The sequence below is a fragment of the Brevundimonas sp. SPF441 genome (assembly GCF_009661015.1).
GTDB classification, from domain to species: Bacteria; Pseudomonadota; Alphaproteobacteria; order Caulobacterales; family Caulobacteraceae; genus Brevundimonas; species Brevundimonas vesicularis.
In genome coordinates this window covers 1-108709 of sequence record NZ_WJWX01000003.1, presented here as the reverse complement: position 1 = coordinate 108709, position 108709 = coordinate 1, and the positions used below count along the sequence as shown (strand labels likewise).

Here is a 108709-nt window from a genome sequence, read left to right as displayed (position 1 = left end):
ACCGCCTGTCTGCGCGCGGCATCGAGGTCGGCCACATCTTCTACTTCGGGACCAAATATTCCGCCCCGATGAAGGCCAAGGTCGCGGGGCCTGACGGTCAGGACGCCGAGGTCCACATGGGCAGCTATGGCGTCGGCGTGTCGCGCCTGCTGGGGGCCATCATCGAAGCGAGCCACGACGCCGGCGGCATCATCTGGCCCGACGCGGTCGCGCCTTTCGACGTGGTCGTGATTAATCTGCGCGCCAATGACGAGGCCGTCTCGGCCGCCTGCGAAGACGCGGTGGCCCAGCTTGAAAAGCTCGGCAAGGACGTCCTCTACGACGACACCGACGAACGTCCCGGCGGCAAGTTCGCCACCGCTGACCTGATCGGCGTGCCGTGGCAGCTGACCATCGGTCCCAAGGGGCTGGCGGACGGCGTGGTCGAACTGAAACGTCGCGCTACTGGCGAGAAGGTCTCCGTGCCGCTCGCCGAAGCTATCGAAAGGCTGACCGCTTGAGCCTGCCGTCTCGTCCGTCCGGCGCCTTCTCCTCGTGGGAGATCGGCCTGGCCCTGCGCTACCTGCGCGCCAAGCGCAAGGAAGGCGGCGTCGCCACCATCGCTGTAATCAGCTTCATCGGCATCATGCTGGCCGTCGCCGTGCTGATCAGCGTGATGAGCATCATGTCCGGCTTCCGCAGCGAACTGCTGGGCCGCATGCTGGCGTTCAACGGCCATATGTATGTGCAGGGGCAGGTCCTGACCTCGCCGGATCGCGAAGCCGCCCTTAAGCGCATCCAGGCCGTGCCGGGCGTGGCCAGCGCCAGTCCGCTGAACGAGGCCCAAAGCCTGATCCGCGTCGGCAGCTATACGACCGGCGCCATCGCCAAGGGCATCCGCCCTGAGGATCTGGCCAAGACCCAGTATGTCTTCGACAGCTTAAGCCCGCAGGAGCGCGCCAGCTTCGGCAAGGGGCCCTATGGCGGCGACCGCATTCTGGTCGGCGCGGCCTTGGCCAACTCCATGGGCCTGCGCGTCGGCGATCCTGTGACCCTGTATTCGCCGACCGGGGCCGACAGCGCCTTCGGCAACCTCGGCGGGCTCGAAAAGACCTATTTCGTCGGCGGCCTGTTCCGCTCGGGCGCCGCCGATTACGACCGCGCCTTCATCTTCATGCCGCTGGAGCAGCAGCAGCTCTTCTTTGGCAAGGAAGGCGTCTGGGACGCGATCGAGATCAAGGTCGATGATCCCGATCAGGTCGGCGCCCTGACCGCCGCCATCCGCGACGCCGCCGGTCCCGGCTCGGTCGTCAGCGACTGGCGCGAGCGGCTCGCCGCCTTCTACGGCGCGCTGAAGGTCGAACGCGTGGCCATGAGCATCATCCTGGGCCTCGTCGTCGCCATCGCCGCCATGAACATCATCTCCGGCATCGTCATGCTGGTGAAGAACAAGGGCCGCGACATCGCCATCCTGCGCACTATCGGCGCTAGCCCCTCGGCGATCCTGCGCGTCTTCTTCATGGCCGGCGCCATGATCGGGGTTGCGGGCACCATCGCGGGGCTGATCCTGGGTCTGCTGTTCTGCTGGAACATTGGTTCGATCCAGCATTTCCTGGAGTTCGTGCTGCAGACCAAGCTGTTCGATTCCGACGTCTATATGCTGGACGCCATTCCGGCCCTGGTCGATCCGGTCGACGTGACCTGGGTGGCCTTCTGGTCCCTGTTGATGAGCTGTATCGCCAGCCTGCCGCCGTCCTGGAACGCGTCTCGCATCGATCCCGTGGAGGCGCTTCGCTATGAGTAAGGCTCCCATCCTTTCGGTGCGCGGCCTGACCCGCACCTATGACACCGCCCAAGGCGGCCTGACCGTGCTGAAGGGCGTGGATCTGGACGTTTATCCCGGCGAACTGGTCGGACTGATCGGACCGTCGGGCTCTGGCAAGTCGTCGCTGCTGCACGCCGCCGGCCTGTTGGAGAAGCCCACCAGCGGCACGGTCGCCATCGACGGCGAACAGGTCGGCGATCTGGACGAGCGCGCCCGCACACGCCTGCGCCTGGGCCGAATCGGCTTCGTCTATCAGTTCCACCACCTGCTGCCCGAGTTCGACGCGCGCGACAATGTCGCCCTGCCGATGCGGATCGCCGGGGTGGCCCAGGACGAGGCGCGCAAACGCGCCGAGGTCACGCTGACGGCCCTGGGGCTGGGCGAACGCCTGACGCACCAGCCGGCTCAGCTGTCGGGCGGCGAACAGCAGCGTGTCGCCATCGGTCGCGCGCTGGCCAACGGCCCACGCCTGCTGCTGGCCGACGAGCCGACCGGCAATCTGGATCCGACCACCAGCCAATCCGTGTTCGAATCCCTGCGCGACCTAGCCAAGACCACAGGCGTCGCCGCCCTGATCGCCACCCACAATATGGAGTTGGCCGGCCATATGGACCGTGTCTTCGCCCTGAAGGACGGTCATCTGGAACAGCGCGAGGCCCAGAGCCACGCCTACTGAGCCACGCCTATCGATCAGCTGACGGCGGCGTCGCCCCAGATCGCTCGCAGACGTTCGGGGCGGCGGCATCCGATCCGGTAGGCCTGATAGTTGGCGGCGTGGCGTTTGGCGTAGTTCTGGTGCTCCTCGCCTGCGGGCCAGAAACGCTGGGCGCCGACAACCGGCGTCGTGAAGCTCTTTCTCAACACCCGCATCGCCGCATCGCGCGAGGCGACGGCGTCCGCGCGTTGGGTCGCTGTCGCAAAGACGGCGGATCGATAGGACGGCCCCTGGTCGCAGAACTGACCGTTCGGATCGGTCGGGTCGATGGTGCGCCAATAGCGGTCGACCAAGGTGCGATAGCTGACGACGCGCGGATCGAAGGTCACCTGCACCGCCTCCATATGGCCCGTGCCGCCGCGCACCACCTGCTCATAGGTCGGGTTGGCGGTATGGCCGCCGACGAAGCCGGACACGGCCGAGCGCACCCCCTGCACGTCGTCGAAGGCCTTCTCCTCCGACCAGAAGCAGCCGCCGGCGAAGATCGCGGTCTGAAACGCCGTCTGCGCCTCGGCCTGACGGGCCAGGGGCGCTCCGATCGCCAGCGCAGCGACGGTCAAGGATGCAACGGCGGCGAGGGCAGTCGTGCGAAGGGACATGGTCTCATCTCCTGTTGCAATGACTACGACGGCGACGCGTAAACGGTTTCACCGAGAACGACTTGACCGGAACAAAACGCCAACATAGAACATTAGCAGAACATAACGGATGTCTCGGAGCCAAGGTCATGCCGCGTTTGATGAGGGATATGCTGTCGCTGGCGTCGTGCGGCGGTTTCGTCTGGATGGTCTGGACCGTGGCGATCAGCGTCACCGCCTGAGATCAGACGAATTAGACACTTTAGACGGTGTTTTTTCGAGGACCGTCCGAAGCCAGCGATCCACAGCCGATCCGTGGGGCGACCGGTTTGCGATGGCCGCGCGCCGCCCGATATGAGACTCAGGGTAGAGCAGGGCTCTTCAGCGGGCCAGGGTCGAAGAAGGCGTGAACGAGCCGGTGAACAGTCAGGGTTTTGTCCATCTGCGGGTCCGCTCGGCCTATTCGCTGCTGGAAGGCGCGATCAAGGCGGCCAAGGTCGGCAAGCTGGCGGCCGACTCCGTAATGCCGGCGGTCGGGGTGGCGGACCGGGCTAACCTGTTCGGCGCGCTGGAGTTCAGCCAGACGGCGAAGGATGCAGGTGTTCAACCGATCGTGGCCTGCGCCCTGCCGGTCTTCGGGATCGGCGGCCAGATCAACGCGCGCTGGGCCAAGGTGCCGACCGTGGTTCTGCTGGCCCAAGATACAGCCGGGTGGCTGAACCTGTGCGCCCTGTCGTCATCCGCGTATCTGGACGCCGGAGAAATGGCCGAGCCGGGCGTGGCCTGGGAGCAGGTCGTCGCCCGCTCCGAAGGCCTGATCCTGCTGTCCGGAGGCCCGGACGGCCCGGTCGATCCGCTGTTCGCCCAAGGCAAGAAGGCCGATGGCGCCGCTGCGCTGGCGGCGATGAAGGCGGCGTTCGGCGACCGCTTCTACGTCGAGCTGCAACGCCACGGGCTGGAGGACGAAAAGCGCGCCGAGCCGGGGCTGGTCGAATGGGCCTACGCCAACGACGTGCCGCTGGTCGCCACCAACGACGTCTATTACGCCAAGGCGGCGCAGGCCAAATCCCACGACGCCCTGCTGTGCATCGCCGATGGCGCCTTCACCGGCCAGGAGGATCGCCGCCGCATCACCGGCGAACACTGGTTCAAGCCCGCCGCCGTCATGCGCGAGCTGTTCGCCGACCTGCCCGAGGCTTGCGACAACACCATCGACATCGCGCGGCGCTGCGCCTTCCTGGTCAATACGCACGCGCCCATCCTGCCGCGCTTCGATACCGGCGCCGGGCGCTCCGAGGCCGATGAACTGGCCCACCAGGCGCGCGAGGGGCTGAAGGTCCGCCTGACCGAGGTCACGCCGGCCGTGCCCGAAGAGGAATACTGGACCCGCCTGGAATGGGAGGTCGGGATCATCCAGCAGATGGGCTTCCCCGGCTACTTCCTCATCGTGTCGGACTTCATCAAATGGGCCAAGACCCACGGCATTCCCGTGGGGCCGGGGCGGGGCTCCGGCGCCGGCTCGCTGGTCGCCTGGTCCCTGACCATTACCGATCTGGACCCGCTGCGGTTCGGCCTGCTGTTCGAGCGGTTCCTGAACCCCGAACGCGTCTCCATGCCCGATTTCGACATCGACTTCTGCCAGGAGCGGCGCGAAGAGGTGATCGACTATGTTCAGGACCGCTACGGCAAGGACCGGGTGGCCCAGATCATCACCTTCGGCACCTTGCAGGCGCGGGCCGTGTTGCGCGACGTGGGTCGGGTGCTGCAGATGCCGCTGGGTCAGGTCGACCGGCTCTGCAAGATGGTGCCGAACAATCCGGCCGCGCCCGTCACCCTGGCCCAAGCCATCGACATCGAGCCGCGCCTGAAGGAGGCGCGCGACGCCGAGCCGGCGGTGAAGACCCTGCTGGAAACCGCGCTGGAGCTGGAGGGGCTATACCGCAACGCCTCGACCCACGCCGCCGGCATCGTCATCGGCGACCGGCCGCTGACCGAACTGGTGCCGCTGTATCAGGATCCGCGCTCCACCATTCCGGCGTCCCAGTTCAACATGAAATGGGTCGAGCCGGCGGGCCTGGTGAAGTTCGACTTCCTGGGCCTGAAGACGCTGACGGTGCTGGATCGGGCGCGCGGCTATCTCGAACGGCGCGGCGCAGCGAAAGACTGGAACAGCCTGCCGCTGGATGATGCGCGCACCTATGAGCTGATGGCCTCTGGCCAGACGGTCGGGGTGTTCCAGCTGGAATCCCAGGGCATGCGCGACACCCTGCGCAAGATGCGTTGCGGCTCCATCGAAGAGATCACCGCCCTGATTTCGCTTTATCGGCCGGGGCCGATGGAGATGATCGACACCTATATCGACCGTAAGTTCGGGCGCGCCGAGGTCGATTACCTGCACCCCAGCCTGAAAGAGGTGCTGACCGAGACCTACGGCGTCATCATCTACCAGGAACAGGTGATGAAGATCGCCCAGATCCTGGCGGGCTACAGCCTAGGCGAGGCCGACCTGCTCCGTCGGGCCATGGGCAAGAAGAAGAAGGAGGAGATGGATTTCCAGCGCCTTCGCTTCGTCAAGGGCGCCGCCGAGAAGGCCGTGCCGGAGACCCAGTCCGGCTCCATCTTCGACCTAGTCGCCAAATTCGCCGGATACGGCTTCAACAAGTCTCACGCCGCCGCCTACGCCCTGATCTCGTTCCAGACGGGGTGGCTGAAGGCCAATCAGCCGGTTGAGTTCTTCGCGGCCTCCATGAGCCTGGACTTGTCGAACACCGACAAGCTGGCGGTCTTCTATCAGGACGCCAAACGGTTCGACGTGCCGGTCCTGGCGCCCGACATCAATCGCTCATCGGCCGACTTCGACGTGGCCTGGGACGACGACAAGGGCGCGGTGCTCTACGCCCTGGGCGCGATCCGAAACGTGGGTCTCGAGGCGATGAAACACGTCATCGAGGTGCGCGAGACGGGCGGCCGCTTCGCCGACATCTTCGACTTCCTTGAGCGCATCGATCCGCGCAGCGTCAACAAGCGCGCGCTGGAAGGTTTGGCCAAGGCCGGCGCCTTCGACAGCATCCACCCCAACCGGCGGCAGTTGCTGGAACAGGCCGACGTTCTGATGGCCTATTGCCAGAGCGTGGCGGCCGAACGCGCCTCGTCTCAGGTGTCATTGTTTGGCGGCGACCAGGCCCATGCCGCTCGGCCGCGTCTGAAGAGCGTCGAACCCTGGGTCGGGCCGGAGAGGCTGGATCACGAACTGTCGGCGGTCGGCTTCTATCTGTCGGGCCACCCGCTGGACGAGATGACCTCAGCCCTGAAGCGCAAGCGCGTCACCTTCGTCGCCGAAGCGATTCCGCTGGCGGAGTCCGGCCACGAGGCGTTCCAGATGGCGGGCGTCGTGCGTCGCAAGCAGGAGCGGGCGAGCGCGCGGACGGGCGAGAAGTTCGCCTTCGTGACCTTCTCGGATCCGACCGGCGAGTTCGAATGCCTGTTCCCGCCCGAACAACTGCGCAAATGCCGCGAGGTGCTGGAGCCCGGCGCCTCGGTCATGGTGCGCGTGCGCGCCAAGTCGTCTGAGGGGGAGGTGCGCTTCTTCGGCGACGACGCCTCGCAAATGGACAATCTGCTGGACGACGCCAACATCGGCCTTCGCATCCATGTCTCGGCCCGCAGTGCAGACGCCGAGGCGCTGAAGGCGCGGCTGGAACGCGCGCGATCAGGCGCGATCGGCAAGGGCGGGGAGGTGTCGCTGATGATCGCAGGCCTCGATCAAGGGCGCGAGGTGGAGGTCAAGATTCCCGGTCGTTATCGCCTGGACGGGGCCCTGCGCGGCGCGCTGAAGTCAGCGCCGGGCGTCGTCATGCTGGAGGACGCCTAAGCCCCCTCGGATATGGTCAAGCTTTTGATTTTTCGGAACCTCACGGACGCGTGATGGGTTTGGTCAGTCCATAGGGAGACTGTTCCAATGAAATATCTCGCCATCGCCAGCGTCGCCTCGCTGGCCCTTCTCGCCGCCTGCAACCAGGGTGGCGACAGCGCCGCCCAGAACACCGGCGAAGCGGTCAACGCCACCCAGGACGCCACGTCCGGCGTCGTGGGCCAGACCTCGGCCATGACCATGGGCGCCAACACCGTCGACGGTTTCGTCACCGGTCTGGGCACCGGCAACATGTACGAGCTGGAAGCCGCCAAGATCGCCGCCGCCAAGTCCAAGAATGCGGACGTGAAGGCCTTGGCCGCCATGATCACCAAGGATCACACCGCCGCCGGCGAGAAGCTGGCCGCCGCTCAGGCGACCGCTGCGCCGAACGTCGCCATCCCCACGACGTTGGACGAACGCCGCAAGGGCCTGATCGACAATCTGAACGCGGCGACGCCGGATGACTTCGACAAGGTCTATCTGGACCAGCAGGTTGCCGCCCACAACGAGACGCTGACGCTGCTGAACGGCTTTGCCGACAACACCGATGCGCCGGCTCTGGCCACCCTTGCGCGCGAACTGGTGACGCCCGTCACCGCACACCGCGACCGCGCCCGGACCCTGCTGGACGCGATGAAGTAAAAGCAGCCGTCGCGTTGCTGACCAAAGGCGGTCCCGAAAGGGCCGCCTTTTTCCGCATTTGCAGGGCTGCGCTTGCTATTGCGGCCCATCCGGCCTACATGGCCCCCGCATTTCGCAACGCGGGAGAGGCGCGCTTCGGGGAGACATCCCGATCCGCACCATTCCGAGGGTCTTTCAGACCTTTAATCCCCCGCGCCACGTTTGATCGGAAAAAGGACTGAACGATCATGGCTCTGCCTGAATTCTCGATGCGCACCCTGCTTGAAGCAGGCGCCCACTTCGGCCACCAGACGCACCGCTGGAACCCGAAGATGGACCGCTACATCTTCGGCTCGCGCTCGAACATCCACATCATCGACCTGTCGCAGACGATGCCGCTGTTCCACCAGGCTCTGGTGGCCGTGCGCGAAGTCGCCGCCAAGGGCGGTCGCGTTCTGTTCGTCGGCACCAAGCGCCAAGCCGCAGAGCCGGTCGCCGAAGCCGCCAAGCGCTGCGCCCAGTACTACATGAACAACCGTTGGCTCGGCGGCACGCTGACCAACTGGCGCACCGTGTCGGGCTCGATCGCTCGTCTGCGTGAGCTGGAAGGCATTCTGGAAAACGGCGGCGAAGGCCGCGTCAAGAAAGAGCTGCTGAACCTGCAGCGCGAGAAGGACAAGCTTGAGCTGTCGCTGGGCGGCATCAAGGACATGGGTTCGATCCCGGACATCATGTTCGTGATCGACACCAACAAGGAAGCGATCGCGATCCAGGAAGCTCGCAAGCTGAACATCCCGATCATCGCCATCCTGGACACCAACTCGGACCCGGACGGCATCACCTATCCGGTCCCCGGCAACGACGACGCCGCCCGCGCCATCCAGACCTACTGCGACCTGATCGCCGACGCCGTCCTGGACGGTCTGGCCGCCGGCGCTTCGGCCTCGGGCATTGACCTGGGCGCTTCGGAAGCTCCGGTCGAGCCGATGCTGCGTGAAGCCTCGGCCCCCAAGGCTGAAGCCGAAGCCGCGCCGGCCGGCACGGAAGGCGCCGCCGCCGAACTGGAAGCCGCTGCTGAGCCGGCTGCCGAAACCGAGAAGGCCGAGGGCTGATCGCCCGCCGGGCGGCGTTCGCGTTCTTGAGCGCCGCCTGACGAACTGACACACGGCCGGGCTAAATCAGTCCGGCCGTTCCCACATACGAAATCCCCCAAGGAGAAGAACATGGCCGAGATCACTGCCGCCCTCGTGAAGGAGCTTCGCGAGCGTTCGGGCGTCGGCATGATGGACTGCAAGAAGGCGCTGGTCGAAAACGACGGCAACATCGAAGCAGCGATCGACTGGCTGCGCGCCAAGGGCCTGTCCAAGGCCGCCAAGAAGGCCGACCGCGTCGCCGCCGAAGGTCTGGTCGCCGTCGCCTCGAAGGAAGACGGCAAGGGCGAAGTCGCCGCCGCCATCGAGTTCAACGCCGAAACCGACTTCGTCGCCCGCAACGAGCTGTTCCAGAACGCCGCCAAGTCGTTCGCCCAACTGGGTCTGGAGCACCACTCTGTCGAGGCCCTGCACGGCGCCGAACTGGAAGCCGGCAAGACGGTCCAGGACGAAGTGACCAACATGATCGCCACCATCGGCGAAAACATGCAACTGCGTCGCGCCGCCCGCCTGTCGGTGTCGGAAGGCGTCGTCTCGACCTACGTCCACAATGCGGTTTCGCCGGGCGTCGGCCGTATCGGCGTGCTGGTCGCGCTGGAAGGCGAGGGCGACAAGACCGCGCTTCGCGAACTGGGCCGCAAGATCGCCATGCACGTCGCCGCCACCGCGCCGCTGTCGCTGAACACCGACGACCTGGACCCCGCCGCCATCGAGAAGGAACGCACCGTTCTGACTGAAAAGGCCAAGGAAGAAGGTCGCCCGGAAGCCATGATCGCCAAGATCGTGGAAGGTCAGATCAACAAGTTCCAGAAGGACGTGGTGCTGTCCAAGCAGCCGTTCGTCATGGATCCGGACGTGACCATCGAACAACTGGTCGCCAACTCGGCCAAGGAACTGGGCTCCTCCAACCTGCACCTGGCCGGCTTCGTCCGTCTGGCGCTGGGTGAAGGCGTCGAGAAGGTCGAAGGCCCCGACTTCGCGTCGGAAGTCGCCTCCATGATGGGCGGCAACTAAAAAACATTCCCCTCATTCGTGAGGGTTTTGTATCAGAAGGGCGCGTTCGGCTTTGATGGCCGGCGCGCCTTTCGTCTATAAGAAGCCGCCTGATTCAATGGCGCCGCAGTCAAACGGACCTTCCCGCATGCCCGACGCCCCCTCGACCTTCCGCTACAAACGCGTCCTGCTGAAGGTGTCGGGCGAGGTGCTGATGGGCGACCAGTCGTTCGGCGTCGATATGAAGACGGTCGATGCTGTAGCCAAGGCCGTCGCGGACGTAGCGGCCGAGGGCGTGGAAATCTGCCTGGTCATCGGCGGCGGCAACATCTTCCGCGGTCTGTCGAAGGCGGCGGCCGGCATGGAGCGCGCCCAGGCCGACTATATGGGCATGCTGGCGACGATCATGAACGCCCTGGCCATGCAGTCGGCGCTGGAGAAGATCGGCGTCTCGACCCGCGTGCAGAGCGCCATTCCGATGGCGGCCATCGCCGAACCCTACATCCGCCGTCGCGCCCTGCGGCACCTGGAAAAGGGCCGGGTCGTGATCTTCGCCGCCGGCGTGGGCGCACCGTTCTTCACCACGGACTCGGGCGCAGCGCTGCGTGCGGCGGAAATGGGTTGCGACGCCCTGCTGAAGGGCACCAGCGTGGACGGGGTCTATACCGCCGACCCGAAGAAGGATCCTGACGCGACGCGGTATGAGACGTTGTCCTATCAGGATGTGCTGGCCAAGGATCTGCGCGTCATGGACGCCTCGGCCATCGCCATGATGCGCGACACGGGCATACCGATCGTGGTCTTCTCCATTCGGGAAGACAATTCGCTGCGCCGGACCCTGACCGGCGAAGGCACGTTCACGGTCATTCAGGACGTCGCCTGAACGTTCGCCTGACCAGGAAAGACAAGAGAGACCAAGACCATGGCAAAGCCTGAACTGAAGACCTATCGCGACCGCATGGATCGCTCCGTCGCCGCACTGAAGGAAGAGTTCAGCGGTCTGCGCACCGGTCGCGCCAACGCCGGCCTGCTGGAGCCCGTACGGGTCGAGGCCTACGGCTCGGCCTCGCCCCTGACCGCCGTCGCCGCCATCAGCGTGCCCGAGCCGCGCATGATCAGCGTCAGCGTCTGGGACAAGGGCATGGTGGTCGCCGTCGAAAAGGCGATCCGCAACGCCAACCTGGGCCTGAACCCGATCGTGGACGGCCAGACCCTACGCATTCCGGTCCCGCCCCTGACCGAGGAACGCCGCAAGGATCTGGTCAAGCTGGCCGGCAAATACGCCGAGCAGCAGAAAATCTCGGTTCGCAACGTCCGCCGCGACGCCAACGACGATCTGAAGAAGGCCGAGAAGGCCGGCGAGATCAGCCAGGACGAGCAAAAGAAGATGGAGACCGAGGTCCAGAAGGACACCGACGCGGCCATCAAGCGCATCGACGAGACCTTGAAGACCAAGGAACAAGAGATCATGCAGGTCTGAGGCGAAACGGCTGGGTACGGAAGGGATCGCACGACAGATGACGGCAGACCGCGCCGCGCCTTCAGGCCAAAGCCCAGACAAGCAGGGTCAGGACGGCCCGCGCCACGTCGCCATCATCATGGACGGCAATGGACGCTGGGCGAAGGCGCGTGGCCTGCCGCGGGCCCTGGGCCATCGTGAGGGCGTCCAGGCGCTGAAGCGCACGATCCAGGCGGCGCCGGATCTGGGCATAGATTGCCTGACGGTGTTCGGCTTCTCGACCGAGAACTGGAGCCGGCCCGAGGATGAGGTGTCGGACCTGATGGGGCTGGTGCGGTCCTACGTCGCCAGCGATCTGGCCCGGCTGACCAAGGCCGGCGTCCGGCTGAAGATTCTGGGGCGACGCGAAGGACTGCCGGCCGACATCGCCGCCATCATCGAAAGGGCCGAGGCCCAGACCGCCCATAATGACCGGTTCCTGTTGCAGGTCGCCTTCAACTACGGCGGTCGCGCGGATCTTGTGGACGCGGCGCGTCGCCATATGGAGCGGGTGCTGGCGGGCGAGACGGTCGAGCCTTTCAACGAAGCGATCCTGACAGCCGGGCTTGCCACGGCGGGCTCGCCGCCGCTTGATCTGATCGTGCGCACGTCGGGCGAGCAGCGACTGTCGAACTTCCTGTTGTGGGAGGCTGCCTACGCCGAGCTCGTCTTCCAGGATATTCTGTGGCCCGACTATGGCCCCAAGGCGCTGGCTGAGGCGATCTCGGCCTTTGGTCAGCGCGATCGCCGTTTCGGCGGACGCGTGATCGCGCCTGAGCGCGCGACAGCCTGATGGCGGTCAAGGGTCGGGATATCGCCCTCAGGGCTGCGTCCGCCGTCGTGCTGGCGCCCGCCGCGGTCGCTGCGACGTGGGGCGGCGGCGTGTGGTTTCTGGCGCTGATGATCGCGGCCAGCGTCGTCCTGGCGTTCGAATGGGCGGCGATGAGTGCGCCCCATGCGCGCCGCGTCATGGGCGGAGCGGTCAGCTTCGGCGTCGTGGCGGCGGTGATCAGCGCCCATTTCGGGGCCATGTCCGTCGCCTTCATCATGCTGGTGTTCGGCGCGGTCGCGGCCGGAGTCTATGCCCGTAGTCGAGGGCAGGAGGCGCTGGATGCCGCCTATGGCGTGCTCTATCTCGGCTGGCCTTCGGTCCTGCTGATCTGGCTGCGCGACGTCGACAGTTTGATCGGGCTGCACTGGACCGTGCTGGTCTTCGCCGTCGCCTGGTCGGCTGACATCGTGGCCTATCTGGCGGGATCCACCTTTGGCGGCCCCAAGCTGTGGCCGCGCTTCTCGCCAAACAAGACCTGGTCCGGGTTCATCGGCGGCGTTGCGGCCGGCGCGGTTGCGGGCGCCGTCATGACAGCCTGGGTCAATATGGGGGCCTTGAGCGTTGTCTGGGGGGCTGTGCTGGGCTTTGCCGCGGCCTTGGCGACCATGGCGGGCGACCTGTGGGAATCGGCGCTGAAGCGACGGTTCGGGGTCAAGGATGCGGGCAACACCATTCCCGGCCACGGCGGCCTGCTGGACCGTGTCGATGGTTTGATGTTCGCGGTCGTCGTCGTCGCGGCGGGCCGACTGATCGTCCTGATGCTGGAGCGTGGGGCGTGATCCGGCGTCGCATCACCGTGCTTGGCGCGACCGGATCGGTCGGCGCTTCCACGCTGGACCTGATGGCTCAAGCCGAGGCGACGGGCACGGGCGCGTTCGAGGTCGAGGTCCTGACGGGCGGCGCCAATATCGCCAAACTGGCCGAGCAGGCTAAACGCTGGCGGCCCAAGCTGGCCGTGACCGCCGATCCAGCGCGATTGGACGAACTGCGTGACGCCTTGTCCGGCACGGACGTCGCTGTCGCAGCCGGCGACGCCGCCATCGTTGAGGCGGCGACGCGGTCTGCCGACTGGATCATGGCGTCCATCGTCGGAGCGGCGGGTCTGAAGTCCGCCTGGGCGGCGGCGGGAACGGGCGCGACCCTGGCGCTGGCCAACAAGGAAAGCCTGGTCTGCTGCGGCCCCGCCCTGATCGAACGGGTCAAGCGGGCAGGGGGGCGCTTGATCCCTGTTGATTCCGAACACTCCGCCATCTTCCAGGTGTTTCCTGCCGAAGCGCCTGAGCGGGTGGCCAAGCTGATCCTGACCGCATCGGGCGGACCGTTTCGCCAGACGCCGCGCGAGCAGATGGTCGGCATCACGCCGGAACAGGCCGTCGCCCATCCCAATTGGAGCATGGGCGCCAAGATTTCGGTCGATAGCGCGACGATGGCCAACAAGGGCCTGGAAATGATCGAGGCGGCTTATCTGTTTGATATGCCGCAGGATCGGATCGACGTCGTGGTGCATCCCGAATCGATCATCCACAGCCTTGTGGAATATGTGGATGGTTCGACGCTGGCCCAGATGGGACCGCCGGATATGCGCACGCCGATCGCCTGCGCCTTGGCCTGGCCGGACCGGATCGCGTGGCCGGCGCCCAAGTTGGATCTGGCTGCGCTGGGTCGGCTGACGTTCGAAGCGCCCGATCTGACGCGCTTTCCCGCCCTCGATCTGGCGCGTCAGGCCCTGAAGGCGGGCGGCGCGACGCCGGCCGTGTTCAATGCCGCCAACGAGGTCGCCGCCTTCGCCTTCCTTGACCGCAAGCTGGCGTTTCTCAATATTGCCGCAGTCGTCGCCGAAACCCTTGAGCGTGCGACGAAAGCGGGGATGGCTTTCGGTTCTGGAGACGCCTGCGGCGCGGCCCTCTCGGTCGATGCAGAGACGCGTCGAATGGCCGAGAGCGTCATCGCCGGCCTTGCGAATGCGGCCTGACAGCAGGCCAGGGGAGACGATTTTCGAATGCTGGGCGTCCTGGGTCAGGTCCTGATCTCCATCGCCTCGTTCCTGCTGGTGCTGACCTTCATCGTCACCATCCACGAACTGGGTCACTTCCTCGTCGCGCGCGCCTTTGGCGTGAAGGTGGACCGGTTCGCGGTCGGCTTCGGCAAGGCCGTGGCCAGCCGCACCGATCGTCACGGCATCGAATGGCGTCTCGGTTGGCTGCCGCTCGGCGGCTATGTGAAGTTCTCGGGCGATCTGGATGCGTCCAGCGTGCCCGACCGGGCCGGACTGGACGAACTGCGCAGCCGCGTGGTCGCCGAGCGTGGACCGGGCGCCGAGCGTGATTACTTCCACTTCAAGCCGGTGTGGCAGCGCGCCCTGATCGTCGCGGCCGGGCCCATCGCGAACTTCATCCTGGCCATCACCATCTTCGCCGTCGTCTTCATGGCCGTCGGCGTGTCCCTGCGTCCCGCGCGTGTCGCTCAGGTCCAAGCCGGATCGCCAGCCGCCGCCGCCGGTTTCCGGGTCGGCGACCTGATCACCGAGGTGAACGGCAAGGCCGTCAAGGACGGCAGCGCGGTCACCCGCACCGTCATGCTCTCGACCGGCGATCCCGTGCGTTTCACGGTCGAGCGCGCCGGGCGTCCTGTTGAACTGGTCGCCACGCCGGAACGCCGCGAGGAGAACGACCCCATCGCCGGACGGGTCAAGGTCGGCCGCATCGGCCTGGGGCTGGGCTCGTCGGCCGGCGATGTCCGCCACGTGCGCTATGGCCCGGTCGAGGCTGTCGCCGAGGGAGCGCGCCAAACGGCCGACGTCATCGGCTCGACCCTGACCTACCTCGGACGCCTGGCGACGGGCCGCGAGTCGGGCGATCAGTTCAGCGGTCCGTTGGGCATGGCCAAGGCGACGGGCTCGCTGACGACGGCTGCGGTCGAAGCCAATCCAGCGCCTGGCGCCATGGCGATCAACCTGATCCTGACGCTGACAACCTTGGCCGCCATACTTTCGATCGGAATCGGCTTTCTAAATCTGCTTCCCATTCCGGTCCTCGACGGCGGACATCTGCTTTTCTACGGCTATGAGGCTGTGGCGAAACGGCCTGTGTCGGCGCGGTTCCAGGAGATGGGCTATCGTGCAGGCCTTGCGCTTTTGGCGGGATTTATGTTGTTCGCAACGTGGAACGACCTACAGAAGCTCAATATCTTCCAATTCCTCGGCGGGCTCGTCTCGTGAGCCGACGCCAGCCCCCGACGGTTTCCTGAATGAATGACATGACCTCTTGCGCCGCCGTTCGACTGAGCGCTCGCTCCAGCCTGCTGGCTCTGGCGGTCGCCGCCGGACTGGGCGCACCCGCGTTGGCCCAAACCGCGCCGGCGACGACGCCTACTGCGCCGGCTCGAACGCCGGCCCAAACCCCCGCTCAGAGCGCCACGCCTCAGGCGGCGGCGAGCGCCGCCGAACCGCGTGTCGAGATCGCTGCGCCGCAGACGATCACGATCAACCGCATCATCGTTCAGGGCGCGCAGCGGATCGACCAGACGACGGTCCTTTCCTATCTGCCGATCCGTCCTGGTGACGCGGTAGATGCCTCGGTGCTGGACGTCGCGGTGCGCACCCTGTCGCGGACGGGCCTGTTCGCCGATGTGCAACTGGGCATCCAGAACGGCGATCTGATCGTCCAGATCGTCGAGAACCCGATCATCAACCAGGTCGTGTTCGAGGGAAACAAGGCGCTGTCAAAGGACAAGCTGACCAAGGAAGTGACCTTGGCGCCGCGCGGCATCTATACCCGCGCCAAGGTTCAGGAAGACGTCGGCGCTATCGTTGAACTGTATCGCCTGCAAGGCCGCATCTCTGCGACTGTGACGCCGAAGCTGGTCCAGCTGGAACAGAACCGCGTCGATGTGATCTTCGAGATCAACGAAGGCCCGCAGACCGGGATCAGCGCCATCAACGTGCTGGGCAACGAGGCGTTTTCGGATCGCGACGTGCGCGGCGTGATGGTCACCGAGAAGTCGACCTGGTGGAAGTTCTTCTCCAATAACGACAACTACGACCCTAACCGCCTGGAATACGATCAGGAGCAGCTGCGGAAGTTCTACACTAACCGCGGCTATTACGATTTCCGCGTGGTGTCCTCGGTCGCCGAGCTGCAGCCGGACGATCAGGCGTTCCAGCTGACGCTGACGCTGAACGAAGGCGACAAGTACAACTTCGGTGAGATCAAGGTCGTCACCCAGAACGACCGGCTGAACGCCGACTTCCTGAAGGCCCTGGTGCCGATCCGGGAAGGACAGTTGTACGAAAGCGACAAGATCGAGCAGGCGGTCGACGCCCTGACGTTCGCGGCGGGTTCGGCAGGCTATGCCTTCGTCGAGATCAATCCGACCTATAAGGCCAATCCCGAGACGGACACGGTTGATGTGACCTTCAACGTGTCCGAGGGCCAGCGCGTCTATATCGATCGCATCAATGTGGTCGGCAACACCCGCACGATCGACCCGGTCATTCGCCGCGAACTGCTGCTGACCGAAGGCGACGCCTTCAACCGCGCTCTTATGGAGCGCTCGCGCAACAACCTGCGCGCCCTGGGCTTCTTCAAGGACGTGACGGTCGAGGAAACCCGCGGCAGCGCGCCAGACCGTTCGGTCATCAACGTCAACGTTCAGGAACAGCCCACCGGAGAGCTTTCCGTCGGTGCGGGCTTCAGCTCCGTCGACTCTTTCACGGTCAACCTCGGCATCTCGGAGCGGAACTTCCGGGGGCGCGGCCAGAATGTGGTGGCCCGTCTGGAGTGGGGCTCGCTGCGCCAGCAGGTCGACTTCCGCTTCACCGAGCCGAAGTTCCTCGGCCGTGACCTGCGCGCCGGCTTCGACCTGTTCCACTCGCGCTATGACCTGAGCCAGTACTCGTCGTACGACTATCGCTCGACCGGCGCGGGCCTGCGTCTATCCTACCCGCTGAACGGAAATATGCTGCTAAGCACGCGCTATTTCCTGAAGTCCGACGAGATCATCGTGCCGACGGGCTTCTGCTCGGGCGTGGGGCAGGGATCTTCGGCGCTTTGCGATCAGATCGGCAGCTTCATCAACTCGTCGGCGGGCTACACGCTTCAGGTCAACTACACCAATGATCCGATCCGTCCGACGCGCGGCTGGGCTGGTTCGTTGCGTCAGGACCTTGCGGGTCTGGGCGGCGACGTGAACTATGTGAAGACCGAGGCCGATGCGAGCTGGTACTATGGCATCACCCCAGCCTGGGTCGTCAGTGTTCAGGGCTCGACCGGCTATGTCAGCGGCTGGAACGGCGATCCGATCCGCATCAACGACCGCTTCTTCAAGGGCGGAAACAGCTTCCGTGGCTTCGAGACGGCCGGTATGGGGCCACGCGATCTGAATACGACCGATGCCTTGGGCGGCAACTTCTACGCCATCGGCACGGTTGAGCTCACCCTGCCGAACTATCTGCCGGAGCAATACGGCATCAAGACCTCGCTGTTCGCCGATGTCGGTACGCTGGGCGTGCTGGACGACCGCTACAAGCTGACATCCACCGGAACGGTGAATACCAATATCGCCGATGAGCTGTCGCTGCGTGCATCGGCCGGCATCAGCATCCACTGGAAGTCGCCGATGGGTCCGATCCGCTTCGACATCTCCAAAGTTCTGTCCAAGGAAGAATACGACAAGACGGAATCCTTCCGCTTCTCGACCTCCACTCAGTTCTAATCGCGGCTTTTTCGACCGCACGAGGAAACACCATGAAAGCTCTGATCATCGCGGCGACCGCCGCTGCTTCGCTCATCGCCACCGCCGCTTCGGCGCAACAGGCCGGCGCGCCGGCCAACCCCGGCCCGGTGATCCCCGGCGTCTGCGTCTATTACAACGCGCGTCTGCTGGCCCAGTCGTCGGCCGGTCAGGCCGTCGAAGCCCGCATGCAACAGTTGGCTCAGGAAGTTCAGGGCGAATTGCAGCCTTACGCCACGTCCATCCAGTCGGACGCTCAGCAACTGCAAGCCTCGGGCTCGAGCCTGCCGGCCGACCAACTGCAACAGCGCCGTCAGGCCCTGCAGCAGCGCGCGCAAGAGGCCCAACAGCTGGAAGCCACGCGTGAAAACGAGCTGCGCTACACCCTGGGCATGCAACGCCAGGCCATCACCGAGGCCGTCTCGCCGATCCTGACCGCCCTGTATCAGGAGAAGGGCTGCGGCCTGCTGCTGGACCGCGAGAGCGTCTTCATGATGAACCCGGCCATGGATGTCACTGACCTGGCGATCCAGCGCCTGAACACGGCCCTGCCGACCCTGAGCTTCAACCGTATGGCCGTGCCGGCTCAGACGCAGGCTCAACCGGCCGCCGCCAACTAAGTCGTCGATGCCCGATCCCCGCTTTTTCGAAACCCTGTCGCCCTTCAGCGTCGCCGATCTGGCCGCGCAGATCGGCGGCGAGGTCGAGCGGGGCGGGGATCGCATGATCGCCTCCGTCGCGCCCTTGTCCTCTGCGGACGGGGGCGCGATCGCGTTCTTGGGCGACCGCAAGTTCGCCGCCGCGCTGGCGACGACACAGGCCGGTTGCGTCATCGTGCCGGGTGAGGCCAGGGACGCTGCGCCGTCGTCCGCCGCCGTCATCATCTCGCGCACGCCTCAAGCCGCCTGGGTCAAGGCGTCGTTGGCGCTGCATCGGCCCATACTTCTGGACAAAGCGATCACCTGTGACGAGGCGGGCGAGGACGACAGCGTCGTGGTCGAACCTGGCGCGATCCTGGGGCAGGGCGTCCGCATCGGTCGAGGGTCCCGCATTGGCGCCAACAGCGTCATCGCGCCTGGCGTGCAGATCGGCCGTGATTGCGTGATCGGCGCCAACGTCAGCGTGGCCTTCGCGCTGATCGGCGACCGGGTGAAGCTGTATGCCGGCGCCCGGATCGGCGAAGCGGGCTTCGGCGCCACGGGGACAGCGGCGGGGGTCATGGATATTCCCCAACTGGGGCGCGTCATCCTTCAGGACGGCGTGACGGTGGGCGCCAACTCCTGCATCGACCGCGGCGCCTATGATGACACGGTCATCGGCGAGAACACCAAGATCGATAATCTGGTCATGGTCGGCCACAACTGCGTCATCGGCCGCAACTGCTTGCTGGTCGCCAATACCGGCATCTCGGGCTCGGTGACCGTGGGCGACAATGTCATCTTCGGCGGCAAGGCGGGGATCGGAGACCACATCACGATCGGCGAGGGCGCGCGCGTCGCGGCCGGGGCCGGTGTGCTGGCCGATGTTCCCGCTGGCGAGACCTGGTCGGGTTATCCGGCGCGTCCGATCCGACAGTTCTTGCGCGAGACGGTCTGGCTCGCCAAACAGGCCTCGTCAAAGAAGGCTCCAAAGGAATCATAGGGATGAGCGACACGACTGCCGTCGAGGGCAAGATCGATTACGCCGAGGTGATGCGGCGGCTGCCGCACCGTTATCCCTTCCTGCTGGTGGACAAGGCCGAAGACTTCGTGCCTGCTACGTCGATCGTCGGCATCAAGAACGTCACCCACAACGAGCCCTTCTTCCCGGGGCACTTCCCGATCGATCCGGTCATGCCCGGCGTGCTGATCGTCGAGGCCATGGCCCAGACCGGCGCCCTGCTGATGTCCAAGACGCTGGACGTCGCCGTGGCCGACAAGGTCATCATGTTCATGTCGATTGACGGGGTTCGTTTCAGAAAGCCTGCGCGGCCCGGCGACCAGCTCCGTATGGAGGTCAAGGTGATCCGCGCGCGGGGCGACGCCTACAAGTTCCGGGGCGAGACCTTCATCGACGGCAAGCTGGCGGCCGAAGCCGAGTTCATGGCCATGGTCGTGACTGTGCCTGCTCCAGCGCCTGGGCCGGCGGCCTGATGACCGTTCATCCCACGGCTCTGATCGACGCGACGGCGACCCTGGGCGAGGGGGCGCAGGTCGGCCCCTGGTGCACGGTAGGACCGAATGTGGTGCTGGGCGACCGTGTGCGCCTGGTCAGCCATGTCGTGGTCCAGCAGGACACGACGGTCGGGGCCGGAACGGTCATCCATCCCTTCGCCGTCATCGGCGGCGACCCGCAGCACAATGGCTACAAGGGCGAGACGGTTCGGCTGGAGATCGGCGAGAACAACCTGATCCGCGAACACTGCACCTTCAATCGGGGCACGCCGCAGGGGACGGGCGTAACGGTCGTGGGTTCGAACAATCTGTTCATGACCGGCGCCCATATCGGTCACGACTGCGTCGTCGGCGACAATGTCGTCATGGCCAACAACGCGACTCTCGGCGGTCATGCTCAGGTCGGGGACAAGGTGTTCCTAGGCGGCCTGTGCGCGGTGCACCAGAATGGTCGCGTCGGGCAAGGCGCGATCATTGGGGGCTTGGCGGCGGTGACGCGCGACGTCATCCCCTATGGCTCGGCCTGGGGCAATCATGCGCGGCTACGTGGGCTGAACTTGATCGGGTTGAAGCGCAAGGGATACGGCAAAGATCAGGTGCGGCGTCTGCTTGCGGCCTATCGTGATCTGTTCGAGGGCGAGGGCGAGTTCGCCGGTCGGATCGATGGCGTGGCGGAACGCTATGCCGACCTGCCCGAGATCGTGGAGATCATCGCCTTCATCCGTGACGGCGGGCGTCGTCCGCTGTGCCTGCCGAACGCGGAATGAGCGCGGCTGAAAAGCTGGGTCTGATCGCAGGCGGCGGCGATCTGCCGGCGGCCGTAGCGGCGCGTTGCGACGCGCTGGGACGGCCGGTTTTCGTGATCCGTCTGGCGGGGTTTGCTGACGAGCATCTGGCGCGCTGGCCCGGCGCCGAGTTCGGCATGGCTCAGATCGGCGCGATCCTTAAGGCGTTGAAGGCCGAACGCTGCACGAGCGTGTGTCTGGCAGGCATCGTTAATCGGCCAGATTTCAAGACGTTGAAACCTGACTTCAAGGGGGCGACCCTGTTGCCGGGCATCGTCGCCGCCGCCTCCAAGGGGGATGACGCCCTGCTGCGCAAGATCCTGTCGGTGTTCGAGGCCGAAGGCTTCGCCGTCGAGGGCGCCGACGACATTCTGGGCGGCGACACGCTTGGCGCAGGCGCGCTGGGCGCCGTCTCGCCGACCGAGGAGCAGCTAGACGATCTGAAGAAGGCGCTGCATGTCGCCGAAAAATCAGGCGAACTGGATATCGGTCAGGGCGCAGTGGTCTGTGATGGCCTGGTCCTTGCGGTTGAGGCGCAGGAAGGCACGGACGCGATGCTGACCCGCGTCGCTGGCCTGTCCGCCGATTTACGTGGAGCGGTTGATAGCCCCAAGGGCGCGCTCGGAAAGGCGCCCAAGCCCATTCAGGATCTGCGCGTCGATATGCCCGTGATCGGACCGCGCACCGTCGAAAAGGCGGCGGCGGCGGGTCTGGCGGGCATCGGCGGCGTGGCGGGACGTTTGATCCTGATCGATCGCGCGACCATCGTCGAGACGGCGAACCGTCTGGGACTGTTCGTCTGGGGCGAGGACCGGTGAGCCTCCCGCTGAAGATCATGCTCGTGGCGGCGGAGGCTTCTGGGGATGCGCTGGGCGCCGGTCTGGCCAAGGCGTTGAAGGTGCGGTTGGGGGACGATGTGGCCTTTGTCGGCGTCGGCGGACCTAAGATGGCGGCCGAAGGCGTGATCAGCCCCTTCGATATCGCCGAACTGTCGATCCTGGGCTGGATCGAGGGTTTGCGCGCCTATGGCAAGGTCAAGCGGCGCGTCGAGCAGACGGCGGCGCTGGCCGAGCGGGAAAGGCCTGACGCCGTGGTGCTGATCGACAGTTGGGGCTTCACCATCCGTGTGGCCAAGGCGATCCGGGCCGCGCGCCCCGACCTGCCGCTGATCAAATACGTCGGGCCTCAGGTCTGGGCCTCGCGGCCGGGCCGGGCCAAGACCTTGGCAGGCGCCGTCGACCATCTTCTTGCCCTCTACGGCTTTGATGCGCCCTGGTTCGAGCGCGAGGGCCTGCCTACGACCGTGGTCGGTTCGTCAGCGCTTCATGTGAATGTGGATGCTGCGGACGGCACAGCGTTCCGCGCGCGTCATGGGATCGCCGCCGATGCGCAGCTTCTCCTGGTGCTGCCTGGCAGCCGGCCCAGCGAGATCACCCGAATGGTCCCCGTTTATGAGGCGACGGTCAGAAAACTGAAGACCACGAATCCCGGCCTAGAAGTCGCCGTCGTCGCCGCGGGGACGGTGGCTCACGATGTTGCAGGCCGCGTCGCCGCCTGGCCCTTCCGCGTTCACCTGGTCGACGAAGCCGAAAAGTATGACGCCATGCGCGCCGCGACCGTCGCCCTGGCCACCAGCGGCACGGTGTCTACCGAGCTCGCGCTTGCGGGCGCGCCGATGGTCATCGCCTACAAGATCGACGGGCTCAGCTATCAGCTGATGAAGCGGTTCGTGACCGCCAAACACATCACCCTGTTCAATGTCGCGGCTGACGACCGGATTGCGCCCGAGTTCATCCAGCACGAGGCGACCCCGGCCATCCTGACGGCGGCGGTCGGGCGGCTGCTGGCCAACCCGGCCTTGGCGGCCGAACAGGCGCGTCGCCAGACGGCGGCATTGGACCTGATGGGACGCGGAGGATCGGACCCGTCCGAACTGGCTGCCGACGCCGTGCTCAGGGTCATCGCCAACAAGTCGGCGCGCTGACGATGGCGCGGGCGCTCAGTCCGCGACGTGCGGCCGAGGTCCGCGCCGCGCTGCAGATGGCGGTCGGCGCGATGGCCGCGCTCTATCTCGCGACCTGGCTGAACCTGCCGCACCCTTACTGGAGCGTGATTTCCGCCATCGTCGTCATCCAGGCGAGCGTCGGCGGCGGCGTCCTGACCGTTGCGCGCGACCGGGCCATCGGCACGGCGACCGGGGCGCTGGCGGGGGCGGTCTTCGCCTTCCTTCGCCCGCCGGGTCTGGAAAGCATGGCCCTGAGCATCGCCGTCTCGGCGGGGCTGCTGGCCTTCTTTGCAACCGGGCGGCCATGGCTGAAGGTCGCGCCCGTGACGGCGACCATCGTCATCGCCGGCGGGACGGGCGCGGAAGGGCCGGCGTCTCTGGCGCTGGATCGGGTGATGGAAATCCTGGTCGGCAGCGGCGTGGGGGTTCTGGCGATCCTGGCCCTGTTTCCGCGCCATGCCAGGCAGTCCTTCAAGCTTCAGGCGCGCGAGGCGGCGGGCGAGGCGGCGGTGCTGTTGGCCTTGGTGTCAAAGGCCTCCCCGGAGGATGCCTCCGAGATCTCGCGCCGTCATGCAGATCTGAAGCGGCGGCTGGATGCGTTGGGTCAGGCCGCCAAGAATGTCATCGATCTGCCCGGCCCGCAACGTGAGACGGCGGATCGAGCCGCGCTCGTGCGCGCCTTCTGGCGCGTGCGCAGCGACATTGTCATCTTGGGGCGCGGTTTCCAGGCCGAGGGCGCCGGCGCCAGGCTGGATCCCTGGTCGCAGGACGCGGAGCGCGCGGTGGAGCAACTCAAGGCTCTTTCTGACGGCAGGGCCGCCCAGCCCATGGGTGCGATCGACCAAAGCCTGGCCCTCTCCATGGCTGTCGAGGGCGACGACGTGGCTCTGGGCGCTGCTGCGATCGGCGTGGCCCATATGCACCGCGATCTGGATGACCTGGCTGCCCGTTTCGCGGATCTAAAGCTGGTCTGACGACAAAGAAAAACGCCGGGGATGTCTCCCCGGCGTTTTGCATCTCAGCTTCGTATCAGCCGCGCTGTTCGATCGGCACGTAATCGCGCTGGGTCGGGCCCGTGTAGAGCTGACGCGGGCGACCGATCTTCTGCGACGGATCGGCCATCATTTCCTGCCACTGCGAGATCCAGCCCACGGTGCGGGCCAGGGCGAACAGGACGGTGAACATGGTGGTCGGGAAGCCCATCGCCGACAGGGTGATGCCCGAATAGAAGTCGACGTTCGGGAACAGCTTGCGCGAGGTGAAGTATTCGTCCGACAGGGCGACCTTCTCCAACTCCTTGGCGACCAAGAACAGCGGATCGTTTTCGCGGCCGGTGGCGGCCAGCACTTCATAGGCCGACTGCTGCATGACCTTAGCGCGCGGGTCGTAGTTCTTGTACACGCGGTGGCCGAAGCCCATCAGCTTGTACTTGCGGTCCTTCACGCCTTGGATGAACTCCGGGATCTTGTCCGGTGTGCCGATTTCCTTGAGCATCGTCAGCGCCTCTTCGTTGGCGCCGCCGTGCGACGGGCCCCACAGGCAGGCGATGCCGGCGGCGATACAGGCGAACGGATTGGCGCCCGACGAACCGGCCAGACGCACGGTCGAGGTCGAGGCGTTCTGTTCGTGGTCGGCGTGCAGGGTGAAGATGCGGTCCATGGCGCGAACTAGGGCCGGATCGACATGATAGTCCTCGGCCGGAACGGCGAAGCACATGCGCAGGAAGTTTTCGGCGTAGGACAGGTCGTTGCGCGGCGACACGAACGGCTGGCCGATGTGGTATTTATAGGCGCGGGCCGCGATCGTAGGCATCTTGGCGATCAGGCGAATGGCCGAAATGTCGCGCTGGATCGGATCGTGGATGTCCAGGCTGTCGTGATAGAAGGCAGACAGGGCGCCGACGGTGCCGACCATGATCGCCATCGGGTGGGCGTCGCGGCGGAAGCCTTCGAAGAAGCGATCGAACTGGCTGTGCAGCATCGTGTGGGTGGTGATGCTGTTCTCGAACTTCTCGTACTGAGCGGCGGTCGGCAGTTCGCCGTGCAGCAGCAGGTGGCAGACCTCGACGAAGTTCGACTTCGACGCCAGCTGGTCGATCGGATAGCCGCGGTGCAGCAGCACGCCGGCGTCGCCGTCGATGTAGGTAAGCGCCGATTCACAGGCCGCCGTTGAGGTGAAGCCGGGATCGAAGGTGAAGGCGCCCGTTCCCGCATAGAGTTTGCGGATGTCGATGACGTCCGGGCCGGTGGAGCCCGAAAGGACCGGCAACTCGATCGTCTTGTCCTCGAAGGACAGGGTCGCCGAGCCGGCGGGTTTGGCTTGTTCAGTCATGAATGCCCCTTTGCATCACACGTCCAGGCGCGGGGAGGCGTCGGCCGCTTTTTGGTTTGTGGGTGATCACTTAGTCTGTTGCAGCGCATCATCCAAGCGCCCGAGACTTTCGTCGCGCCCAAGAGCCGACAAAGTTCGTGCAATATCAGGTGATGTTGACCCTGCGGTAAGCGCCGCGCGCATCGGCGGGCCGATTTTCCCAAACCCAACGCCCTCGGATTCCGCAAAGGCCTTGAGCTCGACTTCCAGCGCGAAGACGTCCCAGGATTGGAACAGGGATAGCCGCTCGCGCAGGCGGGCGAGGCGATCCAGAGTCTCACCGGACAGCAGCGCCTTCGCCTTGTCGTCCAGGGTCAGCGGGCGCGATTTCAGTACGAAGGCGGTTTGGTCGGCTAGGTCGAGGATCGTCTTGGCGCGATCCTTGACGAAAGGCATGGCGCGCTGAAGCCGGGCTTCGTCCGCCTCCGCCAGGGCGTGGCCCTTTTGCAGATGCGCATCCAGCGTCAGCTTGGCGAGCCGTTCATCGTCAGCGAGACGCAGCCAGTGCGAATTGACGTGGGCCAGTTTGTCGAAGTCCAGGCGGGCCGGCGCCTTGCCGATGCCGGCGAGATCGAACCATTCGATGGCCTGGGCGTCGCTGAACAGTTCGTCGTCGCCGTGCGCCCAGCCCAGGCGGGCCAGATAGTTGCGCATGGCCTCGGGCAAGTAGCCCATCTCAGCGTATTCATGCACTGCCTGGGCGCCGTGACGCTTCGACAGTTTGGCGCCGTCCGGGCCGTGGATCAGAGGGATGTGGGCAAAGGTCGGACGCGTCCAGCCCAGCGCATCGTAGATCAGGCTTTGGCGCGCGGCGTTGTTCAGATGGTCGTCGCCGCGAATGACGTGGGTCACGCCCATGTCGTGGTCGTCCACGACGACGGCGAGATTATAGGTCGGCGCGCCGTCCGAACGCAGCAGCACCAGATCGTCCAGGTCGTCGGTCGACCAGTTCACGTCGCCCTGGACCTCGTCGGCTACCGTGACCGTCGTCGCCCTTGGCCGACGGAAGCGCACGACGTGCGGCAGCGCCAGGTCGTCCACGGTCGGCTCGCGGTAGCGCCAGGGCGATTCGAAAGTGCGCTTTTCGGCCTTGGCCTCATCGCGCAGACGACCGGTCTCCTCGGCCGAGGTGAAGTCGCGGTAGGCGTGGCCGGTTTCGAGCAGTTGATCGACCACCTCGCGGTGGCGGTCGGCCCGGCTGAACTGGAACACCGGCTCGTCGTCGGCGAATAGCTCCAGCCAGCTCAGGCCGTCGAAAATGGCCTTGACCGCCTCATCGGTCGAGCGTTCACGGTCGGTGTCCTCGACCCGGATCAAGAAGCGTCCAGCGTGTCTTTTGGCGTACAGCCAGTTGAACAAAGCGGTTCTCGCCCCGCCGATATGCAGATAGCCTGTCGGCGAGGGGGCGAAGCGGGTGACGACAGTCGAGGAAGGTGAGGTCATGGGGGAGGGGTCCGTAAGCGAGGCCCTTATACGCCCCGATGCGGCAAAACCCACCCCTGCTGCGCGATTGCGCGCCTGGCTGTACGCCGAAGTCGCCGCCCAGACCCTGAGATGGCGGCTATGGGCGCCAGTCGCATTCGGCGCGGGTGGAGGCGTCTATTTCGCCCTGCGAGTCGAGCCGGTCTTGTGGCCCTTATTGCTGGGCGCCGCCTTGGCCTTTGGGCTTTGGCTGGTGGCGCGCCGGCGCGGCTGGTCGCGGCGACTGACCTGGCAGCTATTGGTGCTGGCCTGCGTTTCAGGCGGGCTGGCGGCGGCCAAGGTGCGCACCGAGGCCGTCGCCGCACCGATCGCGCCCGCCCTCAGCGAACCGACCGTGATCGAAGCCTGGGTCGTTGATGTCGACAGCCCGGGGCAGCGAGGCGCGCGGGTCGTGATCGCGCCGGTCTGGATTCGCGGACTGACGCCCGAACAGACGCCGGTGCGCTTGCGGGCGACGGTGCGGGGCGAGCCGCCGCGGCCCGGCGAAGCGATCCGCTTGTTCGCCATTCTGAATCCGCCGCCTGCGCCGGCCAGCCCCGGCGCCTACGACTTCGGCCGCAACGCCTTCTTCCAAGGCATGGGAGGCGTGGCGTTCGCCTTGGGTGAAACGCGTGGGGCCGAGCTTGCCACGCCGCCGTGGCGACTTCGACTTGAAACGGCGGTCAACGGCGCCCGTTTCGCACTGGCCGAGCGGATCGAGGCAAGACTCGGCGAACGGACCGGCGGGATCGCCGCCGCCATGACGACTAGCCATGAAACCTGGATCAGTCAGGAGGACATGGACGTGATGCGGGACTCCGGTCTGGCGCACATCTTGTCGGTGTCGGGCCTGCACATGGCCATCGTCGGCGGTTTCGTCTTCTTCGCCGTGCGGCTGGGCGTGGCGGCCTGGCCTTGGTTGGCCTTGCGGGTTCACGGCAAGAAGGTCGCGGCATTGGCGGGGCTGACGGCGGTCGGAGTCTATCTGGTGGTGTCGGGCGCGCCGCCGCCGGCCGAGCGGGCGGCGATCACCGCCTCCATCGCCTTTCTGGCCATCCTGCTGGATCGACAGGCGGTCACGATGCATGGCCTGGCTGTGGCGGCCTTCATCGTTCTGGCCATACAGCCTGAAGCCATCGTCACGCCGGGTTTCCAGATGTCGTTCGCGGCGACGGCGGCCTTGGTCGCCCTGGTTGAGGCCTGGCCGAAGCGCCCGCGCGAAATATCCGCGCCCTGGCCAATCCTGGCAGTCCAACGGCTAGGCGGTTGGTTGACGGCGGCTGTGGCGGCCAGCGTCGTCGCAGGATTGGCGACGGGACCGTTCGCCATGCAGCATTTCAACCGCACCGCCATGTACGGACTGCTGGCCAATCTCGGCACGTCGCCCGTGGCGGACTTCATCCTGATGCCGGCGCTTGCCTTGGGCGCAGCGCTTGAGCCTTTGGGGCTGGGGGGACCGTTCCTGGCGGTTGCGGGATGGGGCGTGGACCTGATGTTGGCGATCGGCACCTGGACGGCGGGATTGCCCGGCGCGGTCAAAACGGTCGCCAGCGCGCCAAATTATGTCCTGCCAATCGCCTTTCTGGGCGTGTTGTTCGTCTGTCTGTGGCAAGGCCGCCTGCGATGGTTGGGACTGCCGTTCGCAGCCGCCGTTCTGATCTGGCCGCGTGCGCCGACGCCGGACCTCTGGATTGGCGATGGCGGGACGAACGCCGCCTTTCACCGTGATCAGGCGGCCGTTGTGGTCCGGCCCGGCGTGCGCGAGTTTGCGGTGGATCTCTGGTCGCGGCGACGGGGGCTGACCATGATGGATCGGTCGGAGACGGGCTGGGTCTGCGACCGCTTTTCATGTCGCCCGGAGACCGGTGAGGCTGGCCCCGTGGCGATCTGGTGGGGGCGGAAGTCGCCGAGCTCAGATCAGATGGGGGCGTTATGCCGCGCAGCGCCCGTCGTCAGCGTCCGCGCTGTCGTCACCTCAATTCCAAGCGCCTGTCAGGATCGCCTTGTCCTGGACGGGGTGGATTTTGCGCGAGGCGGGGCAGTGGAGTTGTGGCGCGTCCGTTCGGGCGAGCCGAATCGATGGCGCGCGGTGTGGACGGCCGACGTTCGCGGCGACCGCCCCTGGGCGCGTCAGTCCGATCCGGACGTCAGTGATAGCGGCGCATAAGGCCGACCAGCTTGCCTTGGACCGCGACCTGATCCGAGCCGTAGATCTTGGTCTCGTAGTTGCGGTTGGCGGGTTCCAGCGCGATCGAGGCCCCCTTCTTGCGAAGGCGCTTCAGCGTCGCCTGCTCGCCTTCCACCAGAGCCACCACGATTTCTCCGGAGGCGGCGTTGTCGGTCGATTTGATCACCACCATGTCGCCGTTCAGGATGCCCGCCTCGATCATGGAGTCGCCCTCGATCTCCAACAGATAGTGCTCGCCCGAACCCAGCATGGATTCCGGGACCGGATAGCGCGCCGTTTCATGCTCGATTGCGTCGATCGGCGTGCCGGCGGCGATCTTGCCCATCAGCGGCAGTTCGCGGGTGTCGTTGGCCGCCATCGGAGCCGCAGGTCTGACACCGCCGCCGCCCTCGATGACGTCGGGCTTGAACCCGGCGCGACCGCGCGGCGCGCCGGCCGTCGCCTGTTCGGGCAGTTTCGTGACTTCCAAAGCGCGAGCGCGGTGAGCGAGACGGCGAATGAAGCCTCGTTCCTCCAGCGCCGTGATCAGCCGGTGAATGCCGGACTTGGAGGCCAGATCGAGCGCCTCCTTCATCTCGTCGAACGAAGGGGAGACGCCGGTCTCCTGGATGCGTTCGTGGATGAACATCAGCAGTTCGTGCTGTTTGCGCGTGAGCATCGCCAGGCCCTCATGCGCCCGCCGACGAATCGGAACGGGCCGTGAACATTTGTCGATGTTCTGTAAGTGTTCCTTGCTAATGTCAACTTAACGGCGAGGCTTGCCGCCGCGTCTCGGCTCAAACGGCCAGCAACTGACGGGTCGCCACCTCGACATCGGCCTGGCGCATCAGGCTCTCGCCGACCAGGATCGCCTGGGCATGGGCAGCCGAAACGCGCGCCACGTCGTCGGGCGTGAAGATGCCGCTCTCGGCGACCAGCAGAGCGCGCACGGGGCTGAGCATCGACAGCCGCTCCGTGGTTTCCAGATCGACCTCGAACGTGCGCAGCGAGCGATTATTGACCCCCACCAGATCGCCGCCCAGCGCACAAGCGCGCGCCATTTCTTCCTCGTCGTGCGTCTCGATCAGCGCGTCCATGCCAAAGCGTTCGGCTTCCGACAGCAGCTCGGCGGCCAACCGGTCATCGACCATGGCCAAGATGATTAGGATGCAGTCGGCGCCCAGGGCGCGGCTTTCGGCGACCTGCCAAGGATCGACCAAGAAATCCTTGCGCAGGCAGGGCAGGGCGACGGCCTCGCGGGCCTGGCCCAGATAGGCGTCGTCGCCCTGGAAGCTGGGGGCATCGGTCAGCACCGACAGACAGGCCGCACCGCCGGCCTCATAGGCGCGGGCCAGAGCCGGTGGATCGAAATCGGGCCGGATCAGGCCCTTAGACGGGCTGGCCTTCTTTATCTCGGCGATCAGGGCGGGACGACCGGTTTCCTCTCCGACCCGCTCCAAGGCGACGCGAAAGCCGCGCGGAGCCGACGCATTGCGGGCCAAGGCTTCGATCGCGTCCTGTGAGGTCGCAGCCTTGCGGGCAGCGACGTCCTCGCGCTTGTAGGCGGCGATACGGTCCAGAACGTCGGTCATGCGGGCTCTTCGCTTTCCAGCGGCGTGGAGGTGATGAGGGCCAGGCGATCCAGCGCCTCGGCGGCTCGACCGTCGTCGATAGCGGCCGCGGCGAGCGCGGCGCCCTCGGCCAGATCCGCCGCGCGGTCTGACACAACCAGGGCGGCGGCGGCGTTCAGCAGCACGATGTCGCGGTAGGGTCCGGCCGCGCCGGCCAGAAGCGCGCGCAGGGCGACGGCATTCTCCTCGGCGTCGCCGCCGCGAATGTCTGCGATAGAGGCGCGCGGCAGGCCGGCGTCCTCGGGCGTGACCTGGAAGCGACGAACCGCGCCATCCTTCCACTCGGCGACGTCCGTGGGTCCGGAAGTCGCCAGTTCGTCCAGGCCTTGACCGTGAACGGTCCAAGCCCGGGTGGCGCCGAGCCGGCCCAGCACCTCGGCCAGCGGCTCCAGCAGGCGCGGATCATAGACGCCCATAACCTGTCGCCTTGCAGACGCCGGGTTCGAAAGCGGTCCCAACAGGTTGAAGACGGTGCGAAAACCGATTTCGGCCCGCACCGGCCCGACGTGACGCATCGCCCCATGATAGGCGGGCGCGAACAGGAAGCAGATACCGGCCCCGTCCAACGCCTTCTTCTGCTGCGCCTGCGACGCCATCAGGTTCACGCCTAGGATCGACAAGACGTCGGAAGAGCCTGATTTCGATGACATTGCGCGGTTGCCATGCTTGGCGACCTTCAGACCGGCGCCGGCCAGAACCAGGGCTGCGGCGGTCGAGATATTGTAGGTGTGCTGACCGTCGCCCCCGGTGCCGCAGGTGTCGATCACCTCATAGGGATGATCCAGCGTCAGGGCGGCTTCACGCATCGCGCCCGCGAAGGCGGCGATTTCGTCCACGGTCTCGCCGCGCATCCGCATGGCGGTGACGGCGGCGGCGACTTGCGACGGGGTCGGCTCGCCGCGCAGGCAGGCGGCGAAGAAGTCGTGCGCCTGCTGGGACGTCAGGGGATGGCCCTCGACCAGTCGGGCGAGGATCGGCTTGAACCCGTCGCCCATGGTCAGGCGGCCGCGAGGCGCTTTACGCCGGCGATCTCAAGGAAGTTGGCCAGCATGTCGTGACCGTGCTCGGTGGCGATGGATTCCGGGTGGAACTGCACGCCGTGGATCGGACGGGTGCGATGCTGCAGGCCCATGATCTCGCCGTCGGCGGTCCAGGCGGTGACCTTCAGGCAATCGGGCAGGGTTTCGCGCTTTACCGCCAGCGAGTGATAGCGTGTGGCGGTGAAGGGCGAGGGCAGGCCGGCGAAGACGCTCTGGCCTTCATGAAGGATCGGCGAGGTCTTGCCGTGCATCAGGGTCTTGGCGCGGATGACGTCGCCGCCGAAGGCCTGGCCGATGGCTTGATGCCCCAGACATACGCCCAGGATCGGCATCGACTCTGGCGCGGTCGTGATCAACGGCAGGCAGATGCCGGCCTGATCCGGCGCGCAAGGGCCGGGCGACAGCAGAACGGCGGCGGGGTTCAGCGCCCACGCCTCGTCCACCGTCAGGTCGTCGTTGCGCACCACATGCGTCGGCGCGCCCAACTCCGCGAGGTAGTGGACGAGATTATAGGTGAAGCTGTCGTAGTTATCGACGACGAGGATCATGGTTTGGCTTCTAGGCGTGACGCGCGTCCGCGCCAAGCGGGCGCGGCCTTAAAGCGCATTTTAACTCGACGGGGCTAAGACTGGGCGGGTGAAACTCGCCGCTGAAAAAGACATCGCCGTCAAGATCGCCGCCGCCAAGGCGAAGCTGGTCGTGGTCGAAACCAGGCCCAACCCCGTCGCCGCGCTTGGCGCAGCCGCCCTCGCGGCGACTGCGGCGGTTTTGATGGCGGGCGTCGTCATCATCGGGCCGGGCGTGCAGTTCAACGACCCGGCGGTGACGATTTCGCGCTAGCGATTGCCGGCCCGAAAGCGCCAGGCGTCCTCCGCCGCCCGCATCGGCGCGCGCGCCTTGTGCTGGGTCTCGGCGTACTCGGACGCAGGGTCGCTGTCGGCGACGACGCCGGCCCCGGCCTGAACGAAGATCCGATCGTCGGCGAAAAGGGCGGTGCGCAGGGTGATGCAGATGTCCGCCTCGCCGCCAGCCGAAATATAGCCGACGCCGCCGCCGTATCCGACGCCGCGCTTTTCGCTTTCCAGTTCGTCGATGATCTCCATCGCGCGCACCTTGGGCGCGCCCGACAGTGTCCCGGCTGGCAGAGCGGCCAGCAGCGTGTCCACCGCATCCAGCCTGGGGTCAGCCTTGCCCCGCACGTTGGAGACGATGTGCATGACCTGGCTGTAGCGTTCGACGACGAAGCTCTCGGTGACCTCGACCGTGCCGGGCGCCGCGACTCGCCCCACATCGTTGCGGCCCAGGTCCAGCAGCATCAGGTGCTCGGCAAGCTCCTTCGGATCAGCCAGCAGCTCGACTTCCAGCGCCTTGTCCGCTTCTGGCGTCGCGCCGCGCATGCGGGTGCCTGCCAGCGGTCTAATCGTAACCTCGCCGTCCTTCAGCCGAACCAGGATCTCGGGGCTAGAGCCGGCGAGCTGGAAGCCTTCGAAGTTCAGATAGAACAGATAGGGCGACGGGTTCTGGCGACGCAGCGAGCGATAGAAGGCGAAGGGATCGTCCGTCCACGGCGCCGAAAAGCGGTGGCTGAGGACGACCTGGAAAATGTCGCCGGCGCCGATGTAGTCCTTGGCCCTGGCGACCATCTCGCCGAAGGCCGGCTCGTCCACCGGCGAAGTGAAGACGGGAGCCGGCGTTTGCTGCGGGGCGGCGCGGACGGGCAGGGGGGCGCGCAAGGCCGTCTCGAACGCGTCCAGCCGCGCCGTCGCGGCGTCGAACGCCTCTTGCGGGGAGATTCCGGCGTCTGGATAGGCGGCCGACACCAGAATGATCTCGTGGCGGACCGAATCGAAGATGGCCACCAGCGACGGCCGTGTCAGCACGGCGTCGGGCAGATCGAGCGGATCGGGGTTTGGCGCGCCCAGCGGCTCAAGCAGTCGCACCATGTCGTAGCCGAAGACGCCGAACAGGCCCGCGGCCATCGGCGGCAGTCCCGCCGGCAGATCGAACTTTGACGCCGCGATCAGCGCGCGCAGGGATTGCAGCGCTGGCAAGTGTTCGGCTGTGAACCGACCTTCGCCTATGGCTGAGCCGCGCGACAGTTCAGCCGCGTTGGATCGACAACGCCAGACCACATCGGGATCCAGCGTCAGGATGGAATAGCGTCCCTTGACGGCACCGCCCTCGACCGATTCCAGCAGACAGGCGTACGGCCGGTCGCGTCCCAGCTTCAGATAGGCCGAGACCGGGGTTTCCAGGTCGTCAATAATCCGGCGAACCAGGACCTGCGGCCGACCGGCCGAAAGGCCGGCCGCGAAGGCGTCGAGCGTTATGTCGCGCGAAGCGTCGTCGGTCATTGCGCCGGTGCGGCGGGCGTTGCGCCACCCGACAGACCCAGGGCCGACAGCGCCTGGGCCGGGTCGTTCTTGGCCTTGGAGCGCTGAGCGCCCGCCGAGACCGACGATTCGACCATCGCCTGCACCAACTCCTGGGTCAGGCGCGGGCGGACCTGCTCGGCCAGCGGACCGGCCACGGCCGGATTGGCGGCGCGGACGTTGTCGACGCGGCCGACCACATAGGCGGTCTGCGATGCCGGCTGAGAGAAGGCCTGGCCCTTGGACTGGCCGAACAGGCCCTGAAGCACGCCCTGACCGAGGGCTTCCTGGGTTTGCTGATTGCGGATGACGCCGGTGCGCACGGTCAGCGGCGCATTGACCGAGCGGGCGACCGCGGCGATGTCCTCGCCATTGCGCACGCGGGTCGTCAGCTCTTCGGCCTTGGCCGACAGGCGACGCATGGTCTCCCGCTGGATCCATTGGGCGGCCAGGGGCTCACGCACCTCTGCCAGGGTCGGCAGGGCCGACGGGCGGATGTCGTTGACGCGCACGGCGAAATACTGACCCTGACCGGCGTCGATGACGTCGCTTTCGCCGCCCTTGGTCAGGCTCCAGGCCGTCTCGAAGATTTGCGGCGGAGCGTTCAGCGCCTGACCGTTCGGCAGCTTGCCGTCCTTGGTGAAGGGCGGCAGATCGACGACGCGACCGCCGGCCTCACGCGCCGCGTCAGCCAGGTTCTTGCCGGCCGTGCGGGCGGCTTCATATTTCTCGACCTTGGCGTAGGTCTGGGTCTTCACGTCCTCGGCGCGCAGTTCCTGGATCAGTTCCTCGCGAGCGCTGTCCAGCGTGGCGGGCGCGGCGGGCTGAACGGCCGTGACCTTGGCGACGGCGAAGCCGACACCGGCCTGAACGGGGTTGGACACCTGATTGGCTTGCAGGCCGAAGACGGCGGCTGCGGTCGCAGCGTCGCCGATGGCCGAGCGGGGCGTCTCGTTAAAGGCGGCAGGGGTGATATTGTTGGCGCGGCCGACGTCGGCGGGCGATTGGCCCGCGCGCAGGGCGGCGGCGATCTTCTGGGCCGTCTCGCGGTTCGGCGCGGTCAGGGTGACGAAGGAGCGCGTCTCGGGCTTGCTCAGCGTGTCCTTCTTGAACTCGAAGCGCTCGCGGATGCGGTCTTCCGAGATCGGCGCATTGGCCGAAGCCTCAGGCGTGAACAGAACCACCGACACCATGCGGAACTCGGGCGCGCGCAGGCGGTCGGCGTTCTCCTGGATGAAGGCGTTCAACTGGGCGTCGGTCGGGGCGGGGATCTGACCGGCCATCGCGGGGGTAACCTCGAACCAACGACCGTCGCGGCTTTCGAAGGCGGAACCGGCCAGCAGCGCGCCATAGATGCGCGGCACGCGGGCGCCGGCGAAGACGGCGGCGCCGAAATGCTCCGTGGCGTATTGGTCTCGCAAGTCCTGCTCCAGCATGGCGGGAGTCAGGTTCTGCTGCGCAAGAGCCGCCTCATAGGCCTGCTGGTCGAACTGTCCGGTGACCGAGTTGAAGAAGGCCGGGATCTGGCGGATCTGCTTGACGATCAGTTCCTTGCCCGGGCGGATGCCCGCCTTGTAGGCCCAGTTCAGGAAGCCCAGCTGCTGCGTCTGCTCGGTCAGGAAGCGGACGTGAATGTTTTCCGCAACCAGCTCCTGGTTCGTCAGGGGACGGCCGACCTGCTGCTGCAGCCGTTCACGCACCTGATCGAAGGCGGTGCGGAACTCGAGCTCGTTCATCGAGCGATCGCCCGCATCGATGACGTGTTTCGGTCCAAGGTTGGAGAAGACGTCCATCCGCGCGCCGACGATCACGAAGCTGATCGCGATCAGGACAAGCAGGGCGGCCGCCCATTTGGATCGAGAGAAGGCGCGGAAGGCGGTGAGCATTCGAAAACCCGGGACTGGCCGATATTGGCGTCAATCGTCGCGTATAGTCGGGGCGGGGCCGCCGCTGCAAGGATGGCTTCGTGTCCGGATTGCGGCGGCGCCTCTTGGCTTGGCGGTTTTCGCCTTCTAGACAGGCGGCCATGAAACAATCCGTGAAGATGATCGTCGGCAATTGGAAGATGAATGGCGTCTCGGCCGCCTTGGCGCAGGCTGAGGCGATCAGGGACGCCGTCGGAACGACGGGGCAAGGATGCCGTGTGGTGCTGTGCCCGCCGGCGACGCTGATCGAGCGTATGCAGTCCGCCCTGGCGGGCAGCGGCGTGGCCGTGGGCGGTCAGGACTGCCATGAGAAGCCCGCCGGCGCCTTTACCGGCTCTGTCTCGGCCGAAATGCTGGTCGACGCCGGCGCGACTGTTGTGATCCTGGGGCATTCCGAACGCCGCGCGGCTTTCGGCGAGACCGATGCGGACGTCGCCGCCAAGGTCGAGGCCGCCATCGCTGCCGGACTGGAGCCCATCGTGTGCGTCGGTGAAACCTTGCAGCAGCGGGAAGCGGGCGACGCCATCGCCGTGGTGTCGGGCCAGGTCGCGGGCTCGCTGCCGTCCAGCTTGGCCGAGCGCGACTTCGCGGTGGCCTATGAACCCGTTTGGGCCATCGGGACGGGCCTGACCCCCACTCTGGATCAGATCGCCGAGGTCCATGCCGCCGTGCGCGCCGCCATCGTCGCAAAGCTGGGAGAAGGCGCTCGCACCGCGCCCATTCTGTATGGCGGTTCGGTCAAACCGGACAATGCGCGCGACATTCTGGCTACGCCGGAAGTCGGCGGCGCGCTGGTCGGCGGCGCGTCCTTGAAGGCCGAGGACTTCATGCCGATCGTCAACGCCGCCACGTGACGTTTGCCCCGGGCGCGCTTCGATGATAGAGGCCGCCGCTTGATCGGCGCAGATCCGCGCCCACATGAATGACGCCATGCTCCAGACCATCCTGCTCGTCGCCATCATCATCGTCGCCATCGCGCTGACGGGCATCGTCCTGCTTCAGAAGTCCGAGGGCGGCGCCCTGGGCATGGGCGGCGGTCCGTCGGGCTTCATGACCGCACGCGGCGCAGGCAATCTTCTGACCGTCACCACCTGGTGGCTGGCGGCCGCGCTGTTCGCCCTGACGATTATTCTGACGGTCGTCGGCAATATGGACCGCGCCTCGGTGTCCGGCATCGACGCCGACGCTGTGGGTTCGCTGGCCACGACGCCGCAGACCCAGACGCAGCAACCCGCCCAGCAGCAGCCCGCTGCGCCGGCCAAACCGGCGACGCCCTCGCTGGATGATCTGGAAGCCAGCCTGCCGTCGGCCTCCACCGCTCCGGCGCCGGCTCAACAGCCCGCCCAATAGGGCTCCGACAGAGACCCGAGTTTCCGAAAGCGCGCCGCAGGGCGCGCTTTCTTCTTTTGATCAACAGTTCGATTCGACGGCGGCATGACCGAGCCGCGAATCATGGAGTAAGGTGTCCCCCCATGGCTCGCTATGTGTTCATCACCGGCGGCGTGGTTTCCTCGCTAGGAAAAGGCCTCGCCTCCGCCGCTCTCGGCGCTCTTTTGCAGGCGCGCGGCTACAAGGTCCGCCTGCGCAAGCTCGACCCCTATCTGAATGTCGATCCGGGCACGATGAGCCCGTATCAGCACGGCGAGGTCTTCGTGACCGACGACGGCGCCGAGACCGACCTGGACCTGGGCCACTATGAGCGGTTCACCGGCGTATCGGCGGCCAAGTCCGACAACATCACGACCGGCCGGATCTATTCGACCATTCTGGAGAAAGAGCGTCGCGGCGACTATCTGGGCGCCACCGTGCAGGTCATTCCGCACGTGACCGACCAGATCAAGTCCTTCTGCCTGACGCCCGCCCTGACCGACGCGGGCGAAGACGTCAACTTCGTGCTGGTCGAGATCGGCGGCACGGTCGGCGACATTGAGGGCCTGCCCTTCTTTGAGGCGATCCGCCAGTTGGGGCAGGACCTGCCGCGCGGCCAGAGTTGCTTTGTCCATCTGACGCTGCTGCCGTTCATCAAGACGGCCGGCGAGATGAAGACCAAGCCGACCCAGCACTCGGTCAAGGAACTGCGCTCCATCGGCATTCAGCCGGACATCCTGCTGTGCCGCTGCGAGCAGCCGATCCCGGCTGAGGAAAAGCGCAAGATCGGCCAGTTCTGCAACGTGCGCGAAAGCGGCGTCATTCAAGCAATGGACTCCGCCGACATCTATGCCGTGCCGCTGGACTATCACCGCGAGGGTCTGGACCGCGAAGTCCTGGCGCACTTCGGCATAAACGACGCGCCCGAGCCGGATCTGACCGGCTGGCAAGAGATCGCGCGTCGCCGCCTGCAGCCCGACGGCGAGGTGACCATCGCCGTGGTCGGCAAATACACCGTCCTGAAGGATGCCTATAAATCGCTGATCGAGGCCCTGCATCACGGGGGCGTGGCGAACAACGTCAAGGTCAACATCGATTGGGTCGAGGCCGACACCTTCGAAGGCGATCCCGAAGCCTGCGAGGAGCGTCTTCAGGGTGCGCACGCCGTCCTGGTGCCCGGCGGCTTCGGCGAGCGCGGCTCGGAAGGCAAGATCGAGGCGGCCCGCTTCGCCCGTGAGCGCAACATTCCCTATTTCGGCATCTGCTTCGGCATGCAGATGGCGGTGATCGAGGCGGCGCGGAACCTGGCCGGCTATCCCAAGGCCTCGTCCACCGAGTTCGGCCCAACCGCCGAGCCGGTTGTCGGCCTTATGACCGAATGGACCCAAGGCAATCAACGCGTGCTGCGTCAGCAGGGCGGCGACCTGGGCGGCACCATGCGTCTCGGCGCCTATGATTCGACACTGACAGCCGGGTCCAAGATCGCCGAGATCTACGGCTCGACCGCGATCAGCGAGCGTCACCGCCACCGCTACGAGGTCAACATCAACTATCGCGAGGCGATCGAGCAGAAGGGCGGGCTGGTCTTCGCCGGTCTCTCGCCTGACGGCGTCCTGCCCGAAACCGTCGAACGCCCGGACCACCCCTGGTTCATCGGCGTTCAGTATCACCCCGAGCTCAAGAGCCGTCCATTCGCGCCGCATCCGCTGTTCGCCAGCTTCATCGGCGCGGCCGTGGTGCAGAGCCGCCTCGTCTGACGGAACGCGGTTCGCACAGACTCCATCGGGTCCGCGTTTTGCAGTAGACTGTCCGGAACGGATCGGATTGGCACGATCCGAATGCGGCGGGACCGTCGATGATCGGCGAGTTGCTTTATCACCTGCACCGGCACGTGCGCCTGGTGCTGATCGCCGGAGCGCTGATGCTCGTGCTCGGCGTGGTCCTGGTCGGCTATGAAGCGCTGCGGCTTCTGGACCAGCCGCCGGCCCGCCCGGCCGAAGCCGGGCAGGCCTTGAGCTAGATCAGTCGATCTTCAGCCGCACGAAGAGCATCGCCCCGTCGGGATCGCCGCCGTACAGAGGCTCTAACGCCGTCGGCACGCGATTCATGGCATAGAGACCGCCGAGGCCGAACCGGACATATTCGGCGATCCGCCAGTCGCGGACCACGCCGACCGAAGCCTTGCCCACCGTATAGAGCGGGCCATGGCCGCCGCCGACGCCGGGAACCAGTTCATCCGTCTCGATCCGCTCGGCTCGGGCGAAGACGGTCCAGCGGTCGTTCGGATGGACCGCCGATTCCAGCAACCAGCCGTCCTTCGATTCGCCGTGGTCGTTGGTCTTTCGGCCCCAAGCCAGGGTCGAGGACCACCACCCGTCATCGCCCAGACGGCGGGTGTAGATGGCGCTGGCCGACCATTTCGTCTCGTTCTCGTCGGGCTCCAACTGTTCCGGCGCGGAGACATCGGCGTAGGACGCCTGCAGCGACCATTCGTCGGTCGGGTTCCAGGCAGCCCGCACTGACCAACTGTCCAGCCGTGGCGAATCGATGCCCCAGCGTTCCTCGTCCGGCTCGCGTCCCTTGAAGGCCGAGGTCTCGATCTTGAAGCGATCGTGCGCCCAGCCCAAGGTCGTCACGCCGAAGACGATGTGGGTCGAGTCGAGCCAGTGGTGGGTGATCGGCGCCTCGGGACTGTCCATCGCGCTCATGCGGTGCATGAAGGCGGGCGGGCCGAAGGCAGGTTCGCCGGGCAGGCCGATGTAGCCATAGACGCTGTCCTTGTCGGACAGGCGTTTCGAATAGCTGGCCGACAGCTCCATGAGCAGATCGTGCGGATGCTGGCGATCGACCAGCGGATTCACCCCATCCGCCGTCTCGCCCGCCGCCAGAAGCAGCGGATAACCGGATTTCCCCATCAGCGGATCGGGGCTGAGCATCGCGCGCAGGTTCAGTTTCGAACCGTCGTCGAAGTCGCGCCGCGCTGAGGTCATCAGCATGCCGGCGACGAAAGTCTTGTCGCCGCCGCGCGGACCGGACTGGCTGTCATAGACCAGGTTCAGCATGGCGTGGGTCATCACCATCCAGTCGCCACGGACGGTGTGGATGCCGCCGTGTTCGCCCGCGTCGGGTTGCCAGCCGGTTCCGGAGGCGTCGCGGTTGATGGGCCAGGGGCCATAGGGGCTGGTCATCGTGTGACCCATGCTGGCGTGATCGGTCATCGGGTCGGCCGATGACATGGCCATGTCGTGACCCGCGTGCGGATTGCCGGCTGGCGTGGTCGGCGGCGCGTGGTGCGAATGATCCTGCGCCGCCGCGGCCTGAGCCGGGGCGAGCAGGGAAGCGCCGGCGCAGGCGCCGACGAGAATACGGATAGCCATTCGAGGCCTCCTCTGATGATCGTGACGGAGTGCGCCCTGCGAGAGGCGCGAGGTGTGTCAGACGATCAGGAGGCGGGGTGGTCCGGGTTCGGGCGACAGCAGTTGCCCGACTGGCAAGGCGGCCGGAACCGCAGCGATGCGCGAGGGCGAAGGAGCCGGGCCGGATAGGGGCGCAGGATCCAGCGTGGGCGTCGCTACGCAGGCGACGCAGCAGATCATCGCCTTCATGGCCTTGGGCGCATGGTTCGGGGTCTGGTCGGGCGAAGACTGGCCTGTCTCATGGCCCGTCTCATGGCAAGGCGCGGCGGCTGCCGGCGACGCCGAGGCGCCGACAGCGCCGAGCGCCAGCACCGAGAGGGCGCCGATCAACAGCAACAGGGATTGAACGATCTTCACGGCGTCACGATAGGCGTCGGGTGATGACGTCGCAATGCGTCAGCGCAGCGGCTTCTTGTCGACAAGGGACAGGCCCGGCGCGTCGGGCGCTGTCGCGCCGCCGTCGCCCAGCGCCCGCTGCATGAACACCACGTCGCGCCAGTCGTCGTGCTTCCAGCCGGCCGCCTTGAACACGCCGGCGTCGGTGAAGCCGCGCGTGCGGTGCAGGGCGATTGAGCCGACGTTCTCCGCATCACCGATGACCGCGACCATCTGACGAAGACCCATCACTTCGCAGCGGACGATCAGCGCATCGAGCAGGGCGCCCGCGACGCCGCGCCCCCTGGCCCAGGGCGCGACGTAGATCGAGTCCTCGACCATGTAGCGATAGGCCTGACGCGTGCGAAACGGCCCGGCATAGGCGTATCCGGCGACCGCGCCGTCGATCTCGACCACAAGGCGCGGCAGGCCCAGGGCCGCGACGGCGGCGAGCCTTGCGGCCATCTCGGTCTCGTCAGGCGCCTCTAGCTCGAAGGTGCCGCGCCCATTGGCGACGCTTTCGGCGTAGATGGCCGTGATCGCGGCGATGTCGCCGGGACGGGCGTCGCGAACCGTCAGTCCGCTCACGCGTGCTTCCACCCCTTATCGATGGCCCAGACGGCGAAGGCGTAGTCGTGGGCGACTTCTTTCAGATAGTCGAAGCGCCCGGCAGCGCCGCCGTGACCGGCCTCCATGTTGATCTTCAACAGCACGGGCTTGCCCGAGGTGGTGGCGGGTCGCAGCTTGGCGACCCACTTCTCCGGCTCCCAGTAGGTGACGCGCGGATCGGACAGGCCGCCTGTCGCCAGGACTGCTGGATAGGCTTTCGGCTCGACCTGATCGTAGGGGCTGTAGCTCATCATATAGTCGTAGGCGGCCGGGTCCTCGATCGGGTTACCCCACTCGGGCCATTCGGGCGGCGTCAGCGGCAGGGAGGTATCGCTCATGGTGTTGATCACGTCCACGAACGGCACCTGACCGATGATCCCGGCCCACAGGTCGGGTCGCATGTTGTTGACCGCACCCATCAAGAGCCCACCGGCGGATCCGCCCTGAGCGACAATGTTTCCGGCCGTGGCGTACTTCTTGTCGATCAGGTGTTCGGCGGAGGCGATGAAGTCGGTGAAGGTGTTCTTCTTCGTCATCTTCCGCGCGTCGAGGAACCAGCCCCAGCCCTTGTCTGAACCGCCGCGAATATGGGCGATGGCGTAGATCCAGCCGCGATCGACCAGCGACAGCCGGTTGGTCGAGAAGCTGGCCGGCATGGGGATGCCGTAGGAGCCGTACCCGTAGAGCAGCAGGGGCGCCGAACCATCGACGGGCGTCGATTTGCGGCGCAGCACCGTCACCGGCACCAACTGACCGTCGGATGCCGGCGCGTTCAGCCGCTCGACCACATAGTCTTCGATGTTGTGACCGGACGGGATCTGCTGAGTTTTGCGCAGGGTCCGCTCGCGCGACGCCATGTCGTAGTCGAACGTCTGCGTCGGCGTAGACGGCGAGTTGTAGGTGTAGCGGGTGGTCGTCGTCTCGTATTCAGAGGCGCCGGCCAGCGACAGGGCGAAGGCCGGTTCGTCGACTGCGATCTCATGCTCGGCGCCGGCCCGGTCGCGGATGATGATGCGGGTGTTGGCGTCTGCGCGTTCCTGACGCGCCAGGTGATCATTCGTCAGGTCCAGGCCTTCGATGAAGCGGCCCGGAGTGTGCGGCACCAGATCGGTCCAGTTCGCCTTGGCCGGCGTCGCGGTCGGGGCCTGGACGATCTTGAAATCGATGGCCTCGTCCGCATTGGTGCGGATCACCCAGCGGTCGCCCCAGTGATCGACGTCGTAGCGGGTCGCCACCACGCGCGGCTCCAGCACGACGGGCTCGGCCGTCGGCGTGGCGGCGGGAATGTAGCGCGCCTCCGACGTTTCCTGGTTCTGGATGCCGATGACGATGAACTGGTCGTCGGCGGTGCGACCGACGCCGATGAACATGCCGTCGTCGGCTTCCTCATAGACCAGGGTGGTCTCGCCGCCGCGCGCCGGACGACGGAAGATCTTGTCCGGGCGGCCGTTGTCGTCGCGGTTAGTCCAGAAGATCCACTGGCTGTCCGGCGAGAAGACAAAGTCGCCGGTGGCGCTGTCGATCACCTCGGGCAGCACCTCGCCGGTCGCCAGATCCTTGACGTAGATCTTGTGAACCTCGGACCCCTGGGCGTCCTCGGCATAGGCGAACAGGCTGTGATCCGGGCTGTGGCTCGCGGCGGACACTTCCGAATAGGCCTTACCCTTGGCCAGTTCGTTGGCGTCCAGCAGCAGTTGAGGCGTGGGCGCCATGACGAAGTTTTTCGTCACCGGCTGACCATCCACCATCCAGGTGCCCTGACGCTCGACGCGCATGTAGCGGGGGTGCTGATCGCCGGTCTGGTATTCGACATAGTAGTTCCAGCCGCCATCCGGCGCGGGAACCGAGCTGTCGTCTTCCTTGATGCGGCCGCGCATCTCCGCGAACATCGTCTCCTGCAAGGGCAGGGTGGAGGCCATCATGGCCTCGCGGTAGGCGTTCTCGGCGGTCAGGTGTTCCTTGACCTCGGCCTTGATCAGGGTCGGATCACGCAGGACCGCCTGCCAATTGTCATCCTTCATCCACTGATAGTCGTCGGTCCGGGTGCGGCCCAGTTGTTCGATGACAACAGGGATTTTCTTGGCGACGGGCGGTTGAGGCATGAGGGATCCGATGGACTGACGGGCGAGCGTGGGGGAGGCCGAGACGGCGAGGGCGGTCGCCGCCGTGGACATGATCAGTTGCCGACGATTCATCGGACGCTCCCTGCTTGTTTGAAGCGCGGACCTTGAAGGTCCGGCCCCATCTACGTCAAACGAAGAAACGCCAAGCCGATCATCCGGCCAGCGCGTCTACCGTCATGCGCCGCAGCAGGTCGCCGCCCTGACCCACGGCCGCCAGCCGGCTGGAGACGTGGCCCAGCACATTGGCGGCATAGACTTCGTAGAGGTCTAGCTTGCCCTGCAGCCACACCGGATCGCCCTCGTTGGCGTCCAGCTTCGCCTTGGCCGCCAGCGCGCCCTTCGCCAGCATCCAGCCGCCGGCCACATCGCCCAGCAATTTCAGATAGGCGTCGGCCGCCGCCAGCACATCGGCCGCCGCATTCGGATCGGCCTTCTGATCCAGAAGCCACAGGGTCGCGTCCTCGACCGCCTCAATGGCGGTGGCGAACCGTTCGACCGGCTTGCCGCTGTAGAGCTTTCCGAGATCGAACAGCGTCGCCTTCATGTCCGCGATCAGCGCCTTGGCTGCATCGCCGCCGTCCATCGACAGTTTGCGACCAACCAGATCCATGGCCTGAATGCCGTTGGTCCCTTCGTAGATCGGGGCGATGCGGGCGTCGCGATAGTATTGCGCCGCGCCGGTCTCCTCGATGAAGCCCATGCCGCCATGGATCTGGACGCCCATCGAGGCGACCTCGCAGCCGATATCGGTGGACCAGGCCTTGGCGATCGGCGTGAACAGGTCCTCGCGTCCCTTCCAATGGCGACGTTCCTCGTCGGTCCCGGCGTGCCGGGCCAGATCGGCGGCGACGCCGGTCGACAGGCACACGGCGCGCGCCGCCGAGATCTTGGCCTTCATGACGCTGAGCATGCGGCGCACGTCGGGATGGTCAAAGATCGGGGCGTTGGCCTCGCCGGTCCAGACCGAACGACCCTGGCGACGGTCCAAGGCATAGGCGAGGGCGTGCTGATAGGCGCGTTCGGCGATGCCGACGCCCTCGACGCCGACCGCCAGGCGCGCTGCGTTCATCATCACGAACATATGGGCCAGGCCCTGGTTCGGCTGACCGACCAACTCCGCGGTCGCCCCTTCATAGCTCATGACGCAGGTCGGCGAGGCGTGGATGCCCAGCTTGTGCTCGACGCCGACCGGACGGAAGGCGTTACGGTCGCCGAGCGTGCCGTCTTCCTTCACCGCGAATTTCGACGCCAGGAACAGGCTGATGCCCTTTGGCCCCTTGGGCGCGTCCGGCAGGCGAGCCAGCACCAGATGGACGATGTTGTCGGTCGCATCGTGGTCGCCCCAGGTGATGTAGATTTTCTGCCCGTTCAGCGCATAGGTCCCGTCGCCGTTCGGCGTCGCCGTGGTGATCAGCGAGCCCAGGTCCGATCCGGCGCCCGGCTCGGTCAGCACCATGGCGCCGGTCCATTCGCCGCTGACCAGCCTGGTCAGATATTTGGCCTTCTGCTCTTCCGTTCCGACCTGCTCCAGCGCCTCGATCGAGGCCAGCGACAGCATGGGACACAGGCCGAACGCCATGTTGGCGGCATGGACGGTCTCGTAGGCCGCCAGTTCCAGCGCCTTGGGCAGGGCCTGTCCGCCCGCTTCGGTCGAAGCCGACAGCCCGGTCCAGCCGCCGGCCGCGAACTGGCGATAGGCGTCGGCGAAACCGGGCGCGGCGGTGACGGCGCCGTTGGCGTAGGTCGAGCCCTTCTGATCCCCAATCCTGTTCAGCGGCGCCAGCACCTCTTCGGAGAATTGTCCCGCCGCCTCCAGAACGGCGCCGGCGACGTCGGCGTCGTAGTCGGGAAAGGCGCCGGTTGCGGCCACGTCGGCCATGCCGGCGACGGATTCCAGAGTGAAGGCCAGGTCTCGAACGGGCGCGCGATAGGTCATGGGTTTCCTCAATCGTCTTTGCGGCCTAAGTGCCGCGTCGGGGCCTGTTGCTGCAAGCGTCTTGGCGACGCGCCCCGTCTCAGTGCAAAGTGGCTGAATGCATGGTGACGCCGTGCCGTCGCGGAAGGGAAGACATGGGCGAGCCCCGCAATCGATATTCGACCGTTTCCCTGCTGGTGCACTGGGGCATCGCCGCCGCCGTTCTGGCGCAGGTGCTGCTGATCACGGCGCATGAGAATACAGAAGGGCCGATTTCGGGCCAGTTCGTCATGCTGCACAAGTCGCTGGGTCTGACGATACTGGTGCTGACCCTTTCGCGGATCGGATGGCGCTTGGCGCATCCGGCGATTCCTTTGCCGTCGGCCTTGCCGCGATGGCAGAAGGTGGCGGCGCGCGCGACGCACGTCCTGTTCTATCTAACTCTGATCGTCATTCCGATGACCGGTTGGCTCGCATCATCGGCGGGCGGGCGCGCGATCGAGTGGTTCGGCCTCTTCTCCTGGCCCCTCTTGCCCGTCGGCGGCGGGCGCGAAGCAGCGCGCAGCCTGATGGGGCTGCACGAACTGGCGGTGAAGGGTCTCTATGTCTTGATCGCCCTGCATGTGATCGCGGCGCTGAAGCACCAGTTCATTGATCGGGACAATGTGCTGCACCGGATGATCCCGATCATCCCGCGCCGACCGTGAGCCAAACGCCGCTGCAAGCCGCTCAGGCGCTGGCGAACGGCGATCTGATCCTGCTGCCGACCGAGACCGTTTATGGACTGGGAGCCGATGCAAGTAATGCCGAGGCGGTCGCCGCTATCTTCGTCGCGAAAGGGCGACCGAAGTTCAATCCGCTGATTTCGCATGTCGTGGATGTCGATGCGGCGGCCAAGATTGGCGAGCTCGGCCCGCTCGGACTTGCCTTGGCGGACGCCTTCTGGCCCGGACCCTTCACCCTGATCACGCCAATCCTGGACACGCGCAGGGTCTGCGACTTGGCGCGCGCCGGACTGGACAGCGTCGCGATCCGCGTTCCGGCGCATCCGGTGGCGAGGGAAGTGTTGGCGGCGTTCGGCGGCCCGGTCGTGGCCCCCTCGGCCAATCGTTCCGGACGACCGAGCCCGACGACCTTCACAGATGCTGTCGAGGAGACGGGCTTTGCCGTCTCAGCGGCTGTCGATGGCGGGCCTTGCCAGGTCGGTCTGGAAAGCACGGTCGTGTCGGTGCTGGGGGGACGGGTCGCCCTGCTGCGTCCAGGCGCCATCACTCGATCCGAGATCGAGGCGGTCGTTGGTCCCATTGAAGAGGGCGTAGAGGGGCATCGTTCGCCCGGGCGACTGACCCTGCACTATGCACCGGACGCGCCGGTTCGCATCGAGGCCGGCGCTGCGCGTGACGGCGAGATCCTGCTCGGCTTTGGCCCTGACGCCGGTGAGCCGCGCTGGAGTCTGAGCCCGTCGGGCGACCTGCGCGAAGCCGCCGCCAATCTGTTCCGACTGCTGCGCGAGGCCGACCGCACACAGCCGACGGGTATCGCCGTTTCGCCGATTCCGACGACGGGACTGGGTGAAGCCATCAACGACCGTCTGCGCCGCGCCGCAGGCTTCGTCGGCTAACCGAAGCGGGCCTGAAGATCGACGCTGGACTGGCGTCCGACGCTGCCCAGGCAGGCGTTCAGCCAATCGTCGGCGGCCGCGCGTCCCCGCGCCTTCAGGTCGTTGAGGAAACCCCATTCGGTGTTGAACTTGGATCGCAGCGACAGGTCCGAAAGCCAGCCGTCCGCCTCGATCGCGTGCAGTCGGACGTGCCGATAAGGCCCGGCGCCGCCGCCCCGCAACTGCCCATGTTCGATCAGTTCACCCGCCAGGGCGATGGCGCGCAGTTCGGCGACCAGCGGCGCGTTGAAGACGATCTCGTTCAGCCGATCGACGATGTCGCCTGCGCTTTTAGGCGTCTCGTCGCGCACCATCGGATTGAGTGTGATCAACAGCACGTCGTCCGGCGTGTCATCTCCGGTCAACGGCCACAGCGGCGGATTGGTCAGATAGCCGCCGTCCCAATAGGGCTCCCCGTCGATCTCTACGGCTTGAAACAGATGGGGCAGGCAGGCCGACGCCATCAGGACATCGGCGTTGATCTCATTCGTCTGGAAGATGCGCGCTTTCGCCTGGCGCACAGCGGTGGCGGCGACGAAAAGCCGGATGTCCGAGGCCTGGACGGCGCGGAAATCGACCGAGGCCTGCAAAACCCGTTTCAGAGGATTATGATTCAGCGGATTGAATTCATAAGGACTCATCGACATCGCCAGCGTCTCGCCCGCACGCCAGAATGGGTTCTCCTTGATCCAGTCGGGCGTCCGCGCCGCATTCCAAATCGCGCTGTCGCCGAAGACGTTGCGACCGCCGGACTGATTCACCTCTCGCCAGAGCTTGTCCAACGCGGCGCGGCCATCCCCTGACGCGAGGCCCGACACCAAGGCCGTGCCGTTCATCGCTCCCGCTGAGACGCCGGACACCGCGCGAATATCAAGCCGATCGTCTTCCAACAGACGATCCAGCACGCCCCATTGGAAGGCGCCGTGTGCGCCGCCGCCCTGAAGTGCAAGGCAGATGGGACGTCGGGCGGGAGAGGCGGGAACGGAGCCTGCCGCCTCGGCGGTCTTGCGCTTAAAAATCGCCATGACCGCCGTCTTCCTTTGCTATTGCGCGGTCCAGCCGCCGTCGATGGAGAAGCTGGCCCCGTTGGCCGAGGCGCCGAGGTCGCTGACCAGATAGAGGAAGATGCCGGTCAATTCCTCCGTCGTGACGAACCGCTTTGTGGGCTGGGCCGCCAGGATCACGTCCGTCAGCACCTGCTCCTCGGTCATGTTTCGCGTGCGCGCCTGATCCGCGATCTGTTTGGTCACGATCGGGGTCTCGACAAAGCCGGGGCAGATTGCGTTGCAGGTGATGTTGTCGCGCGCCAGTTCCAGCGCTGCGGTCTTGGTGAAGCCGATTATGCCGTGCTTTGCCGCGACATAGGCGGACTTGAACGGACTTGCCACCAGACCGTGCGCAGAGGCCATGTTGACGATCCGGCCGCGCCCCTGCGCCTTCATGATCGGGATGGCAGCGCGCGTGGCGTAAAAGGCCGACGACAGGTTGATGGCGATGATCTTTTCCCACTGATCGGTGGGGAAGTTCTCGACGGATTCAACGTGCTGGATGCCGGCGTTGTTGACCAGGATATCCAGGCGGCCCAGTTCGCGTTCAGCGAAGGCGATCATGTCGGCGATCTCTTCGCCACGCGTCATGTCCGCCGGATGATAGAGGACGCGAACGCCGGATGAGGCCTCCAGATCGGCGCGGGTGCGCTCGATCTCCGCGGGGTCGCCCAGGCCGTTCAAAACGACTTCACCGCCGCCTGCCGCCACGGCGCGCGCGAGAGCCAGCCCGATGCCAGAGGTCGAGCCCGTGATGACCGCGACCTGCCCTTTCAGATCGCCGATACCGCGTGCCGCCCGACTGTCAGCGCCCGTGGAGTCCTTAGGCTCTTGCGACATAAATCCGCCCCTTCGTTTGTTTTGGCGAGATTAGCGGGAGGTCGATGTCGGGATCAAGAATTTCCCGATCTGATGAATATCCACTCGGCGTCGGTCGAGGCGGCCTTGTCGAACGCATAACCGTCCCGGTCGAAAGCCTTCAGGTCCGCGACCCGTTCCACGCGCTCGTCGATCGCGAACCGCGCCATGGCCCCGCGCGCCTTCTTGGCGAAGAAGGAGATGATGCGGCTCTCGCCGTTCTTCTCTTCCCGGAACTGAGGCGTGACGACAGGCAGTTTCAGAGCCTTAGCATCGACGGCGCCGAAATATTCCTGGCTGGCCAGGTTCACCAGCGTCGGATCCGACTGGCCCTCGGCGTCTTCGTTCAATTGTTTGGAAATCCGGTCGCCCCAGAAGTCGTACAGGCTCGCCCCGCGACGCGTCTTCAGCCGCGTGCCCATCTCCAGGCGATAGGGCTGGATCCGGTCCAACGGACGCAGCAGGCCATAAAAGCCGGACAGGATGCGCAAATGATCCTGCGCGAAAGCCAAGGCGTCGGCGTCCAGTTCGCGCGCTCGCAAGCCCTCATACACATCGCCGGCAAAGGCGAAGGCCGCCTGAACGCCCTCTGTGGATTCAGGATCGAAAGCCTTGAAGCGCGCGGCGTTCAGGGTCGCCAGATCGTCGGAAATCCCCATCAGCCGACGCAGGTCCGCCTTGGTCTGGCGCTTGGCGGTTTTGGACAGGCTGGCTGTATCTTCGACGAACCGGCGGTTGCTGCCGGGAATAGCCCCATCGGCTTCGGTGAAATCGAGGCGCTTGGCCGGGGAAAGAACAATCAGCAAGACGCGGCTCCGTAATGTCGCCGCCCACATAGGATGCTTCGATGACGATTTGAACCGGCTGCGGCGAAGGGCGCGTCAGGCGTCCCGGCGTGACCAGCCGAGCTTGCCGAGGGTTTCCATCGGACGGAAGTCGGCCTTGTAATCCATCTTGGCCGAGCCCTGGACCCAATAGCCGAGATAGACGAACGGCAGGCCGACGATGGCGGCCTGGCGCACATGATCCAGGATGGCGAACCGGCCCAGGCTGCGCCGCTCCATTGTCGGATCATAGAAGCTGTAGACCATCGACAGCCCGTCCTTCAGCAGGTCCGTCAGGGTCACGGCGACCAGATCGCCCGGCCCGCCGTCTGTAGAGGGCAGGCGGTATTCGATCAGATGGGTGCGCACGGCCGTGTCCTCGACCATGGCGATGTAATCCAGCCAGCCCATGTCGCTCATGCCGCCGGTCGGATGCCGCATGGCCAGATAGCGGCGCAGAAGCTGGAACTGTTCGGTCGTCGCCTCGGCTTCAACCAGGTCGCGCGACAGGTCGGCGTTACGGGCCAGCACCTTGCGCTGCGAGCGGCTGAACGTGAACTCCGGCACCGGCAGCCGCACGGAGACACAGGCGTCACACGCTTCGCAGGCGGGGCGATAGGCGATGTTCTGGCTGCGACGGAAACCCGCCAGCGTCAGCTCGTCATTGACGTGCGCGCCGTCCGAGAAGGGCAGATTGGCGAAAACCTTCCGCTCCGTCTTGCCCGGCAGATAGGGGCACGGCGCGACCGAGGTCATGAAGAAGCGAAGCTGTCGGGTCGGTACGTGCTGGGTCACGGCCTCAGGTCCGCATCCGATCTTGCCAATATTGCGACGACACAACGCTCATCGCGCGATTTGGCGTCATCCGTGTTCCGGCTGCAAGCCTGTTCGCGTTGCAGCCGAGCCGGATCACAGCGAGGTGTCCGACGGCAGGACCGGCGCCTCGCGCAACAAGACGATTGCGATGCGGCGGTTACCGGCCAGGGTCGGATCGTCGGGGTAGAGGGGGTCGGACCCCGCCTTGCCCGCCACCGAATAGACCCGGTCGGGATCGACGCCCGAACCTTGCAGCACCAGACGCGAACCGTTGGCGCGCTCGGAAGACAGGCTCCAGTCAGCAGGGGCGCTGGCGCGGCTTGAGCCGGGCGCCGCGCTGGTGTGTCCGGTGATTGAGATGCGGTTCGGCAACTGGTTGATCACCTTGGCCACGGCGCGCAGCAGCACCTGGGCGCGGGCATTCGGGCGCGCAGAGTTGTTGTCGAACATCGACCGGCCTTCCTGATCGACCAGCTGGATGCGCAGCCCCTCGGGCGTCTGGTCCACGATCAGCTGTTTCGACAGTTCGGCCAGCTCCGGCATCGACTGCATGGCTTGGCGCAGCGATTCGGCGGCGCTGGCGAACTCGGCGGCCTCGCGCTTCTGGATTTCGGCCTGGAGAGCGGCGTCGCTGGCGGACGACAGGCTGGAGCCCGTCTGATCGGTCGCGGGCGCCTCGGGCGCCAGTTCTTCCAGCACCGACTGCGAGCCGGCGCTCTTGACGCCGTCGTCGCCCAGCGATGTGCCGCCCAGAATGCCGCCGGAGCCCGAGGTCGTTTCGGACACGCTGGCGGGCGCGAAATATTCGGCAATGCCGCGCTTTTGCTCAGGGTCGGTCGTGTTGATCAGCCACATCAGCAGGAAGAAGGCCATCATGGCGGTCACGAAGTCCGCATAGGCCACCTTCCACGCACCGCCATGGTGGCCTCCGCCGGAGACCTTCTTCACCTTCTTGATGAGGATCGGACGATCGCTCACGGACATGGACGCGCACCCCGACGAATGGTGTCCCATTGTGGGCTGGCCAAGGTTAACCGGGCGTTGACCTTGAACCCCGGCGCGGCGCGGCCTAGTCCGACGGCAGGATCAAGGAGCCTGTCATGAAGATCGCATTCGCCGGCCTGGGCGTCATGGGCGCCCCGATGGCCCGTCATCTGGTCGAGGCGGGCCACGACGTGACAGGCTTCAATCGGACTGCATCAAAGGCCGAGGCCTGGGCGGCGGCGACGGGCGGCAAGGCGGCGGCGACGGTGGCTGAAGCGGCGCGGGGCGTCGACCTGTTCATCCTGTGCGTCGGTAATGACGACGACGTGCGGGCCGTCGTGACCGAGGCCTTGCCGTATCTGTCGGAGGCCGCTGTGATCGTCGATCACACCACGACCTCGGCCAAGGTGGCGCGCGAAATGGCTGAACTGGCGAACGGGCAGGGGCGGTCGTTCATCGACGCGCCGGTGTCGGGCGGTCAGGCGGGCGCCGAGAACGGACAGCTCAGCGTCATGGCCGGCGGGGACGCCGCCGCCCTGGCGAAGGTCGAGCCCGTGTTGAAGGCCTATTCCAAGGCCATCAAACATATGGGACCGGCCGGCACGGGCCAGCTGACCAAGATGGTCAACCAGATCGCCATCGCCGGCGTCGTCCAGGGCCTGGCCGAGGCCGTCCACTTCGCTCAGGTCGCGGGACTGGACACCGACGCCGCCTATGAGGCCGTGTCCAAGGGCGCCGCGCAAAGCTGGCAGATGGACAATCGCTGGAAGACGGCGGCCAAGGGCGAGTTCGACTTCGGCTTCGCCGTCGACTGGATGCGCAAGGACCTGGGTTTGGTGCTGGACGAGGCGCGCACGAACGGCGCGCGCCTGTCTCTGACGGCCTTGGTCGATCAGTTCTACGCCGAGGTTCAGGCCATGGGCGGAAACCGCTGGGACACGTCCAGTCTGGCGGCGCGACTGCAACCCCGCGACTGACGCCTAGAGCCGGCGGTGCATGATGTGCAGGCCGACCAGGCCGTGCGTCGGGTGATCGAACGCTTCGGGAACCGTGCCCACGATCTCGAAGCCCAGCTTCTTCCAAAGGGCGACGGCCACGGTATTGGTCTCGACCACGGCGTTGAACTGCATGGACCGGAAGCCGGAATCCCGCGCGAAAGCCAGCGCGGCCTCGCCCAGCGCCCGGGCCACGCCGCGCCCGCGCGCTTCGGGCGCGACCATGAAGCTGCCGTTGGCGACGTGGGCGCCGTTTCCCTGCTGGTTCGGAATGATCTTGGCGGCGCCCAGCACCTGGCCGTTCTCGACCGCAACCAAGGTTCCGCCCGGCGCGGGCGGCATCCACAGGACGCGCGCCTGCCCCTCGTCCATGTCCAACGGATAGGTATAGGTCTCGCCCGCGCGAGTGACGGTCTCGATGATCAGCCACAGGCCCGGCCAGTCAGCCTTCGTGATCGGCCGGATCTCCACGCCCATCAGCCCAGCAGCCGTGCGGCCTGCGGTGCGAAATAGGTCAGCACGCCCGCGCAACCCGCGCGCTTGAACCCGTGCAGGGTTTCAAGGATCGCACGGTCCCGGTCCAGCCAGCCATTGGCGATGGACGCCTGCATCATCGAATATTCGCCCGACACCTGATAGGCGAAGGTGGGTACGCGGAAGGTCTCGGCCACGCGCCGGACGATATCCAGATACGGCATGCCCGGCTTGACCATTACTGCATCGGCGCCTTCCGACAGGTCCATCGCCACCTCCTTCAGCGCCTCGTCGGAGTTGGCGTAATCCATCTGATAGGTCTTCTTGTCGCCCTTCAGCATCGCCGAAGAGCCCACGGCGTCGCGATAGGGGCCGTAGAAGGCCGAGGCGAACTTGGCGGCGTAGGACAGGATCAGCGTGTCTTGAAACCTGTTGGCCTCCAGCGCCTCGCGCACCGCTTGGATGCGGCCATCCATCATGTCCGACGGGGCCACGATATCGGCGCCGGCGTGGGCGTGGATGAAGGCCTGTTCGGCCAGCCGGTCCAGCGAGGCGTCGTTGGCGATGCGGTCGCCCTCCATCACCCCGTCGTGGCCATGGTCGGTGTAGCAGTCCAGGGCGACGTCGGTCATGACGCCGATCTCGGGCGCGGCGTCTTTGATCGCCTTGATGCAGTCGGGGATCAGGCCGTCGGGATCGGTCGCGCCGGTGCCGACCGCATCCTTGATCGCGCCGTCGACATTGGGGAACAGGGCCACCATCGGAATGCCGAGGTCGCGCGCCTCGACCGCCGCCGCCGCCGCCGCCTTGGGGGAAAGCCGAAACACGCCGGGCATGGAGGCGACCGGGACGCGATCCTCGGCGCCGTCATGGACGATCAACGGCCAGATCAGATCGGCCGGCGTCAGGGTCGTTTCCGCCACCAGCCGCCGCACCCACGGGCTGGACCGCAGGCGGCGCGGACGGGCGAGCGGGAAGGGGGCGGGCTGATAGGGAAGCATGGCGAGACCTTGGAAAATCCAGCGTCGGACTAGCGCCGCAACGACCGCTGCGCAAATCGCGTGATGCGTCGGATCGTTTCGTGCGTGATGACGGCTTGCGCGGATCGGCGAAATGCGAGCCTATCGCGACAAATCGATGGAGACGATGATGATCGGGAAATTGGCGGCGGGTGCAACGGCCCTGGTTCTGGCGGCAGGTCTGTCCGGCTGCATCATCATCGACTCGGACGGCGGCGAGCGGACCGTCGTCGCCCCGGCGGCCGACGCGCAGCCGGCGGGCTATTCCAGTCTCTATGCCGATGCGGTCGCCGATCCCAAGCGTCCGGCCGAAGAGGTCGCGCGTGATCCACTGCGTCACCCGGCCGAAATTCTAGCCTTCGCCCAACTTGAGCCGGGCGACAAGGTCGCCGACATTCGCCCCGGCGCCGGCTATTTCACGCGCCTGTTTTCCGACGTGGTCGGCCCGACCGGCCGGGTCTACGCCTTCGTGCCCGAGCGGACGATGGCGCGCGAGAACGCTGGGGCCGATGCGCTTGTCGCCGCCTATTCGAACGTGACGCGGGTCAACGGCCTGCTGGACGCGATGATTTACGCCGAGCCGCTGGACATGATCTTCATGAGCCAGGAATACCACGACTTCCACATCCCTGGCTTCAATACCGACGTGGCCAAAATGAACGCGGCGGTGTTCGCGGCACTGAAGCCCGGCGGCCGCTACATCCTGATCGACCATGAAGCCGCGCCCGGCACGGGCATCTCGGCGGTTCAGACCCTGCACCGCATCGAAGGCGACTATCTGAAGCGCGAGGTCGAGGCGGCTGGCTTCGTTTATGAGGGCGAGAGCCAGGCCGTCGCCAATCCCGCAGACGACCACAGCCTGAACGTCTTCGACGAGAAGATCCGCGGCAAGACGGACCAGTTCGTCTATCGCTTCCGCAAGCCGGGCTGATCGATCTCGATACTGAGAACTGTTATCAATTAAGGGTTTGGGGCGTTTTGTCCATGCGGCGGACATGGACAAGCCCGCTTCGGGAGAGCAAACAACGCAAAGACATCGCCATAAGCGAAAGAACGCGTAGTTTGTTCGACTATAAGGCCGCCTTTAATAGCTCCGTGGAGCAGGTTCGCAGCGAAGGACGCTATCGCGTCTTCGCCGATCTGAAGCGCGTGCGCGGTCAGTTTCCGCAGGCCGTGCGTCGTCGCGAGGATGGCTCCGAACAGGACGTCGTCATCTGGTGCTCCAACGACTATCTCGGCATGGGCCAACACCCCGTCGTGCTGGACGCCATGCATAGTGAGATCGATGCGGTAGGCGCAGGCGCGGGCGGCACGCGCAACATCTCCGGCACGACCCGCTCCGCCGTTGATCTCGAAGCGGAGCTGGCCCAATGGCACCAGAAGGAAGCGGCCCTGCTGTTCACCTCGGGCTATGTCGGCAACGAGGCGACGCTGTCGACCCTGCAGAAGATCTTGCCGGGCCTGATCACCTTCTCCGATTCGCTGAACCATGCCTCGATGATCGCCGGCATCCGTCACGGCGGCGGCGAGCGTCACGTCTTCATGCACAACGATCTGGAGCATCTGGAGGCCCTGCTGGCGGCGGCGCCGGCCGATGCGCCCAAGCTGATCGCATTTGAGAGCGTCTATTCGATGGACGGCGACATCGCCGATCTGGCCGGCACGATCGCGCTCGCCAGGAAATACGGCGCCCTGACCTATCTGGACGAGGTCCATGCGGTTGGCCTGTATGGCGAAACCGGCGCGGGCGTCGCCGAGCGCGACGGCGTGCTGGACCAGATCGACATCATCGAATGCACCCTGGGCAAGGCGATCGGCGTGATGGGTGGCTATATCGCCGCCGACGCCATGATCATCGATGCGGTGCGCAGCTGGGCCTCGGGCTTCATCTTCACTACTTCGCTGCCGCCGGCCCTGACCGCCGGCGCCCTGGCCTCGGTGCGTCACCTGAAGGCGCATCCCGAACTGCGCGTTCAGCATCAGGAGCGCGCCGCGACCCTGAAAGCCCGCTTCGCCGCCGCCGGCATTCCGGTGATGGAAAGCGAGAGCCATATCGTGCCGGTGCACGTCGGCGATCCGGTCCATTGCAAGATGATCTCGGACATGCTGCTGGACGAGTACGGCGTCTATGTTCAGCCGATCAACTATCCGACCGTTCCCAAGGGGACCGAGCGCCTGCGCTTCACGCCGTCGCCGAACCACACCGACGCCATGATGGATCATCTGGTCCAGGCGATGGACAAGCTGTTCGCCCACTGCAACGTGGCGCGCCGACCCGTGGCCGCATGACGAACGGCGACGACCTCGGAGAGGTCATCGTCGAATTCACCCGCAACGGCCCCTACCTCAAATGCTCGGCCATCCATGTCGCGACAGGCCGGGAAGTCAGCGCCATGGGGCCGGTCAATGAACCCAAGTCCGTCGAACGGGTGGCGATCGCCAAGCTGAGGCGGGCCTTGGCGACATAGCGCGCGTGCTTATCGCCGCTTAGACTATGGCGATGCTTGATACGCCCACCCTACACACCCCGCGCTTCGAAATGCGCAAGTTGGTTCGTCAGGATGCGGCTGCGCTCTTTCCCACCCTGTCTGACGACGCGCAGTGTCTCTACATGTCGCGCGGCGCTTTCCGCAGCGAAGCGGAACTGGCGGATTGGTTGACTGATCCCGCATGGCCCGGTCGGACCTGGATTGCCGTAGACCGAACCACAGGGGCCGTCGCTGGTCGATACGTCGCTTTTCCCGGTCGGGACGACGGGGTGTTTGAAGTCGGCTATGTCACGGTCATCGACCATCAAGGGCGTGGCGCGGCTAAGGAGTGCATGACGGCTCTTATTTCCCACCTCTTCGAACGTGAGGGGCATCGGCGGGTCTATGCAGAAATCGACGCTGAGAACGTCGCATCCATCGCTCTGGCCGAAAGCCTCGGCCTGGTTCGAGAGGGCTGTCTGAGGGAGCACGAAATGACCCACAAGGGTCTGTGTGACATGGTTATCTATGGCGCGCTGCGGCGCGAGTGGCGCGCGCCGCAGGCTTCGACCGCCTAGGCGCCGCAGGCTATCCATTCAACGCCACGCCACAAGATGTTGTGGTCGGGCCCGGCTGGGGATAGATAGGCCAGCTTCTGATTTCCGGGGATTCCAGCGTGACGGCCTTCACCCACGACGCCTATTTCACCAAGACGCTCGCTGACGCCGACCCGGATGTCTTCAAGGGCATTCAGGGCGAGCTGGGCCGTCAGCGCGAACAGATCGAGCTGATCGCTTCCGAGAATATCGTATCTCAGGCGGTGCTGGACGCGCAGGGTTCGGTCCTGACCAACAAATACGCCGAAGGCTATCCCGGTCGTCGCTATTACGGCGGCTGCGAGTTCGTCGACGTGACAGAGGATCTGGCGCGCGAGCGGGCCAAGCAACTGTTCGGCGCCGCCTTCGCCAACGTCCAGCCGCACTCGGGCGCCCAGGCGAACCAGGCGGTCTTCTTCACCCTGCTGCAGCCTGGCGACACCTTCCTGGGCATGGATCTGGCCTGCGGCGGACACCTGACGCACGGTTCACCCGCGAACCAGTCGGGCAAGTGGTTTCGCCCTGTGACCTACAAGGTGCGCGAAGACACCCATCTGATCGACTACGACCACGTCGCCGAAATGGCCGAGCGTGAGAAGCCCAAGCTGATCCTGGCGGGCGCCTCGGCCTACAGCCGCCACATCGACTTCAAGCGCTTCCGCGAGATCGCCGACAGCGTCGGCGCCTATCTGATGGTGGATATGGCCCACTATGCTGGCCTGATCGCCGGCGGCGCCTATCCGGACCCGGTCCCGCACGCCCACGTCGTCACCACGACGACGCACAAGACCTTGCGCGGTCCGCGCGGCGGCATGATCCTCTCGAACGACGTCGATCTGGGCAAGAAGATCAACTCCGCCGTCTTCCCCGGCTTGCAAGGCGGCCCGCTGGAACACGTCATCGCGGCCAAGGCCGTGGCCTTCGGCGAGGCGCTGAAGCCCGAGTTCAAGGGCTATGCCCAACAGGTGGTCAAGAACGCCCAGGCCCTGTCCGGCGTCCTGATCGAGCGCGGCCTGGCCATCGTCTCTGGCGGCACCGACAGTCACCTGGCGCTGGTCGACCTGCGGCCCAAGGGCGTGACCGGCAAGGCGACCGAGCATGAGCTCGAAAAGGCGCTGATGACCTGCAACAAGAACGGCGTGCCGTTCGACACCGCCCCGTTCACCGTCACCTCGGGCGTCCGCTTGGGCACCCCGGCCGGCACCACGCGCGGCTTCGGCGAGGAAGAGTTCAAGCAGATCGGCCACTGGATCGCCGACGTCGTCTCGTCGATGAATGGCGGCGACGAAGCTGATCCGGCCGTGGTCGCGGGCGTCGCGGCCCAGGTGCGAGAGTTGACGCACCGCTTCCCGATCTACGGATAAGCGCCTGATGAAGTGCCCTTTTTGCGGTCATCAGGACACCCAGGTGAAGGACAGTCGGCCGTCGGACGACGGCTCGGCCATTCGACGCCGCCGGTCCTGCCCGAACTGCAACGGGCGCTTTACGACGTTCGAGCGCGTGCAGCTGCGCGAACTGGTCATCCTGAAACGCAATGGACGGCGCACGCCCTTCGATCGCGACAAGCTGGAACGCTCGCTGGGGGTGGCGCTGCGCAAACGCCCGGTCCAGGCCGATCAGGTCGAGCAGATGGTCAACCGGATCGTCCGCCAACTGGAAAGCCTGGGCGAGACCGAAATCCCGTCCAGCACGGTCGGCGACTTCATCATGAAGGCGCTGAAGGGCGTCGATGAGGTGGCCTATGTCCGCTACGCCTCGGTTTACAAGGATTTCCGCCACACCGGCGACTTCGCCAAGTTCTTGGGCGACGAAGGGTTCGACGAACCGTCCGGCAAGGCCTGATGCGGGTCACGCTGAAACTGGCGACCTCCTTGGACGGGCGGATCGCCACGGCCTCGGGCGAGAGCCAGTGGATCACCGGCGAAGCGGCGCGGCTTGAGGGTCACCGTTTGCGCGCCGCCCACGACGCGATCCTGGTCGGCGTCGAGACGGTTCTGCACGACGATCCTGAACTGACCGCCCGCCTGCCGGGACGCAGCGTGGATCAGCCCTTGCGCGTCGTGCTGGACAGCCGGCTGCGCACGCCGCAGGCGGCGAAGGTCGCGGGCGAAAACACCCTTATCCTGACCGCCGCAGAACCGCGCAGTATCGGCGCCGCCAAGGTGGTGCAGGTCGCCGTCGAGGACGGTCGTCCCACCATCCCGGCCGTGCTGAAAGCCTTGGAAGCCGCCGGCGCAACCTCGCTTCTGATCGAAGGTGGCGGTCAGGTCGCGGCGTCTTTCCTGCGCGCCAATGCCGTCGATGTGCTGGAATGGTTCCGCGCCCCGGTCCTGCTGGGCGGGGAGGGGCGGCCCTGCGTCGCCGCCCTGGCTCTTGCAAAGCTGACCGACGCCCCCAAGTTCCGTCGCCTGGGCGCCGAGCCCGTCGGGGACGATCTGTGGGAACGCTACGCCCGTCTCTGACGCCGTCCAATTTAGACGATTAGACGAATTAGACGGTATTTTTCTCCCAAGGGGTCCAGAGTCCAAATGTTCACCGGCATCGTCACCGACATCGGCCGCGTCCGCGAGGTCCGCGAGACCGATCGCGACCGCCGTTACGAGATCGAGACCGCCTGGAACACCGCCGGCATCGACCTGGGCGCCTCCATCAGCCACGCGGGCTGCTGCCTGACGGTGACCGAGAAGGGCGCCGATTGGTTCGCCGTCGAGGTGTCGAACGAGACCCTGTCCAAGACCACCCTGGGCGCCTGGAAGACCGGCGACGGCGTCAATCTGGAGCGGGCCGCCAAGCTGGGCGATGAGATGGGCGGCCACGTCGTATCCGGCCACGTCGATGGTCTTGGGCGGGTGGTTTCGATCACGCCCGAAGGCGGATCGCACCGGATCGAGGTCGAGGCCCCCGCACCCCTGCATCGCTACATCGCCGCAAAGGGGTCGATCACGGTGGACGGCGTGTCTTTGACCGTAAACGCCGTCGAGGGGCAGGTCTTCTCGCTGAACATTATCCCCCACACCTGGGACATGACGACCCTGGGCCGCTTGAAAGTGGGCGATCCCGTCAATCTGGAGATCGACATGCTGGCGCGATACCTCGCGCGGTGGCAGGAGACCGCGTGATGCAAGCCCAGGCCGCGAACATGAACGACAGCCCCATCAGTCCTATCGAGGACATTCTGGAAGACGCCCGCAACGGCCGTCCCTACATCTTGGTGGACGCCGAGGATCGCGAGAACGAGGGGGACATCATCATCCCCGCCCAGTTCGCCACGCCGGACCAGATCAACTTCATGATCCGCCAGGCGCGCGGCCTGGTGTGCCTGGCCCTGACTGCCGAGCGCGCGCAGCAGCTGCGTTTGCCGCCGATGGCCGCCGACAACCGCGAGAGCATGAAGACCGCCTTCACCGTTTCGATCGAGGCCAAGGACGGCGTCACCACCGGCATCTCGGCCGCCGACCGCTCGCGTACCATCCATGTCGCGACCGATGCGTCAAAGGGCATGGACGACATCGTCTCGCCGGGACACATCTTCCCGCTGGTCGCGCGCGACGGCGGCGTTCTGGTCCGCGCCGGCCACACTGAGGCGGCCGTGGACATCAGCCGCATGGCCGGCCTGACCCCCGCCGGGGTGATCTGCGAGATCATCAAGGACGACGGCGAGATGGCGCGGATGCCCGATCTGGTAGCCTTCGCCCAGCTGCATGGGCTGAAGATCGGCACCATCGCCGACCTGATCGCCTATCGTCGCCGCACCGAACGCTTCGTCGAACGGATCATGGATACGCCGTTCGAGAGCGTTCACGGCGGACCGTTCCGCCTGATGTTGTACAAGAACACCATTGAGGGCGCCGAGCATGTGGCCCTGGTCAAGGGGCGCATCGATCCGGCCAAACCGACCTTGGTGCGGATGCACCAGGTGGACTTCGCCTGCGACCTGCTGGGCCACGTCGAGGCGCGCCAGGACTATGTGCCCAGCGCCCTGAAACAGATTACGGAGCATGACGGCCCCGGCGTGGTCGTCTTCCTGCGCGATCCGTCGCTGAACTCGCTGGCCGAACGGCTGGCGGGCGCGGACAAGCCGGCGGCGATGGATCGATCGCTGCGCGCCTATGGCGTGGGGGCCCAGATCCTGCTGGACCTGGGTGTCAGGGATATGATCGTGATGAGTTCGACGCGACCCGAACCGACGGCGCTGGAAGGCTACGGCCTGCGCATTGTCGGCTGGCGCGACATGGATGGAGAAACCAAGGCGTGACCGAAGCCCCCCGTATTCTGATCGTTGAGGCGCGCTTCTACGACGACCTGGCCGACGCCCTGCTGGAAGGGGCCAAGGAGACGCTGAAGGCGCGCGGCGCCGACTTCGACGTCATCACCGTGCCTGGCGCGCTAGAGGTGCCGCCGGCCATCGCCCTGGCCGAGGAGGCCGGCCGCTTCCCGACCGCACCCCGCTATGACGGCTATGTGGCGCTGGGGACGGTCATCCGTGGTGAGACCTACCATTTCGAGATCGTCTCCGATCAGTCGGCGGCCGGCATCATGGCGCTGGGCGTCAAGGGCGTCATCATCGGCAACGGCATCCTGACGACAGAGGACGAAGATCAGGCCTGGTATCGGGCCCGTCTTTCGGAAGGGGATAAGGGCGGCGGCGCGGCCAAGGCGTGCCTGGACCTCATTGCATTGAAGAAGCGGTTGCGTCATGGCGTCGGCGCATGACTGAACCGAACAGCGTCAAAGCCGTCCTCGAACAACTCGCCGAAGCCGCAAAGCAGCGCGCCGAGCCCAATCTGAGCTCCAAACAGCGTCGCGCCCGCACCGTGTCGCGTCTCGCCGCCGTCCAGGCCCTGTATCAGATGGAACTGGCGGGCGAGGGCGTGGAGACGGTGATCACCGAATTCTCCAACTTCCGCTTCGACGCCGACATCGAGGGCGAGGCCCTGGCTGAGGCCGACGAGGCCTATTTCGCCGACATCGTGCGCGGCGTGATCGAAAGCCAGCGCGACATCGACACGGCCATCAAGGCCCGCCTGGCCTCCAACTGGAAGCTGGAGCGGATCGACGCCACCCTGCGCGCCTTGCTGCGGTCGGGCGCCTGGGAGCTGATCAAGCATCCCGAGACCCCGCGCGAGGTCGTGATCGACGAATATGTCGAACTGGCCAAGGCCTTCTTCGACGACGCCGAGGCGCGCTTCGTCAACGCGGCGCTGGACGGCGTGGCCAAAGACACCCGCAAATAATGCCGGCGCTCGACGTCGCGGGCGAGTTCGAGACGATCGAGCGGCTGTTCAAGCCCCTGGCCCATCCTGAGTGGGGCAGGGGGCTGGCCGACGATGTGGCGGCGCTGCCGTCACGCCCCGGCTATGACCTCGTCCTGACCAAGGACGCCATCGTCGAGGGCGTGCATTTCCTGCCTGACGATCCGCTGGACACGGTCGCCAGGAAGCTGCTGCGGGTGAACCTGTCGGACCTTGCCGCCAAGGGCGCTGAGCCGTTCGGCTATCTGCTGGCCTGCTTCTGGTCGGAACGCTGCGGCTGGCCCGAGCGCGAGGCCTTTGCTTCCGGGCTGGCCGAGGATCAGGCTCGGTTCGGCGTTCATCTGCTCGGCGGCGACACGGTCAAGACGCCCGGCCCGCTGTCCTTCTCGCTGACGGCCCTGGGGTGGGCGCCGACGGGCAAGACCGTTTCTCGCGCAGGCGCGCAGATCGGCGACCTCGTCTTCGTCACCGGCGTGATCGGGGACGGGCTATTGGGGCTCAAGGCGGCGCAAGGGCAGCTGGGTCTGGCGCCTGAGCGGATGGAGGCTTTGGTCAGCCACTACCGGATGCCGACGCCACGGACCGACTTCGCCGACATCGTGCGCGAGTTCGCCACCGCATCCGTCGACGTGTCGGACGGCCTAGCCTCCGACCTAGCCCATATCGCGCAGGCCAGCAGGGTCGGTGTGGCGCTTAACCTGAACGTCCTGCCCCTGTCCGCGGCGGCCCAGGCCTGGTTCGACGACCGGGTCGATCCGCAGCTGTCTTTGGAAGATCTCGCCAGTGGCGGCGACGACTACGAGATCGCCTTCACCGCCCATCCGCGCCACGAAGACGCCCTGCGTCGCGAGGCCGAGCGCCGACTGATTCGTCTGACCCGCATCGGCGAGGTCACCGCTGGGCAGGGCCTGACTGTTCTTTACGACGCTCAGCCCGTGCCGATGGCCAGAAGCGGCTGGACCCACGGCTGAGGCGGCAAGGGAATCCTAACGCCCGTCCGGCATGATGTCGTGATGGACCGTAGAACCCTGATCGCCGCCGGAACCGCTGCTCTGACCGGCGCCGCCGCCAGTCGCGCCGCCGCCTCCGGCAGCGAAACCGAGTCTGCGCCTGCGGCCCTGAGCATCGCAGGCCTCGGCCTGCCTGTCATCGAGGGCGGGCGTTTGCGGAACTACGTGTTTGTCGCCCTCAGGCTCGAACTGGGCGCCGGCAAGACCGTCGAGCAGATGAAGCCCAAGGAAGCCTTCTTCCGCGACGCCGTCGTTCGCGCGGCCCACAAGACGCCCTTCACCGTGCCCGGCGACTGGACACGGCTGGACGAGCGGGCCCTGTCCGCCTCGCTGGTGGCGGCGTCTGCAGCGATCTCGGGTCGCGGCTCCGTGCGACGCGTCGAGGTCGTCAGCCAGTCGCCGCGTCGCCGAACGGGCATGCAGACCGCCCGCTGAACAGGCTGAGTGACCGCTGTTGCGTCACTCCGCCTGCCATGACAGGCTCCCTTTGCAAATCCCAAAGAACGCACTGACGCGTTCGCCGCGTGCGGGGGGACCGGAAGGCGGACAGAGGCGATAACGCCCGACCGCGCCAAGGCCTGCGCGCCTGTTTGCAAGGGCATGGAAACGCCAATGACGAACTCACTTACGATGGTCTTCGCGGCCGGTGTGCTGGCGGTGCTGTATGGCGCCGCTCAGACCGCCGTGCTGATGAAGGCGAGCACCGGCAACGACAAGATGCGAGAGATCGCCGCCGCGATCCAGGAAGGCGCCTCGGCTTATCTGAAGCGGCAATATCTGACCATCGGCATCGTCGGGATCGTGATCCTGATCGCCGCCTATTTCCTGATCGGCGCTTACGCCGCCGTCGGCTTCCTGATCGGCGCCGTCCTGTCCGGTGCGGCCGGTTACGCCGGGATGCTGATCTCGGTGCGGGCTAATGTGCGCACGGCTCAGGCGGCGTCCGAAAGCCTGTCCAAAGGGTTGAACCTGGCGTTCCGTTCGGGCGCCATCACGGGCATGTTCGTAGCCGGCGGCGCCCTGATCGGGGTGTCAGGCTACTACATCGTGCTGACCCAGCATCTGGGCTTGGCCTCGACAGGCCGTGAGGTGATCGACGGGCTGGTGGCGCTGGGCTTCGGCGCCTCCCTGATCTCGATCTTCGCACGCCTGGGCGGCGGCATCTTCACCAAGGGCGCCGACGTGGGCGGCGACATGGTGGGTAAGGTCGAGGCCGGCATTCCCGAGGACGATCCTCGCAACGCCGCGACCATCGCCGACAATGTGGGTGACAACGTCGGCGATTGCGCCGGCATGGCGGCCGACCTATTCGAGACCTATGCCGTGACGACTGTCGCGACCATGGTGCTGGCCGCGATCTTCTTCAGGGGCCAGCCCTATGTAGATCTGATGATGGTGCTGCCGCTGGCGATCTGCGCGGTGTGCATCGTCACCTCAATCATCGGCAGCTTCTTCGTGCGGTTAGGCAAGTCGAACAACATCATGGGCGCCCTCTATCAAGGGCTTATCGTCACCGGCGTCCTGTCCATCGGCGCGGTCTGGTGGGTGATCGACCAGATGGTGACGGGGCCGATCGTGACGGCTAGCGGTCTGGAAATCCAGCCGATGGCGCTGTTCTGGTCCGGTATGGTCGGCTTGGCCGTTACGGCGGCGATCGTGGTCGTGACCGAATACTATACCGGATCCGGCTTCCGTCCGGTGCGATCGGTCGCCAACGCGTCGGTGTCCGGGCATGGCACCAACGTCATTCAGGGCTTGGCCGTCTCGCTGGAGGCGACGGCGCTGCCGGCGCTGACGATCATCGTCGGCATCGTGGCCAGCTTCCAGCTGGCCGGCCTGTTCGGCATCGCCATCGCCACCACGACCATGCTGGGTGTGGCGGGAATGATTGTGGCGCTGGACGCCTTTGGACCCGTGACCGACAACGCCGGCGGCATCGCCGAGATGGCGGGTCTGCCCAGCGATGTGCGGCATTCGACGGATGCTCTGGACGCCGTGGGCAACACGACCAAGGCCGTGACCAAGGGCTACGCCATCGGTTCGGCGGGCCTCGGCGCGCTGGTGCTGTTCGCCGCCTATACGTCGGATCTGCAGTATTTCTCGGCCAACCCGGCGGACTATCCCTTCTTTGCCGGGATGGGCGAGATCGCCTTCGATCTGACCAATCCCTACGTCGTCGTCGGCCTGCTGTTCGGGGGACTGCTGCCGTTCCTTTTCGGCGGCATGTCGATGATGGCGGTGGGACGCGCCGCCGAATCGGTCGTCGCGGAAGTGCGGCGCCAGTTCCGGGAGAACCCTGGCATCATGACCTATGAGGTGAAGCCGGAATACGGCCGGGCGGTCGACATCCTGACCAAGGCGGCAATCCGCGAGATGATCGTGCCGTCTCTGCTACCGGTGCTGTCGCCGATCGTCCTGTTCGTCGCGGTGCTGGGCATTTCGGACAAGGCGAACGCTTTTGCCGCTCTCGGCGCCATGCTGATGGGGGTGATCGTCACCGGCCTGTTCGTCGCCATTTCGATGACATCAGGCGGCGGCGCCTGGGACAACGCCAAGAAGGTGATCGAGGAAGGCTTCACCGACAAGAACGGCGTCGTCCACGGCAAGGGCTCAGAAGCCCACAAGGCGGCCGTGACCGGCGATACGGTGGGCGATCCCTACAAGGATACGTCGGGTCCGGCGGTGAACCCGATGATCAAGATCACCAACATCGTCGCCCTGCTGCTGCTGGCGGTGCTGGCGAGCGGGACCATCGGCTAGCCTAAAAGCTCAGCCCTTATGAAACGCCCCGGAGAGCGATCTCCGGGGCATCTTTTCTTTGGAAAGATGAGCCGCCTCAGTCGGGGCGGCGCTGGCCGGGGGTGTCGTCCTCGGTGCGGGGCAGTTGGCCACGGCCGACGTTGCCCAGCAGTTGTTCCAGAACCGTCAGCTCACGACCGCGCGTCGGCGTCTCGTTGCGGTTCATGGCGATCTGCTCGCCGTCCGTGAGGCCAAGAGTCCGCACCGACGCCACTTGATCGCTTTGCGGAACGAAGGTGATTTCGGTCACGGTGCGCGTCGAAACCTTGGGCAGGTTGTAGGTGTATTTCTCGGTCGTCTGGCTGATGTAGTACCAGACCTGATCCGGCTCGAACGTCGAGGTGGTCGAAGGCGAACCCAGCTTCGCGAGGACGGTTTCCTTGGTGTCCGTGCCGGCGACCACGTCTTGCGGCTTGGCGTCGATGGCCTGGAAGCCGTTAGAGCCGATGGTCGGGGCGCAGGCGGCGGACAGGCCGGCCAGCGAAACAGCGACAAAAAGCGGGACGAAACGGGACATGGTCGGGCGCCTGCGAGAGAACAAGGTCTTTGACCTAGACGGACCTGCGTCCTAGTTCAACGGCGCGGCGGAAAAGGGGCCGTTGGAACCCATGCTGAAAAACCTGTTCAAACCCCGGTCCGGCGTCCGTCTCGGCGACGATCTCTACGCGAAGGCCGTCAGCCAGGCCCGCAATCCGGCCTTCTACACGCACCTGGCGGTCGACGACCGCATCGACGCGCGATTCGAGCTCTACACGCTGCATGTGCTGTTGCTGGTGCTGCGGCTGCGCGATGAGAACACGGCTCAGGGCCAGGATGCGGCTCAGGCGGTGTTCGACGTCTATGTCTCGGCGCTGGATCACGTCCTGCGCGAAGAAGGCGTGGGCGACGTCGCCGTCGGCAAGAAGATGCGCAAGCTGGGCGAAGCCCTCTACGGCCGGATGAACGCCTATGAGCAGCCGTTGCGCGCCGGCGATGCGGCGGCTTTGGCGGAGGCGATGGCGAAGAATGTCTATGCGGATCCGCAAGCGCCCCATGCGGACACATTGGCGCGCTATGCGCTGACGACACGCGCGGCCTTGGCGGCGCAGGATTTCAACAAGGTGCTGGCGACGCCGGCCTGGGCGGAAGTTTGAACGAGATGAGCGCGACGCTCCCCTACAGCGAAACGGTGCGGGTCAATCAGATCGGCGCGGGCCTGAGCCGCCGGCTGGAGCCGGATGCAGACACTCGCAAGCGAATCGCCCGCAGCCTCGATCTTCAGGGGCTGGACGATTTCGCCGTCGATCTGGAAATCAAACCGACGCCGTCGACCAGCGAATGGACGATGAAGGGCAGAGTGACCGCGCATGCGGTGCAGACCTGCGGCCTGACGCTGGAGCCATTGCCGGTCGATGTGGATCGCCGGTTTTCCATTCAGCTTGTCGAGGCCAAGCCCGAGGAAACCGATGAGATCGAAGTCACGCTGGATGAAGAAGACGCCGACGTGATCGAGGACGGCAAGATCGACTTGGGCCAGTATGCGGTCGAGCAGTTGGTGCTGTCGCTTGATCCGTTCCCGCGCAAGCCGGGCGCGGAGTTCGTGCAACCGGAGGAGCCGACGGAAATTTCACCGTTCGCGGCCCTGAAGGCGCTCAAGTCCAAAGACGACCAAGGCTGAGGTTGACGTAAGGGCCGGGTGGTTGCATCCCCCGGCTTCGGCGCTATCGTTCAGCGCATCCTGCCAAGCGTCGCGCGACAAGACGACGCGGCCACGAGAGGTCCATTTGCCAGCCCCAGTTACGATCTCGCTTGACGCCATGGGCGGCGATCACGGGCCCTCCGTCGTCGTTCCCGGCATCTGCAGCTATATCCGCACCCATGACGGCGAGGGGGCTCGCTTCCTGCTTCATGGCGACGAGGCCAAGATCGCGCCGGAGCTGGCGCGTTGCGGGCTGGCGGCGGACATCTGCGAAATCCGTCACACCGACAAGGTCGTGGCCATGGATGAAAAGCCGGCCCAGGCCATGCGCCGCGGCAAGGGCTCCAGCCTGTGGAACGCCATCGAGGCGGTGAAGACGGGTCAGGCGGGCGGCGTCGTCTCGGCCGGCAACACCGGCGCCCTGATGGCGATCTCGAAACTGATTCTTCGGATGTCTGCGCCCGGGCTTGAGCGTCCGGCCATCGTCGCCAGTTGGCCCACCTTCAAGGGCCACACGGCGGTTCTGGATGTCGGCGCCAACATCGGCAGCGATGCGGAGCAGCTGATCGAGTTCGCCATCATGGGCGAGGCGTTCCAGTCCGCAGTGCGCGGCATCGCGCGCCCGACCATCGGCCTGTTGAACGTCGGTTCGGAAGACATGAAGGGCAACGAACAGGTCAAGGAGGCGCACGCCATCCTGCGCGATGGGCCGTTCGACCTGAACTATCACGGCTTCGTCGAGGGCGACGATATCGCCAAGGGCACGGTGGACGTGGTGGTGACCGACGGTTTCACAGGCAATATCGCGTTGAAGACCGCCGAAGGCACCGCGCGCTATATTTCGGCCCTGCTGAAAGAGGCCCTGACCTCGAACCTGCAATCCAAGCTGGGCGCCGTCATCGCCATGCCGGCGTTGAAGAAAATGCGCCAGAAGATCGACCCCAGCGCCATCAACGGCGGCCCCCTGTTGGGCCTGAACGGTATAGTGGTGAAGAGCCATGGCGGTGCCGACGCCAAGGGGTTCGGCAATGCGATCCGCATCGCTGTCGATCTGGCCCGCAGCGACTATATGAGCAAGGTGGGGGACAACCTGGGCAAGCTGGACGCGGTGTTTGATCATGCCGCCAAGCCCGCCGCAGCCGTGGGAGAACCCCTCCAGTGACCGTCACCCGCAGCGCCGTGACCGGCGTCGGCTCTTACCTGCCGGATGAGATCGTCACCAATGCCGACCTGGCCAAGTTCGTCGACACATCCGACGAATGGATTCAGGAGCGCACCGGGATCAAGCAGCGTCACAAGGCGCGTGATGACCAGCCGACCAGCGATCTGGCGGTCGAGGCCGCCAGGAAGGCGCTCGCCGACGCGGGCAAGGGGGCGTCAGACGTCGATCTGATTATCGTGGCCACCACCACGCCCGACATGACCTTCCCGGCGGTCGCGTCGATCGTCCAGGCCAAGCTGGGCGCGGGCGTCGGCATCGCTTTCGATGTGCAAGCCGTCTGCTCCGGTTTCGTCTATGCGCTGAGCGTCGCCGACGGCTTCGTGGCGCGCGGTCTGTCGAAATGCGCCCTGGTGATCGGGGCCGAGGAGATGACGCGGCTGATGGACTGGACCGACCGGACCACCTGCGTCCTGTTCGGCGACGGGGCCGGCGCCGTGGTGCTGGAACCGCGCGAAGGGCAGGGGACATCGGACGACCAGGGCATGCTGGGCTTCGCCTTGCGCGCTGACGGATCCAAGACCGATCTGCTCTACGTTGATGGCGGCCCGGCGACGACGGGGACCGTTGGCCATCTGCGCATGGCCGGAAACCAGGTCTTCCGTCATGCCGTCGTGAATATCGCAGAAGGCATCACCGCCGCCTGCGCCGCCGCCAACATCCAGATCGCGGATGTCGACTGGTTCGTGCCGCACCAGGCCAACCAGCGAATCATCAAGGGCGTCGGCGACCGGTTGGGTCTGGATGAGAACAAGGTGGTCTCCACCGTCGCCACCCATGCCAACACCTCGGCCGCCTCGATCCCGCTGGCGCTGGATGCTGCGATCCAGGATGGACGGATCAAGAAGGGCGATATGGTGCTGCTTGAGGCCATGGGCGGCGGCCTGACCTGGGGCGCCTGCGCGCTTCGGCTCTAATCGACATCGAGGCATTGATTTTTCGGGGGCTTTGCGCCCCTATGGATGCGAGCGGATCGCATGACAGCGGGGATAAGATGGCAGGCCAACAGACCGTGACGCGCGCCGACTTGTGCGAAGCCGTGCATGAAGAGGTCGGCCTGTCGCGTCAGGAATGCTCCAGCCTGGTCGAGCGCACCCTGGAACTGATCGTCGAATCGCTGGAACGCGGCGAGACGGTGAAACTGTCCGGCTTCGGCGTCTTCCAGGTGCGTGAGAAGCGCGCCCGCATGGGCCGCAATCCCAAGACGGGCGAACCGGCGGCGATCAATCCGCGCCGGGTCATCAGCTTCCGCGCTTCGCAAATCATGAAAAGCCGGGTTCACGACGCCGTCGTCGAGGCCTGATCGCGGTGGCCAAGAGCGCCGACGCCTTCCGAACCATTTCCGAAGCGGCCGACGAGGTCGGCGCGCCCCAGCATGTGCTGCGGTTCTGGGAAACGAAGTTCGATTTCGTCACACCTGTGAAACGGGCCGGTGGTCGGCGGTTCTATCGGCCTCAGGACATCGCGGTGCTGAAGGCGGTCAAACGCCTCCTACATGATGACGGGCTGACGATTCGCGGCGTCCAGCGTCTGCACAAGGAACAGGGGCTGAAAAAGCTGATCGGGGCGGAGGCCGCCGCACTGATCGACGACGGCGATGTCACGTTCGCTACGGCGACTTCCGATGTCGCGCGGGCCGAAACCTCGAAATTGCATCAGGTTCTAGCCGATCTGGAGCAGGCCAAAGCGCGTCTGGACGCCGTTCTTTCACGGTAGGTGGAAAAGTCGTTTTAGCGTTTGCGGACAGCGATCCCCCCGTCTATAGGGAGCGCCTTCGGAGCGTGGCGCAGCCTGGTAGCGCACTTGACTGGGGGTCAAGGGGTCGCAGGTTCGAATCCTGTCGCTCCGACCATTTAATCTTCTGAATTTTATGGTCTTTTTCAGGGGTCGCCTTCGGGCGGCCCCTTCGAAAATCGGCTTGGGGCACATATGGGGCACAGGCTGATTCGCGGTCACCGCGTTGCGGGACAGTTCATTCTGTCTCCCTGATTTCGACCGACGCATCGTTAGAATCGTGCTTGTGGCGACCTGGAGGTCGATTAGCGGCGGCTAATCCTGACCAGAACGCCGCGCGGCTACTCGAACGACGCGCTTCTTGGAGGGAAAGGAAGGGAGGCGGCGCGCGCTCCATGCGGAGCGGCAAACGGAGTGCGCCGCCATGATATCCCACGCCCAGACACGACCCGAAGCGGACGACTGGCCCGATTCAGCCATCGGCCAATGCGCCCGGCTCGACGACAAAGCCCTCTTGGCCGTCATGCTGGCGCGCAGACAGATGTCGTCGCACTCGCATGGTGTTTCCAGCCAATTGTTTCGGCGCTTCGGGAGCCTGGCCGCCATCGCGGCCGCCGATGATGCTGAACTGGCGCGGGTGGAGGGCGTCGATGCGATCGTAGTGGCGGACCTGAAACTGCTTCGGCTGCTCTGCGAACGCCTTGCCCGCTCCGAGGCCGAAAGCCGTCCCGTGGTGTCATCATGGTCGGCCTTGCTGGCTTACGTTCGGGTCTCTCTTGTCGAAGAGCCCCGCGAACAGTTTCGAGCCCTGTTTCTGGACAAAAGAAATCAGCTTCTACGCGAGGAACTTGTGGGGTTCGGAACCGTGGATCATGCGCCCGTTTACCCGCGCGAAGTAGTGCGCCGCGCTCTCGAGCTCTCTGCATCGGCGATCATTCTGGTGCACAATCATCCCTCCGGCGATCCCCAGCCGTCTCGAGCTGACATCGAGATGACGCGCAAGGTCGTCGAAGCCGCCCGCGTTTTCGACATTCAGGTGCATGACCATCTCATCGTCGGCCGCGACGGCACGGCCAGCTTCCGGTCCCTGGGACTGTTCTGATGAGCCTGCGCGCCATCGTTTCCGCCCTGGGCGGAGATCTTTACCAGAACGGCGCCCGCGCCAACGTGCCGGCGCCGGGCCACAGCGCTGCTGACCGGTCGATCTCGCTGGTCCTGAGCGACGGTCGCGTGGTTGCCCATGGGTTCGGCGCGGCGGACTGGCGGGCGGCCCTGGACGATCTCACACAGCGGGGCCTCATCGACGAACAGCGGCGCCCGCGCGGCGGCGGCTGCGCTGCATCTGTCCCCCATATCGACCTCAGACGGCGCATCGAGGCCGCGGAGTGTCTTTGGGAAGGCGGTCAGGCAGCGACTCCCGCGGGCAGGGCGGCCCTGCATTTGCGGCTCAGGGGCGTGCCCTGGCGTGATGATCTCACGGACCTTCGCGATCATCCTTCGGCTCCCCTCGCCGTGTACGCGATGGGACGACGGACGCGAGGCGCCATGCTCGCGAAGATCAGCGACGTCACGGGCGCGTTGACTGGCGTCGAGATCACCTACCTCGATCCCAACGGCTGCCAGGCGGTCGGAATCGCGGCGCCGCGCAAAACCATTGGCGCGGTCCCCGCCGGATCCGCCGTGCGGCTCATGGCTGTAGCGCGACATTTGTTTCTGGAAATCGGGACACTTGAAGTTGGAGCAAAATGCGGTCGGTCAGGACACATCTGACAGGTCGATTTTGGGGCCGAAGATCGCGGGTAAGTCCGACATCGCCTCCGTCAGCTTCAGCGCGATCTCGTGGGCCTTGTCGGCATGGTCCCCACCTTCAATCGGGAAGCTGACCTCGTGGTAGTGGTGAGCATTCCCAAGGGTCCAAAATTCGAAGAGCTTGGTGCGCAGGTCGTCGCCGAACAGGAAGCGGGACCGATCGATTGCGTTCATGAACTCTCGCTCGGCGTCGCCAGTGGGCTTTTTGCCCTCCTGGGCGAAGCGAATGAGCCAATGCTCGGTCGCGCTATAGACCTTCATTCGCTCTTCGAAGAGGGCCATGCGGGCCTTCAGCTCCTCCAGCCGCAACTGACCGGCCTGGACCTCCACCTGTTTCTCCACGATCTCAGCCTGACGGTTGCCGATGCCTACCTGGCGAAGGCCGATCCAGATCGCGCCGCCCACCGCCGCGCCGCCAGTGATTAGGGTCGCTGCGGCTTCCCACGAAATGCAGGCGAACTCACATGGCATCGTCACGTCCCCTTAGCCGCGCCTGAAGGCTCCGTAATGACACCTTCAGGCGTCGATTACGACGCCTTCCTACGGCCGGTCAGGACGGTGGTGAAGCCGCTGCTCTCATAGTCCTGGGTGTGGACGGCGGTTTCGACGATCCAGGCGCCCGACAGCTCGGCGCGCAGGCCGGTGACCGTAATAGGGGTCTGGGCGACGATGTCGGCCCGGCCGTCCATCGTCAGCTCCACCCCGTTCTCAGCGCCCTTCAGCCGGGTCAGCTCGGCCTCGGCCGCCGCCTTCGCCGCCGCCTCGTTGGGATAGAGGTTGCGCAGGGTCTTCACCGGATCGCCGCTTCCGGCCTCGGCGAACTTGGTGCGGCCCGCGCCTGTATCGCGCCAGCGGGCGCGGACCTTGCCGTGTTCGTCCCGGTCGGCCTGGACGGCGCGCCAGCGGGTCAGATCGGCGCGATCCAGGGTGACGCCCGTCAGGGCCTGGCCCGAGACCGACAGGCCCGTGGCGGTCGGGGCGAAGACCAGCTTGCCATCCTTGGGCGCCGCCACCGCCCCATGCTCGCGACCGAGGCGGGTTAGGAAGTGCAGGTCGCTTTCGTTGGCCTGGTCGCGGTGGGTGACCACACGGCTGGCCAGTTCGGTTGCGACGGCCGGCTGAAGGCCGTTCTCGTCGGCGATGCGGGAGACGATGGCCCCGATGGTGGTGTTGCGGAAGGCGCGGGTGCGCTGGACCTTCAAGCCCTCGCGCATGTCGGCCGCCTTGGCGCGGATGGTGATGATGTCGGGCGGCCCTTCCGGCTCGACCTCGTCCACGGTGAACTTGCCGAGGTAGAACAGGCCGTCGTCGCGATAGCCCATCGACACGGACAGCACCCGGCCGCGCGGCGGGCTTTCGACGGCGTTGTCCCGATCGTCGATGACGATTTCCAGCGTGTCCGATTCCTCGCCGCTGTTGTCGGTCACGGTCAGGGTCTTCAGCCGGTCGCGGACCACGGCCGTCAGATCGTCGTCGCCAAGGGTCAGACGGAAGTCCGGGAGCGACTTCAGGCCCACAGGCGCACCGTGGGCTTGGTCTCGGCCGTGGCCAGGTCGGGCAGGACGACGACGACGCCGGCCGGCAGACGCGGCGGCAGGCCGGCAAGCTGGGGATTGGCGTTCAGCAGCGCCTCGGTGGCCTCGGTGGTGCGGCCATAGACCTGCTTGGCGATCTGATCGACCACATCGCCCTGTCTGGTGGTCATCGTCCTGGTCATGCCGCGTCCTCGCCGTAGGCGCCCAGACGGATGCGGAAGTCCTGGCGCTGGGGGACGCCGTTGGACAGCAGCTCCGACCCGCGCTCGCTCACGCCCTCGATCACGAACAGGCCCCAGACCTTGCCGGTGCCGTCCGTGAGCATCTGGGGCTTCTGGGTGCGCGCGACCTCTCGGAAGCTGTCCACCCGGTCGCGGGCGTGGCGTTGACCGGGATAGCAAACGCCCTCGATGTCGATGGTCTCGTCCAGGCCAAGGGTCTGGCGGGCTGACTGGCGACCGGCGCGGGCGATCTTCGCCGTCATGATCTCCAGTTCGCGGTTCAGCGAGCGATAGGCTCCTTCCGCCACTGAAAAACGGATGTCGCCCAGGGTCATCAGGACTTCGCTCATCCGTTCAATCCGTCATAGAGGCGCGCCCGGAAGCTGTCGGCCGCCGCCCGGCCCGCCATGCCGCCCTGACGAGTCGCATCGGCCCCGGCCGGCATCGTGACCTGAATCAGAACCTGGTCGATATGGACGCCGCCCGACGCCCCGCCACGCGCGCCGGCCGAGGCCGCAGCGGGCGCGGCCGACAGGCTGGCCAGCACAGCCGGCATGGCGCTTCCGGCCGGGCCGGCCGTGGCGCCCGGCATGGCCGCCACCAGGGCGCCGCCGACCGCCGCGACCTGACCGATAGCCGACCGGCCGCCACGCGTCAGGCCCATCGTCAGGCCCTCCATCGTATAGCCGCCGAGGGCCGCGAAGACCCGGCTGGGGGACTTGATGCCCAGGACGCCCTTGAACCGTGCCACCGCCCCGTTGGCCACGCCGATGACGGCGCTGGCGACTTCGCCCAGCATGGCCCTGACACCCGCGACCAGGCCTTGCATGATCATTCGACCGAACCCGTTGAACCGGGCAGCCAAGCCGCCAAAGAAGCCCGCCACGCCCGACCAGGCTTGGCGCAGCGTCTCCATCGGCCGCCAGTTCATGGCGCCCTGGATGAAGCGGAACGCAGTCATGATGCCGCGCGCAAAGATGCCGATCGGCGACAGGTTGAAGGCGAGAACCAGCATCCGGCCGAAGTTGCGCCCAGCGTTCGACGCTCCGTCCAACTGGCCCTTGGTCGCCTGCATGGGCTGCATCAGACGGCCGATCCAGCCGAAGAAGCCGCCCACCGCCCCGGCAACGGCATCCCACAGCGGCTTCAGCGGACGCAGCGCACCGCCGATGGCGGTCAGCGCCGGGCCGAACGCCTCGCCCAGGGCCTGACCGACGCCGCCGAAGAAGGCCTTGATGGGCTGCCAATATTTGCGAACCACGACGGCGATCAGGGCCACGGCCGCGACGGCCGCCACGACGCCCAGGACGACGGGGTTGGCCAGCATGGACAGGTTGAAGGCGATGGCCGCCATGCGCATCCGACCGAACCCGGCGATCACATTACCCATCATGCCTTTCACCGCCGCCCCACCGAGGCCGGACGGCCCCAACAGCGTCTTCATGATGAAAAGCGGGCCGAGGACGCCGACGACGGCGTGACCGACCATCCCCGCTCCGACCGCCAGTCCCGCCATGCCGGCGAAGGCCCAGACAGCGGCCTTCGCCAGCCATGACCCGCTCTCGCTTGCCTTGGTCATCCAGTTTGCGACCTTGCTCAGCAGCATGGCGGCTGTCCCCACGGCCGGCGCCAGGATCGTGCCGGTGGCAATGCCGGCGATGGCGATGCCGGACTTGTAGCGATCGAACGAAGCGGCCGGCCCTTGCAGCGCGCGGTCCAGGTCCGCGAAATAGCCCTTCAGCACATCGCCAGACTGAAGCTCACGGCTCATAGCCTTGAACTCGTCCAGGTTCTGAACCAGCGCCATCAGACCATCCTTGGCCTGCTGATCGCCGAACAGCTCTCCGATCCTGAACTGATCGGCTTTCGTCTGGCGGCCCGTGATTTCAGCTACGGTTTGTAGCGGCGAGACGCCACGCAACACCCCCGCCTTGATCTCCTTTTCCATATCGATGCCGATCTTCGAGAAGTTCCGCAGAACCTCGGCGCTGGCCAGCTTCGACATGAGGTTGGAGATGTTGTTGGCGGCCTGGTCGTTCGACCCGGCAAGGCGCTTCGCCAGTTGGTTTGCGGTCAGCAGATCGGCGAGGCCCTTTTCGTTGGCGAAGTTCAGGCCGACCAGCGCGCCCGTTTGGCTGGGCAAAAACTTGGCCAGGGTGGCGCCGCTGACACCGCCCTGCTGCGCCGACCGATTGACCATGGCGTTCGCCTGATCGAGCTGGTCCGCGCGCAGCTTCAGGCTGGAGCCCATGGCGGCCGAGAACGACCCAGCCTCGGCATCGGAAAGCGGCTCGCCCATGACAGCCTGAAGGCGTTGAAACTTCGCCATGGCGACGCCGGCGCGGGCCAGCTCGCTCTCGGTCTTATAGACGCCTTCTGCGAGAACCGCGCCGAAGGTCGCCTGGACGGTCGATGGCAGGGCGCCGATCTCGTTGGCGGTTGAGAAGATAGTGGCGCGCAGCGGGGCCAGTTTGGCGTCAGTGAGCTGGGCGGTGATGCCGATGCCAGTCATGCCGCGATTGAACTCGGCCGAAGCGACGACACCAGCCTTCAGCGGACGCATCATCGCTTCGCCGGCCCGGCCGAGGCCATCGGTCACCAGCGAGGCGGACGCCAGGCGGTTCAAACGGCTGTCGAGCTGGTCCAGCCCCTTGGACCATTGGGACGAGGCGGCGGCGGCCATCTTCTGTCCCCGCTCGATCATGCCGACCGCGCGCACCGCGCCCCTGGACGGTCCCGACAGGCGGTCCATGAAGCGCAGAGTAAGGGCGGCGACGAGGTTCTTCACGGTCTATCCAATGAGGGGGCAACGGGCGCGGCCCATGAAGTCGATCCGTTCCTTGGCGCGCGCCTGCCAGACTTCCATCTGGTCCAAGGTGAGATCGTCGAGAACGTCAGGGGTCCAACCGTAGGCGAAGGCGATGACTTCCTGCATCGCCTCCACCCGGTCGGCCGTCAGTTTCCCAGAAGACTATCCAGCCAAGCCTCGATCTGGCGAACGTCAACGCCATCCATCTCGTCGAAGACAGCTTCCGGCAGCTCAGAGAGAGTCGCGTAGGCTTTGAAGTAGATGTCGCCCGCTGCCGCGTTAGGGCGACCGGCCGCGTTGCGCATCTCGCGAAGCTCGCGGCCTTTCGGCCGACGAAGACGGACCTGGGAATAGGTCTCGCCCTCATGCTCGAACGGCGCTTTCAGGTCGAAGGTCTTGTTCGGATCAATCATCACGCCCTCCTTAGACGCCCAGGGCCGCGCGACGCGCCGCCAACTGGTCAATGCCGTTGATGCGGCGAATGCCGTTCAACAGGTCGATTTCGTAGATTTCCGCGCTGCCGATGCGCAGGCGGTAGTAGTTGGGCGTCAGGGCCAGCTTGACCTCGCCCTTCTTGGGATCGCCCCACTCGCCGGGATCGGCGCTAGTGACCAGGCCTCGGAACTGGCCGATGACGGGGATGGCGCCGACGCCGCCTTCGCCCTCCATCGACCCGCGCAGGGTGATGGGCGTGTTTCGGCTCAGGACCGTTCCCAGGACGCGTTCGTTCATCTCGGCGAAGGTCAGCTCGGCTTCCAGCTTCTCGATGCCGAATTCCAGCTCATCCTCACCATCCATGCCGCCGTCGCGATAGGCTTCGGTCTTGGCTTTGATCGGGGGCAGCTTGCCGCCCGTGGTCAGGCCGATCATGCCGAAGCCGTCGATGAAGGCGGTATAGCCCTTGATGGACCGGGGTAGTGCTCGCATGGGTCAGGTCTCCTTAAGCGGCTTGCGCGCCAGCGCTGGAGACCAGTTCGGCGTAGTAGCCGGTCTCGCGCTGGAACAGGAAGGTCAGGCGGTCCAGCGGGGCGGGCGCCTCGCCATCCAGGTTCACGTAGAGACGGCCCGACCGGAACGTCGCCTCGGTGTTCAGCTCGGGGTCGATCCAGACGCGGCCGCCGAGCTGGGCGCCGCGCGCCTTAAGGGTGCGCTGATAGGCTTCCAGCTCGCCCGCGATGTCTTCCAGCAGGTTGGCGCTGAAGGGCCGGTCCTGCGCCCAGCGGAACGATCCCTCGATCGCGTCGAAGACCATGTCCATGCAACGACGCTGGGACAGGAACTCGTATTCGCCCTCGTTGGGCGGCGTTCGGTTGCCGACCAGGCGGAAGCCGTCGTCGTTGACGATCACCGCCACCCCGGCCGCGTTCAGGATGTTGGAGCTGGCAGTGGCGTCCGACCGGCTGAACTCGATCGGGCGGCCGATCGAGACCACCCCGTTCAGGGTGCGGTTGGATGGCGACCACCAGAAGCCGCGCTCCTGGTCGGACAGGGCGATGACGCCCGCGACATGGGCCGAGGCCGGACGCTGGACGATGGCGCCGGTTCGCGCCAGGACGCCCACGGTCGGATCGACGGGGTAGATCCGTTCGCCGGCTTCCAGGGCGGCCTTGGACACGGCATGGGCGTCGGTGTCGCTAGGCCCGTCTGTGACGACACAGGCGCGCAGCTTCCCGGCGATGCCCTTCAGCGCCATGACGACGGGGTTCGCCGCGCCGCCAGTCTGCTGGTGGGTGAAGCCCGTGGCGATCAGGATTTTGGGCGTCATGCCCGTCTCGGACTTGCCCGCCAGCAGGGCATAGACGCCCGTCTTGGTGGCGGCGGTCCCGACGACCAGGACTTGTTGATCGGCGGCGTCGGCATCGTCCGCCACCCGCACGACCACGATGGGCGTCCGGGTCTGGTCGTAAATGGCCTGGATGGCGAGCGGCAGGGTGCCTTCCGCGTCCAGGGCAGAGTTCGCCGGCATCGTCTTGGTCAGGCCGGCCGCCTGGGTCGCGCTGGTGACCAGGACGGGGCGATCCAGCGGGAAAGCGACCGGATCGGCGAAGGGCGCGGTGCCGACTAGGCCGATGACGGCGGTGGACGGCGTGGTGATCGAACGGTTCGCGGTCGCCAGCTCGACGACTTCGACACCGTGCAGATAGGCGTCAGTCATTGGGGGTCTTCTCCAGGGGTTTGGGTCTCGGTGGGCAGAACGGGCCAGGCGATGTCGGCCGGAAACCCGGATTGGGCAGGCACGTCGCGAAGCGCCTGGATGTGCAGCAGCACCGCGCGATAGCCCTCGGCCGACAGGGTCGTGGGGGCGTCGAGGGCTTGCTCGTCGCGGTGGCGATCGACCAGCCAGCGCACGGCGATGATCTCAGCGTCGCGGCGACGGCGGGCCAGCACCGCCAGAGTCTCTGGCGGTGGCGCCGGCGCATCGACCGCCACCGGCTGGCCATCTTCGCCCATCTGGACGATCTGGCCCGTGGTGGTGGCTTCCAGCAGCTCGGCATGACGCTCGGGCGTCACCTCGGCGGCGTCTGCCGGCAGAGGCGCGTCCCAGAACGCGTCGTCATAGAAAGCGCCCGTCGATGGGCTGTAGAAAATGGTCATGATGGTTCCCTAAACCTCGATCTGTCCGCCGCCGCCGCCGCCACCGCCGCCGCCAGTTCCGCCGCTCGAATAGGCAGGGTCTGGCGTGCCGCCGCTGACGCGGCCGAGGGCGATCCATTCGAAGCCATCGACGTTGCCGGCCGAGCCGTTGGCGCGGTTGGCGAAGAAGGCGATCCGATCTGCAAAATGGCCGACCACCTGCATGTAGAAGTCGGAGTTGATGTTCCGGCCGGGGTTGCGAGGGTTGGCCAGGGCGATCAGGCAGCCGCCACCGAACGCGACGGGCAATACGGCGTGGGTTTCGCCCTCGGGGATGCTCCCAACGGAGATGCCCCACTGAAGCAGCAGGCCGGTCCCAGGAATGACAGCGTAACCCGGCGAGCCGAGATTGCGGGCGAACGACCACAGTGCGGCCGGGGTGATGAATCGGTCGGCGGCCACACCCGCTGCCGCATCAGCCTGACTGGCGGGGTTCAGGTTTTCAGCTGTCCAGACCCGAAACCCGTTGAACCAGGCTCGTCCAAGATGATCAATCGACCCTACCTCGGAGTAGCCGCTTGCGCCCTTCCAGCCGACAAAGCCGACGCCATAGTTGTCGTCTCCGTAGTATTTCGAGATGAGCGCAGCGTAGGTGCTTCCGCTGCCAGTACCGGCCGCCTTGAGGCGAACCTCTGGCATGGTCAACGGCCCTGTCAGAACGTCTCCAGCCTTGTTGACTTTGGTCGCGGGATTGAATGTCGCAGAGGTCCAGACGACGCCGCCGTTCACGATCAGCGGCGCGGCCGGAAGGTTGTAGTTCGCGCCATCAAAGAACAGGTAGTGGAGCAGATCACCCAGATAGACGACACCCGTGCCGTTCCCCCTGAATGCCCGGACATCGGCGAATGTAACGCTATCGCCGAGGGTGGCCTTGGTTGATGGCGTGAAGTTCCCAGGGTCCCAAACCGGCCCGTTCGTCGACTTGATGATCCCGTTGTAGACCTCGAAGCTGCCGTCTGTGTTGCAGCCGAAATATCGTTCGGCCCCAGCTGCACCAGCTCGAAAGATGAGACGGTCGCCGTCCGCGTAGACCAGCGCGTTCGCCAGGCCGAAAAAGACACGGTCAAACCGGACGGCGGCCCCCAGGCTCGCCTTAGCGTTCAACGCCGCGACCAGGCCGGTGATCTCGCTCATGACGTGGGTGTGCGCAGCCGCCGCCTTGCCAGCCAGAGCTTCCGTCAGGCCGTTGATTTCGCCCATGACGTGGGTGTGCGCAGCAGCCGCCTTTCCGGCGAGCGCCTGGGTTAGGCCGTCGATCGACGACATGGCGTGGGTGTGGATCGACGCCGCCTTGCCGTTCAGCGCATCGACCAAGCCGGTGATGTCGCCCATGACGTGGGTGTGAGCAGCGGCGGCCTTGGCGTTCAGCGCCGCCACCAGCCCGTCGATGTTGGCCATGACGTGGGTGTGACCAACGGCGGCTTTGCCCGCGAGCGCCTGATAGATGGAAGTGATCTGGCCTTGAACCCAGCCACCGAAGTCGTCGATGGCGGCCTTGAGCCCTTTAGGCGTGACGGCGCGGGTCGTGTTGGTCCCGGCCCTTGCCTCGGCCTCGGTCGCCAGCCTGAGGACGCCTTGGACGGTCTCGGACGCCTGAGGGTTCAACCAGCCGCCGCCGCTGAACTCGATGGCGTTGGCCTGGGGCGACGACAGCTTGATCGCGGCTTCCAGCACGGCCATCGCCGGGCCGGCCTTCTCCAGCAGCGGAGCGGCCTGGCTATAGACGGCGAACAGGACGCCGGTGTCGAGATACAGACCGATCGTGCGGACGACATAGGTGTCCTCGGTCTGGTCGGCGGCCGAGACGTAGATCTGATCGTCGGCGACCACCTGGCCCGAGACGCCGGCGATGCGCTTGACCTCGCCAGGGATGACGTTGGTCGCCGCCGTCGCCGCGATCTGGGTCGGGCTGACGCCCAAGCTGGCGATCACGACGTTGGACACGCCCGTGTTCTGGGCGTTGGGCAGGGCGTTCAGGCCGGCCGTGGTGATGATGATCGGGAGGGCTGACATCAGGCGGCTTCGAATTCCATGCGGCGGATCACGACGGGACGAAGCGCGCCCTGGACGGCGATGCCGCCCGCGAGCGACAGGCCCTGGGTGAAGGTGAAGTGGGCGCGCGCCGGCTTGGCGCGGTCGATCTCGGCGACGACCTCTTCCACGAAGCGCGCCGTGACAGGCTCGCCCGACTGACCGTTCAGGGTCAGGACGATGGAGAAGGTGAAGGGCGGTCCCTTGGGGGTGAGCTGCCACCATTCACGGATGGCCAGCGAGCCGCCGAAGGCCTCGACCACATCGCGGACGGACTGGACGGACCCCTTGCGGCGCGCGGTCGGGATCGCGTTCCTGACGACCGATCGGCGGACCATCTCGGGCCAGTCGGCGTTCCAGGTGCGCAGGCCGAAGCTGTAGCCAAGCCAGGGCAGCGAGGCGACCGGGATCACGTCGGCGTTCAACGTGTCCTTGATGGGGACCGGCAGGGCGTCCAGACGGGTCGCCAAGGCCTTCTCAAGGGCGCGCTCAAGCCGGGTTGCGTTGGGCGGCAGCAGGGTCTCAGTCATCGAGACCGCCATGGGTCAGGGCGACGCCCGTGCAGAAGGCGGCCTCGGTCTCGTCGCACACGATGTTGGCGGCCGGCTGGACCAGGTCCACCCGCATGACGCCCGGAACCGTCAGGGCGGCGTAGAGGGCCGATAGGTTGATGTCGCGGCCCAGGCGGTGCGCCTCGGCGACATAGGCCTTCACCGCCTTGTCGGCCGCCGCCATCACCACCAGCGGATCAGGGCCGGAATAGGTGCGGATGGTCGCCTGGATCGCGAACGGCTTGATGGTCGCGGACTGGACCTGGACGAAGTCGGTCAAGGGTCGGACGGTGTCGGCGCTGACGACGCCTTCGACCGTGGCCAGCAGGGCGGGCGCGGCCGTGCCGTCGCCCGTGCGCGCCAGCACCGTGACCACCACCACGCCCGGCGTCGGGCTGACGGCGCTGGCGTCCAGCACCTGGCCCGAGGCCGACAGGGCGTGGAACTCATAGGCCCCGGCCGGGCCGGCGACCGAATAGCCTTCTGGCGCCAGGATGAAGCGCTGACGGAAGGCGTCGTCGCTCTCATAGGTCGGGGCCACGCCCTCGGCCGGGTTGCCCGGATCGATGACCAGGCGCTGGATGCCGACGATCAGGCCCAAGCCGTCCAGGTCCGCGCCGGTGGCCAGGGCGGGCATGACGGCGCGGACGCCGGCATTGATCTCGTTGACCTTCAGCATCAGGCGGAAGGCGAAGGCGCGGCCGGCGCGAACGATCATCTCGCTCTTGAGCGCCAGCGCCGGGGCCGCGTCGGGGGCGACGGCGAGGATGTCGGCGACGATCTCGTCCCACATGGCTTCGAAGTCGAGCGGAGCCAGGGCGTCGGGCAGAGGCAGGCGCGACAGGTCGATGGTGCTGCGACCGGCCATCAGATCACCCCTTCCAGCATGACGACACGGCCCTTGATCTCGACCAGCAGATCAAGGGACAGGCGGCCGGCTGCTGCCGATGCGACCAGGACGCGCTTCAGCACGACGCGGGGTTCCCAGCGGTAGATCGCCTCGGCCGTCGCGGCGACCAGGTCGGCGATGACGGCCGGCCCTATGGGTGCGTCCAGCAGCGCCGGAACCCGCGATCCGAAGTCGCGATCCATGACGCACGACCCGATCAGGGTGGTCAGGATGGTGCGCAAGGACAGGCGCAGGTGATCGTCGCCCGAGACCGTGGCCCCGGTGACAGGATCGACGCCCTTGAAATCTTCCAGCAGGCGCAGGGTCATGCCGCCGTCACCTTGCTCGACCCGGCCGCGATCTTGCCGCTGACCACGGCGTCGCCGACACGGGCGACAGCCGCGCCGCCCGATCCGCCCAGGGCGACGGGGCCGTCCAGGACGATGGGCGATCCCGTCAGGGTGATCGGCTTGCCGGCAGCGGTCAGGGTGATGCCGCCGTCGCGGATATGAATCGAGAGAGGGCCGACATCGAGCGTCAGGGCGCCGCCAGCCGGGATCGAGATGGCGCGGGTCTTGGTCTCTTCGTCGTAAAGGTCGGTCGCGCCATCGGGCCAGCTCGCCAGCACGGTCAGCAGCTCTTCCGACGCCGGTTCGGCGAAGTCGGCGAACGGCAGGCCGCGCAGAGCGATGCCGGCGCCCAGCTCGCCGCCCGGCGAGAAGACCAGCACCTGTTCACCGACGATCGGCGCGGACCAGGACTTCACCCGGCCGGCTGCGATCTGGAACAGCGGCAAGTCGTCGGAGACCCAGCCGTCTTCGAACTCGACGCGCACCGTCGAAGGGGTGGACGCGAGGTCGAACGACGCGACCTGACCAAAGCGGATCAGGCTGGCCAGGCGGTTGGCGTTGTCGGCCTGGGCGAAGCCGTCAGTCATGACCGACCTCGTTGTCGATGGGGCCGCCGACGATCGGTCCGAGGTAGTCGGCCTCATGCGCCGCGCCGACCTTGGGCGCCACGCCGACGTAGAGTTCCTTTAGGAAGCCGGGGGGCGGTTCGGCGTTCGCCTCGCCGTCCAGGGCGACGGGCTGATTGATCTCGATCGACCACAGGGCGCGGCCGGCCGCGAGGGTTTCACCGCTGAACAAGTTCTGGGCGCCGCCCGGTTGCGCCGGCAGGGCGAAGGCCAGGCCCCAGCGCGCACCGATGGCCAGGCGCAGGATGCGTTCCACCGCCGCTAGGGCCGCCGTGTCGCGGGTCAGCTTGCCCACGCCGTCCTTGGTGACGACGTAGATGCCCAGGACAGCGGTTGCATCCAGGTCTTCGCCCGTCAGACCGGCAGCAGCGGGATCGCGCAGACCCAGCACCGCGACGCGGACGGCCGGGGCGAAGGTCAGGAAGGTCTTCAGGTCGGCCGCGCTGAACCGGCCCAGGTGGCCCTCGACGCCGAAGGTCGGCAGCGCCGCCTTGATGGCGTCCACGACAGCATCGCGCAGTTGAATGAGCTGGCTCATGCCGTCAGCCCCTCGATCCAGTCGCCCATGGCGTCCTCGATCTCGACGACGTTGGCGTCCGACAGGCCCAGGTGTTGGCGGGCCGGGATGGCGGCCGGCCCCGGCGCCATGTTGTCGGTCCCACCGAAGTTGAGGATAGCGGCCTGGACCATGTTCGACCCGACGCGCAGCGCGTCGCCGGTCAAGTCCCAGGCATAGCTATCGCGATAGGCACCGGTGGCGACCAGAAGGGTTTGACCCTTCTTGCGGGTCGCGGCGTAGGATTCGGACCAGGGCGCCCAGGCCTCGCCATCCGGCGACGGGCCGCCCTCGGTGATCCGATCCTTGGTCTGGTTCTCGATCAGGCCGCCGATGTTGGCCAGGCCCTGCGCCAGCCGGCGCGGCTGACCCAGCCCGTTCAGCATGGCGAGGATCGGCTGAAGGCCGTCCAGCTCGGTCGTGACGTGGACCGCCATTAGAACCCCCTCAGGCGGTCGCGCGTGAACAGTTTGCCGCCTGTCGAGGCGACGATGGGTTGGGGCCGCTCGCCCTGGTGGACGCTCGGCAGGCCGAGGTTCATCTGACCTTCGGAGATGGCGCGCAGATCGGCGCGGGCTTGTTTCTCGCGGTGCTTCAGATCGTCGGTGAGCTGGGCCGCGTCGGCCGAGGCCAGACGCGCCATCGCCAGATCACAGGCGATGGCGGTCAGGATCATCGGCACGGCCGGCAGCGGCAGGCTGAACCGCACGGACAAGGCCGCATCGATCAGCCCGTCCGCATAGGTCAGCGCGCGCGTCACCGCCTCCGATCCATCCTCGTCGCCGGGACGGATCGAAAGACGATCGACGTTGTCGGAGCCGAAGGCCTCGACCATGTCCGCGCGCGCCGCATACATCAGGCCGCGCCCTCGGTCTGGGCGGCCTTGTCGGCCTTGGCCTGATCAGCCGCAGCCTTGGCGGCCTTCTTGGCCTCGGCCTCGGCCGCCTTTTCGGCCGCCGCCTGGGCCTTCTCGGCCGCTTCGACGCGGTCCAGCAGCTCGGCGACGATGGCGTCGAACTGACCGACCTTTTCCGGCTCTTCATCGGTCACGCCGATCAGGTCACGCGGCACGTCGGCGAAGACGCCCGTCACCGGATCGACCAGGCGGAAGCTGATCGCCACGTCATCCACCAGGCGCAGGATGCGCGTGGCGTCGAGCGAGCCTTGCTCGACCAGGACGGCTTCGCGGTTGGATGCGAAGTCGATGCCGGCGCGGGTATAGGGCGCCCGCGACGACATCAGGCCGATCATCAGCCGGGTTTTGAGGTTGGCGGTGTCCCTCATAATCAGCCCACCCACGGGGCTTCGACGATCTCAACATCCTTGTAGAGGGTGTTGGTGTCGCCGCCGCCGACCAGCATGGTGTCGAACAGCTTCTTGGCGCGGGCGCGGTTGCCCGGACCCACGACGATGATGGTCGGACGCACGTTCAGGACGCCGCCTTCCTCGTTGCGCTGCGAGGTCATGGCTTCGAAGGCCGCCTCGTAGTTCTCGGCGGTCAGCTCGGCCCTGGAACCGAAGGCGAGTTGCCAGAAGCCGAAGCCGGCGTTGCAGCGGGTGTCCACGCCGTAGCGGAACTCCTTGGCGGTGAAGACGACCTCGTCGGTCAAGGCCGTCATGGCCACAAACTCGGGCTTTTTGCGCTGCTGGAAGATCAGCGGCTTCAGCGGACGACGGGTGTCCAGCAGATACCAGCCCTCGCCGACGCCGGCCTGCATGTTGGAGACCTTCGTGTCTCCGACCGGGTGTTCGTCGTCGAAGAAGTTCTGACCGTCATAGCAGGGCGTGGTGAAGCCGTTCTTCAGCAGGCCGAAGACCAGGGTGTCGGGATGCTCGGCCGCGACCTGGGCCATGCTGGCCATCATCGGGCCGTAGATGCCGAACTCGTCGTCCTCGATCGCATTGCGGGGGACGCCCACCGTGCTTTCGTAATCCTTGTTCGTGATCTGGTAGCTGCTTTCCGACAGCGACTTGACCACCCGATCGCCGATCCACTCGCGCAGGCCGGGCCAGGCGCCCAGCCAGCCATAGGTGTTCGAAGAGCGGCTGGACGGAACAAGGGTGGCGACCTTGTCCCAGACCGGCTTGATGCCGGTCAGGCCCTCGTTGAAGTTGTTCTTGAACCCGGTGTTCAGGGCCGCGATTGCGGCTGCGGTTACGATCATGTCGTCAGCTCCTAGCGACCGGCGCCGACACGGACCCAAACGCCCGTGTCTTCGAGGTCATCGACGATCCCGGCTCGCGCTCGGGTGTTGTTGGGGGAGGTCTTGGCCACCGTCTCGTCGTCGACGAGGAAGCAGGCCTTGCCGATGTCCGCGCGGGTCACGGCGTCGGTGGACAGGTTGTCGAACAGGAAGCACCCCGCCCGCGTCCTGACCCGCACGTCGCCGTTAGCGGGGCCACCAGTGGCGGCTTCCTCGGCGACGCCCACGACCTGAAGGGTGGCGGCGTCGGCGGCCTTGGCGGCATTGTCTGCGCCAGCGCCGGTGCGACCGGGGGCGGCCCAGCCGGCAGCGAGTACGACCAGCGCCCCCGCATGAATGACGGCATTGGCGGCGACGGGGTGACCGTGCTGCTTGCCGCCGCGTTCCTGGACCTTGCGGCCTTGGGTGAGCGCCATGGTCAGTTGGCCTTCTTCTGGGTGGACTTGAAGGTCGCCTCGTCCTGACCGAGCGCGCGGCAGACCGCCCGCTCTTCATCGGTCAAGCCCGAGCCGGTGTCGGCGTTCTCGGCCTTGTTCGAGGCGCGGCTTTCGGCGGCCCCGGCGATGACCGGCATGGTCTTCACCAGGTTGGTGAACCGCTCCAGCCCACCCTCGACGCTGCACATGGCGCGGTAGTCATCCACCGAGGCGGGGATGATCTTGCCCGCGTCCTGGGCGGCGGCGAGGGCGGCGTCGATGGCCTTGGCGTGATCTTCGTCGGCCTTGGCCTTCAGATCGGCCTCGGCCTTTTCGGCCCGGTTGATCGCCGTCGTCAGCTCGCTACGCGGCGCATAGTTGGTCAGGTCCACCGATCGGTTGGCGGCTTTCGCCTCCGTCACGGCGTTGACGATCTGGTCGTCAGTGGCGCCGGCTGACAGTCCGAGGACTGCCGCCAGTTGGGTTGCGATGCTCAAGGGTTTCTCCTGCTCGCGGGTGATGTCCGTCGCGCCTTCGCGGTTGAGGGCAGTCAGGACGAGGTTCGGGGTGTTGGTCAGGCCCACGCTGATCAGGCGGCGGATCACGCCGGTGATCTGGTCGTAGGAAAAGACAGGGCTGACGAAGCGGTATTCGGGGGGTTTGCCCTCAACCATCGTCCGCCCGCGCAGGGTCCAGTCCACCCGGCCCCAGATCGAGCCGCCCTCGCGCACGGCGACTTCCTCGATCCAGCCAGCGGCCGGGGCGTCGAGGCCCTGGGGGGCGCGCGTTTCGGTGGCGTGTTCCCAATCCAGGGGCAGCGGCAGAGACCGGCCGGCGGTGGCGGTGACAACGCCTTGTGGATCGGGGTTGATCCAGGCGCGGCCGTCACGGCCCTGGACGTCGAAGCCGGCCGGGATCAGTTCGATCCACTCGGGGGCCGCGCCCGCCTCATTAAGGGCGATGGACTGGATCGGCGTTGCGATCGTCGCGCCGGTCTGTTTGTTTGTTGTTGCCGAAGCCGTGTTCATGACGCCATGATCGGGGCGCGGACGGCGTCACCACACCCCGAAGGTTTTCGGGGTCACGTCGATTTCAGCAGGATGGCAGGGTCAGGGTTCTCGGCGAAGACGCCCAACGGGAAACCCGGAGGCCCCCCATGATCTAATCCGCTCGACTCTTCCATGGAAATCTCTTGAATGTGCGCCCGTCCCGCTGATCAGCAGGACGGGCTTTTTCGTCCCGTCCCTGGAGATCGCCATGTCTGTCGCCGCTTCTGGAGCTAGCCCGGCCGACGCCAGCGCCCTGCTTGTCGCGGGCATCGGCCTTGCCGGCGTCCTGGTGGGCGGATTGATGCAGATCGGCGGCGGTGAACTGGCGGCCTGGCGGCTGCGACGGGTGCAGCGCAAAGCCGAGACACGCGATCGCGGGCTTTCCGCACTAGCCCTGGCTGAACACCTGGAGCGGTATGTTTTGGCGTGTCGCGATGTCGTGGCCAACTTCTCCGACACGGTTTGGGTCACGCCGGTGCAGCCTGAGAACCCGTTCGGCGAAGGGGTTCTGACGGGAGAGCCGATTGGAGCTTGGCCCGATCTGGTCGATTGGAAGCTTCTAGGTTTGGAAATGGCGGTCCAGGCCACGCAGTTTCGGCGCAGAACAGAGCTGCTTTACGACGGCCTGAAGTTCGATTTCATGGTCCTGGAAGGGGACGAGTATCACGCCATCGCAGCCGACACGGCGGCTCAACTTTCAATCGATGCGTGGGCGCTCGCGGTGAAAGTTCGCGAGCTGAACAATCTCAGCGCCTTCGACATCGTCGAATGGCCTGTGCTCGATCTGGTTACCCGTCACCTTGAGCGAAGAGCCGCGATCAAAGCCGAGAACCTGAAGCTGGGTGCGGAGATGATGGCCGGCCCACCGTCTAAGGGCGTTTAAGGCCTCTAATGACGCCCTTGGGGCCGGTTCAGGCGCGCTTGGACCGGCCCCATCCGTTTCGACGCTCCTGACGCGTTTTCTATGATGGGGTGACTTCGCCGGCCGAAACCCCCATATTCGACCCAGATCGGGCGAGCCATTCCGTTTCCGGGCGCCTGCGCCGCGAGGATGTAACGACCCTCCGTCCGATCTGCCCTCCCTATTTTTTCAGCCCCAACCGCCGCACCTTTCGCGCGCCGATCGGGAACAGCGACGCGAGGATCAGCTCGCCCTTCGCCGAGGTCTTGACCACGGCCTGATACCAGCCGCCGTCCATCTCCATCGCATAGACCGCGTTCGCGCCGGTGCGCTCGACCAGTTGGCCATCATCGAGGATCGCCTGGAGCCGGCCGAGGTCCGCCGCCTTCAGCCCGCGCTCGCCGTCGCCGTGCTTTTCCAGCTTGGTCTTCAGCGTGTCGCTGGACACCATCACCAGCAGGGCCTCGGTCCCGAGTTCTTTCTGAAGCCGCGCCGGGGCGATGGCAGCCGGGGCGAAGGTGCGGGCCGGCAGATGGGTGAAGGCCTCGGGCGTCGAGCCTTTCCAGAAGTCCGTCATCAGGGCGCGCGCGGCCGATTCGCCAGAGGCGATCAGCCGGTCGGCCATGTTGGTCATCAAGGTCTTGGCCCGGTTCAGGCCGGGGTTGGTCTGCCAGCCTGGGTCGATGCCCTGGGGAACCGTGACGCGCTCGGTCGATCCATCGTCCAGGGCGCGGCTGAAGGTGCGATTAGGCACGTCGAACGGCGGCGTCACGCCGCGCCTGGTCGCCTCGGCCTTAGTGATCTGGCGCAGCCAGCATTTGCAGCCCCAGCCGTTGGGCGGGAACCAGGCCGTCCAGAAGGGATCGTCAACGGGCCTGACCACTCCTTCCTTGGCGACGTGTTCGGGCCGGTGGCGTTCGCTGGGGCCGAGCTGGTAGAGGTAGAAGGGCAGCACGGCCTTGGTCCGCTGGCCCCGCTCCCACTGACCGGCCGCCCGCGCGCTGCGCAGATTGGCGTCATAGATGATCCGCAGCCGGCGCGGCGTCCCCAGCTCGCGCGGCTTAACCTCGCCGGTCGCGGGGTCGGCCATCTCGACGGCTTCACCCCACCAGCCCTTGGCCTGAAGCAATGGCTTCAGGTCGCGCGCCCACTGGTCATAGGGGACGCCCTTGTCGATTGCAGTCTGAAGGCTTTCGCGGATCGCGCCCAGCACGTCGGCCGACGTGGCCTTGGCGACGGTGAAGGCATAGGCGTGTTCCTCGCCCCAGACCTCAGACCAACGGAAGGCCGGCCGGTCTCCCTTCTGACGGAAGTAGGCGCTGACCTCAGACGGCGGTTCAGCGCTGAAGGAAAAGCCCGCCACCCTGATCAGTCCTCGGGATCGTCATGCACATCGCCATGGGCGCGGGCTTTGAAGAAGGCAGCGCCCAGGGTGCGCGCCAGGACCGAGGCGTCCATGCCGGCGACGGCGTCGGCGATGCCGGCTTCGAACTCAGCATAGCTGTTCGCCGTCTTCGCCAGCCGTTCGAACGGCTCGATCATCGGATCCAGGTCTTCGGTCCAGCCGGCCATGGCCTCGGCCGCCAGCTCTTCCATCCGGTCGGCCGGCTTGCCGTCGTCGTCCTGGGCGCGGTTCGCCGCGTGGGCCTGACGCCGGTTCTGGGCCTTGTCGTCCGACACGGCCGCCTCGACGGGGGTCGTGGTGGTCGCCTTGGTCGGCGGGCCAAGAACCTCGTCATCGCCTTCAGGCGTCTCCAGGCCGAACTTCTCGCGGAGCTGACTGGACTTCACCTTCAGGCCGCGATCGATCATCGGCGCCAGGGCTTCCGACAGCGCCTTCAGGTCTTCGGTCTCGGGTGTTTCCAGGCGCAGGCCGGGGATGGCCGCGTCTGGGCCGTAGTTGAACAGGACGAAGGGTTCGATCACGTCGCGGCGGATCGTGCGAGCGAGCTGCTTGGCGTCGGTCTCGCAGATGTCGCCCCTGACCCCGTCCAGAACCTTGGCCTGGGCGTAGCCGCCGCCCGACTGCATCGATGACGTGCCGTCTTGACCGACGACGGCCTTGGACACCTGCTTGTCTAGGAACTCAGCGAACTTCTGATAGAGGTCGGCGCCTGATCCGGTGCCGCCCTCGGCCTTCACGAACTGGATCTCCATGGCCTTGGGGATCACGGCGGCGCAGTCGGTGCCGATCATGGAGACGGCGTTGAACAGGATGTCCACGTCCTTTGGCGTGGCGCTGGCGTCGTATTTGCCCAGGCGAAGCGGCTGGCCATAGCTCTCGGCGAAGGTGGCCCAATCCTTCACGCCGTAGAACTTGAACAGGAAGGCCCAAGCCGCCAGGCGCGCCAGGCCGCCGCGCACGGGCAGACCCATCTTCAGGTTGGGACGGTGGACCGCGAACTTGAAGGGGCGCAGCTCGACGCCGTTGGCCATGTCGGCCGTGTCCAGCATCCTCAGGGAATGCCCGGTCTCGCGGTCCCACTGGAACCAGCGCGGATCGCGCCAGGCGTATTGGTTCGGAACCCAGCGCTTGCCGGTGGACCAGCCGATTTCGACGACGGCATAGCCTTTGCCCAGGGCATCGAGCGCGCCGGCGCACAGGTCTTCGAAGGCCTCGTCTTCAATGATCTCGGTCCTGACGGCCTCGGCGATCTCGATGTCGCGAGGGTCGTCTGAGGCCGCCTTGACGTTGCGGTCCAGGCCCATGACCGCCAGCTTCCGCTTGCCCAGCTCGGACGCATAGTGCCAGTCGCGTTCCTCCATCTCCTCGGCGAGGGTCAGATAGTCGTGGGCGTCGCCATCGGCCGCGCGCTGAAGCATCGACGCCAGCCGTCCAGGCGTCAGGCCGGCCGCGACCGTGGTGTTGTTCCAGGCCTGGCGGACGCCGGTCGTCGTCGGCCGGGCCACCACCTCGGCGATCTCGGCCTTCGTCGCTGCCGAGGCGACGTTCAGAGGGCGGCCATAGAGGTCGATCAGGCCAGACTTCGAAAGGCCAGGTTGGACGAGGTCGGTCATCAGTGAATCCTTCGGCCGCCGTAACGCGAGCGGCTGACATGGTCGGACTGGCGGTCGCCGGGGCGCGGCCCGGATCGGCTGGCGCCGCGATAGTCGTAAGGCTGGTAAGGCGTGTCGGCGGCGCGGCAGGCCAGGGCCGTGGCCCAGAACTCGTCGGCGTGGACATCGCCGTCATCGACGATCCGAACTGCGCCGCCGACGCCGCCTTCCTTCTTGATCGCCCGATAGTCGGTGCGCAGATCGACCAGCGAGGGGATGCGGATGGCGCAGTTTTCGACGCGATCCTTGAAGGCGCTCGCGAGGTCCAGGCGGTTGGGGCCGGTCAGCAACTGACCGACGATGCGGGTCTCGCCGTATTTAAGCTGAAGGTCTTCGACGACCTTTTCCCCCATGCCGGTCTGATCAATCCAGGCCGAGGCGATGCGGCGCGTCTTCCAGATCGCGTCGAAGGCGTCGTCCTGGGCGCGGAAGGTGGCGGCCCGCGCGACCCAGCGATCACGCATCCACAGCACGTCGCCCACCAGCTCGAAGGCATGGATGACGGACAGGTCGCGGCGGCGCGCCACGTCGCGGCCCAGATAGACCAGGCCGCCCGTGTAGAGTTCAGGCTTGCCAGCGTCGGCGTGTTCGCAGGTCGAGAGCTTGACCGGGTCGAGCCACGACCCCGAACCAGCGGCCGGGATACAGTCCAGTTCCTCGGCCGCGTCGTCGCCATAGGTGTCGCGGATGTCGGCGATCCACTCTTCCTTCGACCCGATCTGGCGGCCCTTGATCTCGGCCGACAGGCGAACGCGCTCATAGAGGCCGTCCGCAATCGCATCGTCGAACGTGATCGTCTGGACCGCACCCTTGCGCTTCTTGGCGCGGATGTCGTCCAGCAGCAGGTTGAACGGGTTCGCCGATCCGTCGTGGGTCGAGACCACCACCACCTGACCGCCCCACATCAACAGGGCGACGGCGGCTTTCAGGACTTCAGCCAGGTCTTTGTGGAAGGCGGCCTCGTCGATGATGACCAGGCCCTGTTTACCGCGCAGGGCGCGCGGCACGGACGGCAGCGCCACGATCTTGAAGCCCGAGGCGAACTTCAGGCGAAAGGCTTGGACCTTCTCGCCGTCGCCTTCCAGGATTTCCTCGTCGGCGTCCTCGGCCGCGATGCCGAATGCCCGCGCCCACATGACGCACACGTCGATGAACTCGCGCGCCATCTCCTGATCATAGCCCATATACCAGGCGTTCATCCCTCCGGCCGAACCCTGGGCGGCGGCCTTCAGCACGGCATAGGCCGCCAGCGCCCAGGTCAGGCCGATGCGCCGGCTCTTCTCGATCGCGACCAGCGAGACGCCGGTCATCAGCAGCTCCAGCGCCGACGCCTGGTAGCGCAGCAGCAGGTCGCCCTTGGGCAGGCGCGCGAACGCAGCCTCGGCGGCTTCGCGCTCCCAGGCCTTTTGATCGGCGTCGGGCTTGGGTGTCGGCCGGATGACCATCAGGCGATGCCGAGGACCGCGTGTTTGATCGCGTCCATGGTTTCCTTGGTCAGGCCCTTGGCCTTGCCCACGGTTTCGACGGCCTTGGCGGCCTCCTTGGCGACCTCGACCCGCACCTTCAGCAGCCGGTCGGTGTCGATCTTCTGGGCGCTGGCCAGCGATTGCAGCGACCGGGCAAGGAACATGGTGTCCTCGGGTCCGAAGGTCACAGGCCCGCCCGGTTCACCGTCCTGACCTTCGGCCGTCGCGGTGATCGCCTGCATGACCAGGCCGTGCATCAGTTCGATGTTGAGGCGGGCGACGCGGTTGTCAGGGTCTTCGCCGAAGCGCGAGACCAGGGCGACGGCGATTTCGCGCGATCGGCGCAACTGCTCGCCGACTTCCGCCAGGCCCTTGATGTGACGGCCCAGCGCCGAACGTGACACGTCCGCGCCCAGCTCGTGCAGCTTGGCCAGGATGTCGTCGATCGTCACGCCCTGTTCGCGCAACTGACCGATCAGCTCGCGGACCTCGGTCGGCAGCTTGTCGATCGAGGACGGGATACGCCTGGGGGAGCGCGCCATGGTTCAGCCGCCCGGCGTGGGCTGGGTCACGCCGTCCACTGTGATGAAGCCCTTAGACACCTTGGCGCCGCGCTCGGTGATCGAGGCGACCATGACCGTGTCGCGGAACAGGTCGATGGTGACGCAGCCCGCCGTTTCCAGGAACTTCATCTGCTCGCGCACATAGGCGCGATCGACGCCGACGCGGTGGCCCAGGCTAGTCAGCCCGGTTTCCAGCACCCGCTCGTTGCCCATGCCGCCATCCTGCATCAGCAGTTCCAGGATCGACAGACGGCGGTCGGCGGTGACCTGTTCCTTGTAGCTCATTTCGTGCCTCGCATCAGAAGTTGCTCGATGCGGATCACGCCCGCATCCGTGTTTTTGACCAGTTGTTCCAGGCCGTTCACCTCAGCCGTCAGCCGGGCCACGTCGGCCTTGGTGGCGACGTTTTCGAAGCGGGCCTTGAACCCGGTGATGTCGTTCTCGACCTGGGTCAGGCGCGCCAGGATCGCCTTAGCGTCCTCGCTCTCGCGCCATTGCCCGGCCCGGTGATAGGTCTTCAGCAGGACGACAGCGTTGAGGGCTGACAGCCCTACCGCCACCAGCGTCATGACTTCGGCGAAGGTCACGGGCGGACCTCCCCGGCGCAGCCGTCCAAGGCGGCTTGCAACACAGCCTCGCGCGCCTGGCGCTGCGCCCGACCGGCCGCGCGCAGCTTCATGGCGTCGAAGATGTCGGCCGCCTGGCGCAGGGCGTCGGCGGAATCGGCATAGGTCGGCGCGGGGCCGACCGACACGCGGCAAGGGGTGGCGATGGGAACCGCGACCTCGACCGTCCTGACGACGGGTTCAGGCGGTGGCGCCGAGGCGCAGGCGGCGACCAGGCAGCACAAGAGAAGCGACGCTCGACGGATCATTCAACGGTCTCTTGATGCAGGCGGAAAGCAGCCTCGCACCGGCCTTCGCCGTCGCGGGGTTGGGACTGAAGGACAGCTTGGGAGCGGCGCTCGGCGGCGCTGGCCTGAAGCTGGGCGGCGTGGACCAGGCGGTCAGCGCGGGCGGCGTCAGCGGCGGCGGCCTGGCGCAGCTTTTCGACGGCCGTGTTCTGGAGCCGCAGCGAACCTTCAGTTCCTGACAGGGAGGCTTTGCAGGTCGCCAGCCGGGCGATGTAGCCGGTGGTCGGGGCGGTGATAGCGAGATGGTAGGCGTCGGCCGTCTTCTGGGCCGCCACACGCCCATGCTCGGCGACGCCAGCCGTCCAGCTCGCCCACATGGCCAGAGGGATGAAGACGATGCACCCGATCACCGCCGCGACCGTAAGGCGCGAAGGCATTAGGTCAGGCAGGCGGCCCAGGTTCACGACAGCACCCACATCGCCAGACGGACGATCAGGCCCACGACACCGCCGACGACCAGGGCGATCCCGCCGCCGATCGCCACGTCAGCGCCGCCGTTCATGCCGAGCTGACCGCCCAGCCAGGCCAGACCGAAGGCGGCGACGGCGAAGACGATGATGCCCCACGCCACGCCCAGGAAGACGACAGCAAGGAACGGGATCGCCGCGACCACGATCGCCAGAAGACTGACGACGATCCAGCCCAAGGCCGCCCCGCGCTTCACGACAGGGTCTTTCGTTGGCGGGCGAACCGCGACCAGATGACAACGATGCAGCCCGCCAGCGACAGCAGCACGATCAAGGTCTGGATCGCCGGGTGCATGCCGGAGGCGGGGGCCAGTTGATCGCGGGCCTTGCCCAAGGTGTCCACGACCTCGGCGCTGGACACGGCGACCAGAGGCGCGGCGGCGAGGATGCCCTGGATTTCGCCCGTCTTCAGCAGCGGGCGCGGCTTCACGTCGGCGATGCCGGCGAGCCGCAGCCCCTCGTCGATCACTCCGGCCGGATAGGCATAGCCGGCGTTCTCATGGGCGATGATGGCCACGACCAGCGGGCGCATGACGGCGATGCTGTCGATGTCCAGTCGTTCGTCGGCGTTGATGGTGCGGCCGAGGCTACGGCCGATGTCGCGGCAGACGGCGTCGATATAGGCCGCCGTGTTGTTCTCGACCGGAGGCGCCCACCGATTGATGATGCCGCGAACGCTCGCGAGCCTGTGCTGCTTGAAGTAGGTCAGCAGCGTTCGGACCAGGGCGCGGATACCCATCTCGGCCGAGATGAAGGTAACGAAGCGGGAGTCGGTCTGCTCTTTCGCAGCGCCCTGCCAGTTGGTCCCTTTGACCCGGTCGATGTTGCCCGGATTGTTGTTGCGAACGCCACGCGTCGGGCGGCGGGTCGTCTGGCCCTGTGTCATGTGAAAAGCTGAAGCCCTGCTGACGCGCCGCCCTGCGCGGACGCAAGGCAACAAGGGCCAGATCGGCAGGTCTCAACCCACCCCGAAAGGTTTCGGGGTCAGCGGTCGAAAAGGTCGGGGGTGTCGTCCTCGCGGGCGGTCAGGCCGCGCTCGCGATCGCGCTGGTGGCGAACTTCCACAGTCCGTAGGTGGATGCCAAGCGTTTTCGCAATGGCAGCGTTGGTGGCGCCTTCCGACTTCATGCGTCGGATAGCAGCCGCACGGCGTTTCGGCGAGGATGTCGGCCCCATAGGCACGATCAGTTTTCCGACCCGCAAGGCGTCCGCCAGTTGGCGAGCCGAGGCCAGACCCAGCGAAATCGCCAGATGGTGGCCCTCGTCGATCGACTGCGCCGTGGGGATGTAGATCTCGCGCCCGCCATAGGTTCGGGCCAGGCGCAGGGCGACGCCGGCTCCGCAGCATTCCGCCACCTGCTGAAGCAGCTCGGGCCAGTCGGACCAGGTCGGTTCGGCCATGGTCATGCCCCGGCCTCACGGCGGGCGGCGGTCAGCGCCAGCTCGGCGCTTAGGGTCTCGGCGACGGCGGCCTTCAGATCGGCCTCACGCTGGCGTTTGACGCCATGAGGGGCGAACAGCGCGCGGCGCTGGGCTTGGGCCTGTCGCGCATGGGCATGGGCGACGGCGGCCAGGGCCGTCCGCACCGCTTCCCATTCGAACAGGCCGGTCGCCATCACTCGGCGGCTCGCGTGTCGATCGCGGCCTGAAGCCGGGCCTTCAGCACGGCGACATGCTGCGCAGCCGGGATCAGCGACAGGTCTTGCGACCAGCCGGCGCGATCGGCCATCGCCTTCAGCGCCTCGATCAGGCGATAGGCCTGGCCTTCGTCGGCCCAGACCAGCTTATCGACGCCGAGCTGGCGACGGCCGAAGGCTTCCAGGGCGCTCTCGCGGGGATCGCGAACCGCGCCGAGCTGGTGAAGGGAAATCCACATGGCCCGCGCCTTGCGCGCCATGGGCGATTGCGCCGGCTGGGCCTTGGCGCGCGGACCCTCCCGGCCGCCTTGGACGACACGGGGCTTCCAACCCTTGGCCTTCATCTCGTCCAGGACGAGGCCGAGCTGGGCCTCGTTGCAATGCGCGGCCGACGACCGGCCCGTGATCCGGGTCAGCATGGCGCGATAGGTGTCGTCGTCCAGGCACAGTTCCTTGGCGGCGATCTTCACCTTGGCGATGGCGGCGCGCTGGCTCATGCGGCCTTCGCCTTCATCACGAAGCGAGCGGCCATGTTCTCGTCTAGGACCGCCAGCGTTGAACGATCGATGCGGACGGTGGCGCGCACGGGCATTCCGTCACCGTTGGTGAAGTCGGCGACGAAGCTGATCGTCCGCGATCCTGAACGGATCAGAACATTGGACGGTGGGGTCAGGCCGGCCGCCGTGCCGAGGCGGAAGATTTCAGGATAGGGATCGGCCCACGGAACGCGACGGCATTGGACGCGAGGGGTCGCCTTCCGGCGCTTGCGGGTAGTCATTTGACCGCCTCGAAGGTCAGGCCCCAGTCGATAAGAACGCCACGAAACACGGGGCTGTCGGGATGGGTCATGCGCCACCAGCGGGTCATGTATTCCCACGGCGGCATCTCGCTCAACGAGGCCAAGCGTTCAGGAACTCGGAAGCCGTCGCGAACAGCAAAGGCGTTCAGCGCCTCGTCACCTTCGATGACTTCGAAGTCGTCAAGGGTGACCCTATCTGCGTCGAAGTCGAGGCGAACATCCCGATTGGCGACACAGGTTGCCGACCCTATCCGCACTGGCGCCATGCGCGGCCCTGTGAAGAACTGAAGTGCGTCGAGGCGTCGGGCGTGGCGCTTCCGTGGCAGCCGTATCGTCTGGCATTTCAGGCCCGATTGGATGTCGGGGATGAAGCCCGACTTGAATGAGTAGGCGACCATCAGATGCGTCCTGTTTGTGAATGATCTTCGCGCCAAGCCATGGCTCGGCGTCCGGCCTCGGCGCACCAAGCGCGCGGCGCCCTGACGGCGATGGACATCAGCTCCATCGAAAGGCCGATCTTCAGGGCCTCGCGCACCAAGGCGTAGCGTTCCTCGATGACAGCGTTGGGCGCAAAAGCCGCCTCGCCGGTGCGCATGGCATCGGTCCATTCCGCTTCCGGCCGGCCCGACTGCGACACGATGACAAGCATCGGATGCCGGTTCGCGCGCCGCTCGCGCGCCCAGGCCAGTTCGATGCTGTCCAGGGGATGATCGGCGCTCAGCTTCATGGCCGCACCGCCCACAACACGCGACCCAGCACCGTCTCGATGTCGCGGCCCCAGGACTGGCGCACCCGGTCCAGGGCGAACCGCGTCCGGGCCTCGACGCGGGCGCCGGGGAACGACACGGTGATGACCAGGGGCGCGATGTAGGACGCCCAGGCGGCGTCGCCGATCCGGCCATGCAGGGCCGCCAACGGGTGATCAGGGCTTGGTCCCGTCGCCGGGGCCGAGACCAGAGCATCCGTCGCCCATTCCTCGAAACGCTCTTGGGCCAGCCAGGTGCGGGCGTGGGGCGTGAACTTGGGGTCGAAGCCCTGGGACTTCACATGCGCCGCGAAGGTGCCGGCCGCACGGACCAGCGCCTCCGCATCTGCACCGCCCGCCACCAGGTCGGCGAAGACCTTCAGGGCGGGCTTCTTGGGGTTGTCCGCGCGCGGCGGATAGGCCGCCCAGAAGCGGTCGAACGCCGCCTGGACGGATGCCGGCACGGGCTGAACCTTCGCGCGGGTCATGCCGCCAGCCCCGCGTCGGTCAGGTCTTGGCGCGGCGCATGGATCATGGCCGCCATTGCATCCTCGATCACGCGACGTTCGTCGTCGGTCAGGACGCCATGGCCATAGACGACGCGGTCGTGGGCCTCGCGCACGGTGTCGGCTTCGAAGTCGGCGAGGACTTCGCGCCGGGTGTGCATCAGGGCGTTGGTCCTGATCAGCAGCAGGGTATCGGCCGTCAGGGGCATGCCAGCGTCTCCACGGCTTGGGCGCGGTCCAGGCGTTCGATCTCGGCGATGGCCAGGGCCGCAGAGCGGACCAGGTCGCGCCGGGCGTCGGCAGGCTGCCAGGTGTGACCGGGCCAGGGCCAATACAGCGATCCGGCTGTCTGGGCCGCCGCGTTGAGGGCGTAGGCCCCCGACGCGCGCGCCAGCTCCCTGTCGATATAGCCGTCGTCCAAGGTCAGCGAATGACCCTGAGCGACCTGGTTCTGCCGCTCGGCCGCGACCTCGGCGAGAACCTTCCAGACCACGCCGTCATGCGGCTCTGCGACGACCGGATGATCCAACTGCGCCGGACTCATGCCGCCACCGCGTCGATGATCGAAGCCGAGGCCACATCGATCGTCACCGGCGACCAGGCCGCGCGGGCGTGGGGGCGGCGGTAGAAGCGCACGTATTCCTTCGTGCCTTCGACCCGGATGCTTTCCTTGATCGCCTTCATGGCCCGCTGCCAGCGGTCGTCGGCGATCTCCAGACGCAGCAGGCCGAACAGCTCGGCGCGGTTCACCAGGCCTTCTTTGTCGGTGTTGAAGGCCCGCTGGACGATGGCCTGAAGCTCGGGCCGGCTGTCGATCGACCATTCGACCAGGCATTCATCGACCAGCGACTTCGCGGACTGAAGTTCGGGGCCGAACGTGATCTGGTCGGCGATGGCCAGCACCACCTTCAATGTCTTGTCGAATGTAGTCAGGCTGACGTTGCCTTTGCTCCCGCCGCGCTTGACGCCATATTCCTGATCGAACAGCGCCAGCAGGCCCGCGAAGTCGTCCAGGGTGTGGCGTTTGAAGCGCGCGATCTGGTCGTGCAGCTCGCCCGCATGGCCCATCACGCGGCGCACCGTCTCGTCCATCAGCAGATCGGTCGGCTTGACCGTCTCGATGGGCGTCAGGGCGCCCTTGGCGTCGGGGATGAAGGTCTTGCCGTTGACCTCCTGGGCGTTGGGCGGGGCATAGGCGTTTGAGGCTTGGTTGGCCATCACAGGCTCCTTTGGTGGGTGTCAGGGGTATCGCAACGGCCTCCGTCGAAAACGGTCAGACCGCCGTAGCGGCGGCCCGCCGTGTTCTCGCCGAGGCGGCCGGGATCGGGTGTCAGGCTGTCGCGGGCGCGGGCCACGCGATCGCGGATCGACTTGGTGATGGTGTCGAACCAATCGCGGGTCAGCGAACCGTCATCGAGCGTCCGCGCCAGCACATCGAGGCGGTCACGGATGCGTCCGTCTTGGTCGATGTCGGCATGAACGACGGCCTGACGGATGCGCTCGATGCGGGTGTTGCACTCGGTTTCGTCCATCGAGCCGTGACGGCCCCGGCGAACCAGGGTGCCGATCTCGGCAAGCACGGCGTCGAGGGGATGCAGGCCTTGCACGACCATCGCCCCGGCCCTCACGCGGCCATGTCCGGGGCGCGCTGCGCCCAGGCTTCACGGATGACGGCGGGCGACATCGGCGTGTCGGTCATCGACGCCATGCGACGCGCCAGCAGCAGCGTCTTGGTGACGCCGCGCAGGGCGCCAGGCTTCTGCGCCATGTCCCGCAGCAGCTTGATCGACGGACCGTCCGTCACGCCGTGGGCGATGGCCAGGATTTCGGCGTCGTCGGCATAGGGCCGCGACTGGCGGTGGCGAATGCCGATCCGGGAATGGAACTGCGCAAAGGCGGCTTTCCGCGTCCCGTCGAACAGTTGGAACACGCTCTCGTCGCCCGAGAAGACGAGGCCGACGCCGGTGCGGTCATGGATCGACCGGAACTCGTCCACCGCCTGTTGCGACAGGTGCTGGGCTTCGTCGATCACGATCAGGCCGCCCGGCCCAGCCTTCTTCTGAACCCGGCGCGACAGAGCCTGGGGCGTTCCCTTGGCCTCGTCTTCGCCCATGGCTTCAAGCATGGCGACCAGGGCGTTGGGGACGCCCCGGCTGCTGGGCGACATTGCGGCCGTCCAGACACGCGGACGCGTCGCCTTGAACTGCGCGATGGTGTGGGTCTTGCCGAGGCCCGGCCCCATGCCGAGGACGCCCATGTCGCCGAACACCTGGCAATGCTCCAGGACGGTCAGGATTTTGACGGCCGTCTTGGTCTGCTGCCACGACGGGGCTTCCGGCACGGTGGCCACCAGGCGGGCTTGTTCTTCACGGCTGACGATCAGGCGGTGGACCTTCGCCGCGACCGTGTCGTTGTTCCCGGCATACTGACCGTTCAGCCAGGGGCCGAACGTGCCTTCAGCCACATCAGCGTCGGCGGCGAACTGGCGCTTGGTCATGCCGTTGCGCTCGATATAGGCCGCAACGTCCTGACGCAGCTTCGTCATCTCAGCGTCGGTGAAGGTGGTTTTGCCTAGATTGGGTGACATGATAGGGTTCCTCAGTTCTCTCGGGTTTTTTGGTTCTCGGGGTTCAGGCCCGGCCGGGGTTGCAGCCCCGCCGGGCCGTCTTCATTCGATCAGCCGCAGATGATCCGGGCGCTGTCGCGCCAGGGCTTCCGCATACCGATCCATGATCTGGGCCGACGCCTCGACCGGGGCCGCCACCGGCGCCGCAGCCAGGCCGCCGAGCATCCGCACGACGCGGGTCGGCTCGGGCGTGAAGTCCTCGTCCTCGGCGACATCGGGCAACAGGTTCGCCACATCAGCCGCCGACAGCCGGCGCTCCAGCGCTAGCATGTCCTTTTGCGAGCGCAGCCAGGCCGCCTTGACCCGACCGTGTTCACGCGCGGCTGTCGCGTCGGAGAAGCCTGACGCCTCCTGCATTTCCGCCGCGCCTAGGTAGTTGCCGCCCATCGAATAGACGTGCGCCGGCTCTTGATGCAGGCGGTCGGGATCGAAGCGGACCACGACCTTTTCGCCGCGATGCTCGCTCAGGAACTCGGACCAGTAGCGATTGCCGAACAGGTTGACCGCGCCGGTCAGGCGGTCGGCCGTCACGCTCTCATGCGCCAGCAGGCACATGCGGAGCTGGGCCTCGGTGGGGCGGGTGATGACCGCCGTCGCGATCGACGCCTGATAGGCCTGGTCGAACGACAGGACGCCCCGGCAGACGCGCGTCCGACGACCGACGCGGGCGTTGTGGCGGCGGATCACGTCGTTGACCACGGCCGTGAACACGTCCAGCGGCACGGCGCGGCTGGCATAGTCCTCGGGCTTCGCCATGGGGCTGTTGCCGGTGTAGGCACCCTGGAACTCGGGGTGCTTGGCGCCGTGTTCGCAAAGGTCGCGGAAGGCCCGTTCGATGGGCTTCGAACGACCCGAATAGGGTCGTGTGAAGCGCACGTCGCAGCCCGCCGCCGTCAGGACGCCGACCGGATCGGAAGGCTTCACCTTGAACCGGAACCGGGTGCGGGTGCCGCCAGTGATCCACTTCGAAGCAAAGCCCCGGCCGTTGTCCAGCCAGACCAGATCGGGGACGCCGTGGTCGCGGAACAGGTCGCCGAAGGCCAGACTGACCGTGTCCGCGCCCTCGTTTTCGGCGATGCGCCAGGCGAGGATTTTGCCCGAATAGAGGTCTTGGATCGCCAGCATGAGCGGGCGCATCGGCTTCGGTTTGTCTGGGAAGGAAACAAACACGTCCCAGCGGTGACCGTCGGCGTTGACGGCCTGAAGAGCGTGGAACTCGCTGCGATCCCGGATGATCGGCGGGAACATGCGCTCCAGCTTTTCAAGGCCGTCGCGGGCCAGCACCCGCACCGGCTCGGGGATTTCCTTTTCCAGTCGGCGCGCCAGGGTCTTCGGCGACGGGATCGACCAGCCGTTCATCGCCGCCGTGTCCGACAGCCGCTCCATGCAGCTCTCGAAGGTCGGGGCTGACAGGCGCAGGTAGTCGCCTTTCAGGAACTCCCAGGCGTTCGGATCGCAGTCCGCCGTCGCCGTGCGGCCTTGGTGGCGTGGGGCCAGCGCGGGCAACCAGTCGCCCTTGGCCAGACCGCGCACGGCCTTCTTCCAGTTGGCCACCGTGGCGGCGCTGAAGTCGTGTTGCGCACCTTCGCCGGCTCTGGCCTTCGCCTTGTGCAGCGCAACGACATGGGCGACGGCGCCCGTCGCCGAGGCGCCCGCCGTCCGCAGCGCTTCGATCTCCCGCAGCACGTCCAGGCGGAACCGCGCCTTGGCCTTCTTGTCGTCAGGCAGGGCATCGAACGCCGCCCAGGCTTCGGAGGCCGGAACGACGACGGCCTGCGCGCCCTGATTCATCACCAGGCCCCGCGCCGCCAGCGCCGCCACGGCCGGAACCGGCAAGACGGTATAGTGATATTCCAGGCCGCCGCCGCGTCCCTTGCGGGGACGGGCCAGCCGAACGCCGGTCGCGTTGGTCCGCTCGGCCCAACCCTGCTGCGCCGCCATCTCGTTGATCTTGCGCTTGGTCGAAGGCAGGCCCGGAAGGGTCTGCATCGCCAGTTCCTGCGCCGTCCACCACACCGCGTTCATGCCGTGCGCCCTTCGAAGGGTTGGGCCTTGCCGACCAGGTCGCGCTCGATCGCGCGCAGGCGCCGCATCTCGGCTTGGACGTGTCCGAGCTGGGCCAGCACGAACTCTTCGCCTTCCAGCACCCGACAGCCGATGCGGGTGACCAGGGCGTCCAGAGCGTCCGAGCGTTTGGTGGCGACGATCAGCGCCAGGAACCGCGCCACCGATATGTTGTGGCTGGTCTTCGCCGGGGCGGCATAGGCGTAGAGCATATCGACCGAGACATCGTCGCCCAGCACCGCCGAGATTGCGGCGGCGACTTCGGCCTGCGAGCGGGCGTCGTCCTGGACGATCCGCGAAACCAGACCGGCGACGTAGATGTCCAGGCCGGCCAGCAGCCCTTCGGTCGGCGTCACGCGGGGCGGAGCATCGAACGAGAGGGCCATCTGGCGCGGGTCTTCGCGGTGGCGTTTGCGTTGGTGCTTAGGCATGTCGCCCGTTCCAGACTTCAGCGGTCATGCGGCCGGCCTCGGTCAGCATGCCGTTCTCGTCGATCAGGCCGATCTCACGCATGGTGGTGATGGCCCGCGCGCGCTCGGTGAAGGCGTCCTGCGCCTCGGGCGACTGCGCCGGATGGCCGGCTTCCCAGCCATGCCAGGCCGAGCGCTGGGCCAGCAGGTTGTTCAGCACGGCGATACCGCCGCGCGGGATCGAGATGGCGTCGGTCAAAGCAGGCGCTCCTTGCCCGTCAGGCGCAGGATGATCGTGTGGAAGATGGCGAGGATCATTCGGGCCATTCCTCGCGCAGCAGCTCGACGCTGGCGTCGAGGCTGTCGTTCAGGCCGTCGAGGCGCGAGATCATGCTTTCGACCTCGCCCACCATCCCCTCGTCGATGTCGGCCCAGATGCCGATCACCTCGACCAGGGAGGCCTTGGCCTTTTTGATCCGGCTGACGCTGCCACGGCGCATCTGCGCAGGCTTCACGCCCAAGCTATGGGCGCGGGTGGGTGCGGCGCTCATTGGCCCTTCTCCACAGTCCAGCCCTTCGGCAGGTCGGCAGCGGCGAGGAAGGCCAGAAACTCCCCGCGCTCCTTGGCGCCCATGCGCCCCCATTGGTCGATCAGCTTCGACACCTTCAGCTCAGCGGCCGGCTTCACGACCTTGCCGTCCAGGCGGTCAAAGGCGGCATTGACCGAGGGGGCCGGGTTCTCGGCCGCGAACAACTGGTCCAGCGCCGCCAACTGCCGCTCGTGCGGTTGCTTCGCCAGGGCCTCTAGGGCGGCCTGGTTCGACGCCAGTGGCGTGTCACGGAGGCGGGTAATGGCAGCGGGGGAAAGGTTCTCGATCAGCGCCACGGCGCGTCTGACTGTGCGGTCAGACATGCCGGTCTTTTCCGCGATGTCGGCGCTGAAAGACCAAACGGCCATGTTGGCCACTTGATCAGAACGACGATCACCACCGTGTTTTGAGGCCGGGTTGAGGGCTTCATAGAGGCGCTTCCGTTCCGACAGGAACCGCGCCCGATCCAACGCTGTCAGCTCGTGGCGGATCAGGTTTTCGTCGATCTCGCGCAGCCGCAGACCCGCGTCGGTCAGCGTCACGATCTCGGCGTCGATCTCTTCCCAGCCGTTGATCTGGTGGGCGCGAAGACGGTGCGCGCCATAGACCAGCCGATAGCCATCGCCTCGCTGGACCAGTTCGACGGCCTGAAGCTGGCGACGACCACCGGCCTTCTCATGCTCAAGCATGGATGCGGCGATCACTTGGGCGTGGGCTTCGCTGATCTCTCGCAGGCGCTCACTGGCGTCGATCTGGGCGATCTTGACCCGAACCACCGAACGAACGGCTGGCGGGTCGATCATCACGGCGGCCTGGGCCGTCGTGGGCGTTTCGTCACCGCGCGCCATGTCTAGCGCGCCTCCGCAGTTAGACGGTGCGATCTACGCTGTAGCGGACTATTGTCCGCTTTCAGGGACGAATCATTGAAGCCGTAGTGCTTCGGGAAGACCTTATGGATCGGCAAATTCAGAGCGGCGGCGATCGCAGCTTCAGCACGGGAGGAACGGCGGCCTCGCAAGGTATCGCTGACAAGCCCGCGCGGAAGATCGACGCGCTCCGAGAAGGAGGCGAGCGATCCATATCGCTTTCGGAGTTCAGACTTGATGTCTTCGCAATGCATTAGCGAAATCCGTTACGTCGTAGGTATCTACGTTTTAACGGACAGTAATCCGGTATTTGGAGTCGGTCAACGTGGTTGATGACGATATTGCAGGGCCGTATTCCGATTTCGCGGATCGGCTCCGCTCGGCTATGGGTGCAGTGCCTCAGACGCTGGTGGCCAAGCGCGCGGACATGTCTCTGAGCGGGTTCAATCAGTTGCTGAAGGGCCGAAGCGAACCAGGCGCATTCAAGCTTGCGCGGATCGCGAAGGTGCTAGGCGTGAGCTTGGAATGGTTGACGACCGGAGACGGCAAGCCAAACTCGGGGCCGTTCGGCTATGTTGATATTCCGCTGCTCGACGTTCGTCTGGCGGCTGGGGCAGGCTCGATCACAGACCTGGCAAAGCAGATCGGCGTCGTTCCGATGACGCGGGAGATGCTTCAGATCATGGGCATGGCGAATGCCGAAGGCCTGCGATTCGTCATGGCCGAAGGTGACAGTATGGAGCCGCTGATTTCTGACGAAAGCAGCGTCCTCGTCGATATTCGGGATACCCGCCTTCGCGAGGGCGTCTTCGCGTTCCGGCTTGGCGACGAACTGCGCATCAAACGTCTGCGCCGCCTGGGCGTTGACGGCGTCGAGGTCATCTCGGAAAACCCGCGCTATGAACCCGAGGTTTTACAGGGCCACGACCTAGAACAGTTCGCCATCCTCGGCCGCGCCCTTGGCGGCTTCAACATCTATTAGAGACACGCCATGCGCGCGACGATCGCATCCATCATGTTTGCCTTTGCCATGGTTGGGTGCGGCCCCGCCGAGACGCCGACGCAATCGGCTGCGGAGGCGTCGTCGGCCGCGCCTCCAGTTGCTTACCGGACCCTCGCGGACGATGGACGCCTGGTGATCGACTTCGAATGTCCGAACGCCTCACCTGACTGCGCAGCGTCCACCATCGCCAAGGCTGAAGCCGATGCGATCGGTAGCGGGAAGTCGGGGGAAATGCTGGTGAACGTCAAAGGCCCAGACCTCGCAAACTATCAACTCGCTGGGGTCATAGCTCCATCCGGGCAGCCCGTGCTTTATCGCTATCAGTGGAACGGTGGCGGCGTCACAGGCCGCTCGGCGGTCGCGACCTGGTGTTTGGCCCATGACCCCGACGCGCCTCTGTGCAACAGCCTTGCTGCTGATGCCTCTGTCTGCACGGCATTGGTCGAGGGCGACCTGAAACGGTTCTGCGAGACGCGATGACGTTCGTCCGCTTCACCCAGCCCGAAACAGGTCTGCCGATCCACATCCGCGCGGCGCGGGTTCAGGCCTTCGCCGCGACCGAGGAAGGCACGACCCGCATCTTCATAAGCGGCTCCCTCAGTTGCCTGGTCACAGAAGACGAAGCGGCGGTTCTGGCGGCGCTGTCGCCGGCCTCCAACGACGCCTGAAAACTGGTCCCACTTCCGGCCCCTGCCGGACGAACGGTTGTGGCGCTCTTATCCAGCAGCGGCGGGCCTGACCCGGTTTTTGATAAACTGGGACCGCTTGGTCCCACTTCGCCGAGCACGAATGCGACCCGACGACACCGCATCGCCGCGTTGCGCGGCGTCATCGCCGGCACGTCTCTGATCCCTAATGATCGCGCCCGCCCCGCCACGCCGGGCTTAAGGGGCCTCTGACGCCCCTCACGCTTTCGTCTAAGGACGCTTTGAGGGCTTCAAAGCCGCCGCGACCGCCGACGAATTTTTTCTAGGATCAAGTGGTCGAGCGGTGTCTAAATCAACCATCATGTTAGACACCGCTCGCCGCCGACCGCCGACGAATTTTTTTGGTCTGAACCCTTATGGGGCTTGGGTTCATCCCAGGCAGTCCCGGCAAATCCCGCCGTATCCCGCCCTTCTAGTTTCTAATGTCCCCTAACAATGGCGACCAGCTCCCGGATGGTGGTGGGGGAGGGGGTGATCACCACCCTTTCAGCCATCCGACGCTTCGGACGACCTGGATGGGCGCTGCTATCCGCCGGCAATCTGTCGAGGTGGTCGCCGCCGCCGGGCGTGCGGGACGTCCTGATCGCGGCGGACAACGGAGTTGCGGGCGAACGGGCCGCGATCCGCCTGCGGGCCCGGCTCCTGAGCCTGGAACTCGACGCCATGATCGCCCGGCCGCCCAGCACCTTCGGGGACTGGAACGAAGCGGACCAGGCCAGCGCAAAAG

At 66.2% G+C, this 108709-nt stretch carries 129 protein-coding genes and 1 tRNA gene (1 of these 130 cut by a window edge); 58 read left to right on the top strand and 72 right to left on the bottom strand.

Translation table 11 applies throughout. From position 1 onward, the window contains the following. The 3 genes in view from proS to GGC30_RS03395 are tightly spaced (each overlapping or abutting the next) and all read left to right on the top strand, a layout consistent with a single transcriptional unit that may run on beyond the window. Nucleotides 1–500, top strand: partial view of a proline--tRNA ligase gene (gene proS / locus GGC30_RS03405; protein ID WP_153922726.1) — the final stretch only. The gene continues 817 nt to the left of window position 1, outside the view; the window shows 500 of its 1317 coding nt (coding positions 818–1317); its start codon lies off the left edge, out of view; its stop codon occupies nt 498–500. Beyond that, on the top strand, nt 497–1783 hold the full coding sequence (locus GGC30_RS03400; protein WP_082465008.1) for a lipoprotein-releasing ABC transporter permease subunit: 1287 nt from the start codon (nt 497–499) through the stop codon (nt 1781–1783). Before proS ends, GGC30_RS03400 begins: the two co-directional genes overlap by 4 nt. Continuing rightward, the gene (locus GGC30_RS03395) at nt 1776–2480 is read left to right on the top strand and encodes an ABC transporter ATP-binding protein (RefSeq protein ID WP_055809096.1); all 705 of its coding nucleotides are present in this window, start codon (nt 1776–1778) and stop codon (nt 2478–2480) included. Before GGC30_RS03400 ends, GGC30_RS03395 begins: the two co-directional genes overlap by 8 nt. Nucleotides 2481–2494: 14 nt before the next feature. Here the strand turns inward: GGC30_RS03395 and msrA are convergent, their stop codons facing one another. Next, the gene (gene msrA / locus GGC30_RS03390; protein WP_153922725.1) at nt 2495–3118 is read right to left on the bottom strand and encodes a peptide-methionine (S)-S-oxide reductase MsrA; all 624 of its coding nucleotides are present in this window, start codon (nt 3116–3118) and stop codon (nt 2495–2497) included. 385 nt (nt 3119–3503) lie between these two features. Here msrA and dnaE point away from each other — a divergent pair, with 385 nt between their 5' ends. From dnaE to GGC30_RS03300, 18 genes are all read left to right on the top strand, one after another. Then, nucleotides 3504–6968: a DNA polymerase III subunit alpha gene (dnaE, locus tag GGC30_RS03385; protein WP_370451856.1), complete on the top strand. Its 3465-nt coding sequence runs from the start codon at nt 3504–3506 to the stop codon at nt 6966–6968. Between the two features lie 87 nt (nt 6969–7055). After that, complete coding sequence (locus GGC30_RS03380) at nt 7056–7652, top strand: DUF4142 domain-containing protein (protein ID WP_153922724.1); 597 nt, start codon at nt 7056–7058, stop codon at nt 7650–7652. A 227-nt stretch (nt 7653–7879) separates the two neighbouring features. Next, nucleotides 7880–8743 (top strand): 30S ribosomal protein S2, encoded by an 864-nt coding sequence (rpsB, locus tag GGC30_RS03375; protein ID WP_017503967.1) that lies wholly within the window; start codon nt 7880–7882, stop codon nt 8741–8743. Between the two features lie 111 nt (nt 8744–8854). Then, the gene (gene tsf, locus GGC30_RS03370; protein ID WP_055753506.1) at nt 8855–9796 is read left to right on the top strand and encodes a translation elongation factor Ts; all 942 of its coding nucleotides are present in this window, start codon (nt 8855–8857) and stop codon (nt 9794–9796) included. Nucleotides 9797–9923: 127 nt separating this feature from the next. Next, entirely contained in the window at nt 9924–10658 is a 735-nt protein-coding gene (gene pyrH / locus GGC30_RS03365; protein WP_045811327.1) for a UMP kinase, read from the top strand. A gap of 39 nt (nt 10659–10697) precedes the next feature. Further along, entirely contained in the window at nt 10698–11255 is a 558-nt protein-coding gene (gene frr, locus GGC30_RS03360) for a ribosome recycling factor (RefSeq protein ID WP_055753507.1), read from the top strand. Nucleotides 11256–11292: 37 nt separating this feature from the next. Continuing rightward, on the top strand, nt 11293–12066 hold the full coding sequence (gene uppS, locus GGC30_RS03355) for a polyprenyl diphosphate synthase (protein ID WP_153922723.1): 774 nt from the start codon (nt 11293–11295) through the stop codon (nt 12064–12066). Next, a complete protein-coding gene (locus tag GGC30_RS03350; RefSeq protein WP_055809107.1) occupies nt 12066–12884 on the top strand; it encodes a phosphatidate cytidylyltransferase in 819 nt (272 codons plus the stop codon). Before uppS ends, GGC30_RS03350 begins: the two co-directional genes overlap by 1 nt. Continuing rightward, nucleotides 12881–14077: a 1-deoxy-D-xylulose-5-phosphate reductoisomerase gene (dxr, locus tag GGC30_RS03345; protein ID WP_370451855.1), complete on the top strand. Its 1197-nt coding sequence runs from the start codon at nt 12881–12883 to the stop codon at nt 14075–14077. The genes GGC30_RS03350 and dxr overlap by 4 nt, the downstream gene beginning before the upstream one ends. 27 nt (nt 14078–14104) lie before the next feature. Further along, a complete protein-coding gene (locus tag GGC30_RS03340) occupies nt 14105–15322 on the top strand; it encodes an RIP metalloprotease (RefSeq protein WP_153922722.1) in 1218 nt (405 codons plus the stop codon). 29 nt (nt 15323–15351) lie between these two features. Further along, complete coding sequence (bamA, locus tag GGC30_RS03335; protein ID WP_153922721.1) at nt 15352–17817, top strand: outer membrane protein assembly factor BamA; 2466 nt, start codon at nt 15352–15354, stop codon at nt 17815–17817. Nucleotides 17818–17849: 32 nt separating this feature from the next. Further along, on the top strand, nt 17850–18455 hold the full coding sequence (locus GGC30_RS03330) for an OmpH family outer membrane protein (protein WP_055753512.1): 606 nt from the start codon (nt 17850–17852) through the stop codon (nt 18453–18455). A 7-nt stretch (nt 18456–18462) separates the two neighbouring features. Further along, nucleotides 18463–19476, top strand: coding sequence for a UDP-3-O-(3-hydroxymyristoyl)glucosamine N-acyltransferase (gene lpxD / locus GGC30_RS03325; RefSeq protein WP_153922720.1), 1014 nt, complete (start codon nt 18463–18465; stop codon nt 19474–19476). Further along, nucleotides 19473–19967 (top strand): 3-hydroxyacyl-ACP dehydratase FabZ, encoded by a 495-nt coding sequence (gene fabZ / locus GGC30_RS03320; RefSeq protein WP_045811203.1) that lies wholly within the window; start codon nt 19473–19475, stop codon nt 19965–19967. Before lpxD ends, fabZ begins: the two co-directional genes overlap by 4 nt. Beyond that, nucleotides 19967–20755 carry an acyl-ACP--UDP-N-acetylglucosamine O-acyltransferase gene (lpxA, locus tag GGC30_RS03315; RefSeq protein ID WP_153922719.1) on the top strand — a complete coding sequence of 263 codons (789 nt, stop codon included), beginning with the start codon at nt 19967–19969 and terminating at the stop codon, nt 20753–20755. Before fabZ ends, lpxA begins: the two co-directional genes overlap by 1 nt. Then, the gene (locus tag GGC30_RS03310) at nt 20752–21591 is read left to right on the top strand and encodes an LpxI family protein (RefSeq protein WP_153922718.1); all 840 of its coding nucleotides are present in this window, start codon (nt 20752–20754) and stop codon (nt 21589–21591) included. The genes lpxA and GGC30_RS03310 overlap by 4 nt, the downstream gene beginning before the upstream one ends. Beyond that, a complete protein-coding gene (gene lpxB / locus GGC30_RS03305; RefSeq protein ID WP_370451854.1) occupies nt 21588–22757 on the top strand; it encodes a lipid-A-disaccharide synthase in 1170 nt (389 codons plus the stop codon). Before GGC30_RS03310 ends, lpxB begins: the two co-directional genes overlap by 4 nt. A gap of 2 nt (nt 22758–22759) precedes the next feature. Then, entirely contained in the window at nt 22760–23752 is a 993-nt protein-coding gene (locus GGC30_RS03300; protein WP_153922717.1) for an FUSC family protein, read from the top strand. Between the two features lie 55 nt (nt 23753–23807). Here GGC30_RS03300 and gltA read toward each other — a convergent pair whose 3' ends face one another. Both gltA and gltX read right to left on the bottom strand, forming a co-directional pair. Beyond that, nucleotides 23808–25109 (bottom strand): citrate synthase, encoded by a 1302-nt coding sequence (gene gltA / locus GGC30_RS03295; RefSeq protein WP_045811199.1) that lies wholly within the window; start codon nt 25107–25109, stop codon nt 23808–23810. 66 nt (nt 25110–25175) lie between these two features. Next, complete coding sequence (gene gltX, locus GGC30_RS03290; protein ID WP_153922716.1) at nt 25176–26591, bottom strand: glutamate--tRNA ligase; 1416 nt, start codon at nt 26589–26591, stop codon at nt 25176–25178. A gap of 67 nt (nt 26592–26658) precedes the next feature. On the opposite strand from gltX, the gene GGC30_RS03285 reads away from it, so the two are divergent. Beyond that, nucleotides 26659–28776, top strand: a complete 2118-nt coding sequence (locus tag GGC30_RS03285) for a ComEC/Rec2 family competence protein (protein ID WP_153922715.1) — start codon at nt 26659–26661, stop codon at nt 28774–28776. Here the strand turns inward: GGC30_RS03285 and lexA are convergent. From lexA to GGC30_RS03265, 4 genes are all read right to left on the bottom strand, one after another. Continuing rightward, complete coding sequence (lexA, locus tag GGC30_RS03280; protein ID WP_039247444.1) at nt 28757–29455, bottom strand: transcriptional repressor LexA; 699 nt, start codon at nt 29453–29455, stop codon at nt 28757–28759. The two genes, GGC30_RS03285 and lexA, sit on opposite strands and share 20 nt — an antisense overlap. A gap of 118 nt (nt 29456–29573) precedes the next feature. Beyond that, nucleotides 29574–30368 carry an indole-3-glycerol phosphate synthase TrpC gene (gene trpC, locus GGC30_RS03275; protein ID WP_055753522.1) on the bottom strand — a complete coding sequence of 265 codons (795 nt, stop codon included), beginning with the start codon at nt 30366–30368 and terminating at the stop codon, nt 29574–29576. Continuing rightward, the gene (gene trpD, locus GGC30_RS03270) at nt 30365–31402 is read right to left on the bottom strand and encodes an anthranilate phosphoribosyltransferase (protein ID WP_153922714.1); all 1038 of its coding nucleotides are present in this window, start codon (nt 31400–31402) and stop codon (nt 30365–30367) included. Before trpD ends, trpC begins: the two co-directional genes overlap by 4 nt. A gap of 2 nt (nt 31403–31404) precedes the next feature. Next, nucleotides 31405–31995, bottom strand: coding sequence for an aminodeoxychorismate/anthranilate synthase component II (locus tag GGC30_RS03265; protein ID WP_153922713.1), 591 nt, complete (start codon nt 31993–31995; stop codon nt 31405–31407). A gap of 88 nt (nt 31996–32083) precedes the next feature. Here GGC30_RS03265 and GGC30_RS03260 point away from each other — a divergent pair, with 88 nt between their 5' ends. Then, on the top strand, nt 32084–32287 hold the full coding sequence (locus GGC30_RS03260) for a peptidoglycan-binding protein (RefSeq protein WP_370451853.1): 204 nt from the start codon (nt 32084–32086) through the stop codon (nt 32285–32287). Here the strand turns inward: GGC30_RS03260 and trpE are convergent. After that, nucleotides 32284–33801, bottom strand: coding sequence for an anthranilate synthase component I (trpE, locus tag GGC30_RS03255; protein WP_153922712.1), 1518 nt, complete (start codon nt 33799–33801; stop codon nt 32284–32286). The two genes, GGC30_RS03260 and trpE, sit on opposite strands and share 4 nt — an antisense overlap. After that, nucleotides 33798–35705 (bottom strand): peptidylprolyl isomerase, encoded by a 1908-nt coding sequence (locus GGC30_RS03250; RefSeq protein ID WP_153922711.1) that lies wholly within the window; start codon nt 35703–35705, stop codon nt 33798–33800. The genes trpE and GGC30_RS03250 overlap by 4 nt, the downstream gene beginning before the upstream one ends. 140 nt (nt 35706–35845) lie before the next feature. On the opposite strand from GGC30_RS03250, the gene tpiA reads away from it, so the two are divergent. The 4 genes from tpiA (at nt 35846) to GGC30_RS16220 (ending at nt 39132) form a co-directional block, all read left to right on the top strand. After that, nucleotides 35846–36598 (top strand): triose-phosphate isomerase, encoded by a 753-nt coding sequence (gene tpiA / locus GGC30_RS03245; protein WP_153922710.1) that lies wholly within the window; start codon nt 35846–35848, stop codon nt 36596–36598. A gap of 64 nt (nt 36599–36662) precedes the next feature. Beyond that, complete coding sequence (gene secG / locus GGC30_RS03240; protein ID WP_017503940.1) at nt 36663–37094, top strand: preprotein translocase subunit SecG; 432 nt, start codon at nt 36663–36665, stop codon at nt 37092–37094. 122 nt (nt 37095–37216) lie between these two features. Continuing rightward, the gene (locus GGC30_RS03235) at nt 37217–38869 is read left to right on the top strand and encodes a CTP synthase (protein ID WP_153922709.1); all 1653 of its coding nucleotides are present in this window, start codon (nt 37217–37219) and stop codon (nt 38867–38869) included. A 98-nt stretch (nt 38870–38967) separates the two neighbouring features. Further along, nucleotides 38968–39132 carry a hypothetical protein gene (locus GGC30_RS16220; RefSeq protein ID WP_165116665.1) on the top strand — a complete coding sequence of 55 codons (165 nt, stop codon included), beginning with the start codon at nt 38968–38970 and terminating at the stop codon, nt 39130–39132. Nucleotide 39133: 1 nt separating this feature from the next. On the opposite strand, the gene GGC30_RS03230 is transcribed toward GGC30_RS16220, so the two are convergent. From GGC30_RS03230 to GGC30_RS03210, 5 genes are all read right to left on the bottom strand, one after another. Beyond that, on the bottom strand, nt 39134–40489 hold the full coding sequence (locus tag GGC30_RS03230; protein WP_153922708.1) for a hypothetical protein: 1356 nt from the start codon (nt 40487–40489) through the stop codon (nt 39134–39136). A gap of 57 nt (nt 40490–40546) precedes the next feature. Continuing rightward, nucleotides 40547–40885 (bottom strand): hypothetical protein, encoded by a 339-nt coding sequence (locus GGC30_RS03225; protein ID WP_370451852.1) that lies wholly within the window; start codon nt 40883–40885, stop codon nt 40547–40549. A 39-nt stretch (nt 40886–40924) separates the two neighbouring features. After that, complete coding sequence (locus GGC30_RS03220) at nt 40925–41491, bottom strand: N-acetyltransferase family protein (protein WP_370451851.1); 567 nt, start codon at nt 41489–41491, stop codon at nt 40925–40927. Beyond that, nucleotides 41488–43707 carry a S9 family peptidase gene (locus tag GGC30_RS03215; RefSeq protein ID WP_153922707.1) on the bottom strand — a complete coding sequence of 740 codons (2220 nt, stop codon included), beginning with the start codon at nt 43705–43707 and terminating at the stop codon, nt 41488–41490. The genes GGC30_RS03220 and GGC30_RS03215 overlap by 4 nt, the downstream gene beginning before the upstream one ends. Before the next feature lie 79 nt (nt 43708–43786). Then, entirely contained in the window at nt 43787–45571 is a 1785-nt protein-coding gene (locus GGC30_RS03210) for an acyl-CoA dehydrogenase (protein ID WP_153922706.1), read from the bottom strand. A 134-nt stretch (nt 45572–45705) separates the two neighbouring features. Between GGC30_RS03210 and GGC30_RS03205 the strand changes: the two genes are divergently transcribed. Further along, complete coding sequence (locus GGC30_RS03205) at nt 45706–46257, top strand: cytochrome b (protein WP_153922705.1); 552 nt, start codon at nt 45706–45708, stop codon at nt 46255–46257. Further along, nucleotides 46254–47171 carry an L-threonylcarbamoyladenylate synthase gene (locus tag GGC30_RS03200; RefSeq protein ID WP_370451850.1) on the top strand — a complete coding sequence of 306 codons (918 nt, stop codon included), beginning with the start codon at nt 46254–46256 and terminating at the stop codon, nt 47169–47171. Before GGC30_RS03205 ends, GGC30_RS03200 begins: the two co-directional genes overlap by 4 nt. On the opposite strand, the gene GGC30_RS03195 is transcribed toward GGC30_RS03200, so the two are convergent. The 5 genes from GGC30_RS03195 to GGC30_RS03175 all read right to left on the bottom strand — a co-directional run bounded on the left by GGC30_RS03195 (nt 47168) and on the right by GGC30_RS03175 (nt 51738). Then, nucleotides 47168–48235 (bottom strand): patatin-like phospholipase family protein, encoded by a 1068-nt coding sequence (locus tag GGC30_RS03195; RefSeq protein WP_153922704.1) that lies wholly within the window; start codon nt 48233–48235, stop codon nt 47168–47170. The two genes, GGC30_RS03200 and GGC30_RS03195, sit on opposite strands and share 4 nt — an antisense overlap. Before the next feature lie 18 nt (nt 48236–48253). Continuing rightward, nucleotides 48254–49096, bottom strand: coding sequence for a 3-hydroxybutyrate dehydrogenase (locus GGC30_RS03190; protein ID WP_153922703.1), 843 nt, complete (start codon nt 49094–49096; stop codon nt 48254–48256). A 53-nt stretch (nt 49097–49149) separates the two neighbouring features. Then, nucleotides 49150–49920 carry a peroxide stress protein YaaA gene (yaaA, locus tag GGC30_RS03185; RefSeq protein WP_153922702.1) on the bottom strand — a complete coding sequence of 257 codons (771 nt, stop codon included), beginning with the start codon at nt 49918–49920 and terminating at the stop codon, nt 49150–49152. A 75-nt stretch (nt 49921–49995) separates the two neighbouring features. Continuing rightward, complete coding sequence (locus GGC30_RS03180) at nt 49996–50733, bottom strand: arginyltransferase (RefSeq protein ID WP_370451849.1); 738 nt, start codon at nt 50731–50733, stop codon at nt 49996–49998. A gap of 114 nt (nt 50734–50847) precedes the next feature. After that, entirely contained in the window at nt 50848–51738 is an 891-nt protein-coding gene (locus GGC30_RS03175) for a flagellar motor protein MotB (protein ID WP_045811177.1), read from the bottom strand. A 116-nt stretch (nt 51739–51854) separates the two neighbouring features. On the opposite strand from GGC30_RS03175, the gene GGC30_RS03170 reads away from it, so the two are divergent. Then, nucleotides 51855–52715, top strand: coding sequence for an NAD(P)-dependent oxidoreductase (locus tag GGC30_RS03170; RefSeq protein ID WP_153922701.1), 861 nt, complete (start codon nt 51855–51857; stop codon nt 52713–52715). A 3-nt stretch (nt 52716–52718) separates the two neighbouring features. Here GGC30_RS03170 and GGC30_RS03165 read toward each other — a convergent pair whose 3' ends face one another. Beyond that, the gene (locus GGC30_RS03165) at nt 52719–53210 is read right to left on the bottom strand and encodes a GNAT family N-acetyltransferase (protein ID WP_153922700.1); all 492 of its coding nucleotides are present in this window, start codon (nt 53208–53210) and stop codon (nt 52719–52721) included. Next, nucleotides 53210–54208 (bottom strand): porphobilinogen synthase, encoded by a 999-nt coding sequence (gene hemB / locus GGC30_RS03160; protein ID WP_153922699.1) that lies wholly within the window; start codon nt 54206–54208, stop codon nt 53210–53212. The genes GGC30_RS03165 and hemB overlap by 1 nt, the downstream gene beginning before the upstream one ends. A gap of 148 nt (nt 54209–54356) precedes the next feature. On the opposite strand from hemB, the gene GGC30_RS03155 reads away from it, so the two are divergent. From GGC30_RS03155 to GGC30_RS03090, 14 genes are all read left to right on the top strand, one after another. Then, nucleotides 54357–55157, top strand: coding sequence for a class I SAM-dependent methyltransferase (locus GGC30_RS03155; RefSeq protein ID WP_228763562.1), 801 nt, complete (start codon nt 54357–54359; stop codon nt 55155–55157). A 131-nt stretch (nt 55158–55288) separates the two neighbouring features. Further along, the gene (gene hemA, locus GGC30_RS03150; protein WP_153922697.1) at nt 55289–56515 is read left to right on the top strand and encodes a 5-aminolevulinate synthase; all 1227 of its coding nucleotides are present in this window, start codon (nt 55289–55291) and stop codon (nt 56513–56515) included. Further along, nucleotides 56512–56694, top strand: a complete 183-nt coding sequence (locus tag GGC30_RS03145) for a hypothetical protein (protein WP_153922696.1) — start codon at nt 56512–56514, stop codon at nt 56692–56694. The genes hemA and GGC30_RS03145 overlap by 4 nt, the downstream gene beginning before the upstream one ends. A gap of 32 nt (nt 56695–56726) precedes the next feature. Then, nucleotides 56727–57272: a GNAT family N-acetyltransferase gene (locus tag GGC30_RS03140; RefSeq protein WP_228763561.1), complete on the top strand. Its 546-nt coding sequence runs from the start codon at nt 56727–56729 to the stop codon at nt 57270–57272. A 98-nt stretch (nt 57273–57370) separates the two neighbouring features. Beyond that, nucleotides 57371–58654 carry a serine hydroxymethyltransferase gene (gene glyA, locus GGC30_RS03135; protein ID WP_039245111.1) on the top strand — a complete coding sequence of 428 codons (1284 nt, stop codon included), beginning with the start codon at nt 57371–57373 and terminating at the stop codon, nt 58652–58654. A gap of 7 nt (nt 58655–58661) precedes the next feature. After that, nucleotides 58662–59132 carry a transcriptional regulator NrdR gene (nrdR, locus tag GGC30_RS03130; RefSeq protein WP_039245113.1) on the top strand — a complete coding sequence of 157 codons (471 nt, stop codon included), beginning with the start codon at nt 58662–58664 and terminating at the stop codon, nt 59130–59132. Beyond that, entirely contained in the window at nt 59132–59752 is a 621-nt protein-coding gene (locus tag GGC30_RS03125) for a RibD family protein (RefSeq protein ID WP_055753615.1), read from the top strand. The genes nrdR and GGC30_RS03125 overlap by 1 nt, the downstream gene beginning before the upstream one ends. 66 nt (nt 59753–59818) lie before the next feature. Continuing rightward, a complete protein-coding gene (locus tag GGC30_RS03120; RefSeq protein WP_153922693.1) occupies nt 59819–60409 on the top strand; it encodes a riboflavin synthase in 591 nt (196 codons plus the stop codon). Beyond that, complete coding sequence (gene ribB, locus GGC30_RS03115) at nt 60409–61545, top strand: 3,4-dihydroxy-2-butanone-4-phosphate synthase (RefSeq protein WP_055753613.1); 1137 nt, start codon at nt 60409–60411, stop codon at nt 61543–61545. Before GGC30_RS03120 ends, ribB begins: the two co-directional genes overlap by 1 nt. Beyond that, entirely contained in the window at nt 61542–62003 is a 462-nt protein-coding gene (gene ribH, locus GGC30_RS03110; protein ID WP_017503913.1) for a 6,7-dimethyl-8-ribityllumazine synthase, read from the top strand. The genes ribB and ribH overlap by 4 nt, the downstream gene beginning before the upstream one ends. Then, entirely contained in the window at nt 62000–62524 is a 525-nt protein-coding gene (nusB, locus tag GGC30_RS03105; protein WP_153922691.1) for a transcription antitermination factor NusB, read from the top strand. Before ribH ends, nusB begins: the two co-directional genes overlap by 4 nt. Then, nucleotides 62524–63513, top strand: a complete 990-nt coding sequence (thiL, locus tag GGC30_RS03100) for a thiamine-phosphate kinase (RefSeq protein WP_153922690.1) — start codon at nt 62524–62526, stop codon at nt 63511–63513. The genes nusB and thiL overlap by 1 nt, the downstream gene beginning before the upstream one ends. 42 nt (nt 63514–63555) lie before the next feature. Further along, entirely contained in the window at nt 63556–63987 is a 432-nt protein-coding gene (locus GGC30_RS03095; RefSeq protein ID WP_045811165.1) for a hypothetical protein, read from the top strand. 177 nt (nt 63988–64164) lie between these two features. After that, on the top strand, nt 64165–66312 hold the full coding sequence (locus tag GGC30_RS03090) for a sodium-translocating pyrophosphatase (RefSeq protein ID WP_153922689.1): 2148 nt from the start codon (nt 64165–64167) through the stop codon (nt 66310–66312). Nucleotides 66313–66388: 76 nt separating this feature from the next. Here the strand turns inward: GGC30_RS03090 and GGC30_RS03085 are convergent, their stop codons facing one another. After that, on the bottom strand, nt 66389–66868 hold the full coding sequence (locus GGC30_RS03085) for an outer membrane protein assembly factor BamE (RefSeq protein WP_153922688.1): 480 nt from the start codon (nt 66866–66868) through the stop codon (nt 66389–66391). Nucleotides 66869–66959: 91 nt separating this feature from the next. On the opposite strand from GGC30_RS03085, the gene GGC30_RS03080 reads away from it, so the two are divergent. From GGC30_RS03080 to GGC30_RS03040, 9 genes are all read left to right on the top strand, one after another. After that, on the top strand, nt 66960–67484 hold the full coding sequence (locus GGC30_RS03080) for a ubiquinol-cytochrome C chaperone family protein (protein WP_055753607.1): 525 nt from the start codon (nt 66960–66962) through the stop codon (nt 67482–67484). Between the two features lie 5 nt (nt 67485–67489). Next, nucleotides 67490–68008, top strand: a complete 519-nt coding sequence (locus GGC30_RS03075) for a DUF177 domain-containing protein (RefSeq protein WP_153922687.1) — start codon at nt 67490–67492, stop codon at nt 68006–68008. A gap of 139 nt (nt 68009–68147) precedes the next feature. Further along, nucleotides 68148–69191 (top strand): phosphate acyltransferase PlsX, encoded by a 1044-nt coding sequence (gene plsX, locus GGC30_RS03070; RefSeq protein ID WP_228763572.1) that lies wholly within the window; start codon nt 68148–68150, stop codon nt 69189–69191. Continuing rightward, entirely contained in the window at nt 69188–70165 is a 978-nt protein-coding gene (locus GGC30_RS03065; protein WP_370451848.1) for a beta-ketoacyl-ACP synthase III, read from the top strand. Before plsX ends, GGC30_RS03065 begins: the two co-directional genes overlap by 4 nt. Nucleotides 70166–70242: 77 nt before the next feature. Next, on the top strand, nt 70243–70551 hold the full coding sequence (locus tag GGC30_RS03060) for an integration host factor subunit alpha (RefSeq protein ID WP_026108237.1): 309 nt from the start codon (nt 70243–70245) through the stop codon (nt 70549–70551). A 5-nt stretch (nt 70552–70556) separates the two neighbouring features. Then, nucleotides 70557–70964, top strand: a complete 408-nt coding sequence (locus GGC30_RS03055; protein ID WP_370451847.1) for a MerR family transcriptional regulator — start codon at nt 70557–70559, stop codon at nt 70962–70964. Nucleotides 70965–71023: 59 nt separating this feature from the next. Beyond that, nucleotides 71024–71100, top strand: a tRNA-Pro gene (locus GGC30_RS03050). A 306-nt stretch (nt 71101–71406) separates the two neighbouring features. After that, complete coding sequence (radC, locus tag GGC30_RS03045) at nt 71407–72084, top strand: DNA repair protein RadC (RefSeq protein WP_152950460.1); 678 nt, start codon at nt 71407–71409, stop codon at nt 72082–72084. Then, nucleotides 72084–72752 (top strand): hypothetical protein, encoded by a 669-nt coding sequence (locus GGC30_RS03040; protein WP_153922684.1) that lies wholly within the window; start codon nt 72084–72086, stop codon nt 72750–72752. The genes radC and GGC30_RS03040 overlap by 1 nt, the downstream gene beginning before the upstream one ends. On the opposite strand, the gene GGC30_RS03035 is transcribed toward GGC30_RS03040, so the two are convergent. From GGC30_RS03035 to GGC30_RS02930, 22 genes are all read right to left on the bottom strand, one after another. Beyond that, nucleotides 72738–73196 carry a hypothetical protein gene (locus GGC30_RS03035; RefSeq protein ID WP_153922683.1) on the bottom strand — a complete coding sequence of 153 codons (459 nt, stop codon included), beginning with the start codon at nt 73194–73196 and terminating at the stop codon, nt 72738–72740. The two genes, GGC30_RS03040 and GGC30_RS03035, sit on opposite strands and share 15 nt — an antisense overlap. A 122-nt stretch (nt 73197–73318) precedes the next feature. After that, nucleotides 73319–74308, bottom strand: coding sequence for a contractile injection system protein, VgrG/Pvc8 family (locus GGC30_RS03030; protein ID WP_153922682.1), 990 nt, complete (start codon nt 74306–74308; stop codon nt 73319–73321). Continuing rightward, the gene (locus GGC30_RS03025) at nt 74299–74496 is read right to left on the bottom strand and encodes a tail protein X (protein WP_153922681.1); all 198 of its coding nucleotides are present in this window, start codon (nt 74494–74496) and stop codon (nt 74299–74301) included. Before GGC30_RS03025 ends, GGC30_RS03030 begins: the two co-directional genes overlap by 10 nt. Nucleotides 74497–74504: 8 nt before the next feature. Further along, the gene (locus GGC30_RS03020) at nt 74505–74897 is read right to left on the bottom strand and encodes a phage tail protein (protein WP_153922680.1); all 393 of its coding nucleotides are present in this window, start codon (nt 74895–74897) and stop codon (nt 74505–74507) included. After that, nucleotides 74894–77335 carry a hypothetical protein gene (locus GGC30_RS03015; protein WP_153922679.1) on the bottom strand — a complete coding sequence of 814 codons (2442 nt, stop codon included), beginning with the start codon at nt 77333–77335 and terminating at the stop codon, nt 74894–74896. The genes GGC30_RS03020 and GGC30_RS03015 overlap by 4 nt, the downstream gene beginning before the upstream one ends. Before the next feature lie 3 nt (nt 77336–77338). Further along, a complete protein-coding gene (locus GGC30_RS03010) occupies nt 77339–77482 on the bottom strand; it encodes a GpE family phage tail protein (RefSeq protein WP_088582529.1) in 144 nt (47 codons plus the stop codon). A 20-nt stretch (nt 77483–77502) separates the two neighbouring features. Beyond that, the gene (locus GGC30_RS03005; protein ID WP_153922678.1) at nt 77503–77769 is read right to left on the bottom strand and encodes a phage tail assembly protein; all 267 of its coding nucleotides are present in this window, start codon (nt 77767–77769) and stop codon (nt 77503–77505) included. Between the two features lie 10 nt (nt 77770–77779). Continuing rightward, on the bottom strand, nt 77780–78283 hold the full coding sequence (locus GGC30_RS03000) for a phage major tail tube protein (RefSeq protein ID WP_153922677.1): 504 nt from the start codon (nt 78281–78283) through the stop codon (nt 77780–77782). Nucleotides 78284–78296: 13 nt separating this feature from the next. Then, nucleotides 78297–79511: a phage tail sheath subtilisin-like domain-containing protein gene (locus GGC30_RS02995; RefSeq protein ID WP_153922676.1), complete on the bottom strand. Its 1215-nt coding sequence runs from the start codon at nt 79509–79511 to the stop codon at nt 78297–78299. Then, nucleotides 79508–79951, bottom strand: coding sequence for a phage tail assembly chaperone (locus GGC30_RS02990; RefSeq protein ID WP_153922675.1), 444 nt, complete (start codon nt 79949–79951; stop codon nt 79508–79510). Before GGC30_RS02990 ends, GGC30_RS02995 begins: the two co-directional genes overlap by 4 nt. Nucleotides 79952–79960: 9 nt before the next feature. Continuing rightward, on the bottom strand, nt 79961–82003 hold the full coding sequence (locus GGC30_RS02985) for a hypothetical protein (RefSeq protein ID WP_153922674.1): 2043 nt from the start codon (nt 82001–82003) through the stop codon (nt 79961–79963). Continuing rightward, nucleotides 82003–82551, bottom strand: coding sequence for a phage tail protein I (locus GGC30_RS02980; protein WP_153922673.1), 549 nt, complete (start codon nt 82549–82551; stop codon nt 82003–82005). Before GGC30_RS02980 ends, GGC30_RS02985 begins: the two co-directional genes overlap by 1 nt. Then, the gene (locus GGC30_RS02975; protein WP_153922672.1) at nt 82544–83440 is read right to left on the bottom strand and encodes a baseplate J/gp47 family protein; all 897 of its coding nucleotides are present in this window, start codon (nt 83438–83440) and stop codon (nt 82544–82546) included. Before GGC30_RS02975 ends, GGC30_RS02980 begins: the two co-directional genes overlap by 8 nt. Next, the gene (locus GGC30_RS02970; RefSeq protein ID WP_088582536.1) at nt 83440–83790 is read right to left on the bottom strand and encodes a GPW/gp25 family protein; all 351 of its coding nucleotides are present in this window, start codon (nt 83788–83790) and stop codon (nt 83440–83442) included. Before GGC30_RS02970 ends, GGC30_RS02975 begins: the two co-directional genes overlap by 1 nt. Further along, the gene (locus tag GGC30_RS02965; RefSeq protein WP_194943513.1) at nt 83787–84398 is read right to left on the bottom strand and encodes a phage baseplate assembly protein V; all 612 of its coding nucleotides are present in this window, start codon (nt 84396–84398) and stop codon (nt 83787–83789) included. The genes GGC30_RS02970 and GGC30_RS02965 overlap by 4 nt, the downstream gene beginning before the upstream one ends. Then, complete coding sequence (locus GGC30_RS02960) at nt 84391–84975, bottom strand: hypothetical protein (RefSeq protein WP_153922670.1); 585 nt, start codon at nt 84973–84975, stop codon at nt 84391–84393. Before GGC30_RS02960 ends, GGC30_RS02965 begins: the two co-directional genes overlap by 8 nt. Beyond that, nucleotides 84972–85430 (bottom strand): phage virion morphogenesis protein, encoded by a 459-nt coding sequence (locus tag GGC30_RS02955; protein ID WP_153922669.1) that lies wholly within the window; start codon nt 85428–85430, stop codon nt 84972–84974. Before GGC30_RS02955 ends, GGC30_RS02960 begins: the two co-directional genes overlap by 4 nt. Beyond that, complete coding sequence (locus tag GGC30_RS02950) at nt 85430–85849, bottom strand: gp436 family protein (protein ID WP_153922668.1); 420 nt, start codon at nt 85847–85849, stop codon at nt 85430–85432. Before GGC30_RS02950 ends, GGC30_RS02955 begins: the two co-directional genes overlap by 1 nt. Next, nucleotides 85849–86277, bottom strand: coding sequence for a hypothetical protein (locus GGC30_RS02945; RefSeq protein ID WP_153922667.1), 429 nt, complete (start codon nt 86275–86277; stop codon nt 85849–85851). The genes GGC30_RS02950 and GGC30_RS02945 overlap by 1 nt, the downstream gene beginning before the upstream one ends. 2 nt (nt 86278–86279) lie before the next feature. Continuing rightward, nucleotides 86280–87158 (bottom strand): Mu-like prophage major head subunit gpT family protein, encoded by an 879-nt coding sequence (locus GGC30_RS02940; protein ID WP_153922666.1) that lies wholly within the window; start codon nt 87156–87158, stop codon nt 86280–86282. An 11-nt stretch (nt 87159–87169) separates the two neighbouring features. After that, on the bottom strand, nt 87170–87613 hold the full coding sequence (locus GGC30_RS02935; RefSeq protein WP_153922665.1) for a hypothetical protein: 444 nt from the start codon (nt 87611–87613) through the stop codon (nt 87170–87172). Between the two features lie 2 nt (nt 87614–87615). Next, entirely contained in the window at nt 87616–88641 is a 1026-nt protein-coding gene (locus GGC30_RS02930; RefSeq protein WP_153922664.1) for a phage protease, read from the bottom strand. A 229-nt stretch (nt 88642–88870) separates the two neighbouring features. Here GGC30_RS02930 and GGC30_RS02925 point away from each other — a divergent pair, with 229 nt between their 5' ends. Continuing rightward, on the top strand, nt 88871–89545 hold the full coding sequence (locus GGC30_RS02925; RefSeq protein WP_153922663.1) for a hypothetical protein: 675 nt from the start codon (nt 88871–88873) through the stop codon (nt 89543–89545). A 199-nt stretch (nt 89546–89744) separates the two neighbouring features. Here GGC30_RS02925 and GGC30_RS02920 read toward each other — a convergent pair whose 3' ends face one another. The 28 genes from GGC30_RS02920 to GGC30_RS16740 form a co-directional block, all read right to left on the bottom strand. Next, a complete protein-coding gene (locus GGC30_RS02920; RefSeq protein ID WP_153922662.1) occupies nt 89745–90926 on the bottom strand; it encodes a phage minor head protein in 1182 nt (393 codons plus the stop codon). A gap of 5 nt (nt 90927–90931) precedes the next feature. After that, on the bottom strand, nt 90932–92581 hold the full coding sequence (locus GGC30_RS02915; protein WP_153922661.1) for a DUF935 domain-containing protein: 1650 nt from the start codon (nt 92579–92581) through the stop codon (nt 90932–90934). Next, a complete protein-coding gene (locus GGC30_RS02910) occupies nt 92581–94065 on the bottom strand; it encodes a terminase large subunit domain-containing protein (protein WP_153922660.1) in 1485 nt (494 codons plus the stop codon). Before GGC30_RS02910 ends, GGC30_RS02915 begins: the two co-directional genes overlap by 1 nt. Beyond that, on the bottom strand, nt 94065–94628 hold the full coding sequence (locus tag GGC30_RS02905; RefSeq protein ID WP_153922659.1) for a DUF3486 family protein: 564 nt from the start codon (nt 94626–94628) through the stop codon (nt 94065–94067). Before GGC30_RS02905 ends, GGC30_RS02910 begins: the two co-directional genes overlap by 1 nt. A gap of 3 nt (nt 94629–94631) precedes the next feature. Next, nucleotides 94632–94934, bottom strand: a complete 303-nt coding sequence (locus tag GGC30_RS02900) for a winged helix-turn-helix domain-containing protein (RefSeq protein WP_153922658.1) — start codon at nt 94932–94934, stop codon at nt 94632–94634. Continuing rightward, complete coding sequence (locus tag GGC30_RS02895) at nt 94931–95236, bottom strand: hypothetical protein (RefSeq protein ID WP_153922657.1); 306 nt, start codon at nt 95234–95236, stop codon at nt 94931–94933. The genes GGC30_RS02900 and GGC30_RS02895 overlap by 4 nt, the downstream gene beginning before the upstream one ends. Further along, complete coding sequence (locus tag GGC30_RS02890) at nt 95233–95523, bottom strand: hypothetical protein (protein WP_153922656.1); 291 nt, start codon at nt 95521–95523, stop codon at nt 95233–95235. The genes GGC30_RS02895 and GGC30_RS02890 overlap by 4 nt, the downstream gene beginning before the upstream one ends. Then, complete coding sequence (locus GGC30_RS02885; RefSeq protein WP_153922655.1) at nt 95520–95966, bottom strand: hypothetical protein; 447 nt, start codon at nt 95964–95966, stop codon at nt 95520–95522. The genes GGC30_RS02890 and GGC30_RS02885 overlap by 4 nt, the downstream gene beginning before the upstream one ends. Then, complete coding sequence (locus GGC30_RS02880; protein WP_153922654.1) at nt 95963–96226, bottom strand: hypothetical protein; 264 nt, start codon at nt 96224–96226, stop codon at nt 95963–95965. Before GGC30_RS02880 ends, GGC30_RS02885 begins: the two co-directional genes overlap by 4 nt. Further along, nucleotides 96223–96915, bottom strand: a complete 693-nt coding sequence (locus tag GGC30_RS02875) for a hypothetical protein (RefSeq protein ID WP_228763560.1) — start codon at nt 96913–96915, stop codon at nt 96223–96225. Before GGC30_RS02875 ends, GGC30_RS02880 begins: the two co-directional genes overlap by 4 nt. A 98-nt stretch (nt 96916–97013) precedes the next feature. Then, complete coding sequence (locus tag GGC30_RS02870; protein ID WP_153922653.1) at nt 97014–97436, bottom strand: helix-turn-helix domain-containing protein; 423 nt, start codon at nt 97434–97436, stop codon at nt 97014–97016. Further along, entirely contained in the window at nt 97433–97645 is a 213-nt protein-coding gene (locus tag GGC30_RS02865) for a hypothetical protein (RefSeq protein WP_153922652.1), read from the bottom strand. The genes GGC30_RS02870 and GGC30_RS02865 overlap by 4 nt, the downstream gene beginning before the upstream one ends. Beyond that, on the bottom strand, nt 97645–98163 hold the full coding sequence (locus GGC30_RS02860) for a gp16 family protein (protein ID WP_153922651.1): 519 nt from the start codon (nt 98161–98163) through the stop codon (nt 97645–97647). Before GGC30_RS02860 ends, GGC30_RS02865 begins: the two co-directional genes overlap by 1 nt. Further along, nucleotides 98160–98444: a hypothetical protein gene (locus GGC30_RS02855; RefSeq protein WP_153922650.1), complete on the bottom strand. Its 285-nt coding sequence runs from the start codon at nt 98442–98444 to the stop codon at nt 98160–98162. The genes GGC30_RS02860 and GGC30_RS02855 overlap by 4 nt, the downstream gene beginning before the upstream one ends. Beyond that, the gene (locus GGC30_RS02850; protein WP_153922649.1) at nt 98441–98863 is read right to left on the bottom strand and encodes a hypothetical protein; all 423 of its coding nucleotides are present in this window, start codon (nt 98861–98863) and stop codon (nt 98441–98443) included. The genes GGC30_RS02855 and GGC30_RS02850 overlap by 4 nt, the downstream gene beginning before the upstream one ends. Continuing rightward, nucleotides 98863–99192 carry a hypothetical protein gene (locus GGC30_RS02845; RefSeq protein ID WP_153922648.1) on the bottom strand — a complete coding sequence of 110 codons (330 nt, stop codon included), beginning with the start codon at nt 99190–99192 and terminating at the stop codon, nt 98863–98865. The genes GGC30_RS02850 and GGC30_RS02845 overlap by 1 nt, the downstream gene beginning before the upstream one ends. Continuing rightward, on the bottom strand, nt 99189–99698 hold the full coding sequence (locus GGC30_RS02840) for a hypothetical protein (protein ID WP_153922647.1): 510 nt from the start codon (nt 99696–99698) through the stop codon (nt 99189–99191). Before GGC30_RS02840 ends, GGC30_RS02845 begins: the two co-directional genes overlap by 4 nt. Further along, a complete protein-coding gene (locus GGC30_RS02835) occupies nt 99695–99925 on the bottom strand; it encodes a hypothetical protein (protein WP_153922646.1) in 231 nt (76 codons plus the stop codon). Before GGC30_RS02835 ends, GGC30_RS02840 begins: the two co-directional genes overlap by 4 nt. Further along, the gene (locus tag GGC30_RS02830) at nt 99916–100260 is read right to left on the bottom strand and encodes a hypothetical protein (RefSeq protein WP_153922645.1); all 345 of its coding nucleotides are present in this window, start codon (nt 100258–100260) and stop codon (nt 99916–99918) included. The genes GGC30_RS02835 and GGC30_RS02830 overlap by 10 nt, the downstream gene beginning before the upstream one ends. Further along, nucleotides 100257–100934, bottom strand: coding sequence for a DUF3164 family protein (locus tag GGC30_RS02825; RefSeq protein ID WP_153922644.1), 678 nt, complete (start codon nt 100932–100934; stop codon nt 100257–100259). Before GGC30_RS02825 ends, GGC30_RS02830 begins: the two co-directional genes overlap by 4 nt. Continuing rightward, a complete protein-coding gene (locus GGC30_RS02820) occupies nt 100934–101329 on the bottom strand; it encodes a hypothetical protein (protein WP_153922643.1) in 396 nt (131 codons plus the stop codon). Before GGC30_RS02820 ends, GGC30_RS02825 begins: the two co-directional genes overlap by 1 nt. 11 nt (nt 101330–101340) lie before the next feature. Continuing rightward, the gene (locus GGC30_RS02815; protein ID WP_153922642.1) at nt 101341–102303 is read right to left on the bottom strand and encodes an AAA family ATPase; all 963 of its coding nucleotides are present in this window, start codon (nt 102301–102303) and stop codon (nt 101341–101343) included. Between the two features lie 81 nt (nt 102304–102384). After that, on the bottom strand, nt 102385–104367 hold the full coding sequence (locus GGC30_RS02810; protein ID WP_153922641.1) for a transposase domain-containing protein: 1983 nt from the start codon (nt 104365–104367) through the stop codon (nt 102385–102387). Further along, nucleotides 104364–104837, bottom strand: coding sequence for a hypothetical protein (locus GGC30_RS02805; RefSeq protein ID WP_153922640.1), 474 nt, complete (start codon nt 104835–104837; stop codon nt 104364–104366). The genes GGC30_RS02810 and GGC30_RS02805 overlap by 4 nt, the downstream gene beginning before the upstream one ends. Beyond that, a complete protein-coding gene (locus GGC30_RS02800; RefSeq protein ID WP_153922639.1) occupies nt 104830–105075 on the bottom strand; it encodes a hypothetical protein in 246 nt (81 codons plus the stop codon). Before GGC30_RS02800 ends, GGC30_RS02805 begins: the two co-directional genes overlap by 8 nt. A 55-nt stretch (nt 105076–105130) precedes the next feature. After that, nucleotides 105131–105367 (bottom strand): hypothetical protein, encoded by a 237-nt coding sequence (locus GGC30_RS02795; RefSeq protein ID WP_153922638.1) that lies wholly within the window; start codon nt 105365–105367, stop codon nt 105131–105133. Next, nucleotides 105364–106254 carry a ParB N-terminal domain-containing protein gene (locus tag GGC30_RS02790; protein ID WP_153922637.1) on the bottom strand — a complete coding sequence of 297 codons (891 nt, stop codon included), beginning with the start codon at nt 106252–106254 and terminating at the stop codon, nt 105364–105366. Before GGC30_RS02790 ends, GGC30_RS02795 begins: the two co-directional genes overlap by 4 nt. Before the next feature lie 2 nt (nt 106255–106256). Then, nucleotides 106257–106526: a helix-turn-helix domain-containing protein gene (locus GGC30_RS16740; protein WP_088582573.1), complete on the bottom strand. Its 270-nt coding sequence runs from the start codon at nt 106524–106526 to the stop codon at nt 106257–106259. A gap of 71 nt (nt 106527–106597) precedes the next feature. Between GGC30_RS16740 and GGC30_RS02780 the strand changes: the two genes are divergently transcribed. The 4 genes from GGC30_RS02780 to GGC30_RS02765 all read left to right on the top strand — a co-directional run. Beyond that, nucleotides 106598–107254 (top strand): LexA family transcriptional regulator, encoded by a 657-nt coding sequence (locus GGC30_RS02780; protein ID WP_153922636.1) that lies wholly within the window; start codon nt 106598–106600, stop codon nt 107252–107254. A 9-nt stretch (nt 107255–107263) separates the two neighbouring features. Beyond that, entirely contained in the window at nt 107264–107755 is a 492-nt protein-coding gene (locus tag GGC30_RS02775) for a hypothetical protein (RefSeq protein ID WP_153922635.1), read from the top strand. Beyond that, nucleotides 107752–107943 (top strand): hypothetical protein, encoded by a 192-nt coding sequence (locus GGC30_RS02770; protein ID WP_153922634.1) that lies wholly within the window; start codon nt 107752–107754, stop codon nt 107941–107943. The genes GGC30_RS02775 and GGC30_RS02770 overlap by 4 nt, the downstream gene beginning before the upstream one ends. Nucleotides 107944–108453: 510 nt before the next feature. Continuing rightward, a partial coding sequence (locus GGC30_RS02765) for a toprim domain-containing protein (RefSeq protein ID WP_370451846.1) occupies nt 108454–108709 on the top strand: 256 nt, incomplete at its 3' end.

What these genes read in the sequence shown, in the direction of transcription:
- GGC30_RS03125 (WP_055753615.1), top strand. Translation starts at nt 59,132, where the DNA reads ATGCGGGTCACGCTGAAACTGGCGACCTCCTTGGACGGGCGGATCGCC.
- GGC30_RS03190 (WP_153922703.1), bottom strand. Translation starts at nt 49,096, where the DNA reads ATGTCGCAAGAGCCTAAGGACTCCACGGGCGCTGACAGTCGGGCGGCA.
- GGC30_RS02950 (WP_153922668.1), bottom strand. Translation starts at nt 85,849, where the DNA reads ATGTATGCGGCGCGCGCGGACATGGTCGAGGCCTTCGGCTCCGACAAC.
- GGC30_RS03060 (WP_026108237.1), top strand. Translation starts at nt 70,243, where the DNA reads ATGGCAGGCCAACAGACCGTGACGCGCGCCGACTTGTGCGAAGCCGTG.
- GGC30_RS03090 (WP_153922689.1), top strand. Translation starts at nt 64,165, where the DNA reads ATGACGAACTCACTTACGATGGTCTTCGCGGCCGGTGTGCTGGCGGTG.
- GGC30_RS02795 (WP_153922638.1), bottom strand. Translation starts at nt 105,367, where the DNA reads ATGAGCGCCGCACCCACCCGCGCCCATAGCTTGGGCGTGAAGCCTGCG.
- hemB (WP_153922699.1), bottom strand. Translation starts at nt 54,208, where the DNA reads ATGCTTCCCTATCAGCCCGCCCCCTTCCCGCTCGCCCGTCCGCGCCGC.
- GGC30_RS02770 (WP_153922634.1), top strand. Translation starts at nt 107,752, where the DNA reads ATGACGTTCGTCCGCTTCACCCAGCCCGAAACAGGTCTGCCGATCCAC.
- uppS (WP_153922723.1), top strand. Translation starts at nt 11,293, where the DNA reads ATGACGGCAGACCGCGCCGCGCCTTCAGGCCAAAGCCCAGACAAGCAG.
- GGC30_RS02995 (WP_153922676.1), bottom strand. Translation starts at nt 79,511, where the DNA reads ATGACTGACGCCTATCTGCACGGTGTCGAAGTCGTCGAGCTGGCGACC.
- GGC30_RS03300 (WP_153922717.1), top strand. Translation starts at nt 22,760, where the DNA reads ATGGCGCGGGCGCTCAGTCCGCGACGTGCGGCCGAGGTCCGCGCCGCG.
- GGC30_RS02875 (WP_228763560.1), bottom strand. Translation starts at nt 96,915, where the DNA reads ATGACACAGGGCCAGACGACCCGCCGCCCGACGCGTGGCGTTCGCAAC.
- trpC (WP_055753522.1), bottom strand. Translation starts at nt 30,368, where the DNA reads ATGACCGACGTTCTGGACCGTATCGCCGCCTACAAGCGCGAGGACGTC.
- GGC30_RS03210 (WP_153922706.1), bottom strand. Translation starts at nt 45,571, where the DNA reads ATGACCTATCGCGCGCCCGTTCGAGACCTGGCCTTCACTCTGGAATCC.
- GGC30_RS02940 (WP_153922666.1), bottom strand. Translation starts at nt 87,158, where the DNA reads ATGATCGTAACCGCAGCCGCAATCGCGGCCCTGAACACCGGGTTCAAG.
- GGC30_RS02830 (WP_153922645.1), bottom strand. Translation starts at nt 100,260, where the DNA reads ATGAGTCCGGCGCAGTTGGATCATCCGGTCGTCGCAGAGCCGCATGAC.
- ribB (WP_055753613.1), top strand. Translation starts at nt 60,409, where the DNA reads ATGCAAGCCCAGGCCGCGAACATGAACGACAGCCCCATCAGTCCTATC.
- GGC30_RS02845 (WP_153922648.1), bottom strand. Translation starts at nt 99,192, where the DNA reads ATGAAGCTGAGCGCCGATCATCCCCTGGACAGCATCGAACTGGCCTGG.
- GGC30_RS03340 (WP_153922722.1), top strand. Translation starts at nt 14,105, where the DNA reads ATGCTGGGCGTCCTGGGTCAGGTCCTGATCTCCATCGCCTCGTTCCTG.
- GGC30_RS03235 (WP_153922709.1), top strand. Translation starts at nt 37,217, where the DNA reads ATGGCTCGCTATGTGTTCATCACCGGCGGCGTGGTTTCCTCGCTAGGA.
- GGC30_RS03095 (WP_045811165.1), top strand. Translation starts at nt 63,556, where the DNA reads ATGGACCGTAGAACCCTGATCGCCGCCGGAACCGCTGCTCTGACCGGC.
- GGC30_RS03250 (WP_153922711.1), bottom strand. Translation starts at nt 35,705, where the DNA reads ATGCTCACCGCCTTCCGCGCCTTCTCTCGATCCAAATGGGCGGCCGCC.
- nusB (WP_153922691.1), top strand. Translation starts at nt 62,000, where the DNA reads ATGACTGAACCGAACAGCGTCAAAGCCGTCCTCGAACAACTCGCCGAA.
- GGC30_RS02915 (WP_153922661.1), bottom strand. Translation starts at nt 92,581, where the DNA reads ATGACCGACCTCGTCCAACCTGGCCTTTCGAAGTCTGGCCTGATCGAC.
- GGC30_RS02970 (WP_088582536.1), bottom strand. Translation starts at nt 83,790, where the DNA reads ATGACCCTGCGCCTGCTGGAAGATTTCAAGGGCGTCGATCCTGTCACC.
- GGC30_RS03025 (WP_153922681.1), bottom strand. Translation starts at nt 74,496, where the DNA reads ATGACCACCAGACAGGGCGATGTGGTCGATCAGATCGCCAAGCAGGTC.
- lpxD (WP_153922720.1), top strand. Translation starts at nt 18,463, where the DNA reads ATGCCCGATCCCCGCTTTTTCGAAACCCTGTCGCCCTTCAGCGTCGCC.
- GGC30_RS03395 (WP_055809096.1), top strand. Translation starts at nt 1,776, where the DNA reads ATGAGTAAGGCTCCCATCCTTTCGGTGCGCGGCCTGACCCGCACCTAT.
- GGC30_RS02790 (WP_153922637.1), bottom strand. Translation starts at nt 106,254, where the DNA reads ATGGCGCGCGGTGACGAAACGCCCACGACGGCCCAGGCCGCCGTGATG.
- gltX (WP_153922716.1), bottom strand. Translation starts at nt 26,591, where the DNA reads ATGACCTCACCTTCCTCGACTGTCGTCACCCGCTTCGCCCCCTCGCCG.
- pyrH (WP_045811327.1), top strand. Translation starts at nt 9,924, where the DNA reads ATGCCCGACGCCCCCTCGACCTTCCGCTACAAACGCGTCCTGCTGAAG.
- GGC30_RS02945 (WP_153922667.1), bottom strand. Translation starts at nt 86,277, where the DNA reads ATGAGGGACACCGCCAACCTCAAAACCCGGCTGATGATCGGCCTGATG.
- thiL (WP_153922690.1), top strand. Translation starts at nt 62,524, where the DNA reads ATGCCGGCGCTCGACGTCGCGGGCGAGTTCGAGACGATCGAGCGGCTG.
- GGC30_RS03350 (WP_055809107.1), top strand. Translation starts at nt 12,066, where the DNA reads ATGGCGGTCAAGGGTCGGGATATCGCCCTCAGGGCTGCGTCCGCCGTC.
- frr (WP_055753507.1), top strand. Translation starts at nt 10,698, where the DNA reads ATGGCAAAGCCTGAACTGAAGACCTATCGCGACCGCATGGATCGCTCC.
- GGC30_RS02925 (WP_153922663.1), top strand. Translation starts at nt 88,871, where the DNA reads ATGTCTGTCGCCGCTTCTGGAGCTAGCCCGGCCGACGCCAGCGCCCTG.
- GGC30_RS03120 (WP_153922693.1), top strand. Translation starts at nt 59,819, where the DNA reads ATGTTCACCGGCATCGTCACCGACATCGGCCGCGTCCGCGAGGTCCGC.
- GGC30_RS03040 (WP_153922684.1), top strand. Translation starts at nt 72,084, where the DNA reads ATGAGCCTGCGCGCCATCGTTTCCGCCCTGGGCGGAGATCTTTACCAG.
- GGC30_RS02935 (WP_153922665.1), bottom strand. Translation starts at nt 87,613, where the DNA reads ATGGCGCTCACCCAAGGCCGCAAGGTCCAGGAACGCGGCGGCAAGCAG.
- plsX (WP_228763572.1), top strand. Translation starts at nt 68,148, where the DNA reads ATGGGCGGCGATCACGGGCCCTCCGTCGTCGTTCCCGGCATCTGCAGC.
- lexA (WP_039247444.1), bottom strand. Translation starts at nt 29,455, where the DNA reads ATGCTCACGCGCAAACAGCACGAACTGCTGATGTTCATCCACGAACGC.
- GGC30_RS02900 (WP_153922658.1), bottom strand. Translation starts at nt 94,934, where the DNA reads ATGAGCTACAAGGAACAGGTCACCGCCGACCGCCGTCTGTCGATCCTG.
- GGC30_RS02820 (WP_153922643.1), bottom strand. Translation starts at nt 101,329, where the DNA reads ATGGTCGTGCAAGGCCTGCATCCCCTCGACGCCGTGCTTGCCGAGATC.
- GGC30_RS03380 (WP_153922724.1), top strand. Translation starts at nt 7,056, where the DNA reads ATGAAATATCTCGCCATCGCCAGCGTCGCCTCGCTGGCCCTTCTCGCC.
- GGC30_RS02860 (WP_153922651.1), bottom strand. Translation starts at nt 98,163, where the DNA reads ATGAGCCAGCGCGCCGCCATCGCCAAGGTGAAGATCGCCGCCAAGGAA.
- trpD (WP_153922714.1), bottom strand. Translation starts at nt 31,402, where the DNA reads ATGGGCGACGGGTTCAAGCCGATCCTCGCCCGACTGGTCGAGGGCCAT.
- GGC30_RS03205 (WP_153922705.1), top strand. Translation starts at nt 45,706, where the DNA reads ATGGGCGAGCCCCGCAATCGATATTCGACCGTTTCCCTGCTGGTGCAC.
- lpxA (WP_153922719.1), top strand. Translation starts at nt 19,967, where the DNA reads ATGACCGTTCATCCCACGGCTCTGATCGACGCGACGGCGACCCTGGGC.
- tpiA (WP_153922710.1), top strand. Translation starts at nt 35,846, where the DNA reads ATGAAACAATCCGTGAAGATGATCGTCGGCAATTGGAAGATGAATGGC.
- gltA (WP_045811199.1), bottom strand. Translation starts at nt 25,109, where the DNA reads ATGACTGAACAAGCCAAACCCGCCGGCTCGGCGACCCTGTCCTTCGAG.
- GGC30_RS03140 (WP_228763561.1), top strand. Translation starts at nt 56,727, where the DNA reads ATGCTTGATACGCCCACCCTACACACCCCGCGCTTCGAAATGCGCAAG.
- GGC30_RS03330 (WP_055753512.1), top strand. Translation starts at nt 17,850, where the DNA reads ATGAAAGCTCTGATCATCGCGGCGACCGCCGCTGCTTCGCTCATCGCC.
- GGC30_RS02990 (WP_153922675.1), bottom strand. Translation starts at nt 79,951, where the DNA reads ATGACCATTTTCTACAGCCCATCGACGGGCGCTTTCTATGACGACGCG.
- trpE (WP_153922712.1), bottom strand. Translation starts at nt 33,801, where the DNA reads ATGACCGACGACGCTTCGCGCGACATAACGCTCGACGCCTTCGCGGCC.
- GGC30_RS02855 (WP_153922650.1), bottom strand. Translation starts at nt 98,444, where the DNA reads ATGACTACCCGCAAGCGCCGGAAGGCGACCCCTCGCGTCCAATGCCGT.
- GGC30_RS02905 (WP_153922659.1), bottom strand. Translation starts at nt 94,628, where the DNA reads ATGGCGCGCTCCCCCAGGCGTATCCCGTCCTCGATCGACAAGCTGCCG.
- GGC30_RS03080 (WP_055753607.1), top strand. Translation starts at nt 66,960, where the DNA reads ATGCTGAAAAACCTGTTCAAACCCCGGTCCGGCGTCCGTCTCGGCGAC.
- tsf (WP_055753506.1), top strand. Translation starts at nt 8,855, where the DNA reads ATGGCCGAGATCACTGCCGCCCTCGTGAAGGAGCTTCGCGAGCGTTCG.
- GGC30_RS02980 (WP_153922673.1), bottom strand. Translation starts at nt 82,551, where the DNA reads ATGACTGAGACCCTGCTGCCGCCCAACGCAACCCGGCTTGAGCGCGCC.
- GGC30_RS02965 (WP_194943513.1), bottom strand. Translation starts at nt 84,398, where the DNA reads ATGACTGACGGCTTCGCCCAGGCCGACAACGCCAACCGCCTGGCCAGC.
- GGC30_RS02805 (WP_153922640.1), bottom strand. Translation starts at nt 104,837, where the DNA reads ATGCCTAAGCACCAACGCAAACGCCACCGCGAAGACCCGCGCCAGATG.
- msrA (WP_153922725.1), bottom strand. Translation starts at nt 3,118, where the DNA reads ATGTCCCTTCGCACGACTGCCCTCGCCGCCGTTGCATCCTTGACCGTC.
- GGC30_RS03175 (WP_045811177.1), bottom strand. Translation starts at nt 51,738, where the DNA reads ATGTCCGTGAGCGATCGTCCGATCCTCATCAAGAAGGTGAAGAAGGTC.
- GGC30_RS02835 (WP_153922646.1), bottom strand. Translation starts at nt 99,925, where the DNA reads ATGCCCCTGACGGCCGATACCCTGCTGCTGATCAGGACCAACGCCCTG.
- GGC30_RS03170 (WP_153922701.1), top strand. Translation starts at nt 51,855, where the DNA reads ATGAAGATCGCATTCGCCGGCCTGGGCGTCATGGGCGCCCCGATGGCC.
- secG (WP_017503940.1), top strand. Translation starts at nt 36,663, where the DNA reads ATGAATGACGCCATGCTCCAGACCATCCTGCTCGTCGCCATCATCATC.
- GGC30_RS02810 (WP_153922641.1), bottom strand. Translation starts at nt 104,367, where the DNA reads ATGAACGCGGTGTGGTGGACGGCGCAGGAACTGGCGATGCAGACCCTT.
- GGC30_RS03145 (WP_153922696.1), top strand. Translation starts at nt 56,512, where the DNA reads ATGACGAACGGCGACGACCTCGGAGAGGTCATCGTCGAATTCACCCGC.
- GGC30_RS02825 (WP_153922644.1), bottom strand. Translation starts at nt 100,934, where the DNA reads ATGGCCAACCAAGCCTCAAACGCCTATGCCCCGCCCAACGCCCAGGAG.
- GGC30_RS02985 (WP_153922674.1), bottom strand. Translation starts at nt 82,003, where the DNA reads ATGTCAGCCCTCCCGATCATCATCACCACGGCCGGCCTGAACGCCCTG.
- GGC30_RS02930 (WP_153922664.1), bottom strand. Translation starts at nt 88,641, where the DNA reads ATGAACACGGCTTCGGCAACAACAAACAAACAGACCGGCGCGACGATC.
- GGC30_RS02775 (WP_153922635.1), top strand. Translation starts at nt 107,264, where the DNA reads ATGCGCGCGACGATCGCATCCATCATGTTTGCCTTTGCCATGGTTGGG.
- GGC30_RS02890 (WP_153922656.1), bottom strand. Translation starts at nt 95,523, where the DNA reads ATGATCCGTCGAGCGTCGCTTCTCTTGTGCTGCCTGGTCGCCGCCTGC.
- GGC30_RS02815 (WP_153922642.1), bottom strand. Translation starts at nt 102,303, where the DNA reads ATGTCACCCAATCTAGGCAAAACCACCTTCACCGACGCTGAGATGACG.
- GGC30_RS16740 (WP_088582573.1), bottom strand. Translation starts at nt 106,526, where the DNA reads ATGCATTGCGAAGACATCAAGTCTGAACTCCGAAAGCGATATGGATCG.
- GGC30_RS03000 (WP_153922677.1), bottom strand. Translation starts at nt 78,283, where the DNA reads ATGCGAGCACTACCCCGGTCCATCAAGGGCTATACCGCCTTCATCGAC.
- GGC30_RS02865 (WP_153922652.1), bottom strand. Translation starts at nt 97,645, where the DNA reads ATGGCGACCGGCCTGTTCGAATGGGAAGCGGTGCGGACGGCCCTGGCC.
- GGC30_RS03005 (WP_153922678.1), bottom strand. Translation starts at nt 77,769, where the DNA reads ATGATTGATCCGAACAAGACCTTCGACCTGAAAGCGCCGTTCGAGCAT.
- GGC30_RS03230 (WP_153922708.1), bottom strand. Translation starts at nt 40,489, where the DNA reads ATGGCTATCCGTATTCTCGTCGGCGCCTGCGCCGGCGCTTCCCTGCTC.
- GGC30_RS03020 (WP_153922680.1), bottom strand. Translation starts at nt 74,897, where the DNA reads ATGAGCGAAGTCCTGATGACCCTGGGCGACATCCGTTTTTCAGTGGCG.
- GGC30_RS02870 (WP_153922653.1), bottom strand. Translation starts at nt 97,436, where the DNA reads ATGACCATGGCCGAACCGACCTGGTCCGACTGGCCCGAGCTGCTTCAG.
- radC (WP_152950460.1), top strand. Translation starts at nt 71,407, where the DNA reads ATGATATCCCACGCCCAGACACGACCCGAAGCGGACGACTGGCCCGAT.
- GGC30_RS03085 (WP_153922688.1), bottom strand. Translation starts at nt 66,868, where the DNA reads ATGTCCCGTTTCGTCCCGCTTTTTGTCGCTGTTTCGCTGGCCGGCCTG.
- GGC30_RS02840 (WP_153922647.1), bottom strand. Translation starts at nt 99,698, where the DNA reads ATGACCCGCGCGAAGGTTCAGCCCGTGCCGGCATCCGTCCAGGCGGCG.
- GGC30_RS03165 (WP_153922700.1), bottom strand. Translation starts at nt 53,210, where the DNA reads ATGGGCGTGGAGATCCGGCCGATCACGAAGGCTGACTGGCCGGGCCTG.
- GGC30_RS02960 (WP_153922670.1), bottom strand. Translation starts at nt 84,975, where the DNA reads ATGAGCCAGCTCATTCAACTGCGCGATGCTGTCGTGGACGCCATCAAG.
- GGC30_RS03215 (WP_153922707.1), bottom strand. Translation starts at nt 43,707, where the DNA reads ATGAATCGTCGGCAACTGATCATGTCCACGGCGGCGACCGCCCTCGCC.
- GGC30_RS02910 (WP_153922660.1), bottom strand. Translation starts at nt 94,065, where the DNA reads ATGGTCATCCGGCCGACACCCAAGCCCGACGCCGATCAAAAGGCCTGG.
- GGC30_RS03155 (WP_228763562.1), top strand. Translation starts at nt 54,357, where the DNA reads ATGATCGGGAAATTGGCGGCGGGTGCAACGGCCCTGGTTCTGGCGGCA.
- rpsB (WP_017503967.1), top strand. Translation starts at nt 7,880, where the DNA reads ATGGCTCTGCCTGAATTCTCGATGCGCACCCTGCTTGAAGCAGGCGCC.
- GGC30_RS03265 (WP_153922713.1), bottom strand. Translation starts at nt 31,995, where the DNA reads ATGATCCTCGTCGTCGATAACTACGACAGCTTCACCTATAATCTCGTC.
- GGC30_RS16220 (WP_165116665.1), top strand. Translation starts at nt 38,968, where the DNA reads ATGATCGGCGAGTTGCTTTATCACCTGCACCGGCACGTGCGCCTGGTG.
- GGC30_RS02975 (WP_153922672.1), bottom strand. Translation starts at nt 83,440, where the DNA reads ATGGCCGGTCGCAGCACCATCGACCTGTCGCGCCTGCCTCTGCCCGAC.
- GGC30_RS03075 (WP_153922687.1), top strand. Translation starts at nt 67,490, where the DNA reads ATGAGCGCGACGCTCCCCTACAGCGAAACGGTGCGGGTCAATCAGATC.
- GGC30_RS03195 (WP_153922704.1), bottom strand. Translation starts at nt 48,235, where the DNA reads ATGGCGATTTTTAAGCGCAAGACCGCCGAGGCGGCAGGCTCCGTTCCC.
- bamA (WP_153922721.1), top strand. Translation starts at nt 15,352, where the DNA reads ATGAATGACATGACCTCTTGCGCCGCCGTTCGACTGAGCGCTCGCTCC.
- nrdR (WP_039245113.1), top strand. Translation starts at nt 58,662, where the DNA reads ATGAAGTGCCCTTTTTGCGGTCATCAGGACACCCAGGTGAAGGACAGT.
- GGC30_RS02955 (WP_153922669.1), bottom strand. Translation starts at nt 85,430, where the DNA reads ATGGCGGTCCACGTCACGACCGAGCTGGACGGCCTTCAGCCGATCCTC.
- GGC30_RS03010 (WP_088582529.1), bottom strand. Translation starts at nt 77,482, where the DNA reads ATGCAGGAAGTCATCGCCTTCGCCTACGGTTGGACCCCTGACGTTCTC.
- GGC30_RS02850 (WP_153922649.1), bottom strand. Translation starts at nt 98,863, where the DNA reads ATGGTCGCCTACTCATTCAAGTCGGGCTTCATCCCCGACATCCAATCG.
- GGC30_RS03310 (WP_153922718.1), top strand. Translation starts at nt 20,752, where the DNA reads ATGAGCGCGGCTGAAAAGCTGGGTCTGATCGCAGGCGGCGGCGATCTG.